The sequence below is a fragment of the Variovorax sp. OV700 genome (assembly GCF_900099805.1).
GTDB lineage: Bacteria > Pseudomonadota > Gammaproteobacteria > Burkholderiales > Burkholderiaceae_C > Variovorax.
In genome coordinates this window covers 111,863-224,965 of sequence record NZ_FNDR01000002.1, presented here as the reverse complement: position 1 = coordinate 224,965, position 113,103 = coordinate 111,863, and the positions used below count along the sequence as shown (strand labels likewise).

Here is a 113,103-nt window from a genome sequence, read left to right as displayed (position 1 = left end):
TTCTGAATGATCTGACCGTCGAAATCGACGGTGACGGCGAGGCACTGCTGTGTATTCACGGGCTGGGCGGCTCGTCGAACAACTGGACGCCCGTCTTGCCGGCGCTCCGCAGTTTTCGCCGCATCAGGCCCGATCTTCCAGGCAGCGCAAGAACACCGCTGCCGAATGACGGCAAGACGTTGTCGATCGAGCGCTACGTGGACGCGATGGCGCGGCTGCTCTCGGCGCTCGACGTCGGGTCGGTGCATGTGATGGCGCACTCGATGGGCACGATCGTCGCCCAGCACCTGGCGGTGCGCAGCCGCGGCCTTGTGAAGTCGCTGGCGCTTTTCGGCCCGCTGGCGGCGCCACCCGATGCGGCGCGCCCCAACATCGCGGCCCGTGCCCACGCGGCGCGCGGCGGTGTGGCGGCCATGCAGGAGATCGCCGATGCCATCGTAAAGGCTGCGACTAGCGCGCAGACGAAGGAACAGCAACCGGCAGTGCTCGCGCTGGTGCGCGAGAGCGTCATGCGCCAGGCGCCCGAGGGCTACGCGCAGAGCTGTGCGGCGCTCGCCGATGCAGAGGCGGCCGCGCTCGAACGCATTGACGTTCCGACGCTGTTGGTCACCGGCGACCAAGACGTCGTAGCCCCAGTGGTCAGCGTTCGCGCCATGCAGGAACGCATCGTCGGCAGCCGCCTCGTCGTGCTCGACGGATGCGGCCACTGGACGACTTTCGAGCAGCCGCAGCGCTGCATACAAGAACTCGAAGCCTTCTACGCGGCGCTCCGCTGAGACGGCGCCAAGTCCCCCTTTCGACAACCCATGGCCGGCGGCACAAGCCGGAGGAGACAACGATGACCCGTATTGCATTTACCAATGTCCGCATCTTCGACGGCTCGGGCGAAGACCCGTACACCGGCGATCTTCTCGTCGAAGGAAAGCGCATCGTAGAAGTCACCCGCTTTCCGAAGCGCGTGAGCACCGACGACGCGCGCGTGATCGACGGCAAGGGCCGCTTTCTTATGCCGGGCATGACCGAGGCCCACACGCATTTCTCTTGGAACGATCAACCCTCCCTTGCGGCCATCCAATTCATGCCGCCCGAAGAGCACATGCTCTGGTGCGTGCGCGTCGCCAAGCGCTACCTCGACATGGGGTGGACCTCGGCGATCGGCGCCGCGGCGGCCAAGCCGCGGCTCGACGTGGTCTTGCGCAACGCCATCGACGCAGGCGAATTCCCCGGCCCGCGCTACCTGGCCGGCAGCCAGGAGATCACCACCATCGGCGCGCTGGGCGACAACACGCTGCCGCACATGAAGTTCGAAGAGCTCAGTTTCGGCAGCGTCTGCAGCGGCCCTGAAGAGATCCGCAAGTCGGCCCGCACTTTCATCAAGTACGGGGTCGACCACCTGAAGATCAATCTGTCGGGTGAGTACATCGCTGGCCTGCCGGCCGAGATGTCGCCGTTTGCGGAAGACGAGGTCGCCATGCTGGCGCAGGAGGCCAAGCGCTACGGCAAGCGCATGGCGGCACACGCGCGCTCGAGCGAATCGGTCAAGCAGTGCGTGCGCCACGGCATCGAGATGGTCTACCACGCCAGCTTTGCCGATGCGGAGGCGCTGGACATGCTGGAAGCGGCCAAGGACCAGCACTTTGTCGCGCCCGGCATCGGCTGGCTGGTTCGCACGACCTACAACGCGGCCGAATACGGCATTACCGAGGCCGTGGCGACGCAGATGGGCTACAAGCGCGAGCTGGAGATTGCGTCGGCCTCATTGCGCGAGATGCACAAGCGCGGCATTCGCATCCTGCCGGGCGGGGACTACGGCTTTGCGTGGATGCCGCACGGCACCAATGCCAACGACCTCCAATACTTTGTCGATTACATCGGCATGACACCGAAGGAGGCGCTGATGGCCGCGACGCGCCTGGGCGGGCAGATCATGTTGCGACCCGATGAACTGGGGCAGTTGAAGGCGGGCTTTCTCGCAGACATCGTGCTCGTCGACGGCAATCCGCTGGAGGACCTGTCGCTTTTGACGGATCCGGCCAAGGTGCAACTGGTCATGAAGGACGGTGTGATTCACAAGGACTGCGCGACGCCTGTTCCCTCGCACGCGGCGCTACATCTGGAAGGCGCTGACTCACCGCTGCAGGAACAAGGCGTCAAGGAAGCCTTAGCAGAGATGCACTGACCGCGGCTGGTCCGGGTGCTCGTTTATGGTCGCGGCGGGCAGCTTTTGCAGCGGTTGCGGTCGCTGGGCTTATGCTCGTGTACTGCCGTAGTCGGCCACAACCAGACGTTCGCGTGAGGCCTTCAAATGAGCACCCTAGCTCCTGCACCCGTTGATTTCCCATTCACCGTCGCGGCAGCCGTTCAGATGCTACGTTGGGGTGCACTGCCCGTCGGCTCGCCATATTCGCACAAGCAGATTGCGGAGTGGTGTGCCCGATTCTGGAGTCAGTACGTGGAGGTTGATGCTCCCCCCGACATCGAGCGGCTACTCCCCGTCCTCACGGATGTGGATGCCCAGTGGGAACTCTTCCTTGTCAACACCTATTCCGTCGAGGAACTTCGCACTGGTTATGAGCAGGTGCGCATGCCTATTGAATGGTTTGAGCAATGGCTTCGCGCTACGAGCGGCGAGAACCCGGCCGGCCGACCAGCCGGAAGGGACCATTTGCTGCCGTTGACAACCTTCAACTCACGGTGACACCGCGGAGGTTAGGGACTCGCGCCAGACTTGCTCAGGATGAACGACGAGATCTGGTCGTGTTCGACGCTGATGTCGTAGGCCACTTCGCATGCCCAGTCCAAGGCCCCGCTCCGCGACTCAACGTCCGCCCGAGAAAGCAACCGGCCGGTTGGTGCAAGGGCCTGGACGAGTGGAGATTCAACCGGATCAACAACTCGGGTTATGAGATTTCCGCTCTCGATTCCACGTGTGAACGGTTGTCCACCATGTTTCTGGCGCTTCGCCATCCCACGCACCTGAGCCCAGTTGCGTAAAAACGTGCGGACCTGTCGTGGAGCAGTCCATCGAGGCGCTGCGGAAAACGCGAACATCACCTGGGTGCTTCGAGCTGGAAGAGAAGGCGCTGGCGGGTTCTTCGCAAAGCTTGGCTTCATCGCCTCAACGACCGCTATGGAGCGCCCGCGAAGTTAATGTGGATGAACTGTCCGGCCAACGCAGAAGACAGAATGCGGCCAGGAGCCGGCGTTGGATGCGGATACCTAAGCAGCTATCGGCTTGGCGCGCCGAGCAATGCGCGTTCCGTCCCTGCAGCGATCTGGTCCGCGAAGGCGCCATTCCCAACGGCACGTGCGAGCGTGACGGCGCCCGCCAGCGAAGCGAGCGCGGCGCAAGCGGCTCCAATATCCCGCGGTGCACTTGGTGAGGCAGGACCATCAACGATCGCCTCTGCAATGTCGCGCAAAGCCTTCTCAAACGTTGTTCGGGAGGCTTCGTCCGACCGCGATACTTCCGCCGGCATCGTCTGCAGCGTGCAACTCTCCGACAAATCACACGTGCGCTTGGCGCTGAGGTAGAAGCGCACAAATTCCGGCCACCAAGCGCGTCCGTGCTTTTCTTGGAAGTACAGCACGCCGCCTCGCAATTCGGCCATGCCCTGTGCAACCGATTCTCGGAATGCGTGAGCCTTCGAGTCGAAATGAACGTAGAAGGCGCCCGATGTCAGGCCTGCTTCCTTCGCCAGGCCGTCCACCCCGATCCCGCCGAATCCAGCCTTGCGAAACCCGCGACCTGCCCCCTCCAGGATGCGTTGCCGCGTCTGCACCTTCTGTTCGGACCTTGACACGAGGGCTCCTTTGACATTGAAGCTAACGATTGTAGTTGTTCAAAACACGATCGTTATGTATTATCGAATAACGGTCGTTACTTGAAATACCCTGCGGATCGCAGCGTGTGAGTCGACGCCGTTCTTTCTACTTGGAGTACCCATGCCACTTACGCTCACCCTGACCGAGGGCGTTCTCCCCAAAGGTCAGGAAAAAGTCGCCTTCACCCGCCTGTCCGACGCCATGCTCAAGTGGCACGGCCTGGCAGGAAACAAGGCGATGACGCCCAACATCGTTGGCTCGATCCACGTCTTGCCGAAGGAGCACACGTATTCCGGATCAAAGGAGGCCTCCGTGGCCTTCGTCGAATGGAAGGTCCCATCCTTCACGTTCGCCAGTCGAGAGGTTCAAGTCGGCTACATCGAGGAGGCCACCAGCATCATTCATGAGCTGTCTGGCGCGCACCACCCGAAGGAGCGCATATGGGTCAACGTAGTGCACGCGGTGGACGGGGCCTGGGGCATTGCTGGGATGGCTTTCACCAACGCGCAGCTTGGCGAAGGGGCTGCTTCGGCCTGACACATCCGGGGGCAGCGACGCGGTCTCCCGGGTGGGGCGGACCGTGTCGTGGTCCCTCCCCCATCCAGGTACACCATCATGCAACTCTCGAACTATCTGTTCTTCACCACAACCTGTGATCAGGCTTTGGCTTTCTATACGCAGTGCGGTCTTGGCCGTGTCGTCGAGGTGCTGCGCTACGGAGTCGATGGCATGCCCGTGAAGAACGAGGCCATGCGCGGCAAGGTCATGCACGCCAAATTCGAGGGGCCAGACCTGCTCTTCTATGCTTCAGACAACGAAGACGCCGAGCCGATGCGGGGCTCCGCGCATTTGCTCGCAATGGACGACCGAGATTCCACGAACAAGCTCTTCCAGGCCCTGGGTGCTGACGGGACAATCACAACGGCCTTGGGCGTCCAGCCCTGGGGCGACTACTACGGCAAATTGACCGATCGTTTCGGTGTTCAGTGGATGCTGAACTGCGCGGAGTGAGATCGTCGGCAGCGCGCTTGTCGAGCACGATCTCCTTGGCCAAGGTCTCCTTCGGAGCAAAGCGAAGGTCGGCAACGGGCCGAGGCTGTGTGAAAACGCTTCGTCGATCGTCTCACTCAAAATAAAATCTGCCAACCCGTTTGAGCGAGGTGGCCATGAAGCGATTCATCGAAGGGGACGACCGACAACAGGTCACGCTGCTGCCCGAGTGCCTCGACCACTATATCGGTGAGGACAACCCGGTGCGAGTCGTCGATGCCTTTGTCGAAGAGTTGGATCTACATGCCTTGGGCTTCGAAGGCGCGGATCCGGCGGCGACCGGCCGACCCTCGTATCACCCTTCGGTCCTGCTGAAGCTCTACATCTACGGATACCTCAACCGCATCCAGTCGAGTCGTCGCCTGGAGCGTGAAGCCCAACGCAATGTCGAACTGATGTGGCTTACCGGCAGGCTTGCACCGGACTTCAAAACCATCGCTGACTTTAGGCGCAGCAATGGTGATGGCATCCGGAACGTGTGCCGGAAGTTCATCGTACTGTGCCGGCAGCTCAAGCTCTTCTCACAAGGCGTGGTAGCGATCGACGGCAGCAAGTTCAAGGCGGTAAACAGTCGAGACCGCAATTTCTCACCCGGGAAGATCGACGCCCGTAAGGAACAGATTGAGCAGAGCATCAAGCGCTACTTGGACGCCCTAGAGACGGCGGATCGCACCCAGCCAGCAGAGATCGAAGCGAAGACCGATCGCCTGCAGGAGAAGATTCGGAAGCTGCGCGATCAGATGCGTCAGTTGGACGAGACCAAAGAGGAGTTGAAGAACGAACCAGGTCAACAGCGCTCGCTGACAGATCCCGATGCACGTTCGATGCTTCAGCAGGGCAAGAGCACCGGGTTGGTGGGCTACAACGTCCAGACGGCGGTTGATCGCAAGCATCACCTGATCATTGCCCACGAGGTCACCAACATCGGCCACGACAGAGCACAGCTGAGCAAGATGGCAGTGGCTGCCCGCGAGGCGATTGGCAAGAGCAAGCTGAAGGTGTTTGCCGATCGCGGCTACTTCAACGGCACCGAGCTCAAGCGTTGCGAGGATGCTGGCATCACGGCCTACGTGCCGAAGCCGATGACATCAAATGCCAAGTCCGAGGGGCGATTCGACAAGTCAGACTTCATCTATATCGCCAAGGACGACGAGTACCAATGCCCAGCAGGCGAGCGTGCGATATACAGATTCAGCACGTATGAAAGAAAGAGCGATCTCAATGCGCATCTGTACTGGAGCAGTGCATGCCCGCGGTGCGCAATGAAGGCGCAGTGCACGCCGGGCGACTATCGACGTATCCGCCGCTGGGAGCACGAAGCAGTGCTCGAACGCGTGCAGCAACGGCTGGATCGAAAACTCGACGCCATGACGCTGCGAAGATCCACGATTGAACATGTCTTCGGGACGCTAAAGCACTGGATGGGTTCGACGCACTTCTTGATGAAGACCATCGAGCACGTCGGCACAGAAATGAGTCTCCACGTGTTGGCTTACAACCTCAAGCGGGTGATGAGAGTGCTGGGTATTGCAGAAACGATGAAGGCAATGCGGCTGGCGGGGGCATGAGTCCCTGTGTATCTGACGCGTGCACAAGGAGCGTCACGAGGCCTCGAAATGCGAGTTCTGAGCACCAGAGCACTGGATAAGTTCGGCGAGTCAGCCGCCTTCGGCGTGGCAATGCGGCGCGTTTCTACACAGCCTCGGCCCAAACCAGCCGGTGAGCACCACATCCGCGAGGGATAAGAGGCGCGACGTTGTTGGGTACTGCGCTTCAACCGCGCAGCGGGCGAAAGTCCTAGGGCGCGCAGGACACCAGGCCCCGACCTGCTGAAGTTGAGGCGTTCCGCAGCCGAAGTATCCGGGCCGGCCGCACGGCTCACCGCGCACGCGGCTCAGTGCGCGCCGGACACCTGCAGTGTCAGCCGCTGCACTTCCAGCGCCAGCGGGACGCGAACCTGGGCCAGAAGCCCGTGCGAGCCGCCGGGCTTGAGCACGACGTCGCCGCCGTGGGCGCGCGCGATCGAGCGGCACACGGCCAGCCCGAGTCCGCTGCCCGTGGCGTGCGAGGCGCGGGCCTGCGCGGTGCGATAGAACGGCTTGAACACCAGCTCGAGTTCGCTGGCGGGCAGTCCCGGCCCGCGATCGCCGATTTCCACCACGGCATCGGGCCCGTCGGTGAAGAGGCGCACACACGCCTGGTGCCCGTACTTGACGGCGTTCTCGATCAGGTTGTCGAGGACACGGCGCATTCCGATCACATCGACCTCCACCGGTGCTTTTTCCATGCGCTGCAGCTGCACGTCCTTGCCGACGAACACCGCCTGCTCGACCACGTCCTCCACCAGGCTTGCGAAGTCCATGCGCTCGCGCGCGCTGACCACCGAGGCATCGCGGATGAAGCTGAGCACGGAGCCGATCATCTGCTCCATCTCTTGTACGTCGTCGAGCATGCCGGCGCGAATGTCGTCGGGTGCGTCCTCGATGCGAAAGCGCAGCCGCGTGAGGGGCGTGCGCAGGTCGTGGCTGATGGCGCCGATCATTACGGTGCGGTCGTCGACGAAGCTGCGCAGCCGCGCCTGCATGCGGTTGAAGGCCTGCGCCGCGCGTCCGATCTCCGCCGGACCATCGAGCGCCAGCACCGGCGCCACCGGATCGCGGCCCAATTGATCGGCCGCGCGCGCGAAGCCGGCAATGGGACGCACCAGCCGGCGCGAGAACAGCCAGCCCACGGGCACCACGATGGCTGCCGCAATGAGGAACCACAGCAGCACGCGGCGCTGCCATGCGTTCGGGAAGGACTCGGGCACAGGCTGCACCACCATCCAGCTGCCTTCGCGCGTATGGACTGCCGCGATGAAGTCGCCCTCCACGAACGGTGCCGGCGCCAGGCCGAACAGACCGCGCGCGGCGGGGCGCGCCGTGTCCGTGGCCGGCCCGGTGGTTGCGTCGCCTGGCGGCGGGGTCGGGGGTCTGCCGGCGCTTCTGGACTCTCGTGGCGCCTCGACGTCCGCGCGCGGCGGCGCGGCGTTCGCCGGCGCAGTGCTGGGCGGCGCCGGGCGCGTGGGCTCGGTGCGTGGTGGCGGCGCTTCGGGGGCGCGCATGGTCGGTGCTTCAGCCGTTGCAGGTGCCCTGCGTGGCAGCGGACGTTCGGTATCCAGCGGAAGGCTTGGCGGTGTGACGGGTGCCGACAGGATGCCGGGGCCAACTGGCTGGCCGGGCATGCCGGGAGGCGGCGCCGCAGGCAACGGCGCCTGGGGCGCGGCGGCGCCCGGGGGGGCGAAGTTCGGCGCTCCGGTGGCCCCGGGTGGCGCAGATGGTCCGGGTGACAACGTCGCGGCACCGGTGCCGTCCGGACCGCCAATGCCTGCCGGCGGCGGAGCCGTCGGACTGCCCAGGGAGCCCGCACCCACGAACCCCGCGCCCGGCGCAGTGGCGGGCGTGCTCGTCGCGGCGCCGGGTGCGTCGCCTGGCGGAGGACCGGCTGCGCCGCCGGCCGCCGGCTGCTGCGCAGAGCCACCCACGCTGCCCCCCGAGCCGCGTCCCACGCCGAAACCGCCGCCGAACCCACCCGGGCTTCCTCGGAATCCGGATCCGCCGGGGGCTCCAGGGCCGCCGGGCCCCCCAGGCGTCGAGGGCCCTCCAGGCCCGCCACCGGCCTGCACCCGCTGAAAGCCCGTGGGGCCGAAGGTCGTGGCGATCTGGCGTGCGGCCGCCTGCGGCGCGGCTTGCGTCGGCGCGGCGGCGACGGCGCCCGTGGTACCTGCGAACGGCAGCGGGGTGAAGAAGTACAGCCGCACCTCGGCCTCGTCCCGTTCTATCAGGCGTGCCAGGTCGCGCCGCGAGCGCTCGGAGGTCAGCCAGCCCTGCCCCTGGGGCTCAGGCGCGCGCGCCTGCAGCGAGCGCTGCAACAGGTGCGCATTGCGGCCTTCCGCGTTCTTTCCCGAAAGTACACGCGCGATGTCGCCCAGCTCCCATTGGCGCTGCGGCTCGGGCGGCAGCAGCATGGTCAGTGCGAGCGTCACGCCCTGCGCCACGACCAGTCCGCCCAGCAGCAGCGCCATGATCTGCAGCGCGAGCGGCGGGCCCGACCAACGGCGTGCGGTTCCTTGGGGGTTCATGGGCTGATGCTGGCACGGGCCGGAGGCGATGTCACGCCGGGCGGGGTGCCATCCGTGCTTTTGGTGCGCGAGTCTGCGGACCGGTTGTTGCAGCCCGATTTCACGATATTGCAGTTCATTTCATTGCAGCCGGGGCGGCGGGCAGTACCGGCACCGGGCCTATGATCCGCTACCCGATTCGCCGCACCGTGAACCTGACCACCCGCATCCTCATCGTCGACGACGACGCCGGCATCCGCAGCCTGGTGGCGTCCTTCCTGGAGAAGCACGGCCTCCAGGTCGACGGCGCCAGCGATCCCGCGCAGATGCGCGAGCGGCTCGCGCAGGCCGACTACGCGCTCGTCGTGCTCGATGTGATGATGCCCGGCGAAGACGGACTGAGCGCACTGCGCGAACTGCAGAAGATCGGCGGGCCGCCGGTGATCATGCTGTCGGCCGTGGGCACTGACATCGACCGCATCGTGGGCCTGGAAATCGGCGCGGAAGACTATCTGGCCAAGCCCTGCAACCCGCGCGAACTGCTGGCGCGCATTCGCACCGTGCTGCGCCGCACCGCCAATGCGGCGGCGTCCAGGCCTGCCCAGGCGCCCGATGCCGCGCGCGAGGCGCCGGCCACGCTGCTGTACTTCGCGGGCTGGTGCATCGACCTGGAAACCCGGCTGTTGCACGACCCCACCGGCCGGCTGGTGGACCTCTCCGACGGCGAGTTCCGTCTGCTGCGCGCGCTGGTCCAGCACCCGCGGCGCGTGCTGACCAGGGACCAATTGGTGCAGTACGCGCTCGGCGCGGACAACGACTCGTACGACCGCGCCATCGACGTGCAGATCAGCCGCCTGCGGCGCAAGCTGGCATCGGGCGAGGTGAAGGCCGAGCTGATCCGCACCGTGCGCAACGAGGGCTACATGTTCATGCCGGCCGTCACGCACACGCCCGCGGCCTGAGATCAGCGGCCGGGCCGCGGCAAAGCGCCGCAACACGGTGAAATCGGTGCGCAATGAGGCAGCCTCAAGCTCGGGGCTTCGCATTCATCATCTCTATCGATTCATGACCCTCTTCGACTTGCTGTGGGACTGGCGCACCTTGATGGCGCTGAGCGTGGTCGATGCGTTCCTGGTTGCGATGTTCTTCGCCTGGGACGCGAAGCACCTCGCGCTGCTCACTCGCCGATGCAACCTGGCGCACGAACTGCCGCAGGCGACGCAGCTTCGCACCGGTCCACGAGACCGTGACGCCTTCAATCGGGAAGTGTGAGCCTCGAAAGAGGAGAAAAAATGGCCAGCGGCCGCATGTGCCGCTGGCCTTACCCCAGGCCGCCTTCGGTGGCCGTTGCGCTGCAGCCGCGTACGCCCGCGCTGTTGGCGCGGGGCGACGCGGGCCTAGCCGGCCAAGCTAGCGCGCGATGCCGATCGTCGCCGTGGCGGTGTAGCCAGCCGTTGCGCTGCCACTCATCGCGAGCGTCATGGCGGCGATCTGTGCCGCGGTGTTGTCGCCGAACACGTTGTCGCTCGCAAGCGTGATGGCCGCGAAGTTGGCCACGCTCTGGGTGTAGCCCGAAGCGTAGGGGTACACCGCACTGCAAGCAGCACTCGGCATTGCCAGTTGCGAGGTCAGAACGGAATTCTTGCCGGTGGTGGCGGTGGCGAGGCTCGCGAAGACCTCGAAATGCATGTGGGGCCAGCGGCCCGAATAACAGCCGGGAAAGATCGTCGTGAAAGTGACCTGGCCGTTGCTGTCGGTCACCTGCACCCCTCGCAGGTAGCTTTCGGTCGGCGCCGAATACAGCGAGTAGCTGCCGCCCTGGTCGCAGTGCCAAAGGTAGATCGCGTAGCCCGACAGTGGGGCGCAGCTCGAGTTGGTGTTGACCAGCGTGAGCGTGAGCGTCGTCAGCACGCCGGGTGCCTGCGTCGTCGAGCTGATGAAGCTGCTGCGGATGTCGCTGCGGACGATGCCGCTGGCAGTCAGCACGTCTGACGTGGCGCCGGACGAGGTGTTGGTGCCGTCGGCCGGGTAGGGCCCCGAGGTCTCGCCGGGCAGGGCGGTGCAGTTGCTGCTGGAGCTGCTGGTGGTCGTGGAGCTGCTCGAACTCGACGTGGAGGAACTCGTTCCGCTCGCCGATGCCGTGGTGCTCGTCGAACTCGTCCCGGTCGTGGCTGTGGTCGCCAAGCCCGCGAGGCTGCTCCCGTCGGAGCCGCCGCCGCCGCAGCCGGCCAGCAGGAGCGCCGAGCCGGCGGCACTGGAACCCAGCCAGGCCAGCGCCTTGCGGCGCTCCAGAAGCTGCGCCGAGATCAGCGGGAGGTCATCGGCCAGGCGATGGCCATGGGCCGGCGTTGCGACAGCACTGTTGTTGCTCTTTGTATGGCGGGGATCGTGGATTGACACTGTGGCTCCATGGGTGGGTTGAGCCTGGAGCTTCGAGCCGTGATGTTGCCGGCGGATTTCGGCGTTTTGCGCTTTTGTTGCGCGGGGCCCTGTGGGTTGCATCGCGATCGATGCGGCACGCACGCCTCGAAGGGCCGCCGGTGGTTCCGGTCGCCGCCATCTCCCCCAAGGGCATTGCGGTTAGCATATTCGTTGCACAAGGGCGGGTGCGAACCAATGCGTATATTGCTTGTAGAGGACGACAAGGTACTGGCGGACGCGCTCTCGCGTGCGCTGGTGCAGTCCGCCCACGCCGTGGACATCGTGTCCACCGGTGAAGAGGCCGACCATGCGCTCGCGCTCGGCATCTACGACCTCGCGATTCTCGACATCGGCCTGCCCAAGCTCAGCGGCCTCGACGTGCTGCGCCGGCTGCGCGCGCGCAAGTCGACGATGCCGGTGCTGATGCTGACGGCCTTCGACACACTCCAGGACCGCGTGCGCGGACTTGACCTGGGCGCCGACGACTACCTGGCCAAGCCTTTCGACCTGCCGGAGCTCGAAGCGCGCGTGCGTGCGCTGCTGCGCCGCAGTACCAACTCCACGCCTTTTCTCGAACACGGCCGGCTGCGCTTCGACACGGTGGGCCGCCGCGTGTTCTACGACAAGCGGCCGCTGGACCTGTCGCCGCGCGAACTCGCCGTGCTCGAGCTGCTCATGATGCGCGAGGGTCGCGTCGTGGGCAAAGAGCAGATGGTCAATCATCTCTATGGCTGGGGCGACGAGGTGGGTGAGAACGCGATCGAGGTCAACGTCTACCGGCTGCGCAAGAAGCTGGAGCCGCTCGGATGCGAGATCCGCACCGTGCGCGGCATGGGCTACCTGATGGACCGCAGCGATGCGGAAACCTGAGCCGAGGCTGCGGCGCAAGCTGCTGGCCTGGCTGCTCGGACCGCTCGTGGTGCTGCTGGTGCTGGACACCGGGGCGGCCTACTGGAACTCGCTGCGTTTTTCCGATCTGGCCTACGACCGTGCGCTGTACGAGATCGGACGCGAGATCGTTCTGCACGTGAAGCTCGATGGCAACCGTCCTCGGCTCGACCTCTCCGAGGCCGCGAGCAACATCCTGCTGCTGGACCAGGAAGACCTGCTCTTCTTTCGCGTCGTGGGCGAAGACGGCGCGACGCTCGGCGGCGATGCGGAATTGCCACCGCCACAGCGCGGCGGAGAGCCCGGCAAGCCGCGCGTCTACCGCGACACCGTGCGCGGCGAACCGGTACGGATGCTGGTGGCCTGGATGCCCGTGGGCGCCGACGCGGCAACGCCGAAGGTCCTGGTCCAGGTCGCCGAGACCCTGCACAAGCGCACGCGCCTTGCCTGGGAGATGGTGGCCAACGTGGTGGTGCCGCAGCTGCTCCTGATCGTGATGGCCACGGCCGTGGTCTGGTTCGGCGTCTCGCGCGGACTCGAGCCGCTGCAGCGGCTGCGGCGCGCGGTGTCCGACCGGTCGCACCTGGACCTGAGCCCCATCGACACCCACGATGTTCCGGGCGAGGTGCGGCCGCTTGTCGATGAAGTCAACGAGCTGATGGCGCGCCTCGGGCGGACCTTCGATTTCCAGAGCCGCTTCGTGGCCGACGCCGCCCATCAGCTGAAGACACCCGTCAGCGGCTTGAAGGCGCAGATCGAGCTGGCGCTGCGGGAGAACGACGCGGAGCGCGTGCGCCATTCGCTCGCGCAGCTGTACATCAGCGCCGACCGGCTCTCGCGCCTGGTGCGGCAGCTGCTCTCGCTGGCCCGCAACGAGCCCGGCGCGCTCGACGCCATGCAGCTGCAGCCGCTCGACCTGAATGCCTACGCGCTCGAGGTCAGCATGGATTGGGTGCCGCAGGCGCTCAAGCGCGACATCGATCTGGGCTTCGAAGGCGTCGAGCATCCGCTGGTGATCAACGCCGACCGGGACCGGCTGCGCGAGCTGATCAACAACCTGATCGACAACGCGATCCGCTACAGCCAGCCGAGCGGCCGCGTGACCGTGCGGGTGACCCGCAGCGACGGCGACCACTGCCGCCTGGCGATCAGCGACGACGGCCCGAGCGTGCCGGTGGAGGAGCGCGCGCGCATCTTCGAGCGCTTTCACCGCCTGCTTGGCACGCAGGAGGATGGCAGCGGCCTGGGTCTCGCCATCGTGAGCGAGATCGCCACGCTGCACGGCGCGCGCATCACGCTGGAGGAAGACATCGACGGCGTGGGCAACACCTTCAGCGTCTTCTTCCCGTTGCGGGCCGCCTGACCGGGCGGCTGTAAGCTGGCTGACAGCTGGCAGACAAGTTACTGACAGCGTAGCGGCAGAAAGGTGACAGCGCAGGCCCGTAGCCTCGGACACGACGGAACCGACTTGGTTCCGCGTCCACTTCGAGGAGACACCATGTCGTTTTTGTCCAGTCCGGATTTCTGGATTGCCCTTTCGCAGATCATCCTGATCAACATCGTCCTGAGCGGCGACAACGCGGTCGTCATTGCGATGGCCTCCCGCTCGCTGCCGCCCGCGCAGCAGAAGAAGGCAATCCTGTTCGGCAGCATGGGCGCCATCGTGCTGCGCGTGGTGCTGACCTTCTTTGCGGTGTACCTGCTGACGCTTCCCTACCTTAAGCTGGTGGGCGCCGCGCTGCTGTTCTGGATCGGCATCGGCCTGCTCAAGGGCGATGAAGGCGAAGAAAACCTGGACGGCCACTCGAGCCTGGCCGCGGCCATCAAGACCATCGTCATCGCCGACCTGGTCATGAGCCTGGACAACGTCGTCGGCGTCGCAGCCGCTGCCAAGGGCAACGTCCCGCTGCTGGTGTTCGGCCTCGTGATCAGCATTCCGCTGATCATCTTCGGCAGCACCCTGATCCTGAAGCTCATGGATCGCTTCCCGATCATCATCACGCTCGGTGCAGCCCTGCTCGGGTGGGTGGCCGGCGAAATGGCCATGTCGGATCCGTCCATCGCCGGATGGGCCGCCGAGCAGCATGCGCTGCACAAGATCGTTCCCGCGATCGGCGCCATCTCCGTCGTTGTCATCGGCAAGTGGCTCACCAGCCGCCGGAAACAAGAGCCGGAGCAAGAGCCGGAAGCCGCCAACCAGTCCGCCTGAAGGTGCCGGCGTGAGACGGCGCATTCTGGTCCCCATCGACCCGACCGAGCCGGCCCGCACGCGCTCTGCCATCGAGCAGGTCGTGCGCATCTGCCAGCAGGAGCCGGCGGCAGTCCGGCTGCTGCGGGTGCAGCCCGTAGTCTCCGGCCACGTCGCGATGTTCTTCGATGCGCAAGAATTGCGCGAGCTGCAGCAAAGCACGGGCGCCGAGGAACTGCAGTTCGCGCAGAACCTGCTCGCGATGGCGGGCGTGTCCTGCAACAGCACCGTGGTGATCGGGCGCAGCGCCGAGACCATCGTTGCGGCAGCGCGGGACTTCGGCTGCGACCGCATCGTCTTCGGCCGCGAAGAGCCCGGCCTGGCCGGACGGATATTCGGCTCGCTGGCGCAGCAGGTGCGCCAGCTGCTGGGTGCGAGCGGCGATCTGCAGGTCATCGGCTCCTGATATCGGAACCGGCCTCGGCCGGTCTCGCATTCAGTCGTTCGGCGGTCCGCGCCCATCGCGGGCCGGCACAACGAATGCATCAGTATTAATGGGGCGCCATCCAATCGATGGCGCCTTTTCTTTTGCCTGCGCGCTTCGGACGGGACGCTGCGCAGCCCGTTGCTATCATCGAAAAATGCAGTCCCGAACCACTGCCGCGGCGGCGAAGGAGACCCCGTGCGGCTCAAGCTGAGAACGAAGACAGCGCTGCTGATCACCTTGCTCGTGCTCGCCCTGGTGGGTGCAACGGGCGGGTGGCAGTACCGGAGCCTGTCCAGCGAGTATGTCGACCTGATGCGCGAGCAGCAGCAGGCACTGACCGAGAGCGCCGCGGCCGATCTCGACTACAAGCTGGGTGTTCATCTGGCCGCCCTGTCGCGTGCAGCCCGCGAACTTGGCGAGCGCGGCTTTGACGATCCCGCGGCGCAGCAGCGTTTCCTTGCCGACAAGGATCTGCGAGCGATGTTCGACAACGCCGCGCTTGCCACGCTGGACGGCGCCATCGTCGCCATCAACCCACCCGCGAGCCGGCCGCCGAACGTGGCCGACCGCGACTACTTCAAGCGCGTGCGCGACCTGCGCCAGCCGGCCATCTCGGCGCCCTTGCTCACCAAGGGCAGCCAGCAGCCCGCCGTGGTCATGGCCGTGCCCGTCGAAGGGCCGGACGGCCGCCTCATCGGCGTGCTGGGCGCGGCGCTGAACCTGCAGCGCGCCAACGTGCTCGGCGATCTGAGCCGCGCCACCGTCGGCCGCGGTGGCTACTACGAGATCGTCACGCGCGGCGAGTCGCCCCGGATCGTCATGCACCCCGATGCGAAGCTGCTGCTCAAGCCTGCCGACGCAGCCGTCGACGCCTTCGCCGGCAATCCCGAGCGCGACCTGGCAACGCGTGCCACCGTGCGCAGCGCCAACTGGGATCTGCGCTTGATCGTGCCGGCGCGCGCCGCATACGCGCCCCTGGAACAGGCGAGGCGAAACCTGCTGCTTCAGCTGCTCTGGCTGGGCCTGGGCTGCGCGTTGCTGGTCTGGCTGGGCACGGCCTGGTTCATGCGTCCCCTGGAGGCGCTCAGCAATGCGATCCGTACCCTGCGCCATTCACCGGACAGCCAGGTCAAGCTCGACGTCGTCGCCAACGACGAGCGCGGCGACCTGGCACGCGAGTTCGATGCGTTGATGGCCGACCTGCGTGAGCAGCGTCTGGAGGTGGCCGCGGTCACCGACGCTTCGCCCGTGGGATTGTTCCGTTGCGACAGCAGCGGCCGCATGACCTATGTGAATGACGAGTATCTGGCGATCCACGGGCTCGAGCGGGAGGACGCGCAAGAGGGCTGGCTCACGCTCGTGCGCGAGGAGATCCGGGAGAAGGTTCGCCAGGATTGGATTGGCCTCGTCAACGCCGCCGAACCGCTGAACGCCACGCGTCGGCTTCACCGCAAGGACGGCACGCAGGTGCTGGTGGCATTGCGAAGCCGGCCCGTGGTCGCAGCAGGCCGCGTGCTCGGACACGTGGGAACGGTGACCGACATCACCGAGCGCACGCGGGCCGAACGCGCCCTTCGCACGCTCACGGCCATTTTCGACATGACGACCGACTTCATCATCCAGAACGATGCGAAGGGGCGGCTCATCTACATGAATCCGGCCGCGCGCCGCCGCACGGGAGTGGACCTCGATGCCCCGATCGAGACGCTGAAAGTGTCCGACTTCAATCCACCGCAAACGCTGGAGAGATTCAGGTCCGAGGTGGTGCCGACCGCGGTCGCCACCGGCGTGTGGGTGGGCGAGTCGATGGTGTGGGACACGCAGCGGCGCGAGTTCCCGGTCAGCCACATGGTGATTGCGCATCGCGACAAGCACGGCAAGGTGGAGTACTTCTCCGGATTGATGCGCGACATCTCGGCGGCCAAGGTCGCGGAGCAGGCACTGCGCGAGAGCGAGCACCGCTTGCGCATGGTGACGGACCACCTGCCGGCACTGATCTCCTATCTCGACCGCGACCTGCGATTCCGGTTCGTCAACAAGGCCTACCAGGACTGGTTCGGCGTCGAGCCTCTGCAGCTGATCGGCCGGAGCCTGCACGAGTTCTACGGCGACGAGGCGTGGGCCCAGATGGAGCCGTACATCCGGGCGGCCCTGGGTGGGCGCCAGGTCACCTACGAGCGGCGGGTGGCGGGACCCGGCGGGCGCCGCGACATCCAGGCCACGCTGGTTCCGGAGCGCAACGAGCAGGGCGAGGTGATGGGCCTCTATACGCTGGACAGCGACATCACCGCGCATCACGAGGCGGAAGAAGCCCTGCAGGAAAGCGAAGCGCGTCTGCGCACGGTGGCCGATGCGCTGCCGATGCGCGTGGCCTACATCGATGCGGACGAGCGCTACCGGTTCAACAACCTGGCCTACGAGCGCGAATTCGGACTCTCTCGCGACCAGATTCAGGGACACACCGTGCATGAACTCCTGGGCGACCCGGCCTACGAGAGCGTCAAGCCGCACATCCGCGCCGCTCTGGCCGGCGAGGTCGTCACCTTCCAGAGCGAAGTCAGCCAGAGCGACAGCTACAACTGCTACGAGGCCCAGTACATCCCGCAGCCGGCGGCAAACACTGAAACCATCGTCGGCTTCCATGCCGTGATCACCGACATCACGCGGCAGAAGCTCGAGGAGAAGCGCCTGGTGAACCTGGCGCAGATCGATCCGCTCACCGGTCTTGCCAACCGCGCGGGCTTCGAAGCGCGCCTCGGCGAGGCCATGGACCGCAGCCGCAGCGCGGGCGCGCTGATGGCGCTGATGTACCTGGACATCGATGGCTTCAAGCAGATCAACGACCAGTTCGGCCATCAGACCGGCGACGAGCTGCTGAAGGCTTTCTCGAGCAGGTTGTCGCAAGGCCTGCGCTCCAGCGATGTGCGCGCGCGCCTGGGCGGCGACGAGTTCACCGTGATCATGGAGGGGCTGCCCCATGCCGACATCGCAGTGTCCGCGGCGACAAAGCTCGTGACGGCGATGCAGGCGCCCTTCGTCATCGAGCAGCAGCGAACGATCGAAATCACCGCGAGCATCGGCCTGGCGTTCTACCAGGGTGGCACTGCGACCGCCGCCGCACTGGTCGGGAAGGCGGACGAGAAGCTCTATCAGGCCAAGCGGGCGGGCCGCAACAACGTGCAGGCGGCGGCGCTGCCGGTCGAGGGCGATCGGCCGTAGTCTTTTCGGCTGCGGCGAAGACCATTTGCCGGACGCTACCGTAGCGCGTCGCTGGGCGGGCCCGATCCTTGCGTCGTAGGATGCTGCGCGCGCGCTCGACTGTCTCATCAGAGGGCGCTTCCGTTCCAGACCCAAAGGTCACATGGAAACCTTCGACCGCCAGCTTCGCTATTTTCTGCAGATCGCACAGCTCAGGTCGCTTTCGCGGGCCGCTGAAGATCTGGACCAGACGCAGTCGGGTCTGAGCCGGCAGCTCGCGGCCCTCGAAGCCCACGTGGGCAAGCCGCTGTTCACGCGAACCGGAAGAGGCGTCGAGCTGACCGAGGCGGGTCGCCAGCTCAAGGAGCAGACCGAAGGCGCATTCCGCAGCATCGACACAGCGCTGGCTACATTGCGAGTGCACGATGGCGTCACGCAGGGCACGGTGCGGCTTGCGGTGATTCACACGCTGAGCTACTACTTCATGGGCGAGGTTGTTGCGCGCTTCGTCAGCCAGCACGAAAGCGTCAACCTCTCGCTGCTGGCTCGGAGCTCTCCCGAGGTGGTGGAGTTCGTGGAAAGCGGCAGGGCGGACGTCGGCTTCGTCTACGACGCGGCGGTTGCGTCGACCGGCGTGGTCTCCCGGCCGCTGTTCGATGACGACATGTGCCTGCTCGTGCCGGAGGCCAGCGGCATCGGCGATCAGATCGACCTGACCGTGCATCTGCCGAAGCTGGTCGCATTTCCTTCCCACTACATGCTGCGGCGGATGGTGCACAGCAGCGGGCTGGTTCCCCAGATCGTGGCCGAGGCCGAGACGGTCGACGCCATGCTCGAGATCGTGTCGTCCGGCGTCGGGTGCTGCATCCTGCCGTGCCGGATTCCCGACAAGCTGCTGGTTGACCACCGCCTACGCAAGGTCGCCATCACCCGGCCCGCGCTGCGCCGGCGGGTCGTCGTCATCGTCAAGGCCGGACGCGTGCTGCCGCCGATCGTCGAGCACCTGGTCGACGCCGCCATCGCCATCGCCGCCTCTGCCTGAGGCCCGCGGCCGCATAGGTGCTATGCAGTCTGCTGCATGGCTCGCGAAGACCCGCATCGCGATACTTTGCACGGCAGCGGGCTTGAGCACGCTGCCCACGCAGCCGCAACACTACCGGGTGACCCCATGAACACACACACCAACAGCGGTGCAAGCGAGAAAACCGGTGCCAGGCGCCGCTATGTGACGGCCGGCCTCGCAAGCATGATGGGGACCACCATCGAGTGGTACGACTTCTTTCTCTACGGGACGGCCGCCGCGTTGATCTTCAACAAGATCTTCTTTCCGGCCTTCGATCCAATCGTCGGCACCATGGCGGCCTTTGCCACCTATTCCGTCGGCTTCTTCGCGCGGCCGCTTGGCGGAATCGTCTTCGGGCACTTCGGCGACAAGGTCGGGCGCAAGTCGATGCTGCTCATCACGCTGATGCTCATGGGCGTGCCCACGATCCTGATCGGCCTGATTCCGTCGTACGAGCAGATTGGCTACTGGGGCGCAGGGCTGCTGGTGTGCATGCGCTTCCTGCAGGGCGTGGCGGTGGGCGGCGAGTGGGGCGGTGCGGTGCTGATGGCGGTCGAACACGCGCCCGAAGGCAAGAAGGGATTCTTCGGAAGCCTGCCGCAAGTCGGCGTGGCACCCGGCCTCATCCTGTCTTCGCTGGCGATGGGAGCGGTCGCCAAGCTGCCGGAAGTGGACATGCTGTCCTGGGGCTGGCGCATTCCGTTCCTGGCCAGCGTCGTGCTGCTGCTCGTGGGTTGGTTCATCCGCATGAAGGTTGCCGAGTCGCCGGACTTCAAGGGCATGGAGCAGGTGGGCAAGAAGGTGCGGGTGCCGGTGGTCGAGGTGCTGAAGAAGTACCCGCGCGAAACGCTGATCGTCGTGGGCGCCCGCCTGGCCGAAGTCACCTGGTTCTACACCACGGTGACATTCGCGCTTGCCTATTCCACCGGGACTCTCGGCATCCCGCGCAGCACCATGCTCGATGCGATCATCTGGGGTGCCACCGCCGCGTTGCTCACGATGCCTTTCTTCGGATGGCTGGGCGACAAGATCGGCCAGAAATGGGTGTTCATGCTGGGCACAGTGGGCATCCTCGCGTGCGCACCGCTGTTCTTCTCGTTCCTTCACACACGCGAGGTCTTCTGGATCAATGCCGCGCTGCTGCTTGCCGTGGGCCTGGTGTATGCCTCGCTCTACGGACCGGAAGGCAGCCTCTTCTCGAGCCAGTTTCCTGCGGAAGTCCGCTATACCGGCATCTCGCTGGCGGTGCAGGTCTCCGGCGCCATCGGCGGTGGCCTCGCGCCGATCGTCGCCACCTGGCTGCTGGGCAAGGGCAATGGAAATCCGCAGTACGTGATCTGGTATTTGAGCGGGCTCGGTGCGCTGGCCTGCTTCAGCGCGTGGAAGATGCACGGTGACGCACGCTTCAAGGTGCTCGTTGCAACGCCGCTCGTGGCAAAGGCGCCCTGAAGATGCCGCGCACGATCGACTATTACTTCTGGATGAACTCGGACTGGGCCTACCTGGGTGCGGATCGGCTCGAGCAGCTGGCGGCGCGGCGGGGCGCTTCGATCCGCTACCTGCCGGTCGATCTTCCCGCCGTATACGCGCGCACCGGCGGCGTGATCCTGCCGAAGCGCGCGCCCGAGCGGCAGGCCTATCGCGTTGCAGAACTGAAGCGCTGGTGCAAGCGCCTCGGCATCCATGTCAACGCTACACCCCGGTACATGTGCCCGGATGCCGGTCTCGCGTCGCGCGTGGTCATTGCGGCCGACTCGATGGGCGTGCGGGTGGCTGCGCTCTACAAGGCCATCCTGGCGGCCGAGTGGTGCGACGAACAGGACATTTCGGACGCATCGACGCTGCGGGCGATCCTCCTTTCGCAGAACCTCGACGCCGACACGCTGCTGCGCTTGGCCGAGACGTCCGCCGTGCAAACGGCCTATGTGCGAAACACCGATGCCGCCGTCGCGGCCGGTGTCTTCGGCTCGCCCTCTTACGTGCTCGAAGGCGAGCTCTTCTGGGGGCAGGACCGGTTGGACTTCCTGGACGAATCGTTGCAGAGCGAGGGCTGATCCCGGGCGGTGTGAGGTGGCGCGCACTCACCACTTCGTTTCTCCCTCGCTCACTAAGAAGTTGCGGCACGTGAATGAAAGTGTGTAATAATGTCGCCAACACACTGATTTATCAATCATGCCGACCAGTACCCGCTTCGCCGTCGCTGTCCATGTTCTGACCGCCTTGGCTGTCGGCGACGGCAAGCCGATGCGTTCCGAGGACATCGCCTATTCCGCCAATACCGGCGCCGTCGTGATCCGCGGACTGCTCTCGCGCCTTGGAGAAGCCGGCCTCACGCGCTCGCAGCTCGGTGCAGGCGGCGGTGCTTTGCTGGCCAAGCGCCCGGAGCACATTCGCCTCGTCGATGTCTATCGGGCGGTCGAGGACACAGAGCTGTTCTCGCTGCACAGGACACCGCCGTGCGAGACTTGCGCCGTGGGTGGCAACATCCTGGAAGCGATTGAACCAGTGTTGACGCGCGCCCGCAATGCGCTCGAAAAAGAGCTCTCCAGGAGCACCATTGCGGACATCGCCGGTGAGGTCGCGCGTCTCGGAAAATTCACGATACCGCTGACCTGGTGATTCCTGCTCAATTTTTGTCTTAAATGTCGGTGTGTCGTCGACATAAATACCTTCTGCCGGTTTTTTTGGGGTGCCGGCGGATCGCGAGTTTGAAAGCCCTATGTCCATGTATCCACAACAGGAGTTATTTATGAGTATCGGCATCATCGGTTCGGGCGCGCTGGGTGCCAGCGTGGCACGCGCTCTTGCAGGCAAGGGTATCGCCGCGACCATCTCGAACAGTCGGGGGCCGGCGTCGCTGGCGGCGCTGGTCGAGGAAGCGGGGCCTTCCCTCAAAGCGGGCACAGTCGAAGAGGCCGCGAGCGCCGACATCGTCGTCGTGGCGGTGCGCTGGACCGACCTCGGCAAGGTACTGGGCAGCATGCCGGCGTGGAACGGCCGGATCGTCATCGACGCCACCAACCCTGTGGAGTTTCTCGATCCCAATTCGCTCGACGCGAAGGATCCGAGCAATCCGCTCGCCGCTTATGGCATCAAGGCGATCGATCTCGGCGGGAAGTATTCGAGTGCCGTGTTCCGCGACCTCGTGCCCGGCGCGCGGGTCGTCAAAGCCTTCAACCACCTTGGCGTCGAGGCGCTGACCCAGCCCGAGCTTTCCGGCGGTACGCGCGTGCAGTTCTTCTCCGGCGACGACGCGCAAGCTAAAGCCGAAGTGCGAAAGCTCATCGAAGCACTCGGCTACTTCGCCGTCGATCTTGGGGCGCTCGACGTCGGTGGGCCGCTGGCGTCGCTGCCGTTCGGTCCGCTGGCAGCAACCAACTTCGTGAAGATCTGATGTTCGGCTCTTCTGTGCCACCCCTGCTGGTACGGCGGGGGGCGATGGTCAAGGCTGGTTAGACCGTCGCCTGTGGGCGCTTCCGCGTCTGGTTCTTCTCCGCTGCTGCGCGCGGGGGAGCGCGGCGATCGGACGGAGCCGTGTCCACGGCATCGGCCAGCAGCACGCCGGCCGAAACGATGAAGTCCGCGGCGCCTTGCAGGTCGCCCGCCAGTGCCTTGCTGGCTGCTGCGGCATCCCTTTTCTTGAGGGCGTTGACGATTCTCTCGTGATGGGTGGCCGACACGTGTTCCTTCACGCGCGTCGAGCCCGAACGAAAATCGTAGTTGAGTATCGGCCCGATGCGCAACCAGAGGGACTCGATCATCTCCAGCAGCATGGGCATGCCCGCTTGACGGTAGATTGCGAAGTGCAGTTCCTTGTTGAGTGCGATCAGATTCGATTCGCTCGGCTTCTTCGCTGCGATCTCACGAGAAAAGCGTTCATGCGCGCTCTCGATTTCCTGCAAGCCGCGCTCGTCGAGGAGCGTGGCCGCACGCTCGACCGCCAAGCCTTCCAGGTTAAGGCGGATATCGGTGATCTCGCGAAACTGGCTGACCGTCATCTGCGGCACGCGCAACACCCGGTTGGGCAGCAGCACGAGGGCCTTTTCCGACAACAGGCGGTGAACAGCTTCGCGAACGGGCATGACGCTCACGCCCAGTCCCTCCGCGATGGTGCGAAGCGACAGCTGTTCCCCCGGCATCACGCGCCCGCTCATCAGCAGATCGCTCAGCTGCTTGTAAACGTCGCCGCTTAGCGTTTGGCGGGTCAGGGGGGTGACGAGTTTGGACAGGTCCATGCTGTGGCTTGTGAGTGAGGCAACCATTGTGATCTTTTAGCACAAGGCGAGCCCCACCGTCGCTGCGATTGCTTTTGGCGTGAGTTTTGCAGCTGAGGCCCCGGCGCTATGGCTGAAACCAGAACGACAACTGCTTGTGATGTTTGATTGCCAATAGTTGAACGACCAGATGGGGGTGTGGCCGACTCTCATGCACGGAATACAACACCAAGTAGTCGTCCATCACGTACTCACGAATCTCTGCAGACTGCTCATCCAGCCGCGCGAGCGCCATTTGCGCTTCTATCGATTCAGGCTGACGGTTCATGAACGGCCGACCCATCCGCGGATGCCGCTCCAGATGTGTGAGTACCACGTCGGTGAGTTCCTCAAGCAATCGGTCATAGCCCTTGGCAAATCCGCTCTCGTCCCAGAAAGCTGCAATGCCTTCCAGATTGGCTGCGAAGTTCGCTGTGTAACGGATCTCGGCCAGTGGCTCTTTTTCGTCGCTCGCGATCATCAGCGAGTGATCCGGCGAGCCTTCAATGCAGCCAGCCCTTCGCGTGCACTGGTCGACCGACCTGCCTCCACATCTGCCAGCCCCTTTTCGATTTCACCGAGCAGCAGAAGATGAATGCTCGCGCGCTCCAGCCGGTGATAGTGGTCAAGCCGCTTGGCGTCGATCAATGCCACGGCAGGCTCGCCGTTCTTCGTGATGATCTTCTCTGCGCCGTTCTGCACCTGCTCAACCAATTCGGACAGGTGCGTGCGTGCGCTCGAAAACGGGACGATGTCGCGGACTGTGATGGACATGAGGTTCTCCAGAGCACGGTATTTTGCTCTTAATTTCGTACATTGTATGCCTTTCAAAGGCGAACCGACGACGAATGAAATTCCGTGAAGCCTCTTCCAGAGGCGCGGGATCCTAGGGCAATCCCGATAGTAGATCTGTGATCACAGACAATATGATCACATGAGTCCTGCCTTTTCCTGCCACTGGAGCCCGTTCATGAGCGCGTCAGAAGCCATCCCGAACCCATCGAATCAGCCGGTTGCCATCGTCGGCGCCGGCCTCATCGGCCGCGCCTGGGCCATTGTCTTCGCAAGGGCAGGGCATCCCGTCCGATTGCACGACGCAGACGTGGGCACCATGGAAGCCAGCCTGGCCTACATCGACGAACGCCTGCAAGAGCTCGACGGCTTCGGTCTTCTCGACGACCAGCCGGCCGTGGTGCTCGCACGCATTCGCTGCGAGCCCGACCTGGCCGCAGCGCTGAAGGATGTCGTCATCGTCCAGGAAAACATCCGCGAAACGGTGGAGGCCAAGACGGCCATCTTTGCGCAGCTTGATGCGCTCGCGCCGGCCGACGCGGTGCTGGCGAGCTCCACGTCGTGGCTGCCGGCGTCCACCTTCACCGAGCAGTTGCCGGGCCGCGCGCGCTGTCTCGTCGGCCACCCGACCAATCCGCCGTACCTGGTGCCGCTTGTCGAGCTTTGCCCCGCGCCCTGGACCGACCCCAAGGTCATGGCACGGGCCCATGCGATCTACGCCGCCGCGGGGCAGACGCCGGTGACGCTGTCTCGCGAGATCAACGGCTTTCTGCTCAACCGCGTGCAGGCAGCCGTGCTCAACGAATGCTTCACGCTGTTCGAGCAGGGGCTCGCGAGCTCCGAGGACATCGACAAGGTGCTCAAGGATGGCCTGGCTTTGCGCTGGTCGTTCATGGGTCCGTTCGAGACCATCGACCTCAATGCGCCCGCCGGCGTGAAGGACTACGCAATGCGCTACGGGCCGCAGAACCGCGCAGCCATGGCCGGCGTCCAGCCCTTCAGCTGGGCGGACGAGACCGTGGGGCGCGTCGACGGCGAGCGCCGCAAGCAGCTCGACGTCGCCGAGATCGGTGCGCGCTCCGCCTGGCGAGACCGTCGGCTGATGGCGCTCGCGGCACACAAGCGGCAGGCCGCCGCTTCCTGAATCAAAAAGAAGGAAAGAAGATATGACGCAACAAACCTCCTCGAGGCGGAAATTCCTCAAACTGGCGGCCGCGGGTTCGGCCGTGTCGGCCTTCGGGCCGGCCGCACTGGCTCAAGGCACGCAATGGCCGACCAAGCCGGTTTCCCTCCTCGTCGGCTATCCGCCCGGCGGGCTCACGGACGCGGGCGCTCGGTTCGTCAGCAGGGGAATGGCCGCAGCACTGGGCCAGCCGGTCCTGGTCGACAACAAGCCCGGCGCATCGGGCAACATCGCCGCGTCCGAGGTGCTGCGAGCGGCCGATCCCTTCAAGCTGTTGGTGGCGAACACAAGCTTCACCATCAATCCGCATACCTACTCGACACCTTCGCCGCTGCCGACCCAGTTCACCCCCATCGGGCTGATCCTCGAATCGCAGATGGTCCTGTGCGTCAACCCTGCGTCTCCGGCCAAGACGCTTGCCCAGTTCATCACCTGGGTGAAGGCGGAAAGCACGAAGGACTTCAGCTACGCATCGTCGGGCAACGGTGGCAACACGCACCTGGCGATGGAGTATTTCCGTGAGCGAACCGGGCTACCGAAAATGAGCCACGTCCCGTACAAGGGCAGCGCCCCAGCCATCCAGGATGTGGTGGGCAACCAGGTCCCATGCATGATGGATGCGGCGTCCTTGCTGATCCCTTTCATCGCGAGCGGCAAGCTGCGTCCGATTCTCGTGACCGGAAGCGCGCGGCTTCCGGCACTGCCGGACGTTCCCACCGCCACCGAGCTCGGCGTCAAGGATTTCGTGGTGACGGTGTTCGTGGGGCTGTGGGGTCCGCCCAACCTGCCCGCCGAAATCGTCAAGAAGGCGAATGCGGCAATGAACGCTGCACTGTCCGACCCTGCGATCAGCGGGCAGATCACCAAGAATGGAGACGCGGTGGGAGGCGGCAGCGCCGAGCGGCTGGCCGAGCTGACCGCCTCCAACTACAAGCTCTGGGGCGAGGTCGCGCGTCGAAACGGCGTGCGCGCGGAGTAGGGCGCCGCGCGCCGGGGCTCACGCCGGCGTCATGGCCCTGTGCACGAGCAGCGTGTCGGTGAACTGCTCGAAAGCGACCACCTTCCCGCCCTGCAGTTGCCAGACATGCGCCACGCGCGCCTGCATCGGCTTGCCGGTTGCGCGGAACGTGCCGTGGTAGGTGCCCACGCCGACGATGCTGTCGCCCGCATCCACCAGTCGTTCCAGCTCGAAGCGATAACCGTCCCAGTCGCGGCCCAGCACCGCAAAGACGTTGTCGATGACGGCCTGCGGACCGACCCAGGTGCCGGCGCACGGAAAGCCGGCCATTTCGGTCCAGCGCACCTGCGGCGACACCTCGGCCATCATGGCCGCGAGATCGCCGCGGGCCGAAGCCGCGTAGTGGTCCCGCACGATGTCCAGGTGGCTGCGCGCACTCACCACTTCATTTCTCCCTTGTTGACCTTGGCACCGATGTCCAGCGCTACGCCAAGGCCCGCGTCCGGGTAGGCCTGCTTCATCGCGCCGATGAGCGCAGCGCTGTCGGCTGCCTTCGGCAGCTCCTGCTCGTAGCGCGTCAGGTAGGCCTGGCTCCAGGCGATCTGCGATGCGTCCTGCTTGGCGCCCACGGCGCTGTGGCCCGGGATGACCCGGGTCGGCTGCAGGGCGGCCATCGCACCGAGCTTGGTGGCCCAGTCGGCGCGCTCCTGCGGCGTTTGCGCATCGGCCGTCCAGAGGTGCAGGCCGGCGTACACGTTCACGCCGCCGGCAATGGTCTTGAGCGACGGAATCCACACGTAGCTGCGATGCGGCTGGTTGTCGTCGAGCCCGCGCACCTCGATCGACTGGCCTTCGAGCGAGATCGTGCTGCCCGTCAGCACCTCAGGCAGCGGGACGCTCTTGGGCGCATTGGCGCCCATGCGTGGGCCCCACACCTGCAGCTTGGTGGCCAGCGTGGCCTGGATCTTCTTCAGCGTGGGCGCGGTGGTCACCACCTTGGCGTCGGGGAAATACTGCTTGAGCACCTCGATGCCGAAGTAGTAATCAGGATCGGCCTGGGTGATGAAGATGGTCTTGAGCGTCTTCTTGCTGTCGAGCACCATGGCTGCGATGCGCAGCGCATCGGCGCGCGTGAAGCCCGTGTCCAGCAGCACGGCGTCGGTCTGCCCGGCGACCAGCACCGAGTTGACATGGAAGCTGTTGGCATCGGCGTTGTAGACCTCGAGGGTCAGCGGCGGCGCCGACTGCGCCGAGGCATCGGTGGCGACGACGCCGAGCGTCATGGCGGCCGGCAGCAGGGCAAGGGAAAAGAACTTGATCGTTTTCATGAGGGACTCCATCGAAGCTGAGGGTTGCAGATGGGCTCATCGTATTGATTCGGTTATCGAAGATAAACTTCGGTTCACTCAATTGATTGTCAACTGGATCGATTCAATCCATGGACCACCTCAGCGCCATCCGCACCTTCATCGAGATCGCCGACCAGGGCAGCCTCACCCGCGCAGCCGAAGTGCTCGACCTTTCGCGCGCCATGGTCAGCCGCCATCTCGAAGGCCTGGAGCAGTGGCTCGGCGCGCGGCTCTTGCATCGCACCACCCGCCGCGTGAGCCTGAGCGATGCGGGACAGGAGGCGCTGCCCCGGTTGCGCCAGATGCTCGAGCTGGCCTCGGACGTGCAGGCCGTCACCGGCGCACGGCGAACGGAGCCCGCGGGCAAGCTGCGGCTCACCACCAGCTTGTCGTTCGCGGTCTCGAATCTCACGCGCGCGATCGTGGAGTTCCAAAGCCTCTATCCGCGCATCGAGGTCGAACTGCTCACCGTTGACCGCACGATCGACCTGGTCGATGAACGCATCGACCTGGCCATCCGCATTTCCAATCGGCTGGACGACGGCGTGGTGGCGCGCCAGATCGGCACCTGCCGCTCGGTGTTGTGCGCATCGCCCGCTTACCTGGAGCGGCGCGGCGTGCCCAAGCGGCCCGAGGACCTTTCGGCGCACGAATGCATCACGCATGCCTTCGGAAGTCGTGCCGAGTATCGGCTGCGCAAGGGAGGCCGCTCGGTCAGCATTGCGGTGAGAGGCAGCCTGTCGAGCAACGAGACGTCGGTGCTGCGCGCGGGCGCGCTGGCGGACGCCGGCATTGCGATGCTGCCCACCTACTTCGTCGCGGACGAACTCGCACGCGGCGCGCTGGTGCGCCTGCTGCCGGACCACGAGCCCGAAGTGCTCGGCATCCATGCCGTCATCCTGTCACGCCAGCATCAGCCGAGGCCGCTCAAGCTGCTGATCGATTTCCTCGCGGAGCGTTTTTCTTCCATGTGAGCGAGCGCGGTGGCCTGAACTGGATGTCTTTCTGCCGAAGACCCAGAGCAATCAACGCGCCCCTCGATCGTGCACGTCTGGAGCCTTTTTGCGGCGGCGTGTGGACGGCGCCTGGCCAAGACTTTCACGGATGATGACTTCGTGGCTCAACGCGGGGGTTTCGCCGAGGTCCCGGTCCTCGATCAGCCCGACCAGTCGCCGTGCAGAAAGAGTTCCCATCTGCGCTGTTGGAATATGCACGGTAGCGAGGGGTGGAATCGTAAGGCTGGCGAGCTCGATGTCGTCATAGCCCGTGATGGACATTTCGTCAGGTACGACGATGCCATGCATGCGGCACTCGTGCAGCGCGCCGATGGCCAACGTATCGGTGTTGCACATGACCGCCGTCGGACGCTGGGCCATGGCCAGGATGTGGCGCATGGCGAGCTTGCCACCCTCCACGGACAACGGCTGCTCGACGATCCAATCCTCGCGCAGTGTCAGGCCATGGTCGGCCATGGCGTCGGCGGTGCCGCTCACCCTCTGGCGTGCGCGCTCGTTGTGCTTGCGGGAGCCACAGACGACAGCAATGTCCTTGTGTCCCTTGGCGAGAACTGCACGTGTGAGGTCGTAGGCCGCCTGACGGTTGGAGAAGCCGACTGTGTGGCCGTAGGGCGGCTGCTCAAGCGACCATGTCAGGACCAAAGGAAGCTTGCGATGACGCACAAGGTCGAACACCTGTTGATCATGCTCGACACCCACCAGGATGAGGCCATCCACGCCCCGCTCGACGATGGAGCGCACCACTTCGTATTCCCGCTCCTCGACGTATTCGTGGCTCGCCACGACCAGCTGGTAGCCAAAACCCCATAGCGTTTGCTGAAGGGCGTGGATGGAGTCTGCGAACGCCGGGTTGTGCAATGTCGGATAAACCGCGCCTACCGAAAATGTTCGGCGCGATGCGAGCGCCCGAGCCGCACCGTTGCGCACGTAGCCCAGTTGCTCCACAGCCTGCGTGACACGCTTGAGCGTCTTTGGTTTGACGAGGCCTGGATCCGACAGGGCGCGGGATGCACTTCCCAATGAGACGTCGGCCAGTCGTGCAACGTCCTCGAGAGTGGGTCTGCCAGTTGGCGATTGAGGCATGGATGGAATCTTGGAAGGCGATGGTGTATCTGCCGAACCGGACCCGCCAAGCCGCCAGATCGACAGGGACGAAGAGCAGATGAAGCGCTTCATGATACGAGAAACTTAGCGCCCCCAAGAACACGCAAGCCAGCCTTGTCGCCCGAGCAAAGGCGCAACTGGAGTTCTTGCGCATTCGGGAAAACACCATGCATGCGCTTCAGCTTGCCGTGCAAAATGAAGCGCTTCCAAATCGCAAATGTCCGCATACACGTTGCAACGAGAACAAGTGGCTCCAAAAAATGAAGCGCTTCAAAAAGCAACATATTTGGAGCCGCTGGCCCAGCGGAGTCTCTGAGAGGTCTGCGGTCGCCGACGGCGGGCATCAGTGCAGGCAGTGCGCAAGAGCTGCGCTTTTTTAACGAGAACCTTGATCAAGGAGCCATATGGAAGCGAAGAACGTGCCTCATGTGCGAGAGCTTTTGGAAGGCTCTCCAAAAAATTGGGGCAAATGGGGCAAGGACGACGAGGTCGGCTCGCTCAACTACCTGACATCAGCAGAAATCTTGCGCGGCATTGCAACAGTGAAGCAAGGCAAGAGTTTCACGCTGCAAGTTCGGATGGGTGACCCTGGCGGCGACCCGGTATGGCCCGGCCGGCAATCCGCAAAGCGGATGAATGTCATGGACCGGGGCCATTACCTGTGCGGCAAGGGTCCGCGGTTTCCCGGCCAGTACGAATATGCCGACGACGTGATGTTCATGTACCTGCAAGGCTCCACGCAGTACGACGCGCTGGGGCACGTCTGGTACGACGATCAGATATGGAATGGCTACGACGCGGATACCACCATTGGCGGCTTGGCCAAGGCGAGCGTGCTGCCCATCGGCGAAAGAGGCGTTGTAGGCCGCGGCATTCTGATCGACATGGCGCGCCATCGCGGAAAAGAAGTTCTCGGCCCCGGTGAAACCTTCTCGCATATCGATTTGCTCGAGGCCGCGCAAAAGCAGGGCGTGGTGATCGAGAAGCGGGACATCCTGATTATCCGCACCGGTTGGGTCGGGTCTTTCTACAAGCGCGAGCACGCCGAGTTCTACAAGGACTTCAAGGAACCCGGCCTTACCTACAGCCCCGAGCTGGTCCAGTGGTTCCAGGACATGGAGATCCCCAATCTCGTCACCGACACGATGGCCAACGAGGTGACCGTCGATCCGATCTCCGGTGTCGAGCTTCCATTGCACAACGCACTGATGAGAAATCTCGGCGTTGCACTGACGGAAATTGCGCAACTCGATCCTCTGGCAGAGGACTGCGCCGAAGACGGCCAGTGGACTTTTCTCTACGCAGCTGCCCCTTTGAAGATCGTCGGCGGCTCAGGTGCGCCGGTGAATCCCATCGTCCTCAAATAGTTTTTCCCGGGGCATCTGTCGATCAGACCGGCCGATCCCATTTTGCCAATCGCCCATTGGGCACTTATTTTTATAACTGGAGACTACGATGATCAAGAGCTATACCATCGCCGCGCGCTCGGTGCTCGCATTGAGCGCCGCCATTGCCTTTTCAGGTGCGGCTGTTGCGAAAGACAAAGTCTTTCTCAGCATGAGCTACATCGGCAACGATTGGCAGGGAGAGGCGGCGTCGATGCAACGCGCCATGGCATCGCACCCCAGCAACAAGGACAAGATCGATTTCGAAGTCCAGGTCGCCGGGCCCAATGCGCAAAAGCAGATCCAGCAGATCAACGCCATGGTGCAAGCAGGCGCCAAGGCGATCGTGATTTACCCGATTTCGCCGACCGCGCTGAATCAGGCGGTCAAGGCGGCATGCGACAAGGGTGTGCATGTCTTTGCGTACGACGCCGAGATCACCGAGCCTTGTGCCCACAACGTGCACATCGATCAGCTCCTCGCCGGCAAGGTCGCCGCCGAGTGGTTGGTCAAGGCCATGGGCGGCAAGGGCAACGTGGTGTACCTCTCCGGTGTTCCCGGCACATCGACCGACACGCAGCGCACCAAGGCCTCGATGGAAGTCTTTGCCAAATACCCGGATGTCAAGGTGGTTGCCCAGGGCGTCGGCATGTGGAGCCAGGCCGTGGCTCGCACCGAGATGACCAAGATCCTGGCGTCGCATTCCTGGGACAAGGTCGACGGCCTGCTTGTCCAGGTGGGCTGCTACACCGTCTTTTCGATGCAGGACGAGGCCGGCATCCCTGACGCCAAGAAGAAGCCGTGTGCGGGCGAGGGCGCCAATGGCCACCGGATCCAGATGCTGCCGGCGTCCAACAAGGAAGTCGAAGGCGCCAACGGAACCTATCGGCCGATGGGTGCGCCGAGCTTCTCCTATTCGTCCCCGCCGGTGTCTGGTGCCTATGCGCTCAAGCTCGCGATCCAGGCGCTGGGGGGCAAGAAGTTCCCGCACGACGTCATCGTGCCGCTGCCGCAAGTGACCAACGACACCGTGAAGCTTTGCAAGGAAGGCACGTGGAAGGAAATGAAGGCGGGCTGCAATGTGTTCCAGCCGTCCGTCGTCACCAATCCGGGCTGGTTCGCGGACGTCTTCAATCCTGAAACGCCTGAAGTCGCGCTCAATGCCGCGCTCACGGGCCAGGCCGAGAAGTAAGCCGGCACCATGGCCTGATCAGGAGTTGTCGGCATGTCCAAGCCAACGCAAGCCATCAGCGTCGAGCAGGTACGCAAGGCCTTCGGGCCGACCGTAGCGCTCGAGAGCGTGACGTACAGCATCGCTGCCGGGAAGGTTCACGCGCTTCTGGGGGAAAACGGGGCGGGAAAGTCCACCTCGGTCAAGATCCTCAGCGGCCTGGTGCGCCCGGACAGCGGAGTGATCCGCCTGTTCGGCGAAGAGGTCCGCATGAACAGCCCACGCGACGCGCACAGGCTGGGCGTGCAGACAGCCTTTCAGGAACTGACCCTGATCCCGGATCTCAGCGTGGCGGAAAATCTGCTGCTGCCGTACCAGCCGACCGGCTTTGCCGGTTTGCTCAACAAGAAGGCGGCGGAGGAGCGCGTTGCAGCCAGCCTGGAGAAGATGGGCCTGCACATGATTTCGCCGCGCGCCGAAGTGCGCTCGCTGGATCTGCCGCTGCGCCAGAAGATCGAAATCGCCAAGGCGGCGCTGCGCGAGCCCAAGGTCTTGCTGCTCGACGAACCGACCTCGGCGCTGTCGGGTGAAGACATCGCGTGGCTGGGACAGATCATTGCCCAGCAAAAGGCCCGCGGCACGACGATCATCTTCATCACGCACCGCATGCCCGAGGTGCGCATGTTCTGCGACAGCCTGACCATCCTGCGCAATGGCTCCAGCGTGGGCACGTTCGGCATCGACGAGATCTCGGACGAAGAGGTGATCGAGCAAATCATCGGCCGCTCGCTGGAGAAGACCTTCCCGCCCAAACCGCCGGTGGACCGGAGCGCGGCGCCGGTGCTGGCGGTGCGCGACATGTCGGCCGGGCGGCTGCGCAACGCGTCCCTGTCGCTGCAGCCCGGCGAGGTGCTGGGCGTGGCCGGCCTCGCGGGCATGGGGCAACTGGAGCTCTTCCTGTCGCTCTTCGGAGACATCCCGGCAAGCTCGGGCACCATCACGGTGGACGGGCGCGAGGTGAAGATCGAATCGCCGCGCGACGCCATCGACGCCAAGCTGGGCATCACGCTCGTGCCCGAAGAGCGCAAGACAGAGGCGCTGTTTCTGCGCCTCGACGGTCGGCAGAACACCGCGCTGCCGGTGCTCGATCGGTACACGCGCTTCGGGCTCATCGACAGCGAGGCCGAGGGCCTTGCCGTTGCCGGCGCCCTGGCCAAGGTGCAGGTCGCCGAACGCGCGTTGCACATGCCGGCCAGCGCGTTCAGCGGCGGCAACCAGCAGAAGATCGTCATGGCGAAGTGGCTGCTAGCCGGCGGGCGGGTGCTGCTGCTGTTCGACCCCACGCGCGGGGTCGACGTGGGGACCAAGCACGAAATTTATCTGCTCATCAACGAGTACGTGCGGGCGGGCGGTTCGGTCATTCTGTATTCGACCGAAATCGAGGAGGTGGTGCATCTGAGCCATCGTGTCGTCGTGTTCTACGGCGGCAGCATCGTTCGTGAGATCGACGGTGAGGCCGAAGCCATCTCGGAATCGGAAATCATGCGTGCGGCATTGGGAAATTCGCCCCAACATGGCTCCGCAGCGGCTAGCCAGAAGGCGGTTCAATCATGAGCAACACTGCAATTGTTTCGTTCGCGCCACCAGCGGAATCGCTGATGGCCCGCTGGGCGCCAGGGCGCGCCAAGGGGCTCTTGATCGCGATCGCGGTCTTGGTGGTGCTCTTTGCGCTCGTCAACTTCCTGTCGGCCACGCCTCTGGCGTATCCCGACCTGCTTTACCTCTCCTCCGGGGGACTGACACTGGCGGTCGCGGCGCTCGGAGCAACCATCGTCATCCTCACGGGCGGCTTCGACCTGAGTGCAGGCGCGGTGATCTCCCTTGTGAATGTGCTGGTGGCCGTCTACCTCAACGATCACCCGGCCTCGCAAGGCACGGCCGTGCTCCTCGGCCTGGGCGTGGGTGCGCTGGTGGGCGCGTTCAATGGGTTCTTCGTGGCCGTCCTGCGCTTGCAGTCGATCGTGGTCACGCTTTCCACGATGTTCATCCTCTCCGGCATCACGCTGGTGGTCATGGACAAGCCTGGCGGGATGGTCCCAGAGTCTTTCACCCGGTTCTTCACGGGCAGCGCGATCGAAGGTGTTTTGCCCGCGCCCGTACTGGTGCTCGGGTTCGTCGTGCTGGCCTGGCTGGCGATCAAGAAAACCCGATTCGGCACCGCACTCTATGCGGTCGGCAGTGATCACGAGGCAGCGACCTATTCAGGCATCAACGTGGTGATGACCAAGCTTGGCGCCTACACGCTGGCCGGCTTGGCCTATGGCGCCGCGGGCGTGCTCGTGACAGCGCAGACCGCGACAGGGGATCCGTTGGTGGGCACGCCCCTGCTGCTGCAGACGTTCACTGCCGTCGTGCTGGGAGGCACTGTACTGGGCGGGGGCCGAGGCGGCTGCGTGGGCTCCGTCGTTGGTGCATACAGCCTGATGCTGATCGTCAACATCCTGTTGGTGTTGAACGTGCCGGCCTACTACGGCACCATCGTGGAAGGCCTGGTGCTGATCGCAGCCGCGCTCGGCACCACCGGCGTGACTCGTGCACAACTGGCCCACTGGTGGCGTCAGACGGTCAAGCGGCGTGTCGCCGACGCGGCGCGCTCGAGTCCGGTCGTGCGGCTGGTGGCGCCGGCACAGCAACTGCCCGCCAGCGCGAACTGGCTCAAGACACATGGTGCCGCGCTTCGCTACGTGTTGCCGGCCTATGTGTGCCTGCTTCTGATCATGCTGGCGATGGTGGTCCTCGGGCGCCCGATCGACATTGGCTATCTGAACACCTTGATTCTGCTGGGCTCGTTTCTGGTGGTGCTGGCCCTGGGCCAGGGCACTGTCATTCTGACCGGGGGGCTGGATCTGTCGGTGCCCTGGACCATCGGGCTTTGCGGCATCCTGCTGGGCGGCTTTGCCCGTGGCAGCAACGAAGCCGCTGTGTGGGCGGTGCCATTGGTGCTCGCCATCGGGGTTCTGATCGGCCTGGTCAACGGGCTGGCCATCGTGCTGTTCAGGCTTCCGCCGATCGTGGCGACCTTGGCGATGAACGGGCTGCTGCAGGGCTTTGCGCTGCTCTACAGCAACGGCACGCCAGACGGATTTGCACCGCCCGCCCTCAAATGGCTGATGAATGCGCGGATCGGATCGTTCACGCCGGTGGTGTTCGCCGTGGTTTTGTTCGCGGCGCTGGGCATCGTTCTGCTGTCGCGCACTGTGTTCGGGCGACATGTCTACGCAGTTGGCAACAGCCAACGGGTGGCGCATCTTTCCGGCGTCAATGTCGGGCGCGTGACCATGAGCGTCTATGCCTTGAGTGGTCTGTGCTCGGCCCTTGTCGGGGTGATGCTCACGGGCTTCGGCGGCCAGGCCAGCCTCGGAATGGGCGATCCCTACCTGCTGCCATCGATCGCCGTGGTCGTCATTGGCGGCACCCTCATCACGGGGGGGCGCGGAAAGTACATCGGGATGATCGGCGGCGTGCTGCTGCTGACCGCCCTGCAGACCCTGCTCGCCGGCACGACGATACCGCCCTCGATCCGCGATGTGATCTACGGTGTTGTCATCTTGTGCGCGGTGGTGATGCTGCGTGAACGGTCGTCCCACTGAGTGGGCGGCACGTATTCATGAGGAGGCTGACCATGGAGCCAACCATGATGCTTACCCCGACGAAGGCGGTGTTGGGAGGCACGACAACGCCATTGCCGCCGCTGCACCACGCGCCAACGATGGCGGAGCAAGTGGCGAGGATGTGGATCCTGCGCGGCGCCGATGGATGCGGCTTCGACGGGATCATTGGCCGCGAAGCGGCGAACTCGCCGGCGGTTTCCGTAAACAGAAGCGCGTCGCACTAAAGCATCGATGCGCATCCAGCCGGCCAGTCGAGTGATGGCCGAGGGTACGGGCATGCGGGATCTGGATCACCCGCTGCCACCCATTTGACCAACGATCCCAATTTACCCGGAGACAGATCATGTTCAAGCTTTCAGACCCCGCTTGGTGGGCGCGCTATGTGGAGGAGCTCAACGCCGACACCCATTGGACCAAGGCCGCCAAGTATTTCAGTGGGCAGATCCAGTTCACTCACGACAAGGGCCATTCGACGTTGGCCGTCGTTGGCGGCCGCGCGGTCGCGGCGTTCGCCGAAGGAATTCCGCTGGGCGCAGAGATCGAGGTGGGCGGGCCCAACGAAGAATGGCAACGCGTGCTCGATGGCAAGATCGATTGGTTCGAGGCGCTTTCACCAGGCTTGGGCCGCCTTGCGCTGTCTGGCAACACGGTCGCCGCCTGGCGCTACGTCGATGTGATGGCCCGGGCATTCGACGCGATGAAGCGGGTTGGCAAGCCCAAGTCGAACGAGGTGCCCTCGTACTCGCCACCCGGGAAAGTCTCGGGCAAAGAGATCAGCGGTCACTACGTTGTCGTTGACGGCATCCGCGTCTACTACGAAGAGGCGGGCGAGGGCGCTCCGATCATCTGCTTCCACGCCGCATCGCAGGACACACTGATGTACCGGCATGTGCTTGAAGGCCTGTCCGACAGCTATCGCGTCATTGCCGTCGACGCGCCGGGTCACTCGAAGTCGGAACTGCCGGCGGAGGGCCCATTTCAAAGCCTGACGCGCCATGCCGAATTCAACGAAAAGCTGATGGACAAACTCGGGCTTGTGAAGCCCGCGATCATCGGTTGCTCCATGGGCGGAAATCTCGTGCTGGAACTGGGCGCGCGCCGCCCCGATGCGTACAGCGCGATCGTGTCGGCCGAGGGTGCGGACTACACGCCGACGGTCTCGGAGTTCTTCCTCGACATGCTGCTGATGAACGGCACCGACATCATCGGCGCCTGGTCGCGCTCTATGACCGGCAATCGCACGCCACCCGACCGGGCGCGCGACGTGGTGTGGCAGATCTCTCGCACGACACCCGAAGTGATGCGCGGCGACTTGACCGGATACGGCAATTTCGACAAGCGCGACGAGGTGGGGAAGATCAAGGCGCCCGTCATGCTGCTGCGCGGCGACGCCGATTGGCTCGTCTTTCAAAGCAAGGTCGAAGAGACGGCCTCTCGCATCCCCGGCAGCGAAATCGCCGTCCTCGCAGGCACCGGGCACTACCCGATGACCGAGAACCCGCTCGAATTCTGTGAGACCGTGCGAGCCTTCTTCGAAAAGGCCGGTGTCAGCAAGGCCTCGCGCTAGCAAAACAATCGATTGGGACGCCGAGCCCTTTTCGGGCAGGTCTGCCCACGACCGCCATCGCGGGCGAGCGGGGGCAATTGAATCAAACGAGAGGCGGAGATTTTCCATGGCACAAGGCACTCACAAAGAGATCAACGGCACGACTTTATGGGTCGAGGACACGGGAGAGAGCGATCTTCCCGTCATCCTCTGCCTGCACTCGTGCTTCCTGGACGGCACCATGTTCGATGGCCTGGTCAAGGCCGCCGAGGGCAAGTTCAGGGTGGTTCGTCCCGATTTCCGCGGACAAGGCAAGAGCGCGATCGAGGACGTCGACATCATCAGCATGGACCAGTGTGCGGACGACATGCAGGCGCTGATCGACGCAATGGGCATCAAGTCGATCAACGTGATGGCGCAATCGATGGGGGGCGACGTTGCATTTCGCTTGATCGCTCGACGACAGGAGTTGTTCCGATCGCTGGTCGTCGCCGGCTCATCGGCCTGCGGCGAACCGCCCGACCAGGGCGCGCTGTTCGCGCAGTGGGTGGTCGATGCCGGCAATCAGGGTTTCACCGGCGAGATCCTGGAAATGACCATGCGGGTGATGTTCGGCGAAACCACCCGCCAGAACCCCGCCAAGAAGGAAATGGTGGCGTTCTGGCGCAACCGCATCGCTGCCCTGCCCAAATCGTTGCGTCCGGCGATGAAGGGCGTCATGCATCGCGAGAGCTCGGTCGAATTGCTGCCCTCGATCAAGATCCCGGTGCTGATCATCAACGGCGAAGAAGACATGCCGCGTCCACCTGCTTGGTCGGACCAGATGAAGGCGGAGCTACCCAACGCGAAGCTGATTCGGTTGAAGAAGATCGGCCACAGTCCCACCCTGGAGGCTCCGGAACTGGTGCTTCCCGAGATCGTCGGCTTCTTCTCCAATCCCCAGGTCTGAAACCATGTTGACAAATGAAGCACGCGCTTTCGTGGCGCAATGGAGCGAGAGCCTGCGAGATCTGGGGCCTGTCTTGACTGGCGAGAACAAGACAGTCTCTCTGGCCGAGATTCGAGCGCGCTACAGCAAGATGTTGGCGCAGAACCCTGCACCCGCGGGCATCACCTTTGAGGACGTCGTGATAGGCGGCATACCGGGCCAGTTGGCAACCCCCGATGTTCTCAGAACCGATGCCGTTGTTGTCTACATCCATGGAGGCGCGTACATCGTGGGCGAGCCGGCCGGCTACCACGGCATCGGCGGCAATCTTGCGAAGACGATGGGCGCCAAGGTGTTCTTGCCGGACTATCGATTGGCGCCTGAGCACCCTTTTCCGGCTCCTATCGACGACACCCTGCGGTTCTACAAGGGCTTGCTTGACGAAGGGTACCCGGCCAGGAAGATCGTCTTTGCCGGCGAGTCTGCTGGTGGCGCCATGACTGTGACGGTCATGGTGGCGGCCCGCAACTCCGGCCTGGCTCTGCCGGCCGGAGGGGTGGCGATTTCGCCGTGGGCCAATCTGGAGCACACCGGCATCTCGATGACGAATCGGGAAACCATCGATCTCTTGAATACCAAAACCGGCCTTGTGTTCCTGGCGAATGTGTTCCTCCAAGGCGCTTTGCCGAATCATCCGATGGCGTCGCCCGTGTTTGCCGACGTGACGGGTCTGCCGCCCATCATGGTCCAGATGGGAGAAGCAGAACTGATGCTCACGGACGGCATGCGCCTCGCAACGCACCTTGCCGAGAACCGCGTGAGGATGACTCTCGAAGTCTGGCCCCATATGTTCCACGCTTGGCACTTTGTTGCGCAGTTGCAGCCGCAAGCACGACAGGCCCTGGAAAGCGCTGCGTTGTTCATGGAACAGTGTCTGCGCGGTGCAGACAGATCGATTGGCTAGAGACAGGGCAGCCAGTCGCGGGTAAATACCGGGGGTCTAACTGTGATCACAAATATATGATTCCACACATCAGCTCATGGAGGTCATGATCGATGTGGAATCAAGATTCGTTTTCGGGCAGGCGAGTCCTCGTGACCGCCGGTGCCGACGGTATCGGTCTTGCGATCGCGCGCTCCTTCGTTTCCGCGGGCGCACGGGTGCTGGTCTGCGACGTGCAAGAGGCCGCGCTGTCTCGCCTTGCGGCCGATCTGCCGCAGGTGAACGGCTGCCGCGCCGACGTGTCCAGCGAGGCGGAAGTCGCGGCACTGTTCGAGGTGCTCGACCAGAAGCTGGGCGGCCTCGACATCCTGGTGAACAACGCCGGCATCGCTGGCCCGACGGGCGGCGTCGAAACTTTGTCCCTGGCCGACTGGGAGCGCACGCTGGCCGTCAACCTGACGGGTCAGTTCCTCTGCGTGCGCGCCGCCGTGCCGCGCCTGCGCCAGAGCAGCGGCGCCTCGATCGTCAACCTCTCGTCGGCGGCCGGCCACCTCGGCATGCCGGGCCGCTCGCCGTACTCGGCCTCCAAGTGGGGCGTGGTGGGCTTCACCAAGACGCTGGCCATCGAGCTCGGCGGCGACGGCATTCGCGTGAACGCGATCCTTCCCGGCGCGGTGGACGGGCCGCGCATTCGCGCGGTCATCGCTGCCAAGGCAGAGGCGTCGGGCCGTTCGCTCGAAGACGTGACGCGCTCTTACACCGCGCAGGCGTCGCTGGGCCGCATGGTCACGACCACTGACATCGCCAACATGGTTTTGTTCGCGGCCAGCGACCTCGCGGCCAGCGTCACGGGCCAGGAGCTCGTCGTCGATGGCCACACGCAAGCCCTGAGCTGACCACCTCGTCCTTTCAACCCTCAACGCCACAAGCACCGACTCGGAACCCACATGGCAACACGCACCAAGGCAATCATCACCTGCGCTCCCACGGGCGCGATCCACACTCCCAGCATGTCGCCGCATTTGCCCGTGACGGCCGACGAGATCGCCACAGCGGCGATCGACGCGGCGAAGGCCGGCGCGGCAATCCTGCATCTGCATGCGCGCGATCCGGTCGACGGCCGCCCGTCGCAGGACCCCGAGCTGTTCCGGCCCTTCCTGTCGAAGATCAAAGCGGCAACCGATGCGGTGATCAACATCACCACGGGCGGCAGCCCGCACATGACGGTCGAGGAGCGCATGCGCCCGGCCACCGTGTTCAAGCCCGAACTCGCTTCGCTGAACATGGGCTCGATGAACTTCGGCCTGTTCCCGATGCTCGATCGCTACAAGGAGCTCAAGCATGAATGGGAGCGCGAGAACCTGGAGAACAGCCGCAACCTCGTGTTCAAGAACACTTTCACCGACATCGAGAACATCCTGCGCATTGGCGATGCGAACGGCACGCGCTTCGAGTTCGAGTGCTACGACATCAGCCACCTGAACAACCTCGCGCATTTTCTGGAGCGGGGCTTGGTCAAGGCGCCGCTGTTCGTGCAGTCGGTGTTCGGCATCCTGGGCGGCATTGGCGGCCATCCGGAAGATCTGATGCACATGCGCCGCACCGCGGACCGCCTGTTCGGCGACCGCTACCGCTGGTCGATTCTCGGCGCTGGCCGCAATCAGATGACGCTCGCCACCATCGGCGCGGCCATGGGCGCCAACGTGCGCGTCGGCCTGGAGGATTCGCTGTGGATCGCGCCGGGCCGCCTGGCAGCGTCGAGCGCCGAGCAGGTGCTGCGCATCCGCGCCGTGCTCGAGGCCCTCAACATCGACGTCGCAACGCCCCAGGAGGCGCGCGAGATCCTGAATCTCAAGGGCGCGGCGAAGGTCGCGTTCTAAGGAGACCCTCATGCGCATCGAAATCCTTGTCGACGTAAAGACAGAACTGGGCGAAGGTCCGGTCTGGGACATCGAGGAGCAGCGGCTCTACTGGATCGACAGCTTCGGATGCAAGGTGTTCCGCTGCACCGCGGACGGCCGTGAGGTGCGCGCCTGGGACGTGCCCGCGCGCATCGGCTCCATGGCGCTGCGAAGTCGCGGAGGCGCCGTGCTCTCGCTCGCGAGCGGCTTTCATTTTCTCGACTTCGCGACCGGCGAAACGCAGCTCATCGTCCATCCCGAGCCCGGCAAGACCGGCAACCGGCTCAACGACGGAAAGGTGGACCGGCGCGGCCGTTTCATTGCGGGCTCGATGGACATGAACGAGGAGGGGCCGAACGGTGCGCTCTACCGGCTCGACCCCGACCTCTCGCTGCACAAGCTCGACGACCACATCATCTGCTCCAACGGTCCCTGCTGGAGCCCCGACGGCCGCACCTTCTATTTCGCCGACACCTGGTCCGGCGAGATCTGGGCCTATGACTACGACATGGACACAGGCAATGTGTCGAACCGGCGCACGTTCGCCAAGCTCGATACCTCCACCGGCGGCGCTGCGGACGGATCGACGGTCGATGCCGAAGGCTTCCTGTGGAACGCGCAGGTCTACGACGGCCGGCTGATTCGCTACGCGCCCGACGGCACCGTCGACCGCGTGATCGAGATGCCGGTGAAGAAGGTGACCAGCGTGAATTTCGGCGGGCCCAACCTCGACATCCTGTATGTCACCTCGATGGCCAAGCCGCCACTGCCGCGCTTTCCCATCGACGGCGTGCAGGGCGGCAGCCTGTTCGCCATCCATGATCTGGGTGTGCGCGGCATCGCGGAACCCCGATTCGGCGGCTGAGCTCCGAGTTCCCCTTTGCGCTTTTCGCGCTGGGGTTGGCGCAGGTCTCCTTTGCTCTAAGGGAAGACCCCTACGCGCGGCCGCTGCCCCGGCTTGAAATATGAAGCGCTTCAAGTTAGGATCAAGGCACGCAGGTTTCAGAGATGGCGTGCGTGCCAGCTTCTAAAAATGAAGCGCTTCAAATCATTGCACTTACGGAGATACCCCATGCAACTTCTCAGGAACCTGACGGCCGCGCTGGCCTGCACCGCCGCCCTTTCAATCACGGCGGCGCACGGCGCCGACCTCAAGCTGGGCGCGCTGTACCCATTCAGCGGTGGACTGGCCTTGCTGGGTGACGAGAGCTTCCGCGGCGTGCAGCTGGCCGTCGACGAACGGAATGCCGCCGGCGGCGTCAACGGCAACAAGATCGTGCTGGTGAAAGCCGACGCGGTCGATGCCAACCAGGCGGTCGGCGAAGCGCGGCGCCTGACCTCGGTGGAGAACGTCACCGCGGTGTTCGGAAGCTATGCCTCCGGTGTCTCGGCCGCCGCCACGCAGGTGACGGAGCTGGCCGGCGTTCCTTACTTCGAATTGGGCGCGGTGGCAGACACCATCACCGGCCGTGGCATGAAGTACGTGTTTCGCAGCAACTCCACCGCCAAGAATTTTGCCGAGCGCAGCATCGAAGCGGTCGTCAAGGTCGTGGCGACGCAGCTGAAAACGGACCCCAAGGCACTGAAGATCGCGATCATCTTCGAAGACGGCTCCTACGGAACGCTGGTGAGCGGCTTCCAGAAGGAAGAAGCCAAGCGGCTGGGCCTGAACGTGGTCGAAAGCCAGTCGTACTCGGCCAAGAGCGTCGATCTTTCGTCGCTCGTTCTTCGCCTCAAGGGTGCGGGTGCCGATGTCATCCTGCAGACCTCCTATCAGAACGACACCACGCTGTTCATCAAGCAGGCCGCCAATGCCGGCTTCAAGCCCAAGGCGCTGATCGGCGCGGGCGGCGGTTACTCGCTCACCGACACCGCCAAGCAGCTGGGCGCCGCGATGGACGGCGCCTACGACGTCGACTTTCCGCAGGACACCATGGCCGAAAACGGCGCGCCCGGTCTGCGCGCATTCTCCGCGGCCTACCAGAAGCAGTTCGGAACGCCGCCGCGCTCGGGCCACAGCCTTGTGAACTACGTCGGTGCCAAGGCTTTCCTCGACGTGCTTGCCGCTGCCAAGTCGACCGACAAGGACAAGATCCGCGAGGCAGTCCTGGCCTACAAGAAGGCATCCGGCACCAGCGCCGCCGGATGGGGATTCGACTTTGCCGAGAACGGCCAGAACAAGCTCGCCACCACCAACCTGATGCAGTGGCAAAAGGGCAAGCTCGAAACCGTCTACCCCGAAGGCGTGGCCACCGCCAAGCCGATCGCTGCCCGCGCGGACTGAGCGGCGCCCATTTCCTTTCATCTTCAGCCGCGCCCCTCGGCGCGCGGCGGGGGACAACGCATGTCAATCTTTCTCCAGCTGCTGGTCAACGGGCTTCTGCTCGGTGGTGCCTACGCCATCATCAGCATCAGCCTCACGCTCATCTTCGGCGTGGTGCGCGTGGTCAATTTCGCGCACGGCGAGCTCCTGATGGTCGGGCTCTACGCCACGTGGATGATCACGTCGCACACGGGGATGCATCCCTACGCCACCGTGGTGCCGGTCGCGCTGCTGCTGTTTGTGATCGGCGCCGCGATGCAGCGCTTCGTGATCCAGCCGCTGCTGTCGGCCGAGCCTCACATCCAGATCTTCGCAACGGTGGGCGTGTCCACCGCGCTGCTGAACCTGGCGCTGATGGTCTTCGGTGCGGACGTGCGCAGCGCGCAGGCGAGCTTCGGCACCGACGCGTTCCAGATCGGTCCGGTCAGCATCGTCACCGGGCAGCTGGCCACGTTCCTCATCGCGATCCTCGTGGCACTTGGCGTGTATGTCTTCCTGCAGCACACCTTCACCGGGCGCGGCTTTCGCGCCTTGGCGCAGAACCGCGCCGCAGCAGCGCTGATGGGCGTGAACGTCAACAAGGCCTACATCCTCGTCTTCGCACTGGGCGCCTCGTTGCTGGGGCTCGCGTCGGGCCTGCTCGCGGTCCAGTACCCGGTGTTTCCGACGGTGGGGCAGTACTTCGTTCTCACGGCGTTCGTCGTCGTGGTTCTCGGCGGCCTCGGCAGCCTGCCGGGCGCGGTCGTCGGCTCGCTCTTCATCGGGCTCATCGACAGCATCGCGGGCTTCTATGTCGGCTCGGATCTCAAGGAGGTCGTGTACTTCGTGATCTTCCTGGTCATTCTCACCGTGCGGCCGACCGGACTCTTCGGTCTGGGCCGCGGCTCGGAATAGGTGCAAGCATGATCTTTCCCCGACTCACCCATCCGCGTGCGTACATCGGTGCGGCGGCGCTCCTCGCGCTGCTGGCCGCGCCGCTGGTGATCAACTCGCCCTTCGTCTATCACCTGGCGGTGCAGGTCTGCATCTTCGGTGCGCTGGCAACGGCCTGGAACATCGTCGGCGGCTACGCCGGGCAGCTGTCTCTCGGGCACGCCGTGTTCTATGCCATCGGCAGCTATGCGGCGACGATGCTTGTCATCCACTTCGGCCTGTCGCCGTGGATCGGCATGTTCGGCGGCGCCATCGTCGCCGTTGCCGCGTCGCTCGTGATCGCCTATCCGACGCTTCGCCTGCGGGGCCCATTCTTCGCGTTGGCGACCATCGCATTCCTGGAAGTGTGCCGATTGCTCGTCGTGCACTTCGAAGGCGTCACGGGCGGATCGGCCGGCCTGAACGTGCCGCTCAACATCGGCATCCAGTGGATGATCTTCCGCGAGAAGTGGGCCTACTTGGCGATCGCCTTCGGCTTCCTGGTCGTGACGCTGTGGATCAGCTGGCTGATTCGCTACTCGCGCTTCGGCTTCTACCTGATTGCCGTGCGCGAGCGTGAAGATGCCGCGCGGGCGGTGGGCATCAACGCGGTCAAGGTCAAGATCGCGGCCGCGGTGATCTCCGCCGCGCTGACCAGCATCCTTGGTTCGTTCCACGCGATGTACCTGACGTTCATCGAGCCTTCGGCCGCCTTCTCGCTGGAGCTCTCGATCCAGATCGCGATGTTCGCCCTGATCGGCGGGCTCGGCACCGTGGCCGGCCCGCTGCTCGGAACGATCCTGGTGCTGCCGGCGGCCGAACTGTCGCGCGGCTGGCTCAGCGGGCTGGGCAACGGCACGCACGGCTTCGTATACGGCGTGGTGCTGGTGCTCGTGGTGCTGTTCTTCCCGCGCGGTCTGGTGGGCCATCTGGGCGGGCGCGCGTTGGCGTTGATCGACCGGTTGCCGGGTTCGCGCCATCGCCGGCCCGCGCCTGGGCCGAAGCAGGTGGCGAGCCGCGTGGCGAGCACCTCCAGGGGGCAACCGCTGCTGGTCGCAGAAGGCCTGCAGAAGCGCTTCGGTGGCCTGCTCGCGACCGACAACGTGTCGCTGACCCTGCATGAAGGCGAGATCCTCGGCGTGATCGGGCCGAACGGCGCCGGCAAGACCACCGTCTTCAACCAGCTGTCCGGCTTCATCGCGCCCGATGCCGGCACGGTCAAGGTGCGGAAGTCCAACGGCGAATGGACCAGTCCCAGCTCGCCCGAAGGCTTTGCACAGACAGGCGTGGGGCGCACCTTCCAGATCGTGCAGCCGTTCTCCGGGCTCTCCGTGCTCGAAAACATCATGCTCGGCGCCTTCATGCGCACGCAGAGCGCCGAGGAGGCCGAGGCTATTGCACGCGAGGTAGCCGAGCTGACCGACCTGACGGCCCTGCTGGACCACGAGGCGCGCGGTCTGACCGTCGGCGGCATGAAGCGGCTCGAAGTGGCGCGCGCGCTTGCCACGGGGCCGAAGGTGCTGCTGCTCGACGAGGTGCTCGCGGGACTGAACCCGACCGACGTGACGCGCGCCATCGCCATGATCCGCAAGATCCGCGACTCGGGCGTGTCGGTTCTCATGATCGAACACCTGATGCAGGCGACCATGGCGCTGTCCGACCGCATCATCGTCATCAATGCCGGCAGGCTGCTCAAGGAGGGCAAGCCGGCCGATGTGGTCAATGATCCTGCGGTGATTGAAGCCTACCTAGGCAAGGGGTACCTCGATGCTCAAGCTGCGTGATATTTGTGCCGGCTACGGCAAGAGCGAAGTTTTGCGCGGCGTCTCGCTCGACGTCAAGAAGGGCGAAGTCGTGACGCTGGTCGGCGCCAACGGCGCGGGCAAGACGACGACGCTCAAGGCGCTGTGCGGTCTCATTCCCGCCACCGGCGGCACGATCGAATTCGAAGGTGCAAAGCTGTCGGGCAGGGCGCCGCACGAGATCGTCGAACTCGGCATCACCATGGTGCCGGAAGGCCGGCAGCTGTTTCCGTTTCTCACCGTCCGCGAGAACCTGCTGATGGGCGCCTACAAGCACACGGCCCGCCAGGGGCGGGAACAGCGCCTGGACGAAGTGCTGAAGATCTTCCCGCGCGTGAAGGAGCGGCTGCCGCAGCTCGCCGGATCGCTGTCGGGTGGCGAGCAGCAGATGGTGGCAATCGCGCGCGGCATGATGGCGGAGCCCAAGCTCCTGATCATGGACGAGCCCTCGCTCGGCCTGTCTCCGCTGCTGGTGGAGCAGATGTTCGACGTTGTGCGACTGGTGGCATCGCGCGGTACCACCGTGCTGTTGGTCGAGCAGAACGTCTTTCACACGCTGAAGCTGGCCGACCGCGGCTACGTGCTGGAGAACGGCACCATCACGCTGACGGGCACCGGCGCCGAGCTGCTCGCCAACCCGCATGTGCGGCGCGCCTACCTGGGGCATTGACATGAATGCATCTGAAAAACGAGAACACCGCGAGCGCGTCGTTCTCATCACGGGCGCCGCGGGCGGCATCGGCGCGGCGATTGCGGAACGCTATGCCGCCGACGGCGCGGCAGTGGGGCTCGTGGATTTTGATGCGACGTCCGGCCAGGTGTTGGCCGCGCGCTTGGGTGCCGCGGGCCATCGCGTCCACTTCGCCCAGGCCGACGTGGCGAGTTTCGGTGAGTGCGAGACCGCATGCACCGCCATCGAAACCGCGCTCGGCCCCATCGACACGCTGGTCAACAACGCCGGCATCTCGCCCAAGCATGCGGGCAAGCCGGTGCCTATCTGGCAGATGGAGCCTGCCGAATGGCACCGGGTGGTCGACGTCAACCTTCACAGCGTCTTCAACTTCGTGCGGCGGCTCACGCCCGGCATGGTCGATCGCAAGTTCGGGCGCATCGTGTCGATGTCGTCGGTCGCGGGCAAGGCCTACCTGGACATCGTGGCTGCGCACTACGGAACCACCAAGGCGGCGTTGATCGGCATGACGCGCCATCTCGCGGGCGAACTGGGCCCGCACGGAATCACGGTCAATGCGCTGGCCCCCGGCCGCATCGACACGCCGATGGTGGCCGGCGCCCCGCGCGAGGCCAACGATGCCGTGATCCGCGTCACCCCGTTGCGGCGTCTTGGCAAGCCGGTCGAAGTGGCCGATGCCTGCCTCTTCCTCAGCTCGTCGAGGTCCGACTTCATCACCGGCCAGGTGGTCGATGTCGCCGGCGGCTGGCTGATGACCTGACCCTCGAATCATTTTGGACCCATCATGACTTCAGAACTCAAGGCGAACTACATTGCCGGCGAATGGCTCGCCGGTGCGGACGTGAACCGCAACATCAATCCTTCGGACACCAGCGACGTCGTCGGCGAATACGCCCGCGCCGACGAGAAGCAGGTGCTCCAGGCGATCGATGCGGCGTTCGAGGCGCGGCTTCCTTGGCAGCGAAAGACGGCGGAAGAACGCTCTGACGCACTCGACCGCATTGGAAGCGAGATCCTCGCGCGCCGTGAAGAGCTGGGCCGCCTGCTCTCGCGCGAAGAGGGCAAGACGCTGGCCGAAGGCATCGGTGAAGCGACGCGCGCGGGCCGCGTGTTCAAGTTCTTCGCAGGCGAGGCCTTGCGCCTGGGCGGCGAAAAGCTCGCGTCGATCCGCGCCGGCGTGGAGGTGGACGTGGTGCGCGAAGCCGAAGGCGTCATCGGCATCATCACGCCGTGGAACTTTCCGATTGCGATTCCCGCATGGAAGATCGCGCCCGCGCTGGCCTACGGCAACACGGTCGTCTTCAAACCCGCGGACCTGGTGCCCGGCAGTGCCTGGGCGCTGTCCGAGATCATCGTGCGCGCGGGCGCGTTGCCCGCGGGCGTCTTCAACCTGGTGATGGGCGCGGGCTCGAAGGTCGGCAACGCGATGGTCAACTCGCCCAAGGTGCGCGGAATGACCTTCACGGGTTCCACGGGTACCGGGCGGCAGATCGGCCTGCGGTGCATGGAGCGCGGTGCCAAGGTGCAGCTGGAGATGGGCGGCAAGAACCCGCTGGTGATCCTCGACGATGCAGACCTGGAACAGGCGGTCTCGGTGGCAGTGAACGGCTCGTTCTTCTCGACCGGCCAGCGCTGCACCGGCTCCAGCCGGCTCATCGTGCAGGACGGCATTCATGACCGCTTCGTTGCTGCCATGGTCGAGCGCATGGCCGGCCTGCGCACGGACCACGCGCTGAAAGACGGCACCGACATCGGGCCCGTCGCCTCGAAGGACCAGCTGGAACAGGACTGCTTCTACATCGCCAACGCGAAGGAAGAAGGCGGCCGCCTGGCCGCGGGCGGCGAGCTTCTGGAGCGCGAGCACCAGGGCTTCTATCTGTCGCCCGCACTGATCGTCGAGACCCACAACGCGATGCGCGTGAACCGCGAAGAGGTGTTCGGCCCGGTAGCCAGCGTCATCCGCGTCGGGAGCTACGACGAGGCGCTGGCCGTCGCCAACGATACGGAGTTCGGCCTTTCCTCCGGCATCTGTACGACCTCGCTCAAGCACGCGAGCGACTTCAAGCGCAACTCGTCCGCCGGCATGGTGATGGTGAACGTGCCGACGGCCGGCGTGGACTACCACGCGCCGTTCGGCGGCCGCAAGGGCTCGAGCTATGGATCGCGGGAACAGGGCGCCTATGCGCGCGAGTTCTACACCGCGGTCAAGACCACCTACACGCAGGCCTGAAAAAAATGACCGACATCACTGGACACACGCGGATCTTCGGCATCCTGGCCGACCCGATCCATCACGTGAAGACGCCGCAGGGCATCAACCGTCTGCTGGACGCGCGCAAGTTCGACGGCGTCATGGTGCCGATCCATGTGGACTCGGAAGGCCTTGGCGCCATGGTCAAGGGGCTGCGCCGCATGAATAACCTGGGCGGTTTCGTCGTGACCGTGCCGCACAAGACGGCCATGCCCGCGCTGTGCGACGAGCTGACGCCAGCCGCGCAGCGGATCGGCGCCGTCAACGTGGTGCGCCGGACCGCGGACGGCCGCCTGGTCGGCGGCATGCTCGACGGCGAAGGCTTTGTCGCGGGCCTGCGCAGCGCGGGCATCGAGCCCGCGGGTCTCACCGCCTATCTTGCAGGCGCAGGCGGCGCCGCGAGTGCGATCGCCTATGCGCTTGCGCAGGCTGGCGTCTTGCGCCTCACGGTGGCAAACCGTACGCCGGCCAAGGCCGAGGAACTCATCGCCCGCCTGAAAGAAGATTTCCCCGGCCTGGCGATGGAGCTTGGAACCGACGATCCGTCGCAGCACGATCTGGTGGTCAACGGCACATCGCTCGGCCTGCGCGACGGCGATGCGCTGCCGCTGAACACCGACCGCCTCTGGGCCCATCAGATCGTGGCCGAGATCATCATGGAGCCCGCCGAAACGCCGCTGCTGCAGGCGGCGCGCGCGAAAGGCTGCCGCGTGCACCACGGCGCGCCAATGCTGGCGAGCCAGATCGCGCTGATGGCCGTGTTCATGGGCGTGCCGGCAGAGGAGGCGAGCGGAACATGACCGACGTGCAACTCCTGGAGGCGCTCCGCGCCATCGTCGGCGAACGCGGCGTGCTGGCCGACCCGGCCGACCTCGAAAACTATAACGTGGACTGGCGCCATGTGTTCAAGGGCCAGGCGCGCTGCGCCGTGCTGCCGCGAACGACCGACGAGGTCGCGGGCGTGATCCGCCTTTGCGCGAGCGAGGGCATCGCAGTCGTGCCACACGGCGGAAACACCGGTCTCTCCGGCGGCGCGACGCCCGACGGCAGCGGCCGGCAGGTGGTGCTCTCGCTCGCACGCATGCGCGCCATCCGCGACATCGACGTTCTCGGCGAAACGATGGAGGTCGAGGCCGGCTGCATTCTCCAGACCGCGCAGGAGGCCGCGGCGGCCGCTGGCCTGATGCTGCCCATCAGCCTGGCGGCGGAAGGCTCCGCGCAGATCGGCGGCGTGCTGTCGACCAACGCCGGCGGCACGAACGTGCTGCGCCATGGCATGTCGAGGGCGCGGGTGCTCGGCCTCGAGGTGGTGACCGCCGATGGCGAGATCGTGAACGGCCTGCGCCGCCTGCGCAAGGACAACGCCGGCTATGACTGGAAGCAGTGGTTCATCGGCACCGAAGGCACGCTCGGCATCATCACGGCGGCAGTGCTGCAGCTCGCACCGCAGTCGCTCCATCGCGTCACGGCCCTGCTGGCTGTGCCCGATGCCGACGCCGCATTGAAGGTGCTTCGCGTGGCGCGGCAGCAGATCGGCGAGACGCTGAACGCGTTCGAGCTGATGTCCGGCGCCGCGCTGGAACTGGTCGAGCGCCACCAGGGCCTCAAGACGCCGCTGGCGCCCTCGGAATGGTTCGTGCTGATGGAAGCGAGCTCGTGCCTTCCCGGCCTGCGCGATGCGGTGGAAGGGCTTCTTGCGATGGTTCTCGAAGAGGGCGATGCGACGGACGGCGTCATCGCCGAATCGGAGCGGCAGGAAGGCGAGCTCTGGCTGCTGCGCGAATCTATCACCGAAGCCGAATCGCGCGAAGGGCGTTCGCTCAAGCACGACGTGTCCGTGCCCATTTCCGGCATTCCCGCGTTCCTGCGCGAGGCCGATGCTGCGGTAGCGCTCGCGTTTCCCGGCTCGCGCATCAATGCCTTCGGACATGCGGGCGACGGCAACATCCACTACAACGTGGTCGTTCCGGCCTCGAGCGACGGCCCCGCGTTGAACGCGCTCGTCCACGACCTGGTCGTGAAGCACCAGGGCAGCATCTCGGCCGAACACGGCATTGGGCAGTACCGCGTGAGCGAACTCGAACGGTGCTGCTCGGCGGCAGAGCTGAAGCTGGCACGCCGCGTCAAGGCGGCGCTCGACCCAGCGGGGCTGATGAATCCCGGCAAGGTGATGGCCCCAGCTCCCGAGGCACAGTGAACATGGAACCCTACGACTACGTCATCGTCGGCGGCGGCACGGCCGGCTGCATCCTGGCGAACCGGCTGACCGCCTCCGGGCAACACCGCGTGCTCATGCTCGAAGCCGGCGGAGAGCCTGCGAGCATGTGGATCAACATTCCGGCCGGCTTCAGCAAGCTGCTGACCAACACCCAGTACAACTGGCGCTTCCAGACCGAGGCCGAAGAGAACACCAACCAACGCGTGATCGCGGTGCCGCGCGGCAAGGGCCTGGGCGGCTCCACGCTCATCAACGGCATGGTCTATGTGCGCGGCCAGGCCGGCGACTACGACGCCTGGCGCGACGCCGGCGCGCGCGGCTGGGGATGGAAAGACGTCGAGCCCTACTTCCGCAAGCTGGAGAACTACGACAAGGGCGGCCCCACGCGCGGCCATGAGGGGCCGATGAAGCTCGCGCAGGTGCGCGAACGCTTCCCCATTTCCGATGCCTTCGTCAAGGCAGCGCAGGAAGACGGACTCGCCTTCAACGAAGACTACAACGCCGGGCGCCAGGAGGGCGTGGGCTACTACCAGGTGACGCAAAGCGGCGGGAAACGCTGGAGCGTCTACGACGGTTATCTGCGGCCCGCACTCAAGCGCAAGAACCTCACCGTCGTGACCCATGCGCATGTGTTGCGCCTGGAGATCAGCGGCAAACGCTGCACCGGCGTGACCTACCGCCGAAACGGCGTTGAGAGCACGGTCAAGGCGCAGGTGGAGGTTGTTCTGGCCGCCGGCGCGATCCAGTCCCCCCAACTGCTCGAACTGTCGGGCATCGGCCGCGCCGAACTGCTCCAGTCGCATGGCATCACGGTGCGCCACGGCCTGCGCGGCGTGGGCGAGAACTACATCGACCATTTCTGCACACGCATGAACTGGCGGGTGAAGGAGGCCGTCACGCTGAATGAGATGTCGCGCAGCTGGCGCCTTGGGCTCGCCGTGTCGGAATACTACGCACGGCGAACCGGCATCCTCACGCTCGGTACGGGTCTGGTGAACGCCTTCGTGAAGACCAGGCCCGAGATGGCGACGGCCGACGCGCAGTATTTTTTTATGCACGCAAGCTATGCGAATGCCGCCGAGCGCGTGCTCGACAAATTGCCCGGCATGACGATCGGCGTGACGCAGCTGCGGCCCGAATCGATCGGCACCATCCACATCAAATCCCGCGACCCGTCCGCCGGGCCGTCCATCCGGCCGAATTTTCTGTCGAGCCCGGTCGATCAGGAGTGCATGGTGCGCAGCATGCAGATCGCACGGCGCATCGTCGGGCGTCCTGCCCTCGGGCGCCACGTGGTCGAGGAGATGAGTCCCGGGACCGAGGTTCGCTCCGATGCCGACTGGCTCGCGTTCGCGCGCCAGAACGGGCAGACGATCTATCATCCCATCGGCACCTGCCGCATGGGAGAGGACGATGCGGCGGTGGTCGATTTGCGCTTGAGAGTGCGCGGCATGAGCGGACTGCGCATCGTCGATGCCTCCGTGATGCCCCGCATGGTCTCGGGCAACATTCAGGCAGCCGTCATGATGGTGGCGGAGAAGGCGGCCGACCTGATCCTGGAGGATGCTTCCCACCGGTAATGCGAACGAGCGCCCCAAGGTTTTTCAATGATCTGTGCACTGCGATGACTGCCGAAAGACGCTCGACCCTTGAAGACGTGGCCCGGCTTGCCGGCGTATCGCTTGGCAGCGCCTCCCGCGCGCTGTCGATGCCGGAACAGGTGAAGCCGGCCACGCTGGAGAAGGTGCGGCACGCGGTCTCGCAGCTGGGCTATGTTCGCAACGGCGCTGCCCAGGCGCTGGCATCACGCCGCACCCGCACTGTGGCGACGATCTATCCGACCTTGAGCAACCCGATCTTTTCGGTCGCGATCCACGAACTGCAACAAACGCTGTGGAAGTTCGGCTACCAGCTCCTGGTGGCGAGCCACGAGTACAAGCCCGAGCGCGAGATCGAGTTGCTCCGAACCATCGTCGAACGCGGCGTGGATGCGCTGGTCCTGGTGGGCACCGACCATTCGAGCGAGGTGTTCGAACTGGCCCGGCAATATGCGCTGCCTTACGTGATGACGTGGTCCATCGATGGTTCGCACTATCCGCATTGCGTGGGATTTTCTTATTACGACGCCGCCTTCGAACTCGCGTCGCTGGTCGTGAAAACAGGCCACAAGCGCATCGCGCTGTGCAACGGTTTTGAGCAGACGAACGAGCGGGCCCGCGCGCGGGCGGCGGGAACCCGCGCCGCGCTGAAGGCTGCGGGGCTCTCGCTCGACGCGGAACTTGTTACCGAGCAGCCGTTCAATTTCGAGGGTGGACGAGAGGCGGTGCGGATCTTTCTAAGCCAGCCCGTCCCACCCACCATGCTGATCTGCGGCACCGACCTGCAGGCCATTGGCGCGATCGACGAATGCCGCCGCCGGGGGATCCGGGTCCCCGAAGATTTGTCGATCACCGGCTTCGACGACATCGAGCACGCCGCCATCGTGGTGCCGCCGTTGACGACGGTGAAGGTGCCGACGGAACAGATCGGCGTGCTTGCCGCGCACCGGGTGGTGGCGCTTCTGGAAGGAAAGGCGGTCCAGGCGGCGCAGCCGCTGGAGACGCGCGTGATCGTCAGGGAAAGCCTGGCGGCGCCGAAGCCGGTGCAACCTGGCCAGGAGTGGCACGCCGCACAAACGCGCAGCAAAACGCCGGTGGGCAGCCCCAGTACGTAAGAGAAGGAGTAGTTGCAAATGAGCCGACTTTTCGAGCCGTGGTCGTTGAACGTCCTCGACCTGCCCAACCGCATCGTCATTGCGCCGATGTGCCAGTACTCGGCCGAGGAAGGGTGCGCCACCGATTGGCACATGATCCACCTGGGCCATCTCGCGCTCTCCGGCGCGGGGCTGCTGATCCTCGAGGCCACGGCGGTATCGGAAAAAGGCCGCATCTCGCCGCAGGACCTCGGCCTGTACTCCGACGCGAACGAAGCGGCCTTGCGCCGCGCACTGGACGCCGTGCGCGCGCATTCGCCCATGGCGCTGGCAATCCAGCTCTCGCACGCCGGCCGCAAGGGATCGAGCCGGGCGCCCTGGGAGGGCGGCGTGCAGATCCGTCCCGGCGACCCCGGCGGCTGGAAAACGGAAGCACCCAGTGCCGTGCCGCATGCGCAAGGCGAAGACGTGCCCACGGCGCTCGACCGCAACGGACTGCGGCGCGTGCGCGATGAATTCGTGGCCGCCACACGTCGCGCTGCACGCCTGGGCTTCGATGGCATCGAGGTGCACGGGGCTCATGGCTATCTGCTGCATCAGTTTCTCTCGCCGATCGCGAACCACCGCGAGGACGAATATGGCGGCAGCCTCGAGAACCGCATGCGCTTTCCGCTGGAGGTGTTCGACGCGGTGCGGGCCGAGTTTCCCGCGAACAAGCCGGTGTGGATGCGCGTCTCAGCCACCGACTGGGTGCCGGGCGGTTGGGACATCGAGGGCACGCTGGCGCTGGCCCACGCGCTGAAGGCCCGCGGCAGCGCGGCCGTGCATGTGTCGACTGGCGGCGTCTCGCCCCAGCAGGCCATCAAGCTGGGCCCCGGCTACCAGGTGCCCTATGCGCAGCGCGTGAAAGCCGAGGTCGGCCTTCCCACCATCGCCGTGGGCCTGATCACCGAGGCCGAGCAGGCGGAAAGCATCATCGCCAACGGCGAGGCCGACGCCGTCTCGCTGGCGCGGGCGATGCTGTACGACCCGCGCTGGCCCTGGCATGCCGCCGCGAAGCTCGGGGCGCATGTGTTTGCGCCCAGGCAGTACTGGCGGTCGCAGCCGCGCGAGTACCAGGATCTCTTCAAAGGCGCGGCGTTCGGGCAGAGATAGTGCGGAACGACATCGCGTTAAAAACGCGGTGATTGGCGCGCTTCGACCTACTATTCCCGCCGATTGCATCGCTTCAATGCTGCTTTTAGGAAGTGCCGCGTGACAGATGCATGCGGGCGGGGGGTGATCAGCGCTTGGCGTTGGAATTCCTCAATCTGAGTTTCTCCGTGGCCTCGTGCGCATCGACAGGCAGCTCGTCGGTTCCAGGTAGTAACGTAACGGCGTGCGCCGCCGGCGCTAAACTGAGGCTCTTCTTGCAGGAGACGATCCATGACCCGATTGCTCGTGCGCAGCTTCGGCGTTTCGCTCGACGGCTTCGCCGCCGGTCCAGACCAGAGCCTGGAGCACCCGCTGGGTGTTCGCGGTCCCGAACTCATGGACTGGTTCTTTCCCACGCGCGTCTGGCAGCAGATTCAAAAGACGGGCGAGGCCAACGGCGAGACCGGCGTCGACAACGAAATCGCCGAACAAGGCTTCGCCGAGATGGGTGCCTGGATCCTCGGGCGCAACATGTTCGGGCCGGTGCGCGGACCCTGGCCCGACGAGAGCTGGAAAGGCTGGTGGGGCGACGAGCCTCCGTACCACGTGCCGGTCTTCGTGCTGACCCACCATGCCCGCGCGCCACTGACAATGCAGGGCGGTACCACCTTCCATTTCGTCACCGGCGGCATCCACGATGCGCTGGCGCAGGCGCGAGCTGCCGCAGGCGCGCGCGACGTGCGCGTGGGTGGCGGCGTGGCTACCGTGCGCGAATATTTGAAGGCCGGGCTGATCGACGAACTGCACCTGGCCATGCGGCCGGTGCTGCTGGGTAAGGGCGAGGCGCTGTTCGCAGGCTTGGACCTGCCGGCGCTGGGCTATAGCTGCGAACGGCAGGTGGCAGGCGAGCGCGCCACGCATGTGTTCCTGCGCCGCAGTGCGCGTTGATGCGACTGGATCGAAGCGCCCAGGCAGCGCCGCGTCCGACACCGCGATCACCCCATGCCGTCACCCCATGCCATCACTCCGAAGCATCGCCGTCACCGTCTTTGAAGACAAGGAGGGCGCCTTCCGCTGGCGCCTGGTCGAACTCGGAGAGGAGGGCTGGCAGGTGCTGGGCCAGCAGGCGCGATCCATGAAGACCTACAAGGCCGCGATGGCGGGGGGCCTCGTCGAACTGCAGCAGATGATCGAGGATCTCGACGTGGGCCCGCGTGAAGACGAGTCCGAACCGGAGCCAGAGCTCGAAGAAGCCAAGAAGAAAAGCGGCGCGGCCTTCGGGTTTGGTTTCGGGCTGCCGAAGATCGGCTAGCTCGGCAAGACACGGGCATGGCCGTCGCCGCTCGCGCCTGGATTGCGCACTTCGCTGCATTTCTTGCCCGATCCTCTGGCGCCGGTCCTCTTTTGTGGAGCAGACCTGCTCGGAGAGTTAGAGTCTTCCGCGGAGGCTTCGAGCAACATGGCACCCACACCCCCCGACGCCGCAGCGCAGTGCAGATCGCTGCAGGAAGCGATGGCGCACGTCATCGGCGCGCGGACCCCGGAGCCGGGCGACTTCGCAACACCGATCCCCGGACTCGGCTTCTTCCGGCGCGAATCTCCCGCGCCGCCTGCCGTCTGCATGATCGAGCCGAGCATCGTGCTGGTTGCCCAAGGCGCCAAGCAGATGTGGATCGGCGGCGAGGCCTACCCCTACGACACCTCGCAATTCCTCATCACCTCGTTGAACCTGCCCGCCAATTCGGAGGTGAGGGTGGCAAGCGCGGCGCAGCCTTGCCTCGGTCTGGTCTTGAAGCTCGACATCCGCGTGCTGGCTGAGCTGATCGCGCAGGGCAATTTTCCGTCGCGTGGCGATCGCTCGGTCGGGGCGGGCGTGGGCATCGGCACGGCAACCCCGGCGCTGCTGGCGCCCATCGCGCGCCTCGTGGAGTTGCTGGAGGAGCCCGCGGCCATCCCCGTTCTCGCACCGATGATCCATCGGGAAATTCACTACCGGCTTCTTGGGAGCGATCAGGCGGCCAAGCTGCGGCAGATCGCATCCGTGGATGGACAGGGCCACCGGATTGCAAGAGCCATCGACTGGCTGACCCTGAACTATGCCCTGTCGCTTCGCGTCGATGAACTCGCGGAGCGCGTGCAGATGAGCACACCCACGTTCCACCACCACTTTCGACAACTCACTGCGATGAGCCCGCTGCAGTACCAGAAGTGGCTGCGATTGAACGAAGCGAAGCGATTGATGTTGAACGAACACCTGGATGCGGCAAGCGCGGCGTTCAGGGTCGGCTACGAAAGCCCCTCCCAGTTCAGCCGCGAATACAGCCGATTGTTCGGGGCGCCACCCAAGCGGGACATCGACGTGTTGCGGGGAGCCGCCAAGGGCGTCGACCTACGCAAGCAGGGGCTGGCGAATCCGGCGTAAAACTTAGGTCCGCAGGCCGTTGCGACCTCATAGGATCAGGCAAGAAAAGAAGCGAATTGCTCTATCAATCGCCGCGCAGCTCTAGAAAAATGGCGACCAGGGCGTCCGCTTCCAAGCGGGGCGTTCCCTCCCCACGACTTGCCCGAACTTCGAACAACAGGAGCTGACATGGAAAGTCCCACGACGACCCCCTTGATCTCGCGACGCGACGCGCTCATTGCCGGCGCCGCCACCGCTGCGGCGGTTTCGTCTTCTGCGCCCGCCGCGGCGGCACAGGCTGCACCTTCGGCATCGGCATCGGCGGTGCCCCGTGCAAAGCTTTCGCTGAAGGTCAACGGCCAGGTCCATTCGCTCGAGCTCGATACGCGAACGACCTTGCTCGATGCGCTGCGCGAACACCTGCACCTGACCGGCACCAAGAAGGGCTGCGACCACGGCCAGTGCGGCGCCTGCACGGTCATTGCCGACGGGAGGCGGATCAACGCCTGCCTGACGCTCGCCGTCATGCATGACGGCGGGCAGATCACCACCATCGAAGGGCTTGGCACGCCGCAGAACATGCATCCGCTGCAGGCCGCCTTCGTCAAGCACGACGGCTACCAGTGCGGCTACTGCACGCCCGGCCAGATCTGCTCGGCCGTCGCCGTGCTCGACGAAATCAAGCGCGGGGTACCGAGCCACGTGAGCGCCGATCTCACTGCGCGGCCCCTGCTGTCGGCCGACGAACTGCGCGAGCGCATGAGCGGCAACATCTGCCGCTGCGGCGCCTACTCCAACATCGTCGATGCCATCACCGAGGTCGCGGGGAGCCGGACATGAAGCCATTTACCTACGAGCGCGCGCAGTCTCCTGCGCAGGCTGCGGCGGCTGTCGCACGAAGCCCCGGCGCCAAGTTCATCGCCGGCGGCACCAACCTGCTGGACCTCATGAAGCTGCAGATCGAAGCGCCGACGCACCTGGTCGACGTGAACGGCCTGGCGCTGGACAAGATCGAACCCACGACCGACGGCGGCTTGCGCATTGGCGCCATGGTGCGCAACACCGACCTGGCGGCCGACGAGCGCGTGCGCCGCGACTACGGCGTGCTCTCGCGCGCGCTGCTGGCCGGCGCTTCGGGCCAGTTGCGCAACAAGGCGACCACGGCGGGCAACCTGCTGCAGCGCACGCGCTGTCCCTACTTCTATGACACCGACCAGCCCTGCAACAAGCGCCAGCCCGGCAGCGGCTGCAGCGCCATCGGCGGCGTCACCCGCCAGCATGCGGTGATCGGCACGAGCAAGGCCTGCATTGCGACGCATCCGAGCGACATGGCGGTGGCGATGCGCGTGCTCGACGCGGCGGTCGAGACGGTGCGCCCCGATGGCCGCACGCGCGTGATCCCGATTGCCGATTTCCATCGCCTGCCGGGCGACACCCCGCACATCGAGACGGCACTGGAGCGGGACGAGCTGATCACCGGCGTCACGCTGCCAAGGCCCATCGGCGGCACGCAGATCTACCGCAAGGTAAGGGACCGCGCCTCGTATGCCTTCGCGCTCGTTTCCGTTGCGGCGATCGTGCAGCGCGATGGCTCGGGCCGCGTGGCACTGGGCGGCGTGGCGCACAAGCCATGGCGCCTCGAGGCCGCGGAGGCCGCAATGCCGCAGGGCGCCAAGGCCGTGACCGCGCAGCTGCTGGCCGGCGCGCAGCCGACGCACGAGAACGCATTCAAGTTGCCACTGGCTGAGCGCGCGCTGGCCGCGGCCCTGGTGCAAGCGAGGAGCTGATCATCATGAAATTCGACACGCCCGCCACGACCAATCCCATCGACCAGCTCAAGATCATCGGCAAGCCGACCGACCGCATCGACGGGCCGCAGAAAACCACCGGCACTGCACGCTACGCCTATGAACGCCACACCGAACTGCCCAACGCCGCCTACGGCTACGTGGTGGGCGCTGGCATCGCGAAGGGCCGCATCGCCTCGATGGACCTGAATGCCGCGCGCGCAGCACCGGGCGTGCTGGCCATCGTCACCGCGCGCAATGCGGGCAAGCTCGGCAAGGGCGACTTCAATACGGCCAAGCTGCTGGGCGGGCCCGCGATCGACCACTACCACCAGGCGGTAGCGCTCGTCGTGGCCCAGTCCTTCGAGCAGGCGCGTGCCGCGGCGCAACTGGTGCGCATCGAGTACACGCGCTCGGCGGGGCGCTTCGACCTGGCGGCAGAAATGGGCGCGGCGCAGTTGCCCGCGGCGAATCCCTTCTCCGGCGAGCCGGAAACGAAGACGGGCGACTTCACGGGCGCGTTCGCCGCGGCCGCCGTGCAGATCGATGCGACCTACACCACGCCCGACGAATCGCACGCGATGATGGAACCGCATGCGTCCATTGCGCAATGGAAGGGCGACAAGCTCACCATCTGGACATCCAACCAGATGATCGCCTGGGGCGTCGGCGACGTGGCCAAGACGCTCGGCATCCCCAAGGCGAACGTCCGCCTGGTCTCGCCCTTCATCGGAGGCGGCTTTGGCGGCAAGCTGTTCGTGCGGGCGGATGCGGTGCTTGCCGCGCTGGGCGCGCGGGCGGCCAAACGGCCCGTGAAGGTGGCGCTGCAGCGGCCCTTGATGATGAACAACACAACGCACCGGCCGGCGACCGTCCAGCGCATCCGCATCGGCGCCGCGAGAGACGGCAAGATCGCCGCCATCGCCCACGAGGGCTGGTCCGGCGACCTGCCGGGCGGACAGGCGGAAACGGCGGTCAACCAGACCCGGCTGCTGTACGCGGGCGCCAACCGCCTGACGACCACGCGCCTCGCCGTGCTGGACCTGCCCGAGGGCAATGCGATGCGCGCGCCCGGCGAGGCGCCGGGCCTGATGGCGCTGGAGATCGCCATGGACGAGATGGCGGAGAAGCTGGGGCTCGACCCGATCGAGTTTCGCGTGCTCAACGACACGCAGGTCGATCCCGAGAAGCCGGAGCGCCCCTATTCCCAGCGCAAGTTGATCGAATGCCTGCGCACGGGGGCCGAGCGCTTCGGCTGGAGCAAGCGCAACGCGGCACCGGGGCAGAGGCGCGACGGGCGCTGGCTCGTGGGCATGGGCGTTGCTGCCGCATTCCGCAACAACCTCCTGGCGAAGTCGGCCGCGCGCGTGCGCCTGGACAACCGGGGCATGGTCACGGTGGAAACCGACATGACCGATATCGGGACCGGGTCGTACACCATCATCGCGCAGACCGCTGCCGAGACCATGGGGCTGCCGCTCGACAGGGTGCTCGTGCGCCTGGGCGATTCGGCGTATCCCGTCTCGGCCGGCTCGGGCGGGCAGTGGGGTGCCAACAACTCGACCTCGGGTGTCTTTGCGGCGTGCATGAAGCTGCGCGAAGCCGTGGCCAGCAAGCTGGGTTTTGCCGCGGCCGATGCAGAGTTCTCGGACGGCATGGTGCGCGCCGGCGAGCGGGTGGTGCCGCTCGCCGAAGCGGCGGGCGCGAACGGCCTGGTGGCCGAGGACGGCATCGAGTACGGCGACCTCGACAAGAAGTACCAGCAATCCACTTTCGGCGCGCATTTCGTGGAGGTCGGCGTCGACGCCGCCACCGGCGAGATACGCGTGCGCCGCATGCTTGCGGTGTGCGCCGCCGGCCGGATCCTGAATCCCAAGTCGGCCCGCAGCCAGGTGATCGGTGCGATGACGATGGGCGTCGGAGGGGCGCTGATGGAAGAGCTGGCGCTCGACAAGCGGCATGGCTTCTTCGTCAACCACGACCTGGCGGGCTACGAGGTGCCGGTGCATGCCGACATTCCGCACCAGGAGGTGATCTTCCTGGACGAGACGGACCCGATTTCTTCGCCGATGAAGGCAAAGGGCGTGGGCGAACTCGGCATGTGCGGCGTCGCGGCCGCGGTGGCCAATGCGATCTACAACGCGACCGGCGTGCGGGTGCGCAACTATCCGATCACGCTCGACAAGCTGCTGGATCGCCTGCCGCCGGTGGCGTGAGCTGCTGAGGTCATGCCGCTGCGGCCGCCGGGGCTCCTCGTCGGCGAGAGCTCGCGATCAGGGCCGCGCCGGCCAGGCAAAGGACCGCAAGCACGGCCAGCGCGGAACTGGCGCCTTGGGTGAAGGTGGCCTCGTCCGCGCTTGAAAGTGCCGCGCTGCCGCCATTTCCAAGAATCATGCGTTGCGCACCGGAAGGAAGCCCCGCCAACGCCACGCTCAGCGTCAGCGCGGTTCCCACCATGATGCCGGTGTTCTGCAGCGTCGACCGGACGCCGTTGGCAATGCCTCGGCGCTGGGGAACCACGCTCTGGAGGATCGATGCGTTGTTCGGCGTCACGAAACTCCCGATGCCCAGGCCCAGCACCCAGAGGCACACTGACAGTTGCACGGCGTCGATCGTGGGCCGCAGCAAAACCGCCAGCAGCGCCAGTGCGCATGCGGCAAGCAGCATGCCGCCCACGCAAATGGATTCAGCCTTGAAGCGCCGAAGCAGGGCGCCCGCCGTTGGCGCGGCCATCAGCATGCCCAATGCCACCGGTGCGATGCGCAGGCCTGCCTCCGAGGGCTGCAAGCCCGCGCAAGCTTGCAGGTACAAGGCCACCAGCAGCAGGGGCGCCGCCTGCGTCATCGACAGGAGCAGGATGCCGGCATAGGCGGTGCGGCGCGCCGGGTCGCCGAAGAGCGACGGATCGACCAGCGGGCTGGCCACGCGCATCTGAACGGCTGCGAAAAGGCCAAGCGCGCAAAACCCAATGAGCATGAATGCCAACACCGGCGTGCTCGTCCATCCACGGGCGCCGGCCATCGAGAGGGCATAGGTCACGCATCCGATGCCGACGAGGGACAGCGCAGCGCCGACCAGGTCGAAGCGCTCGGCCTGGACGGCCTCGGTCTTTGCCAGCACCTTCCACGACCATGCCAGCACGCAAAGCCCGGCAGGCACGTTGAGCATGAAGAGCGCGCGCCAGCCCCACCATGACACGACGAAGCCGCCGGCCAGCGGCCCCACGACCTGGGCCAGGGCCGCGACCATGGCAAGCACGCCGAGGGCCAGCCCCATCCTGCGGCGGCCGAAGGCATCGCCCACCAATGCGCTGGCGTTGGCCATGACGCCCGCCGCGCCGATGGCCTGGGCCATGCGGCTGGCCAGCATCAGCTCGGCATTCGGGGCCAGGGCGCAAGCCGCGCAGGCGACCACGAAAAGCGACAGGCCCGCGAGGAAGAGCCGGCGCCGTCCCCAGAGATCGGCCAGCCGTCCGAAGCAGAGAATGCAGACGGTGCTGACCAGCATGTAGGACAACAAAATCCAGCTGGCCTGCGTGGGCGTGGCGTGCAGGCTTTGCGCCACTGCAGGCAGCGCGACGTTGAGTGCGCTGAGGTTGAGAAAACACAGCAGCGCGCCCGAACTGGCGGCAACGAGCACCGCCCAGCCGGCCTTGTCCTCTGCGTCATCGGCCGTCATCGACTCAGTCTTCGCTCTTGAACCCCGATGCCTGCACGATGGGCCGCCAGTAGGCACTGTCCTCGCGCATGATGCGCTTCAACTCCGCGCCCGGGAGCCCGGTCGGCTCGAGGCCCATGCGTTCGACCTGCGCGCGCACTTGCGCGTTGTGCATGGCGCCGACGAAGGCAGTCTCCAGCTTGGCAACCACCTCCTTCGGCGTCCCTGCGGGCACGAAGGCGGCATAGGAGGCGTTGGCGCGGTCGAAGGCGTCGTAGCCCGCCTCCTTGATCGTCGGAACGTCGGGCAGCCAGCTCAGGCGCTTGGTGCCTGCAACGCCCAGGATCCGCAGCTTGCCCGCGCGGTGCAGCTCGAGCTGGGTTGCCAGCGCGTCGGTGCCGAGCGGCACGTGGGAACCGACGATGTCGGTGGCAAGCGGCGCACCGCCCTTGTAGGTGACCGGCGCGAGCGGCACGCCGATGGCCTTGGACAACTGCAGCACGCTGAAGTGCAAGCCGCCTCCGAGGTTGGTCAGCCCCACCCCGCCGCCGGCCGGATTCTTCTTGACCCAAGCAACGTATTCGGGAATCGTCTTGAACGGCTGGCCTGCGCCCGCTGAAATCACGCTGGGCACATTCGCCAAGTGCGCGACAGGGATGAAGTCCCTGTCGACGTCGTAGCTCAACCGCGCATAGGTCATCGGAAAGAGAACGAAGGGCGGCGTCCCGCTGAGCAGGATGGTGTGCCCATCGGGCTTTGCGGACTTCACGGCCTCGATCGCGATCCGGCTCGATGCGCCGGGCCGGCTCTCCACCAGCACGGGCTCCTTGAGCGTGGTGCGCAAGTCCTCGGCCAGCGAGCGCGCCAGGTTGTCGAGCGCGCCACCTGGCGGAAAGCCGATGATCAGCCGGATGGGCGCGTTGTTGTCGGCATGCGCAGCCGCGCCGATCAATGCGATCGACGCACCGAGAAAAAGTGTCTTGAGGAACGAGGCCATGGTGGGAGCATCTTCAAAGTTGAGACGGAAGGGGAGGAACGGACTCAGAAGGCGAGGACGGGCAGCGGGTTGGCTGGCCGGTGCGCGGCTTCGAAAGACGACGCGGCCTGCAGCAGCTGCTGATCCTCGCGAAAGCGGCCGACCAGCTGCATGCCGATGGGCAGGCCATCGCGGCCTGCACCGCAGGGCAGGCTGATGGCGGGATGGCCCGTGAGGTTGAAGGGCATCGTCCACGGAAACCAGTTCGGCCGCACCTCGGCATACGCTTCGCCATCGATCTCGATGCTGCCGAACAGGTCCTGGTCGATCGGCAGGGCGGTGCGTGAGAGGGTGGGCGTGAAGATGAAGTCGTGGGTCTCCAACTGGGCCTGGACCTTGCGAAAGAGCGCGGTCCTGGCAAACATGGCCTGCTGGAAGGCGACCCCGTCGACGTGCTCCGCGAGCGCGAGCTGCTGCAGCAGCGACGGACTCAACTCGCTGGCATGCGCTTCGGCCAGCGGCGCGAAGCGGCCGCGCCAGCTGGTGTGGTTGATGACCCGCCACACCGGCTCGACGTCATAGCCCTCGCCCGACATCTCCTCGAGTTGAGCGCCCATCGAACGCAACGTGGCAAGAGCGGCCTCGAAGGCCGCGGCAACGTCGGCGGAGATCGGTCGCCCCTCGAGTCTCGCGGAGTAGAGAATCCGTTTGCCACGAAGATCGCCGGCGGGCTGCAGCGCGTCGAAGTAGCGCTGCGCCGGCACGCCCAGCGACCACGGGTCGGACCCATGGGCACCCGTCATGGCCTGCAGCATGAGCGCCGTGTCGGCCACGTTGCGCGTGGTGGGCGTCACATAGGTGTAGTTGCCGAAGGCGTCTTGCACTTGGCTGTGGGGCACCACGCCCAGGCTCTGCTTCAAGCCGACGACGCCGTTGCATGCGGCGGGAATGCGCGTCGAGCCGCCGCCATCGGTGGCGATGGCCAGGGGCGCGATACCCGCCGCCATCGACGAGGCCGCACCGCCGCTCGAGCCGCCACTGGTGCGCGTGGCATCCCATGCGTTGCGGGTGCTTCCGAAAAGAGGCGCATCGGTCAGGCACTTGGCGCCAAATTCGGACGTGGTCGTCTTGCCGATGAGGATGCCGCCCGCCTCGCGCATGCGCGCCACGGCCACCGCGTCTTGCGTGGGAACGTGGTCGCGATGCAGCACCGAGCCGTACGTCGTCCTGACGTTCGCGGTGTCGACGATGTCCTTCACCGTGAAGGGCAAACCGTGGAGCAGGCCCAACGCCTCGCCCTTCATCAGCGCGGCTTCGGCAGCCCTGGCCTCTGCCATCGCCTGCTCATGGCAGAGCGTGATGAAACAGTTCAGGTGCGGCTGGACCGCGTCGGCGCGGCGCAAGACTTCTTCGACGATCTCCACCGGCGAGAGCTTCCGCTGCGCAACGAGCATGCGCATCGTCCCAGCGGACATTTCGCAGATCTCGGATTTTGGAAGACGAGGAAACTTTTTCATGGTGCAAATGATTGATGTGCCGCAACATCGCGTCCAATACTGTTTTTCTGAAAAGGCATATGACCAGCGTATGGCTGCACCAGACTTCAGAACACTCCGCTACTTCGTGGCTGTCGCCGAGGAACGCAGCGTCGGAAAGGCGGCGCGTCGGCTCAACATGGCCCAGCCGCCGCTGTCGGTCCACATCAAGAACCTGGAGGCGGCGGTGGGCACACCGCTGTTTCGCAGGGCGGCGCGCGGCATGGAAATCACCGACGCCGGCCATGCGCTCTTCCAGCGCGCGAAGGAAGCGCTGCTGCTTGCCAATGAAGGATTCGACGCCGCGCGCGCCATCGGCTCGGGCAGCCGGGGCCGACTCACGGTCGGCACCATGGTCGTGCTTTCCTACCTGATGCTGCCTCGCCTGGAGAACGCGCTTCGCGCGAAGCTGCCGGACGTGGAGATTCAGTACGTGGAGCTGAATGCCGCCAACAACGTCTCGGCCATCGCCGATTCGCAAGTGTCCGTGGCCATCTGCATTCCGCCCATCGCCCACGCGGGCATTGCGGTCGAGCGCATCGGCACTCAGCCCTTGATGCTGGCCGTGCGTGCGGATTCGCCCTTGGCCCGGATGGCCAGCATTCCGCTGGAGCGGCTATCGGGCATGCCCCTCATCGGGCTCCCCATGCCCGATGGCGACATCGACAAATCCATCATTGCTTCGATGCTCAGGCGGCACGATGTGAGCATGCCGATCGCGCAGCGCGTGGAGACCATGGTGTCGGCGTTGGCGCTCGTGCTGGCGGGCAGGGGCGTGGCCATCTTGCCCGCCTGCGCGCGTATCGGCCGGCCGCCGGGCGTGGTGTTCAGGCCCTTGCGCAACGTCGACGCGAAGATGGACATCGCCGTGTGTTGGCGCAGCGATTGGCAGAGCCCACTGATCGAGCCTTTCCTGGCATGCGCGCGGGCGTCCTTGCAAAAGGGGGCCGAGTCCCTATGAACGCAAGCCCCGTCACCCAAGACCCTGACCTGTTGCGCCGCTTGCTGCGCGCCAAGGACCGCATGGACGCCGCATCGCACGAGGAGTGGCCCGTCGAGCGGCTGGCGCAGGTGAGCGGCGTGTCCGAAGCCCACTTCGCGCGGTCGTTCAAGCAGGCCTTCGGCATCCCGCCACACCGCTACCTGCTCACGCGGCGCATCGAGCGCGCAATGGCGCTGCTGCGCGACACCGACCTGCCCATCACCGACATCGCCTTCGACACCGGCTGGGCGAGCCTGGGCACCTTCGGGCGCACCTTCCGCGACATCACCGGCGAAAGTCCGAGCGCGGTTCGCGCGCGCGGAAAGCCGACGGCGCACGAGATCGGCCGCGTGCCCGTCTGCATCGCCAACGCCGCGCGCCGGCCCGACCTCACGACCGCAGTTTCGGAGAAGCGGCGCCTCGCGGCCGGCGGTACAAACGAGCCCGAACAACAGGAGAGTCCATGAAAGAGGGAATTGAAGTCGTCGGTTTGTACGTGCGCGATCAAGACGAGGCGTTGACGTTTTATGTGGAGAAGCTCGGTTTTCGCGTTCATACGGACGTGAAGAACGGCGACTATCGCTGGCTCACGGTGCAGCACCCGGAGCAGCCGTCGTTCCAGCTGGGGCTGTTCACGCCCGGACCGCCGGTGCTCGATGCAGCGACGGCGCAAGCCGTGCGCGCCCTCGTGGCCAAAGGCGCGATGCCGCCGCTCGTGCTGACGGTGGCCGACTGCCGGGCTGCCTACGGCCGCATGCTTGCCGCGGGGGTGGAGTTCACGCAGGAGCCGGTGGATCGCTTCGGTACCGTGGACGCCGGCTTTCGCGATCCGTCGGGAAACGGCTGGAAGATGATCCAAGGGCGCGGCTGAGGAGATCACCTTGAACTCGAACAATAACAACAACTGGATCCGGCAGGCGCACCGCTGGCTGTCCATTGCCTTCACGCTCACCGTGCTCGCCAACTTCGCCGTCCGCGCGTGGGGAGAGCCGCCTCCTTGGGTCACCTATTCGCCGTTGCTGCCGCTCTTCTTGCTGCTGTCGAGCGGCCTGTACTTGTTCGTGCTGCCGTATGCCGGCCGACGTTGATGCACCGGGACGTGCACGTCCCATTTTTGCGCGGGGCTCACGGACTGGGTGCACACCACCGAAATGACGCGCCGGCTGCGTTGCACGATTTCGCTTTTGGCATTGTCGAACCACCAGATTTCATGCCACCGGGCCTTCAGGGGGACGGCACATCGAGGAACGAGAACTTTCAGATTCGGATCCAGCGCCTCCCATTCGCTCTGGGGGTTTCTTGCGTTCTCCTGTGCAACGAATTTGCGGGCTTCCTCCCGGATCTCGTACAAGCCGTGCACCGCGTCGTTGGAACGCATGTCCTCGATGCTCGTCGATGAAAAGCAGTGTGTCGCCCAAAAGAGCAGACACAAGGGCAGGAGGTTGTGATGGATGTGCATCGTGTTCAGAGCATCTGGCCGTTCGAGAGCCCGTCGCTCTTTCTTCTCTAACGAAGATGTTGACCGACCTTCTGCTGAAGCAGCGCGACGAGCTCGGGCTGCATGAACTCATAGCGATCGGGAATGTCGAGGCACACGATCCTTTTTCCATCCAGTGATGCCGTGAACCGCTGCTTGAGCTTTGCCCGGTGCTGCTTTTCCATCACGAAGATCAGGTCGGCCCATTCAACCTGTTCGGCGCTCAGTACGCAATCCGCGTCCGGCGCGAGGCCAGCGGAATCCGTCTCGATGCCGGGCCCTGCGAACACGCTTTCGGCGGTGGGGCTGCGGAGCCTGTTCCTGCTGCAGATAAAGAGCACGCGGCGCATCGGTGGTGGTCCGGATGGGAGGGTAGAGCTGGATTCTGTCAGACGCTCGACAGGGCGGACCCCGCCAACAGGGGCTCTCATCAGCTCGCCGGCCAGCTCAGTCCACCCTCGCCTCGGGAAGTTTCGCAATCACCTTGATCTCGAAGTCGAAGCCATAGAGCCACGTCACGCCGACGCCGGTCAGCGTCGGGTGCGGCGCGTTGCCCCAATACTCGGGCACCAGCTTCCAGATTTTTTCAAACTTGGATTCGGGATCGACGATGAAGATGGTCACATCGATCACGTCGTCGAACGTGCAGCCTGCGGCCGCAAGCACTGCGTTCAGATTGCCGAATGCGAGCCGGACCTGTGCCTCCAGGTCGGGCTCGGGCGAGCCGTCCTCGCGGCTGCCGACCTGGCCTGAAACGAACAGGAAGCCGTTGGAGCGGATCGCCGGCGAATAGCGATTTCTTTCATAGAGCGCCTGGCGCCCCGGCGGAAAAACGACGTCACGTAGAGCCATGGAATTGCCTTCTTGAAGGGGTCGAAGCCGACCCTGTGGTTGCGATGAAGGGACTCTAGGCATTCGGGCCTCGCCGATAAACCGGCAAAGCCAATAATCACTGTTTGGGAAAGTCAAACAATCCGGAAAGCATCAGGAGCAGAGATGGACCGTTTCGATGCGATGCAGGCATTTGCCCGCGTGGTGGAAGCAGGCAGCTTCACCAAGGCGGCCGAGACACTTCACATGAGCAAGACCAGCGTGACGCAGCTGGTGCAGCAGCTGGAAGCGCGGCTGCGCGTCAAGCTGCTCAACCGCACCACGCGAAAGGTCAACGTCACGGCCGACGGCGCGGCCTACTACGAGCGCGTGGTGCGCCTGCTGGGCGACATGGACGATGCCGAGACCAGCCTGTCCGATGCGTCGGCGTCGCCGCGGGGGCGGCTGCGGGTGGACGTGCCCAGTCCGCTCGCGCGCCTGATCCTGGTGCCGGCCTTGCCGGCATTCCACGCGCGCTACCCCGACATCCAGTTCGACATGGGCGTGAGCGATCGCATGGTGGACCTGATCGGTGAGAACGTGGACTGCGTGGTGCGCGGCGGCGAACTCGCCGACCAGTCGCTGATGGCGCGCCGCGTGGGCGACCTGCAGCTGGGGGTCTACGCGGCGCCGAGCTACCTGGAGCGCGCCGGCTCGCCTTCGCACCCGCGGGAACTCGAAAACTCGCATCACCGCGTCGTCGGCTTCCACTGGCCGCGCACCGGCAAGGTCCTTCCGTATGCCCTGCACCGCGAGGGCGGTGAGAGCATCCAGGTGCAAGGCCGCTACGTGCTGGCGGTCGACGACGGCAATGCCTACCTCGCGGCCGGCCTGGCGGGCCTGGGCGTTCTCTGGCTGCCGGACTACATGTCCGATGCGCACGTGGCGCGCGGCGAGCTGGTGCCGTTGTTCGAAGGCTGGCGCCTCGATCCGATGCCCATCTACGTGGCGTTTCCGCCGAACCGGCATGTCAGCGCCAAGCTGCGCGTGTTCATCGATTGGGTCGCTGCGCTGATGGCGCAACATGCGCCCGTCCAGCGGCCGGCGACGCACGGGTGACGAGGATCCGGCCTCTGCGGCCTCTGCGGCCTCTGCGGCCTCTGCGGCCTAGTGGACGCCGAGCGGGGGTGCCGAGTTGCTCAACAGGCGCAGCAGGTCGCTTTGCCTGGAGGTGCCGGTCTTGGAATACATGTGCTGCAGATGGGTGCGAACGGTGGCCTCGCTGATGCCGAGCATGTCGGCAGCCTCCATGCCGCCGAGGCCCTGCGAAAGCGCCAGCAGCACGCGCCGTTCTCCGCCCGTGAGCTTGTGCAGGCGCGCGAAGGCTTCGCCCGGCATCGGGGGCGCCTGGATGGGGTCCTGCACGAACACGGCGACCGAGGCTGCGAAGGGCGCCAGGATGCCGCGGCGCTGGCCGCTCTCGATCGGAAGGAGGGTGGCGATGTACCCGCCGCCGACAGCGTCCGGGATCGCCACGGAATGTTCGCTCGCATGGCTGTCGGCAGCGCCGTCGCGCGTTGATTCGCCGATCGCCTTCGACAGCGCGGCGCGGGCGGCGGAATCCGTGGGCGCCAGCCGGTTGTTGGCGAGCCGCACCGAAGTGCCGGCCCTGACCTGCTGCTCGGCGGCGCGATTCATGTAGACGACCTGGCCGTCGCGTGCCGTGAGAAAAACGCCGGCGGCCAGTCCGTCCAGTGTCTTTTCGAGCATCTCCGAGTGCAGCGCGCGGATATCGAGCGCATCGGAGATGGCAAGCGCGCGGCACACATGCGGCGCGAGAAGGTTGAACAGGCCCACGTCGTGCTCTTGATATCGCGGCGCCACGTTCTTGCGCGATGCATGCAGGGACGCCATGCGCCCTCCGGTGCGCAGCGCCGGAAACCACATCATGTCCTGCAGCCCGAAGGGCTCCAGCACCTCCCGAAAGAAGCGGCCTTCGCGCAAATGGAACTGGGCCATCGAGAGGGCACTGACGTCGCCGATGTTCGAGACCACGTCCGCAGCCGCCATGGGGCTGTCCGCGTACTGGGCGCCCAGCTTCTCCAGGAACTCTGGCGGGTACCCGAAGACGAACAGCTGGTCGTTCCGCATTTGCCGCAGATCATGGACGCAAATGCCCCCGCCGGTGCTTTCGCAGAGATCGGAAATCCTTCGGCAGGTCGCCGGCCAGAGCAGCGGATCGAGCGCGCAGTCGTAGACGGCGCCGATCACGTCGGACAGCGCTTGCGCAGAGATTCCACTCGTTTCTGACCGAGCCGGGGCTGCGGAAGCAGAGATGCTCATGTGCGCCTTTCGACCTCGAAATTGAACTGGTGGCACAGACAATAAAGAAAAAAGTTCTCATGCGCCATACGCCGAATGGCGTTTGAAGGCGCCAAACCCCCGCTGCACCCGCTCATTCCTTCCGATGACGCGCCGCCCGGGGTAACCGCCTAGTCTGTGCAGCCGATCCCGTCCGATTCACGGCGGGGGCATTTCACAGGAGATGAACGATGCATTCGAACAAATGCGGCAGGCGTCTTGCCCTGATGTTGCCGCTGGCGCTCGGCACGTCGATGGCGCTCGCGCAGGCAGGGACCGACAGGCTCGCCTCGATATCCGTCGACGAACTCAAGCAGGTCTACCTGGCGTGCGATCGGGCGGCATCGCAGCAGATACTGGATTCCGGCACGGCGGCGCATTGCTCCTTTGTGGGCGAGGCGCTTCAGAAGCGTGCCTTCGGAGGCAACTTCGATCAGTTGCTCGCATGGTGGCGCGCCGAAAAGGACGGCGCATCCGCGAAGCTCAGCCAGAACCAGTAGGGCCTGCGCGAGCGCGAGCCGAACGACGCTCTCCGCACCGCGTCAGCGCCGCCGCTCGATCGCGCTCTCGCGGTAGTGGCGAGCTTTTTCTTCGTACATCGCGCGGTCCGCGCGCTGCAGCGCCGCGTCGAGCTGGTCGCCGGCGTCGCAGGTAGCCAGGCCAATCGCAAGGTTCAGCACGTGTCCGCTCTGGCCCGCATAGAACTGGTTGTTCAGGTCGAGCATGGAGACGATGCGGTCGCGTATCGCCTCGGCGCCGCGCCCGTCCGTCTTGGGCAGCACCACGGCAAACTCGTCGCCGCCGATGCGCGCGGGCCAGCCGGGCTCTTCGACCGCCTTGCTCAGCACCTCGCCCACGCGCCGCAGCAGCGCGTCGCCGGCGGCGTGGCCTTCCTCGTCGTTCACGGGCTTCAGGCCGTTCATGTCGATCACCAGCACCGACACCGGCCAGGGGCCCTTGCGCGACAGCCGGTTGATTTCTTCCGAGAAGAAGACGCGATTGCGAAGTTGCGTCAGCACGTCGTGCTTGCCCAGGTACTCGAGGTAGGCCTCGGCCTTCTTCCTGGCCGTGATGTCGATCAGCGACACCAGCACGAGGTCCCAGGTGGCGAGCCGGTCTTCGAGCACGGCAAATTGCATGTGGATGTTCAGCAGGTCGCCCGTGAGCGCGTAGTTGACGACCTCCCGCTGCTGCAGCATCTTGCCGTTCCAGAGGTCCTGCAGCTGCTCGGCAAAGGAGTCGTGCATCTCGTCGCGGAAGATGCCCGAGAGGTTGTCGAGCAGCTCGCTCTTGTCGGCCGCGCCGAACATTCGCAGCGTCTCCCGGTTGACGTCGATCACGCGGATTTCGCGCATGCAGCGCGTGATGAACTCCGGGTGTACCTTGATGAAGGTCGCGAAATCGCTGATGCCCCGCTTGCGGATGTCGTCGAGCAGTATCTTGACGCCGCTGAAGTCTTCCACCCACAGCGACACCGGCGAGCGCTCGAACAGCTCGCGCGCGTAGCGCTCGCTCTCCAGGCGCAGCCGCTCGGCCCGCACGCGCTCGGTGATGTCGTCGAGCGACACCAGCACGCGCTCCCACGAGGCCTCGTGGCCGGGCAGCACCTGCACGCGCACGTGCACGTCGAGCCTGCGACCGTCCAGCGCGTAGTTGACGGTCTGGTTGTCGAAGCAGAGTTTTCCGCGCCAGAGCTGGTCCAGCTCGTAGATCACCGGCGCGGTCATGTCGTCGCGAAAGACGCTGTCGAGCCGCGACAGCAGGTCGGCCTGGCTCTGCGCACCGAAGAGGGTGAGCGTGCTCTGGTTGACGCTCAGCACCCGCAGCTGCGCCATGCATTCGCGCACGTGCCGCGGCTCGGCATTGAGGTGGGCCACCAGATCCACCACACCGGCGCTGCGCCACGACTCGAACAGCTGGCGCAGCCCGCTGTAGTCTTCGAGCCACAGCGACATCGGCGCGAACTCGAACATCGATTCGTAGTCGGTGGTGGACGGCATGGATTCTTTCCTTTGCGGGAGGGATCGTGGCCGCAATGATGCACCGTCCGGCGGATGGCGGCGATGCGATGCGCAGCCCATGGCCTCCACCGCCAGCCTGCATGAGGCGGTGGCTGGTGGTGTGGCGGCGCGTCGACTCAGCGCGTGAAGTAGAGGCCGCTGTACACCGGCACGCAATGCTTGGGGAATCCCGGCAGCTTGAGCGAACGCTCGGGAACCTGCCACTGCTCGCGCAGGGTGTAGCCCAGCGCCTCGACCTCGGTGATGAAGCGCTGGCGGTTGAAGACGTGCGCCGGCGCAAAGCAACCGTCGCCGATGTTCACCGTCGTCACGTAGTCCTCGCCGTCATAGAGCGGCTCCTTGTTCAGGAGAATGTGCCGCGGACGCTGCTCGCATTGCTGGAGCAGCTGGGCGGGGCGCGCATTGTCCAGAAAATGCAAGGCTCCCGCGGAGATCCAGATGTCGTGGCCGGACAGGACCTCCGTCAGGTTCTCGGCGAAGCTCAGCGCGCCGGCATCGGCTTCGGCATGGCTGGCCATTTCGCGGCCGATGGAAGCGATCGCAGGCACTTCCACGACACGCCAGGACAGATCTTTCGGCATCTCGAAATAGCGGCGGTACGCATAGAAGTGAACACCCACCGAGCCGCCGATGTCGAGCACCTTGGTGGCGCCATCGCGGAACGCGCGTTCGAGCCACCACATCACCGGATAGTCGTAGGCAAAGATCTTCTTCGTGCGGACGTCCACGTACTCGGCTGCCAGGGCGGCGTTGTCGAATTCCGGATTGGGAGGCAGCGTACTCCGCGCTTCGGCAAAATTCTTGAACAGGCCGAAGAAACCCGCGAAACCGGCTTCGGAGAAAAACCGCTGGCGCCGCCAGTGTTGCAACACCGGCCGGGCGACGGGCCCTTCCAGGATCTGTCGGACGATTTGCGGAGCACTGGAGTAAGCCATGTTTGCGTCCCATCCTCTTGATGATCGTTGCCTGCCGCGTTGCTGGCGCGCCTCAGGCGTGCTGACTCGAAACGGCCGGCAACGCTCTTTCCGAATGCCAGCCTGGAATGAAGCCAGCATACGATGAAAGTAGTAATAAAAAATAGTACTTCTGTCCTGGTTCGCGGGGTCATGCCGCTCAGTTCCCGGGTGCGATGAAGTCCGGATGCCGCGCGCAGATTTCCGGCAGCGAACTCAGCGTGCCGGAGAGGTGTTCGCGCAGCGCTTTCTGCGCCGCAGCGCCGTCGCCGTCGGCAATGGCACGCACGATGGCGCGGTGGTCACGCAGGATCGCCTCGGTCTTGCCCGCCGTGGGCAGGTGCAGGCGCCGCAGGCGGTCCACGTGGCCCGAGACGCGGCTCACCAGGTCCCAGAGGCTCGGCACATTCGCGGCTTCGTACATCAGGTGATGAAACTTGCGGTCGGCACCGACGAACTCGCCGTACTGCCGCGCCGCCGCCAGCGTGGCCTGCAGTGCGACCTGCGCTTCGAGTTGGGCCACCAGGCCGGGTGGGGCTTCGCCGGCCAGCTGGTGGACGATCTCCAGCTCGATCGAGCGGCGCAAAAAGTGCGCCTGCCTGGCCGCGTCGATGTCGATGCGGCTCACCAGGGTGGCGTGCTGGGGAAACACGTCGACGAGGCCTTCTTCACTCAGCCGCAGCAAGGCTTCCCGCACCGGCGTCTGGCTCACGCCGAAGCGGTCCGCCAGCTCCTGGCGCACCAGCACCGTGCCGGGCACGAGGTCGAGGGAGAGGATGGCATCGCGCAGCTTTTCGAGCACTTGCGGTGCGGCCAGGCGGGTGCGGTCGAGTCGGATCCGGGGGAGGGCAGTCATTCGCAGGAATTCTCGCTTTGACGGAGTGATATATTAGTGTTTTAATGTAGTTGATCCCACGCAAGAATCCTCTTTCAGCCCTCGATGCCACGCTCCTACGACACCCTGCGCAGCGCCCGCTGGTTCGCGCCCGACGACTTCCGCTCCTTCGGCCACCGCTCGCGGGTGATGCAGATGGGCTACGCGCCCACCGACTGGGTAGGCAAGCCGATCATCGCCATCGTCAACACGTGGAGCGACGCCAACCAGTGCCATTCGCACTTCAAGCAGCGCGTCGACGACGTCAAGCGCGGCATCTTCCAGGCGGGCGGCTTTCCGCTCGAGCTGCCGGCCATCTCGCTGTCCGAGAGCATGGTCAAGCCGACGACCATGCTCTACCGCAACTTCCTCGCAATGGAAACCGAGGAGCTGCTGCGCAGCCACCCGATCGACGGCGCGGTGCTGATGGGCGGCTGCGACAAGACCACGCCGGGCCTCACGATGGGCGCACTGAGCATGGGCCTGCCGTTCATCTATCTGCCCGCGGGCCCGATGCTGCGCGGCAACTGGCGGGGGCAGGTGCTGGGCTCCGGCTCGGACGCCTTCAAGTACTGGGACCAGCGCCGCGCCGGCCAATTGAGCGACCAGGCCTGGCAGGAGATGGAGGCCGGCATCGCGCGCAGCCATGGAACCTGCATGACCATGGGCACGGCGGCCACCATGATGGGCATTGCGGAGGCCGTGGGCTTCACGCTGCCGGGCGCCTCGAGCATTCCCGCGGCCGATGCCAACCACGTGCGCATGAGCGCCGAATGCGGCCGCCGCATCGTCGAGATGGTGTGGGACGACCTGACGCCCGCCAAGATGCTCACGCGCGACAACTTCGAGAACGGCATCGCCTGCGCCATGGCGATGGGATGCAGCACCAATGCCATCGTGCACTTGATCGCCATGTCGCGCCGCGCCGGCCATCCGGTCACGCTGGACGACTTCGATGCCGCGAGCCGCCGCGTGCCGGTGGTCGCCAACATCCGGCCGAGCGGCGACACCTACCTGATGGAAGACTTCTTCTATGCCGGCGGCCTGCCCGCGATGCTGGAGCGCATCCGCGGCCACCTGAAGACCGAGGCGCTCACCGTCAACGGCTGCACCATAGGCCGGAACATCGAGGGTGCCCAGGTGTTCAACGACGACGTCATCCGCCCGCTCGACAACCCCATCTATGCCGAAGGCGCGCTGGCCGTGCTGCGCGGCAACCTCGCTCCCGACGGCGTGGTGATCAAGCCCAGCGCCTGCGCACCGCACCTCTTGCAGCACACCGGCCGCGCGCTGGTGTTCGATGACTATCCCAGCCTGAAGAAAGCGGTGGACGACCCCTCGCTCGACGTGACCGGCGACGACATCCTGGTGCTTCGCAACGCCGGCCCGCGCGGCGCCGGCATGCCCGAGTGGGGCATGCTGCCGATCCCGACCAAGCTCTTGAAGCAAGGCGTGACCGACATGCTGCGCCTGTCGGACGCGCGCATGAGCGGCACCAGCTACGGCGGCTGCCTCTTGCACTGCTCGCCCGAGTCGGCCGTCGGCGGTCCGCTGGCGCTGGTGCGCACCGGCGACCGCATCCGCGTCGACGTGCCGCAGCGGCTCATCCACCTGGAAGTGAGCGACGAGGAACTGGCACGCCGCAAGGTCGCGTGGACGCCGCCCGCGCCGCGCTATGAGCGCGGCTACGGTTGGATGTTCGGCCGCCACATTCTGCAGGCCAACGAGGGCTGCGACTTCGACTTTCTCGAAACCACCTTCGGCCGGCCCGTGCCCGAACCCGACATCTTCTGAAGAACCCAACGGAGACCCATGTGAATCCCCAGACCCGCGAGAAGTTGATGAAGGTCAGCACCGCCACCCTGTGCACCGCGCTGTTCAAGCGCGGGCTGCGCAACCAGTTCATCCAGGACGTGCATCCGCTCAACGCGGCGCTGCCCAACATGGTCGGCGAGGCCTTCACGCTGCGCTACATGCCCGCGCGCGAAGACCTGAACCCGATCACCGTGTTCAACGACCGTAGCCATCCGCAGCGCCAGGCCGTGGAGCAGTGCCCCGAGGGGGCGGTGCTGCTGATGGACAGCCGCAAGGACGCGCGCGCCGCGTCGGCGGGCGGCATCCTGGTGAGCCGGCTCATGAAGCGCGGCGTGGCCGGCGTGGTCACCGACGGCGGCTTTCGCGACAGCCCCGACATCGCGAAGCTCGGCTTCCCCGCATACCACCAACGCCCGAGCGCACCGACCAACCTGACCTTGCACCAGGCCATCGACATCAACGTGCCCATCGGCTGCGGCGACGTGGCCGTGTGGCCCGGCGACGTGGTGGTGGGCGATGCCGAAGGCGTCATCGTGATTCCGGCCGACATTGCAGACGAGGTTGCGGCCGAGGCCACCGAGATGACCGTGTTCGAAGACTTCGTGCAGGAGAAGGTGCTCGAGGGCCGCTCCATCCTCGGCCTCTATCCGCCGACCGAGGAGCAAAGCCGCACCGAGTTCGCCGCCTGGCGCCAGGCCCGCGGCCGCTGAAGGCCCGCCTTTTCAACAGAGACATCGACAAAGAGAGACAAGACCATGCCCTTCATTCACCGCGCCGCGCGGCTGCTGTTCGCCGCATCCGCATCCGTCTTCGCACTGGCACCCGCCGTGGCGCTGGCGCAGGCCGAATGGCCCACTGCCAAGACCATCACCTACGTCGTGCCCTTCACGGCCGGCGGCTCGACCGACATCGTCGGCCGCATCCTCGCCAACAAGCTGGGCGAGAGCCTTCACCAGTCGGTGGTGGTGGACAACAAGCCGGGGCAGGCCGGTGGCATCGGCGCGGCCTACGTGGCCAAGGCCGCGCCCGACGGCTACACGCTGTTCGGCGGCACCATCAGCACGCACGCCATCAACGCGAGCCTCTACAAGAAGCTGCCCTACGACCCGATGAAGGACTTCGAGCCCGTCTCGCTGGTCGGCCGGCTGCCCAACGTGCTGATCGTCAACAGCCAGCTTGGCGTGAACTCGGTGGCCGAGCTGATCGCGCTGCTCAAGAAGGACGAATCGAAGCGCACCTTCGCGTCGTCGGGCGCCGGTACCTCGACGCACCTGGCGGGCGAAATGTTCGCCGACATGATCGGCGTGAAGCTCACGCACGTGCCGTACAAGGGCACGCCGCCCGCCATGACCGACGTTGCGTCAGGCCTGGTGCCCTTCATGTTCGACCAGGTGACCGCCGCGCTGCCGCTCGTCAAGAGCGGCAAGCTGAAGCTCTTGGCCGTGACCACCGGCAAGCGCATTGCGCTGGTGCCCGAACTGCCGACCATGATCGAATCGGGCGTGCCCGGTTTCGAGATGTCGTCATGGCAGGCGGTCTATGCGCCCAAGGGCACGCCCAAGCCCATCATCCAGCGCCTGAATGCCGAGATCGTGAAAGCGCTCAAGCAGCCCGACGTGCAGGCCAAGCTCTCCGGCCAGCTGGCGATGGACATCGCCGCCAGCACGCCCGAGGAACTGCGCGACCACATGGCGCGCGAGATTCCGCGCTGGGCCGAGCTGGTGAAGAAGTCGGGCGCGACTGCGGATTGAGGAGGTGCGGCGGCGCCTGGCTTGGCTGCCTGCGGTCTGGCGCAGGGCCTGGTCTCCCCGGCAGTGTCGCGCCTTTCATTCTTCGCGGCGCCACGCTGGTCGACCTGAAGATCTAGCGGTCGACTTCCCCCTTGTATGCGGCCAGGAACGCATCGGAAGACACCTGATCGGCCAGGGCCCTCAGGTTCGCAGCCGAGGCAGGGCCAAGGACCGCTTCGACCCGGTCATTGGCTGCGGCCCAGTGCGCCACGGCTTTTGACAGCCTGGCTTTGCCAAGCGGCGTGAGAACGCCGTGCTTGGTGCGCCGGTCCTTGGCATCGAGGCGCAGCTCGACCATGCCATCACGCACCAGCGGCCGCAGGGCATGGGTAAGGGCCGAAAGCTGGATCGCGAGCCGGCTCGCCAGATCCTGCAGCGCGGGTCCTTGTTGATCAGGACCCATGAGTTTGTGTATCTCTGCCATGAGCGCGAGTTGCGTGGCCTTGAGGTCCAGCGGCGCCAGTGCTTCGTCGTAGAGCTGGCCAAGCCGGCGGGCCGCGAGGCGCAGTGCCGTGTTCGTGCAGACCCGTCCGCCCAAGATGTCTTGCTCGTGTTCGCCGGGTTTGCTCCGGGTGCGTTTGGCATCGACAGGAGTGGTGGTGATTCCCATGATCAGAAAATGGTTGAGTGCCGAACCATCGGCAAGCGGCTGCGGTTCAAATCTACATTTGAGCCCTCAACTTATTTAGTTGAGCCCTCAATTTTATTCGAAAGCCTTCAATGACAACCCCCAACTCCAAGAAAGTCGCCCTTGTCACAGGGGCTTCCTCCGGCATCGGCGCCGTCTATGCGGATCGCCTCGCGGCGCGTGGATACGACCTGATTCTGGTAGCGCGGCGAGCCGACCGCCTCGAAGCGCTTTGCGCGCAAGTTTCGAAGACACACGGTATCAAAGCCGAAGCGATCGTGGCCGATCTGACCCAGGACGAGGACTTGTCGCGGATCGAGACGATTCTGTCCACCAACGCCGACGTGCGCGTCCTGGTGAACAATGCCGGCATTGCGCGGCTCGGCCCGGTGGCCCAGCGGTCCGCAGGCGATGCGCTGTCCCAGATCGCCCTCAACATCACGGCGTTGACGCGCCTGAGCCAAGCGGTCGTGCCGGCCTTCATCGCGCGAAAAGAGGGGGTGATCATCAACATCGCTTCCGTGCTGGCCATCCATTCGCTGCCCATCAGCGCCGTCTACAGCGGCACCAAGGCCTTCGTGCTGCAGTACAGCCGAGGCCTGCAGGAAGAGCTGGCCGGCACCGGCGTGAAGGTTCAGCTGGTCCTGCCGGCATCGACAGCCACCGAGATCTGGGATCTGTCGGGCGTGCCGCTGGCGGCCCTCAACCAGGACGCCTTGATGACGACCGAGCACATGGTCGATGCGGCGCTTGCGGGATGGGACCAGGGCGAAGCCGTCACGTGGCCCTCGGTCGCCGATGCGTCGCTGTGGGGAAAGTACGAGGCCGCGCGCTCCGAACTGTTCGCCGCCACCCAGGTCGGAACGCCGGCCCCGCGCTACCTCGTGGGCTGAGCCCACCTTTTTCTTTTTCATTCCATTTTTCGAGGACAGCCCATGCTTTTCGACGCCTTCTCCCTGCGCGCCATTCCGCTCAAGAACCGTGCCGTGATGTCGCCGCTCACCCGCAGCCGCGCGGTCGACAACAACACGCCCAACAGCCTGATGGCCACGTACTACGCCCAGCGCGCGAGCGCCGGCCTCATCATCACGGAAGGCACCTCGCCGTCGCCCAACGGCCTCGGCTACGCCCGGATCCCCGGCCTGTTCAACGACGCCCAGGTGCAAGGCTGGAAGCTCGTGACGGATGCAGTCCATGCCAAGGGCGGCAAGATCGTGGTCCAGCTCATGCACACCGGGCGCGTGAGCCACCAGGCCAACCTGCCGGCCGGCGCCGAAGTGCTCAGCGCTTCAGCGGAAACTTGCCCGGGCCAGATGTGGACGGACACCCAAGGCAGCCAGCCGCACACGCCGCCGCGCGCCATGACCGAGGCCGACATCCAGACCGCGGTCGGTGAGTACGCGACGGCCGCGCGCCTTGCCATCGAAGCCGGCTTCGACGGCATCGAGCTGCACGCGGCCAACGGCTACCTGCTCGAGCAATTCCTGAACGCCAACATCAACCGCCGCACCGACGGCTACGGCGGCACGGCTGAAGGGCGCAACCGGCTGGTGCTCGAGGTCGCCCGTGCGGCGGCGAAGGAGATCGGCGCCGAGCGCGTGGGCATCCGCCTGTCGCCGCACGGCGTGTTCAACGGCGCCGGCGCCTTCGAAGGCGTGGACGAACAGTACCTCGCGCTGGTGAAGGAGCTTTCTGCGCTCGGCCTCATGTACGTTCACGTGCTGGACCATTCGGCAATTGGCGCTCCACCGGTCCCGGCAAAGCTGAAGGTCGATCTGAAGGCGGCGTTCGACGGCCCCTTCATCCTCGCCGGCGGTCTCGACAAGGCCAGCGCACAACTGGCGCTGCGCGAAGGCCGCGCGGACCTGGCGGCCATGGGCAGGGCTTTCCTCGCCAACCCCGACCTCGTCGACCGCATGCGCCAGGACGCGCCGTTGAACGCGCCTGCTCCGGACACGTTCTACACGCCCGGCGCCAAGGGCTACACCGACTATCCGTCGCTTGCCGCTTAAGCGCCGAAGCGCACCCCAAGAAGGCTCAGAGGCCGCCCTGGCAGAGGTACTTGGTGTGCATGTAGTCGTCGAGACCGTGCACCGAGCCTTCGCGGCCGTAGCCTGATTCCTTCACGCCGCCGAAGGGAGCGGCCTCGGCGGCCAGGGCGCCTTCGTTGATGCCGACGATGCCCGATTCGAGCGCATCCGCCACGCGCCAGATGCGGCGCACGTCGGTCGAATAGAAATAGGCGGCCAGGCCGAAGGGCGTGTCGTTGGCGGCGGCGATCACCTCGGCCTCGGTGTCGAAGCGCGTGACCGGCACCACGGGCCCGAAGGTCTCCTCGCAGCTGCACTCCATCGTGGGGTCGGCATTCACCAGCACGGTGGGCGCGTAGTAGTTCGGGCCGTCGCAGCGCGCGGAGCGCAGCCGCTCGCCGCCGACCACGACGCGTGCGCCCCGCGCCACGGCGTCGCGCACATGGCGTTCGATCTTCTCGACCGCGCGCGCATTGATCATCGGGCCGATCTGCGAATCGGATTCGGTGGCAGGGCCGACCTTGAGCGCGCCCACCCGTGCCGCGAGCTTGTCGACGAAGGCGTCGTGCACCTTGGCCTGCACGAACACGCGGTTAGGGCACACGCAGGTCTGGCCGCCATTGCGGAACTTGGCGGCCATGAGGCCTTCGACAGCGGCATCGACGTCCGCGTCCTCGAAGACGATGAAGGGCGCGTTGCCGCCCAGCTCGAGCGACAGCTTCTTGAGCGTATCGGCCGAGGCCCGCGCCAGATGCTTGCCCACCGGCGTGGAGCCGGTGAAGCTGATCTTGCGCACGCGCGCATCGGCCAGCCACACGTCGACCACTTCGGGCGTGCGCTCGCGCGAGGCGGTCACGATGTTGAGCACACCTGCCGGTACGCCGGCTTCTTCGGCGAGCTTCACGAGCGCGAGCGAAGTCAGCGGCGTGTCCTCGGCCGGCTTGCAGACCACGGTGCAGCCCGCGGCCAACGCGGGCGCGATCTTGCGGGCAATCATGGCGGCCGGGAAGTTCCACGGCGTGATCGCGGCGACCACGCCGACCGGTTCCTTCACCGCGAGCATGCGGCGGCCCGTCACGGGCGCGGGAATCACGTCGCCATTGGCGCGCGTGGCTTCTTCGCCGAACCATTCGACGTAGCTGGCCGCATAGGCGACTTCGCCGCGGCCCTCGGCCAGCGGCTTGCCCTGTTCGCGCGAAATGAGGCGGCCCAGGTCTTCCTGGTGCGCGAGCATGAGGTCGTTCCAGCGCTTGAGAATCTGCGCGCGCTGCTTGGCCGGCACGGCGCGCCAGGCGGGGAAGGCGGCGTGCGCGGCAGCGACCGCGGCGCGCGCGTCGGCGGCCGTGCCGTCTGGCACGGTTGCGAAGACGCCATCGGTGGCGGGGTCGGTCACGTCGAGGCGGCGGCCATCGCTGGCATCGCGCCATTCGCCACCGATGAGCTGGCGGCCTGGCAGCAGGTCCTGGCGTTCAAGTGTCAGAGTCATGGTCAATTCAGGGTTCGTTGAGTTCGGTAAGGAGGTCCCTTCCAGGAACACCGCGGAACCGGCTTTGCCGGGCCGCTGGTGTTGCCCCCGGAGAGGGGGGTGGCGTAGCGACACGAAGTGCGCGAAGCCTGGGGGTGAGTCAATTCGCGACGCGCTCGGCAATCGCCATGCCCAGTTCGGTGGTCGAGGCCGTGCCACCCAGGTCGCGCGTGCGCGGCCCGTCGCGCAGTACCGCCTCGATTGCGCCGAGGATGGCGTCGTGCGCGGCGCGGCCCGCGCCCTGTCCCTGCGTGAGGAAGTCCAGCATCAGCGCGCCCGACCAGATCATCGCGATCGGGTTGGCGATGTTCTGGCCGTAGATGTCGGGCGCCGAGCCGTGCACCGGCTCGAACAGCGACGGAAACTTGCGGTCGGGGTTCAGGTTGGCCGAGGGCGCCAGGCCGATGGTGCCGGTGGTCGCCGGACCCAGGTCGGAGAGGATGTCGCCGAACAGGTTGCTCGCCACCACCACGTCGAAGCGCGTGGGCTGCAGCACGAAGCGCGCCGACAAGATGTCGATGTGCTGCTTGTCGCTCGTCACCTCGGGGTAGTCGCGGCCGATGGCGTCGGCGCGGCCGTCCCACCAGGGCATGCTGATGGCAATGCCGTTGCTCTTGGTGGCCACCGTGAGGTGCTTGCGCGCGCGGCTGTTCGCAAGTTCGTAGGCGTAGCGCAGCACGCGGTCGGTGCCGTGGCGCGAGAAGACCGATTCCTGGATCACGATCTCGCGCTCGGTGCCTTCGTACATCACGCCGCCGAGGGAGGTGTACTCGCCCTCGGTGTTCTCGCGCACCACCAGGTAGTCGATGTCGCCGGGCCTGCGGTTCGCGAGCGGGCAGGGCACGCCCTCGAACAGCCGCACCGGGCGCAGGTTGATGTACTGGTCGAACTCGCGGCGAAACTTCAGCAGCGATCCCCAGAGCGAGACATGGTCGGGCACCGTCTCGGGCCAGCCGACCGCGCCGAAGTAGAGCGCGTCGACGCCGCGCAGCTGCTCCTTCCAGTCGTCCGGCATCATCCGGCCATGCTCGGCGTAGTAGTCGCAGCTGGCCCAGTCGATGGTGCGGCAGTCGAGCTCGAAGCCGAAGCGCTCGGCCGCGGCCAGCACCACGCGCAGTCCCTCGGGCATCACTTCCTTGCCGATGCCGTCGCCGGCGATCAGCGCAATACGGAATGTGGGAATCATGCGTGTATCTCCCTGGTTGGGTGGGCCGCTGCCGCTGTCGCAGCCGCGTGGTCCATGTCGTCGAGCCAGCCGCGGCGCAGCTCGGGCACCGAACGCGCGAGCAGCTGGTAGTAGGGGTGGTGCGGACCGCGGTCGTAGTCGGCGCGCGCCACCTGCGAGAGCTTGCGGCCGTGCTGCATCACCACGATCTCGTCGCACACCGAGCGCACGGTGTGCAGATCGTGGCTGATGAACAGGTAGGACACGCCGAGCTCGCGCCGCAGTTCGGCCATGAGGTCGAGCACCGCCGCGGCCACCACGGTATCGAGTGCCGAGGTCACCTCGTCGCACAGGATCAGGTCGGGCTCGGCCGCCAGCGCACGCGCCAGGTTCACGCGCTGCTTCTGCCCGCCGGAGAGTCCGCCCGGCAGGCGATTGGCCACCGAGCGCGGCAGCTTCACCAGATCGAGCAGCTCGAAGATGCGCTGCTTGAGGGGCTCGCCGCGCAAGCCCTTGTAGAACTGCAGCGGCCGCGCGAGGATGCGCCAGATGGTCTGCGATGGGTTCAGCGCTGTGTCGGCCATCTGGAACACGATCTGGATGCGACGCAGCTCTTCGGGGCTGCGCTGCTGCAGCGTGGGCTTGAGCTCGTGTCCGTCGAACATGACGTTGCCGTGGCAGGGCTTCAGCAGGCCCGCGACGGCGCGTGCCAGCGTGGTCTTGCCGGAGCCCGATTCGCCGATCACGCCGATGGCCTGGCCGCGGTAGAGCTTCAGGTTGATGTCTTGGAGGATCAGCTTGGCCGGCTGGCCCTTGGCGTCCACCGCGCCGTAGCCGCACGAAAGCTCATTCACCTGCAGGAGCAGCGCCGAATCACCCGAGGCCTGGCCCGAAGCGCGCACCGCGGGGCGCGCTGCCGCGAGCAGACACTTGGTGTAATCGTCCACCGGGGCGGAGAGGATCTGCTCGGTGGCGTTGAGCTCGCTCATCTTGCCGTTGCGCAGCACCAGGATGTGGTCGGCCATCTGCGCCACCACGGCCAGGTCGTGGCTCACGTACACGGCGGTGGCACGGCGCTCGCGCACCACGCGGCGGAAGGCGCGCAGCACCTCGATCTGCGTGGTCACGTCCAGCGCGGTGGTTGGCTCGTCGAGGATCACGAGGTCCGGGTCGCCGATCAGCGCCATGGCTGCCATCAGCCGCTGCAGCTGCCCGCCGGAGACCTGGTGCGGATAGCGCGAGCCGATGTTGTCCGGGTCGGGCAGCGCCAGTTCGCGGAACAGCTGCACCGCCTTCGCCTCGGCCTCGGCCCGCTTGCACAGGCCGTGGATGACGGTCGGCTCGACGACCTGGTCCATGATCGTGCGCGAGGGGTTGAAGGAGGCGGCCGCGCTCTGAGCGATGTAGGAGACCGTGCGGCCGCGCAGACTGCGCTGCCGCGCCGCATCGAGTGCCAGCACGTCGGTGTCGCCGATCTGGACCCGGCCAGCCGCGATGCGGCAGCCGTGGCGTGCATAGCCCATCAGCGCGAGCGCGGTGGTGGTCTTGCCGGAACCCGACTCGCCGATCAGCGCCAGCACCTCGCCGGGCTGCACGGAAAAGCTCAAGTCATCGACCAGCGTGCTGTCGCCCGCCACGATGCGGAGTCCCTGGACAGTGAGTGGTGCGCCCATCAGCGTGCTCCTCGTTCGCGGGCGGTGCGGCCCGGCAGGTTGTCGATCACAAGGTTGACCGCGATGGTCAGGCTCGCGATGGCGAGCGCAGGCACGATCACCGAGGCGCCGCCCATGGCCAGCGCGCCGATGTTCTCGCGCACCAGTGACCCCCAGTCGGCCGCCGGCGGCTGGATGCCCAGGCCGAGAAAGCTCAGGCTCGCCAGCAGCAGCACGACGTAGACGAAACGCAAGCCGAGGTCGGCCAGCATCGGGCCCAGAATGTTGGGCAGGATCTCGCGCAGCATGATGTAAAGCGTGCCCTCGCCGCGCGTGCGCGCCACGGTCACGTAGTCGAGCGCGTTGATGTTGACGGCCAGCGAGCGCGCCATGCGGTAGGCGCCGGGCACGTAGATGATGCCCGCCGTGACCACCAGCATCGGCACCGAGGAGCCGAAGCCCGCCACCATGATGAGCGCGAACATCTTGCTCGGGATTGCCGTGAGCGTGTCGAGGCCGCGGCTGAGCACCGCGTCGATCCAGCGGCCGCTGGCGGCGGCCAGCAGCGCCAGCGTGATGCCGGTTCCGCTGGCCAGCAGCGTGGCAAACAACGCGACGCCGATCGTGTAGCGCGCCCCCTCGATGATGAGCGCCAGCATGTCGCGGCCGAGGTAGTCGGTGCCCAGCCAGTGCGTCGCGCTCATCGGTGCGAAGACGTTCGAGGTGCCCGTGGCCGCCGTGCCGTTCGAGAGCAGCCAGGGGCCGAGCAGCGCCGCGAGCAGCCAGAACAGCAGCACCGCAAGGCCGAGCAGGCCCGATGGGCCGAAGCCGGCGAGCCAGCGCAGCGGACCGCCGCGGCGCTCTTGCGGCATGGGCGCGAGGGAAGCCGTGGCGCTCACGACCGTGGGAGATGTGGACGTTTCCATGGAGCTTCCTTCAGCGGTGCCGCAGCCGCGGGTTGGCGAGGATGCCGCAGATGTCGGCCGTCGTCACCAGGATCAGGTAGGCGCAGCAAAAGATCATGGCGCAGGTTTGCACCAGCGGCATGTCGCGCTGCGAGACACCGTCGACCATCAGCTTGGCGATGCCGGGGTAGTTAAAGATGGTCTCGACGATGATTACGCCGCCGAGCAGGTACGACAGGCTCAGCGCCACGGCGTTGGCAATCGGGCCCACCGCATTGGGCAGCGCGTGCGCCAGCACCATGCGCATCGGCGAGGCGCCCTTGAGCCGCACCATCTCGATGTAGGGGGCTTCGAGCTGATCGATCACCGCGGCGCGCGTCATGCGCATCATCTGCGCGATGATCACGCAGCACAGCACCAGCACCGGCATCGCGAAGGCGCGCAGCAACTGGCCCAGCGACTCGATGTCATTGACGAACGAGAGCGCCGGCAGCCAGCGCAGCTGGACCGCGAACACCAGCACCGCCAGCGTCGCGACCAGGAACTCCGGCACCGACACCACGCCCACGGCCGTTGTCGAGGCGGCGCGGTCGAACCAGGAGCCGCGCCAGACCGCCGAGGCGATGCCGAGCGCCAGCGCGATCGGCACCGAGAACAGCGCCGTGACGGCGGCCAGCAGCAGCGAGTTGGGCAGGCGGCTGGCGATCAGCTCGGCCACCGGCATCTGCGTGGTCGCGGAGAGGCCGGGGTCGCCCTTCACCATGCCGAACAGCCACTTGGCGTAGCGTTCGGGCGCCGGCACGTCCAGGCCCATCTGCGCGCGCAGCGCGGCCACGGCCTCGGGCGTGGCGTCCTGGCCGAGCTGTTCCTGCGCGGCATCGCCGGGCAGCACCGCGGTGATCGCGAACACGATCACCGATACCGTCAGCAGCGACAGAAGCGCCAGCGCGATGCGCTGGACGAGAAGCTTCAGGATGACATGGTTCATTTCGATGCTCCCAGAGTCGAGACGAGCGGCGGCGGGCGCGTTATGCCTCCAGCCATACGTTCTCGGCGAAGTTGTAGCCCATGAGGCCGCCCAGCGGGATCGGCGACAGGCCCTTGAGCTTGGAGCTGTGGCCGTCGAGACTCGAGAGGAACAGCGGGATGCCGATGCCTGCGTCCTGGTGGATCATGGTCTGCATGTCGGCGTACATCTGCTTGCGCTTGGCCAGGTCGATCTCGGCGCGCGAGGCCAGCAGCAGCTGGTCGAACTTATCGCTCTTCCAGCGCGACTCGTTCCACGCCGCACCCGACTGGAAGAACTGCGTCAGCAGCACGTCGGCGCTCGGGCGCGGGTTCACGTTGCCGAAGCCCACGTGGCTGTTGAGCCAGTGGTTCGACCAATAACCGTCGGCCGGCATGCGCTTGATGTCGATCTCCAGCCCCGCGCGCTGCGCCGTTTGCTGCAGCAGCAGCGCCATCTCCACCGAGTACAGCGCCGCGGGCGAGGCCACCATCGGCACCTTGCCGGTGATGCCGGACTTCTGCAGGTGGAACTTCGCCTTGTCCAGGTCGAAGGGGCGCTGCGGCAGGCCGGCGAAGTAGAAGCGGTTGGTCGGATCGATCGGCTGGTCGTTGGCGACCACCGCGTAGTCGAGCGCAATGGTCTTCTTCATCTGCTCGCGGTCGAACAGGTGCTTCATGCCAAGCACGAAGTCGGGGTTGGCACCAGGGCCCACGTCCTTGCGCATGATGAGGTCGGAGTACTGTCCGGACTGGGTGACCAGGATGCCGAAGCCGGGCGTCCCCTTCACGCGCTCCACCGAACGCGGGTTGACCGAGCCGACCAGGTCCAAGCCGCCCGACAGCAGCGCGTTGACGCGCGCGCTCTCGTCGCCGATGCCCACGAACTCGATCTCGTCGAGGTAGGGCTTGCCGGGCTTCCAGTAGGCGTCGTTGCGCACCATCAGCGAGCGCACGCCGGGCTTGAATTCCTTGAGCTTGTAGGGGCCGGTGCCGATGCCGGCATTGAAGTCGGTGGTGCCTTCCTTGACGATTTGGAAGTGGAAGGTTCCCAGGATCACCGGCAGGTCGGCGTTGGGCGCGCTGAGCACGAAGGTCACTTCATTGGCGCCGGTGGCCTTGGCACTCTCGATCTGGTCGGCGAGCACCTTGGCCTTGGAGGCGGTGGCCGGGTCCTTGTGGCGCATGACCGAGAACACCACGTCGGCCGGCGTGAGCGCCTTGCCGTCGTGGAAGGTCACGCCCTTGCGCAGCGTGAAGACCCAGGTCTTGGCGTCCTTGGTGGTGAACGATTCGGCCAGCGCGGGCTGCGGCGTGAGGCTGGCGTCCAGCGAGGTCAGGCCGTTGTAGACCATGTTGCAGCGCGAGTAGTCGGTCTGGTTCGACTGCTTGGCCGGATCGAGCGTGTCCGTGGCGGCGGCGGTGGCGCCCGCCACCCGGATGCGGCCGCCCTTCCTGGGCGTCTGCGCATGGGCGGACACCGCCATGCCGGCGAGGCTGCCGGCCAGGGTGGCCTGCATGCCACCGGCCATCAGCATGGCGAGGATGTCACGCCTGGAGGCGCCGCGTTTCAGCGAATCCATCACGCGAAGGCTTTCGCCGGGACCGACGAGGTTTTCGAACCTCTTGTTGCTGCTGTCGCTCATGGTGGGGTACTCCTGTGGGGCCGATGACTGAGGGTTGAAGAACAAACAAACGCGGAACGAAAACGATGGACTCTCGCGGCGCTCAGGCCAGCTTGTCCTTGAGCGAGTAGTAAAGCCCGACCGCCGGCAGGAACCAGGGCGGGCCGAAGTGGCCGGGAATGGCAGGCCAGTCGCGGCCCTGCCAGGGGTTGGCGCGGGCGTCGCCGTTCATCACGGCGGCCATGCGCTCGCCCATGTGGACCGACATCTGCGTGCCATGGCCGCTGTAGCCCATGGCGTAGTAGAGGCCGTTGCGCTCGCCGGCGTGGGGCAGGCGGTCTTGCGTCATGTCGACCAGTCCGCCCCAGCAATAGTCCAGCCGCGCGTCGCCGAGCTGCGGAAAGGTTTCGGCCAGCCCTGCGCGCAGGATCTCGCCGCTTGCGGCGTCGGCCTGCAGGCTGGAAACAGAAAAGCGCGCACGGCCGCCGAACACCAGCCGATGGTCGGGCGTGAGCCGGAAGTAGTGATGGATGTTCGCCACCGTCGTGTAGGTGCGGCGGGCCGCGAGCAGCGCCTGCGCACGTTCCGCGCCGAGCGGCTCGGTCACGATGATGAAGCTGCCGATGGGCACGATGCGCCGGCGCAGCCACCCGAAGCTGCCGTAGCCGCCGTGGCGCGTGGCGCCGGTGGCCAGCAGCACCTGCTCCGCGGCGACGGTGCCGCCGGCGGTGTGCAGCCGGTGCGCATGGCTCTGGCCCACGCGTTCGATGCGGTTGACCATGGTGCCGGTGTGGATCTGCGCGCCGTGGCGCTGCGCGGCTTCGGCCAGCCCCTGGGCGAAGCGGCCCATGTGCATCTGGCCGCTGCGCTTGTAGAGCAGGCCGCCATGAAAACGCTCGCTCTGCACCTCGCTGCGCACTTGCGCCGCATCGAGGATCTCGACGTCGGTGTCCACGCCGTCGGCGGTCAGGCGCCGTGCGCTGTTTTCGAGCGCGGCCATCTGGTTGGCGCGCGTCGCGAGCTTGAGCTTGCCATGGCGCATGAAGTCGCAGTCGATGGCCTCGTCGCGCACCAGCCGCGCCACGGTGTCCACCGCGTCGTCGTAGGCGCGGTACCAGGCCCGAGCCTTCTCGACGCCCACTTTGGCCGCCACGTCTGCGTAATCCACGGCCAGCCCGTTGTTCACGTGGCCGCCATTGCGCCCCGACGCCTCGGCTGCCACGCGCGAGCCGGCCTCCAGCACCGCGACGGTGGCGCCGCGCTTGGCGAGCGCGAGCGCCGCCGAGAGCCCGGTGAAGCCGCCGCCCACGATCGCGATGTCGACCTGCGCCGGCAGTGCATGCACTGCCGGCGTGAAGGCCGGCGTGGAATCGGTCCAGTAGGAGTCGAGCTTCATGGCGTGGGGCGTTCGAACGTGCAGAAAAAGATCAGAGGCCGACGACGCCGGGCAGGCCGCCGATGTCCTTGATTTCGGTGTAGCGGTAGGCCGGGTTGCCCGGGCCATGGCCGCGATTGACGAACACCTTGTTGACGATGCCGATGTCGTCCGCCGACATCAGGTCGTAGCGCAGGCTCGACGACACGTGCAGAACGTCTTCCGGGTTGCAGCCCAGCGAGTCGAGCATGTACTCGAAGGCCTGCAGGCGCGGCTTGTAGGCTTGTGCCTGCTGCGCGGTGTAGACGCGGTGGAACGGTGCGCCGAGCATGGCCACGTTCTTCTGGATCTGGTCGTCCGAGGCGTTCGACAAAATCACCAGCGGGATTTCCTTGGCCACCTTGGCCAGGCCTGCCGCCACGTCGTCGTGCGGGCTCCAGGTGGGCACTGCGTCGTAGATCTTCTGCGCGTCCAGGTCGAAGTACTGGATCTTCCATTTCTTGCAGAGGCGCCGCACTGCGTTCTTCAGCACCACCTCGTAGGGCTTCCAGTCGCCCAGAACCTCGTCGAAGCGATAGGCGGTGAAGTCGGCATGGAACTCGGCCATGCGCTCGGCCGGAACGCGGTCGGCGAAAAGGTCGGCGGCCATCTCCTTCATGCGGAACCGGGTGAGGGTGCCGTAGCAGTCGAAGGTGACGTATTTGGGACGGAAGGTCATGGTCTCGGTTCCTGTTTCAAGGGTGGTAAATGCGACAAACTCATTACGAAGCGATTGCAGCACGGTGTCGATCGAGGCATGTAGGGAAAAACGGTGCCTGACGAAGTGAAGCTGCGGTTTGCGGGGCCGGCGACGGCATGCCGTGCGGTGTGCCCTGCGTGCGTGCGGCCATGCACCTCAGTGCGTCGCGGCGAGCTCGAAGAGCACGCTTTTGAAGCGCAGATTGGCTTCGAACGCACGGCACCTCCGGCTCTTGCCGAAGGGTGTTGAACGGAGCGAAGACATGCATGGCGGAAGGTCATTGAAAGTGGCCGTCGATCCTAGGCAGGATGGCTCAGCATTTGTGTGCGTATGCGGGCGCGCCGCCGCAGCGAATTGCGAAACCGCACCGCCCGGCAACCGAAGCTTGCAAGTTGCGAAACAGACCGAATTCGCTATGGTGCGGCGCCGCAATGTCGTCCAAGATGGATGCGCCATTCCTTCGCAACAGAGAGTTTTCCCCATGCCCGAACCTATTTCGAACGCACCCGCCCCGGATGGCGTGGTGTTCAGACCGATGACGGCCGCCGACCTTCCGCATGCGCATGCGCTGTCCGCCGAACTGCGGTGGCCGCATCGTCCCGCGGACTGGGAGCAGGTGTTCTCGCACGCGGAAGGCATTGCGGTCGAACGCGACGGCGAGCTCATCGCGACCGGCCTGCGCTGGCTCTGGGGCAAGAGCCACGCCACCATCGGCCTGGTGATCGTCTCGCCCGCTTGCCAGGGCCGCCGCATCGGGCACCGCCTCATGAACGCGTTGCTCGACGGTCTCGACAAGCGCACGGTGCTGCTGCATGCGACAGCGGAAGGGCGTGGCCTCTATGAGCGGCTGGGCTTCGTGCGTACCGGCGAGATGCGGCAGCACCAGGGCGTTGCGCTGCCGGCACCGCTGATTGGGCTGCAGCCCGGTTGGCGCTTGCGGCCCGCCGGCCTCAACGAGTTGCCAGCGCTGCAGGCGCTCGACGCAGCGGCGCGGGGCATGCCGCGCGACGCGCTCATCGCGGAACTGCTGCAAAACGCCGATGCCTGCGTGGTGCTCGACCACGACAACGAGCCGAAGGGCTTCGCGATGCTGCGGCGCTTCGGCCGCGGCCATGTCATCGGGCCGGTGGTCGCGCCCGACGCCGAGGGTGCGAAGGCGCTGATCGCGCATCTTGCGGGCCTGAATGCAGGCAACTTCACGCGCATCGACATCGACTTCGACAGCGGCCTGGCCGAATGGCTCGAGAGCATCGGCCTCTTGCGCGTGGATGCGCCAACGACGATGGTGCGCGGCGAATCGCTTGCGGTGCCGGCAGAAGGGCCGTCGCTGTTCGCCATCGTGACGCAGGCCGTGGGTTGAAGGCGGAGCCATGATGCAGACCACCACCTTTCTCTACAAGTCCGACCCCGTGCGCGGCCGCCAGTGGGCCGAGGTGTTCGGACGCCACCGGCCCGACATCGACTTTCGCATCTGGCCCGACATCGGCGACCCGGCACGGGTGCGCTTTCTCGCGGCCTGGGTGCCGCCGGACGACTTGGCCGCGCGCTTTCCGAATCTCGAAGTGCTGTTTTCCTCGGGCGCCGGTGTCGATCAGTTCGACTTTGCGGCGCTGCCGCCCGAATTGCCCGTGGTGCGCATGGTCGAGCCCGGCATCGTGCGCGGCATGGTCGAGTATGTGACGCACGCGGTGCTCGGCCTGCATCGCGACATGCCGCAGTACCGCCGCCAGCAGCAGGAAGGGCAGTGGAAGCCGCTGCCCGTGCGGCCCGCAGGCGAGCGGCGCGTGGGCGTGCTGGGGCTGGGCTCGCTCGGTCAGGCGGTGCTGGCGCAGCTGGTCTCGCTGGGTTTCGACTGCGCGGGATGGAGCCGCTCGCAGCATGAAGTCGATGGCGTGCAATGCCATGCGGGCGCCGACGAGCTGCCCGCCTTTCTTGCGCGCACCGACATCCTCGTGTGCCTGCTGCCGCTCACCGATTCGACGCGCGGCTTTCTCGATGCGAAGCTGTTCTCGATGCTGCCCAAGGGCGCGGGGCTGGTGCACGTGGGCCGCGGGCCGCACCTGGTGGAGCGCGACTTTCTGGATGCGCTCGCCAGCGGGCAGATCGGCGATGCAGTGCTCGACGTGACCGACCCCGAACCGCTGCCGCCCACGCATGCCTTCTGGCGCCATCCGCGCATCGAACTCACGCCGCACATCGCGAGCATGACGCAGCCGCTGAGCGCCGCCGAAGCCTTGCTCGACAACCTGCGCCGCTTCGAAGCCGGCGAGCCGATGGTCGGGCTTGTGGATCGCACGCGGGGCTACTGAAAAGCCCACCGCATGATCTGCTGTGGCGCGGCGCATAACCGCAGCGTGCTTTGTGCAGAACCCCCAAAGCAGCACCACGCCATGCGGCGCGCCGCCTAAGCTGGAGGCATCGAAAGCTTCCTTCGCTCTCGCTTCAAATCGACACCGCCATGACGCACCCCACCGCATTGCCGCACCACGCCGCGCTCGACGCCATCGACCGCGCCCACCTGATCCATCCCGTCTCGCCCTGGCGCACGCACGAGCAGCGCGGCCCCACCGTGCTGGCCTCGGCACGCGGTGCATGGCTGACGGATGCGAACGGGCATGAACTGCTCGACGCCTTCGCGGGCCTCTGGTGCGTGAACGTGGGCTACGGCCAGGAGAGCGTGGTGCAAGCCGCGGCCGAGCAGATGCGCCGCCTGCCGTACGCCACGGGCTACTTTCATTTCAGCAGCGAGCCGGCCATCCGCCTGGCGGAAAAACTGGTGCAGATCACGCCCGCATCGCTGACCCGCGTCTACATGACGCTGGGCGGCTCGGAGGCGATCGATGCCGCCGTGCGCTTCATCGTGCAGTACTACAACGCGATCGGCAAGCCGTCGAAGAAGCAGTTCATCGCGCTGGAGCGCGGCTACCACGGCTCCTCGTCGACCGGCGCGGGCCTCACGGCCTTGCCAGCTTTCCACCGCGGCTTCGACCTTCCGCTGCCCACGCAGCACTACATTCCGTCGCCCAACCCGTATCGGCAGGCGCAAGGCGCCGATCCGCAAGCATTGATTGCCGCATCGGTGGCCTCGCTGCGCGCCAAGGTGGCCGAACTCGGCGCCGACAACGTCGCCGCCTTCTTCTGCGAGCCGATCCAGGGCTCGGGCGGCGTCATCGTGCCGCCCAAGGGCTGGCTCAAGGCCATGCGCGATGCCGCGCGCGAGCTCGACATCCTCTTCGTCGTCGACGAGGTCATCACCGGTTTCGGCCGCACCGGACCCATGTTCGCTTGCGAGGCCGAAGGCGTTGAGCCCGACCTGATGACCATGGCCAAGGGCCTGACCTCGGGCTACGTGCCGATGGGCGCGACGATGATCTCGGAGAAGGTCTATGCCGGCATCGCCGACGGCGCACCCGCGGGCGTTCCGGTGGGCCACGGCGCCACCTACTCGGCGCACCCGGTGAGTGCCGCGGTGGCGCTCGAGGTGCTGCGCCTGTACGAAGAGGGCGGGGTGCTCGCCAATGGCCAGCGCGTCGCGGCCCACTTCGGGGCCGGGCTCGATGCGCTACGCGCGCATCCGCTGGTGGGCGATTCGCGCCACCGCGGCCTGCTGGGCGCACTGGAACTGGTGAGCGACAAGCAGAGCAAGCGTGGCTTCGATCCGGCGCTGGGCCTGTCAGACCGCATCTTTGCCGCGGGCTACCGCAATGGGCTGGTGTTCCGCGCCTTCGGCGACAACATTCTTGGCTTTGCACCGGCGCTCACTTTCACGGAAGATGAGTTCGCGCAGATGTTCGCGCGCCTGAAGAAAACGCTCGACGAAGTGCTGGACGCCGCCGACGTGCGGGCAGCACTGGCGGCCTGAGCGGGAAAGCACTGTTCCGGAGTTCCGCCGGCAAAGCAGAATCGGACCTTCTCCGTTACTCAGGACCGCCATGTCTGAAGCTTTCAAGATCGACCGACTCGACCTGCGTATCCTGGCGCAGCTGCAGCAGAACGGGCGCATGACCAACGTCGACCTCGCGGATGCGGTCGGCCTCTCCCCCAGCCCCTGTCTCATCCGCGTGAAGCGGCTCGAGCAGGCCGGCTACATTGCCGGCTATGGCGCGCACCTGCGGCTCGAGAAGCTCGGCGACACGCTCACCGTGTTCACCGAGGTCACGCTGCAGGACCATCACCGCGAAGACTTCGTGCGTTTCGAGACCGCGATCCGAGATGTGGACGAGGTGCTCGAATGCCACCTGGTGAGCGGCGGGTACGACTACCTTCTGCGCTTTTTGACACGGGGCGTGAACCACTACCAGGAAGTGATCGAGGGACTACTCGAAAGCAACATCGGCATCGCGAAGTACTTCAGCTACATCGTCATCAAGTCGCCGTTCATCAAGACGCATTGCCCGATCGAACGGCTGTTTCCGCACCCGCGCTGACCGGCGCTGTCGACGGGCCATGCCCGAGTCGCGCGCGACTCGGATTCAAGAAGGCAGAATGCGGCCGATCGCCTGCGTCGAGTTTTTCGCGGGCTCGTCCGTCGTGTCAGTCGAGGGTCTTCCTCTGCACTTCAGGAGAACACCACCATGGCTACCAACACCGTCCGTCTGCACCGGGTGCTGCGCGCCCCGCCGGAGCGGGTCTACCGTGCTTTCGTCGAACCCGGCGCTTTCGAGCGCTGGCTTCCGCCCTTCGGATTCACCGGCAAAGTCCACAGCATGGAGCCGGTGGTCGGAGGTGCCTGGCGCATGTCCTTCACCGCCTTTGGCAGCGGCCACACTCATTCGTTCGGCGGCGAGTACCTGGAACTCGTCCCCGGCCAGCGCATTGCATACGACGCAAGCTTCGACGACCCCAACCTGCCGGGCACCATGAAGACCACCGTGACGCTGACCGCGGTGTCCTGCGGCACCGACATGTCGGTGGTGCAGGAAGGCATTCCCGACGTGATTCCCGCGGAGATGTGTTATCTGGGCTGGCAGGAGTCGCTTGTGGCACTGGCCCAGTTGGTCGAGCCGAACATTCCAGGCTGAGTTAGCCGCAGGGGTCAATCCCAGCCGCTGGCCGGCCGGCGGCAATCTCCTGGCCGACCCGCACAAGCAGTCGTGCGCCCACGCACAAGTGCGGCGGCGGTGCAGCTCCTACGCTCACATGGTGCGGTGCAGCAGGCTGGCGTGGTGCCAGCCGACTCGCGCTGTTTCCACAGGAGCCTCGATGCAAAACCTTCCCCTCCCGGCCGGACGCTGCGTCCGGCTTCGCGCCTTCGTATGGGCCCGCATGCGCGGCGCGGCCATTGCGGCGATTGGCCTTTCGGCCTTCGCACTGGCCGCCGCGCCGGCCCAGGCCGAGGCAGTCAAAGCGCCCGTCGAGTGCGCCGCGTTGCAAGCCAAATACCCGCAATTCAAGGGCAAGACTCTGGTCAACGCGATCAACCCGCATACGCCCGGCTACGAAACGATCGATCCCAAGGACCCGAGCAAGTACATCGGCTTCGACATCGACCTGGGCGAGACCATCGGCGGCTGCCTGGGCTTCACGCTGACTTACAAGCCTGTGACGTTTGCGGCGCTGCTGACCACGCTGCAGGCCGGCCAGGCCGACATCGTCATCTCCGACATCTACGCTACCGAAGAGCGCGCCAAGGCGGCCGACTTCATCACCTATTCGAAGGTGTTCGACGGCGTGCTGGTGGCCAAGGGCAACCCGAAGAAGATCACCGGCATCAACGCCTCGCTCTGCGGCACCGTCGCGGCCGAGAACACGGGCTATGTCGAGGTGCCGCTGATCCAGGCGCTCGCGCCGCAGTGCAAGGCCGTGGGCAAGGCCGAGCCCGAGATCCAGCTCTACGACAACAACCAGAACTGCATCCAGGCCATCCTCGCCGGCCGCGCCGACACCTACATCAACGACGTCAACACGGTCGACAGTGCCGTCAAGGCCTACCCGGACAAGCTGGAGAAGGCGGCCGCGGTGACGATCCCCTATTCGGTCGGCATTGCGGTGCCCAAGGGCAAGACCGACTTCCGCGATGCGGTGATGGCCGCGCTGGTGATCTTGCAGAAGGCCGGCATCCATACCGAACTGCTCAAGAAGAACGGACTGCCGGTCGAGAACCTCGAGGCGCCGCGGCTGCTCGTGGCGAAGTGACATGAGGCCCCCACGCTCACTCCGTTCGCTGCCCCCCAAAGGGGCTGTGTGTACCTTAGGAACGGCCGGGCGGTACTGACATGGAGCTCTTCCTCCATTACCTCTCCATGCCCTACCTGATCCAGGGCATCGCCTTCACGCTTGCAGCCACCGGCATCGGATTGGCGGGCGGGGTGGTGGTGGGGCTGTTGCTGGCGGCAATGCAGCTCAGCCGCTTCAAGCCGCTGGCCACGTTCGCCCGCGGCTATGCGGTGATATTCCGCGGCACCCCCCTGGCCCTGCAGATGATCTTCGTCTACAACGCGCTGCCGCATGTCGGCATCGTGCTGCCCGGCCTGCTGGCCGCCGGCGTGGCGCTGGCATTCAACGAGGCCACGTTCATCGCCGAGATGTTCCGCTCGGGCGTGGTCGGCGTCGAGCGCGGCCAGGTGGTGGCCGGCCAGGCGTTGGGCATGACTCCGCGCGTGCTGATGCGCCGCATCATCGCGCCGCAGGCCTTGCGCTCGATGATTCCCGCAATGGGCAACGAAGCGGTGAGCACGCTCAAGAATTCATCGCTCGCCTCGGTGATCGCGGTGCAGGAGCTCACGCTGCGCAGCTCGCAGCTGGCCTCGTCGACCTTCGATTTCTTCTCGGTCTTCTTTGCCTCCGGCCTGATTTACCTGGTGCTGACCGGCGCAATCAGCCTGGTGCAGCTGGCGCTCGAAGCGCGCTTCGACCTGGACCGCCCGCAGGCGGTGCGCGGACTGGCGCGGTGGCTGCCGTGGCATCGTACCGCGTTGCCTGCCGCAAGCCCTTCGCCTTCGGAAAAAGCAGCAGCGGCCAAGGTGCCACCGACGGATTGCGAAGATGCGGCATCGGCCGTGCTGCCAGTCCCCATGACGCCCGCCATCGAACGTGCGGCACGCGCTGCGCGGCTGGCTGACGCGCCGGTGGCCTTGCGCATCAGCGGCGTGTCCAAGGCCTATGGGCCGCAGGCCGTGCTCAGGGATCTGAGCCTCACGGTGCATGCCGGCGAAGTGGTCGCGCTGCTGGGCCCGAGCGGCTCGGGCAAGAGCACGCTCCTGCGCTGCATCAACCACCTCGAAAGCTGGGACGCCGGGCAGGTGCATGTCGGCGGTCAGCGCCTGGGCTACCGCCCCGACGGCCAGCTCATGACCCCGAGCGACCTGGCCCGCGAGCGCGCGCGCCTGGGTGTGGGCATGCTGTTCCAGCAGTTCAACCTGTTCGCCCACCTGACGGCACGCGAGAACGTGGCCGGCCCGCTGCGCTGGGTGCACGGCTGGACGGCCGAGGACGCCGACCGGCGCGCACGTGAACTGCTGGCGCGGGTGGGCCTGGCCCACCGCGTCGAAGCGCTGCCGCGCCACCTGTCCGGCGGCCAGCAGCAGCGCGTGGCGATCGCCCGCGCACTGGCGCCGGGCCCCAGCGTGCTGCTGCTGGACGAGCCCACTTCGGCGCTCGATCCCGCACTCGTCAACGAGGTGCTGGAGGTGATCCGCCGGCTTGCCGTCGAGGAAGGATTGACGATGGTCATCTCCACCCACCAGCTGCGGTTTGCCGCCGAGGTGGCCGACCGCGTGGTGTTTCTTTCCGGCGGCCGCATCGTCGAGAGCGGCCCGGCGCTCGAGGTGCTGCAGCACCCGCGGCAACGCGAAACCGCCCGATTCCTCAGCGTGATGTCGGCCGACGTGCTGCCGGCTGCTTCGATGCCCACGCCCGCCTGAGCCCCGCTCCCTGAAGGACCCATGAAACACCACATCCTGCCCGTCTCCCCCCAAACCATCCACTGGGGCTATTTCAGCAAGGCGGTCGCGCCATCGCTGGTCGTTAAGTCCGGCGACCGAGTGACGATCGAGACCCTGACCCACCATGCCAACGACGACCACGAGCGCATGATCGCCGGCGACCCCGGCGCCGAGTCGGTGTTCGCGTGGACGCGCGAGCACAAGGCCGTGCCGCGCCGCGGCGCCGGTCCCGTGGAGGGGCCTTTCAAGCTCGGCGAGGGCGAGGGCGTCGGCGTGCACCTGCTGACCGGCCCGGTCGTCATCGAAGGCGCGGAGCCGGGCGACGTGCTGGAGGTGCGCATCCTCGACGTGCGTCCCCGGCCCAGCTGCAACCATTGCTATGCGGGCCGCTGCTTCGGCTCGAACGTGGCCGCGTCCTGGGGCTTCCATTTTCGCGACCTGATCGAGGAGCCCAAGCCGCGCGAAGTGGTGACGATCTTCGAACTCGACACCTCGGGCGAGCCCTTCGCACGTGCCGTCTACAACTACGTGTGGATGCCGCAGACCGACCCCGATGGCGTGGTGCACACCATGATCGACTATCCCGGCGTGCGCGTCGATCACACGCTGGTGCACAAGCGCGAAGACATCCTGCGCAACGTCAAGGTGCCGGCCCGGCTGCACTTCGGCACCATGGGCCTTGCGCCGTCCGAATCAGACTTCGTGAGCTCCATTCCGCCGAGCTACACCGGCGGCAACATCGATGACTGGCGCGTCGGCAAGGGCGCGCGCATGTACTACCCGGTGGCCGTGCCCGGCGCGTTCTTCTCGGTGGGCGATCCGCATGCCGCGCAGGGCGACAGCGAGCTTGGCGGCACCGCCATCGAGACTTCGCTGACTGGGGACTTCGAATTCATCCTGCACAAGCAGTCCGAACTGGGCGGCACCCTGCTCGAGGGCTTGGACCACCCGCTGCTGGAGACCGAAGAGCTGTGGTCGGTCTACGGCTTCACCTACCCCAACTACCTGGCTGCCCTCGGGCCGGACGCGCAGACGGTGATTGCCGGCAAGTCGTCGCTTGACCCGGCCATGCGCGACGCCTTCCGCAAGCTGCGCCGATTCCTGATGACGGTGCACCGCCTGAGCGAGGACGAGGCCATCGCGCTGCTGTCGGTGGCTGCCGACTTCGGCGTGACGCAGGTGGTGGACGCCAACTGGGGCATCCATGGTTCGATCCGCAAGAACGTTTTCACGAACCGCTGACTGCGGGGGGTGGTGTCGTGTCTCACTGGGAATTGAATTTTTCCACCGAGCTTGGAACTGCAGCTGCTGCTAGCGCCGCCACCAGGCCGTCGTCGACAGGGAGCGCCCTGGACCTCGGTCGACCGCCTGCCCACGTTGGAGATGAATCGGAATTCTCGCTACTGCATTCCGTCTTTCTTCATCTCATCCAGCGCCCAGCCCTTGTGCGAAGTGAAAAAGAACAGTCGCCACTTGCCGCCTTCGAGGCGCCAGCGGCTGAAGCTTGGATCACTCACGTCCTCACGCTTGTACTTGCCATCGGTCTTGGGCGGTATCAAGCCGACCTGGCGCAACACCACGCTAGCAGTCCCGTCGGGCATCATGCGGACGGCTTTCACCTCCCACCTGAGGTCGGTGTTCTTCACGTCGTACTCGAAGGCGGTCTTCACCGCCGCCTTGCCCTTCATGCGGCCGTAGTGGTCGAGCGATTGGGTGAACCAGACGTCCTCGGTCATCGAGGCCAGGCAGGCGTTCACGTCGTGCCGGTTCCAGGCTTTCTCGAACTGAACGATGGTGTCGCGCAGGGTGGCTTCAGTGCCGCTGCCCTGGGCTTTCTTCGGTTGAGCGCTGGCGTAGCGCCCGAACGGCGTCGTTACGGCGGCCAACCCGATCAGGAGAGCTTGTCGCTTGTTCATGGTCCGGCACCTCCTGACCGGAGCTTGGTCGCCGACTCGAGCGTTGTCAATACAGGTCGCCCGTTAGCGAACGCGCGTCAGGTTTGGTGGCGCTTTGGTCCACCCCAAGAGTCCACGACTTTAGAGCGCCTTGGAAGTTGTTGGGATCAGAGCTCTTCGCGAGAACCCGGCCTCGCGCCAGGCGACTTCCGCCGTCGGTTCGATGTCTCGTTGTAGCCGCGATACCCGTCGACGCGGATCGGACGTTGCATTCGGCATCGCCTACCGGCACTCGTCCCAGTACCAATCAGGATTCCCCTCCAGCGGCGTGGCGATCCGCTTGAGCGACGCGCGGCCTTGTGCGTCCTTCGCAACAACGAAGACGTGCCCGTCCTGAACCGGGAAACCATTGCGCAGAAACCTGAAGCCACTGCGCACCGAAGGAAAGTTGGCCGCGTCGAGTGCGTTGCGCAAGGCGTCGCGATCGGTGACGGCGCCTTTGGTCTCTTTCAGCGCGCTATCGATCAAGAGCGCCGCATCGAAACCTTGCGCAGCGTATTGCGATGGGATGCGCCCGTGCTTCTTTTCGAAGGCGGCAACGAAAGCCTTGCTCGTCGGGCTCGGCAGGTCGGGGCCCCAGACCGCGCCGGCCAGCACATTGAGCGCGGCATCCTTGAGCAGCGGCAGTGTCGTGCCATCGACCGTGCCGACCGTCAGCAGGGGCACCTTGTTCAAGAGGCCCGAGCGGTTCATCTGCTGGATGAAGTTGACGCCCATGTCGCCCGGCAAGAAGGCAACCACCGCATCGGGCGCGACGCGCTTGATTTGCGCCAGCGCTGCCGCGTAGTCGGTCTGGTCGGACTGGACGTAGATTTCGCTGACCACCTCGCCCGAGTAGTAGCGCTTGAAGCCTCGCAGCTGGTCCTTGCCCGACGGGCTGTCGGGCGCCAGAAACAGCGTCTTCCAGTAGCGCTGATCAACTGCGTACCGTCCCACGATCCCGGCCTGGTACTCGTCCTGATAGGAGGTGAAGAAGAATTTGCTGTTGCACCGCTTGCCGGCAATCGGCGCCGGGCCGGCATTCGAGCCGACGAACAGCATGCCCGATCTGGCCATCGGCTTGGCCATGGCCATCATCACGTCGGAGAAGGTCACGCCGGTGATGAAGCTGACCTTGTCTTTCTCGATCAGGTTCTGCGCCAGCTGCGCCCCGAGGTCGGGGTTGTGCTGATCGTCTTCCTTGATGACCGTCACCGGCACGCCGCCAAGCATTCCTTGCCGTTGCTCGATCGCCAGCATGAAGCCGTCGTACTGTTCCTGCCCCAGCGTTGCCGCCGGTCCGGACAGCGTGCCGACAAAGCCGATTTTTACCTGTGCGGAAGCAGCCAGCACCGCGGTGCCCAAAGCGAAGGTCACGAGGACAGAGCGAATGCGAGGGATCAAGATGTTCCTTGTGAATGAGTCGAAGCGCTGAATGACCGCCTCAGGGCCGAGTGCGGTTCTTGGCTTCCGCCATCTCATTGGCAGGGCGGGCTTGTGCGACGGCGTGGAGGTCGCAATTTAGCCGCTAAATTCCAAACTTGAGGAGACACCCCGAAGAATTCCAACTTAGGTGAAACAACGGTTCCGAGCGCAGTGATTGATCAGGGCGTAAATGGCCGACTCCAAAGTGACGCAGGCTCATTCCTTCTGATAGTCAACACCCGGCGGCCGTTGCCGGCCGGCAAACAGCGACTTGCGGATGACCGCGTGCACGCCCCAGTTGCCGTCGACGACTTGCGTCACGCCGAAGTCGACGGCGACTGACATCAGGGAAATCGCCTCGTCCTCGGTCAGTCCCATGGCGGTCATCAGGAAGCGCCGGGTCTTGCGGAAGGCGTCGCGCATGGCCGGGTCGAGCGAAGACTTTTCGTAGATCGCGCTGCGCGCCTTGTCGCCGAATTCCTTTAGATAGTCCGCGTGGCTGAAGCCGTGGATCACCCACTCGTCGGCTGTTTCGACCAAGGGGTAGTCGATGTCGGCATAGGGTTCATCGCGCAGTTGGTCCGCCTTGTGCAGGACAATCTGGAACACACCCGTCAGCGAGCATTCGATGGCCGTGCCGCACAGTTCGCTGTCGCCCTGCGAGGCGTGCGGATCGCCCACGGACAGCAGCCCGCCGTCGACTCCGACGCGCAGGTAGAGGGTGGCGCCCTTGGCAATGCGCCAGTTGTCCAGGTTGCCGCCAAAGCATGAGGGCGGCACCGAGTCGACGAGGCCGGTTTCGGCCGGCGCGACTGCGATCACGCCGAAGTGCGGACGCACCGGAATGGTCACGCCCTGGAGCACGCCATGGTTCTCGACGATCGATGTGCGGTCGACCGGAATGCCGGGATAGTCGATGGTCGGGTGCAACACGCCATTCGGATCGAGCTGCGGGGTCCAGCGAAAGTTGTAGACGGCATGAGCGCAGGCATCGCCCTGGCTGCAGTCGACCTCGTAGATCGTCACCACCTCGCGATGCCTGGGCTCCTCGATCAGGTCGTCGTAGTGGAAGCCCCACCACGCGGCGGCATTGCTGCCGAAGGCCCGGCCCTCGTACTTGGCATCGGCCGCCAGGCGCGGCGCGAGATCGAGGATGCGCACCTCCAGCACGTCGCCGGGCTGCGCTTCCTTCACGTAGATGGGCCCGGTGCAGATGTGCACCCCAAAGCCTTCGCCGCTGCCACGGCCGTAGATCGACGCATCGGTGGGGCCCGCGCCGCGGCGGTCCACAGCCTTGTGCTCGCGCGTCCACTGGAAGACGCTCTCGGCGCCGGAGTCGCCCTTGATCATGCGCTCGTGGTCGTCGTAGGCGTGCTGCGTCAGCGTCTCGATCGTCACGATGTCGCCAGAGGCAATGGTGAGCACGGGCGGGATCGAGCGGCCGAAGTAGCCCCAGTGGATGGTCTGCGCGGTGGCCGGCAGGTGGTGATGATGGCCGGCGACGGCGCTGCTGCCATGCTGAACTGCCGATGCCGCCTGCATGGCGGCCGCGGCGCCGTCATCGGCCACGGTCCGAGCGTCGATGCGGGCGGTGGAAGCCACCGGGTCCTCGGCCGGCGTCTCGAAGTAGCCCGACGGCCAGCCGCGCCGAATGCGCTTGCGCAGCGACTGCTGGCTGACCTCATTGGCCTGCTGACGGTATTGCCGCGGCGACATGCTGTAGCGGTCGCGAAAGCAATGGCTGAAGTGCGCCGGATCGTTGAAGCCCCAGCGAAAGCAGATGTCCGAGATGGACAGGTGCCCGTACTGGCGGTTGGCGAGGTCGGCGCGGCAGCGCTCCAAGCGGCACTGGCGCACGTAGGCGGTGAAGGTCTGGCCGAGGCCCTCGAAGACCTTCTGCACCAGCCGCTCCGACAGGCGCTCGTGCGCCGCCACGGCCGCCAGGGACAACGATGCATCGCTCAGGTTGGCATCGACGTACTGGCACAGCCGGTGCACCGTGGCAGCCCGCGTGCTGCTGATGGCGGGCGAGGCCGGGTCCTGGTGAGCGGCCAGGCTTGTGGCAATGAACTCCGACAGGGCGGATTCGACCGGCGCGACGTCGTCATCGCTCAGAGTGTCGAAGGCGTCGGCCAGTGCGGTCAGCGTGCCCGCGAACATGCGGCCCAGGCCCGCACGGCCCGACAGGTGGCCGAGTGCGATCCCCGGTCCGCCGGGCAGCCGCGCCTTCAGGCTGGCGCGCGGCATGGACACCATGAACTGCCGGAAGTTGGAGCGGAAATCCAGGCCCGCGCGGGCCTGGGCCGGTCCGAAGACAATGTCGCCGGGCGCCAGTTCGATGGTCCGCTGGCCATCGTGCAGCGCCGCATCACCGCTCAGGTGCAGCGCGAGCCAGACGGCATCGGCCGTGTCGCCCAGCCGCTGCAGGGTCTGCGGCGACGAGGTGATGCGCGCCATGCCGACCCCGCGCGCGGTGCGTCCCGCGGTCAGCGTGCCATAAAGGGGTGCGGCCGCGGGCGCCATCTCGGGCCTGAGACGATGCAGGTGCAGGGCATCGCGCCAGGCGTGGGGACGCTGGTGCACCGGATAGGAGTCGGTGGAGAACTGTTCGAACTGCACGGCGGCGCTTTCTGGTTGCTTGCGCAGGGCGCGCAAGACACGTGCCACTCGCCATGCCCCAGAGTTGGCATGCAACTGGCTTTGTCGCCGCGATGTCTCCCATCTTTCACATGATCACCGGTGCACCAGATCCGGTCGCCCCATTCAGCCACGCCGTCGAAGCCGACGGGTGGGTGTTCGTTACCGGGCAGATGCCGTTTACCGGCGTTTCGCTGGACGCGCCTTATCCCGAAGGAATCGAGGCGCAGACGCGCCAGGTGTTGAAGAACCTCCAGACGGTGCTGGCCGGTTGCGGCCTGGGCCTGGAGCACGCGCTGTCGGTGCGTGTGTACCTCACGCACTTCGATGAAGACTACGCGGCGATGAACGCGGTCTACGCCCAACATTTCGCGAGCGGGCGGCACCCGGCGCGGACCTGCATTGGCGTGACCGGCCTGGCGAAGGGCGCCCGCATCGAGATCGATCTGGTGGCTCGGCGCGGCAACTCGCAGGCCGCGGCCGACCCGCCCGGCTGAGCCAAGCTTTCAGCCTTTGCCCGGCAACCGGCTGATGATGAGTTCGGCCATCGGCGATGGTGTGCGGCCCCGCAGTGTGACGACACCCATTTCCGACGATTGGGATGGCAGGCCTGTGACTTCCAGCGGGTGAAGCTTGCCAGCCGCAACCTCCTCTGCCACCGCGGCATGCGGAGCGGCCAGCACCGAGTCGCAGGCGAGCGCCACCTCTTTCAGCACCTCCACGTCGTCGCACTCGAGCGCCAAGGAGAGCTCGGCATCCGGCGCAAGGCCCAGCAGCCGCGAGACCACGGTCCGTACGCCGGTGGGCAGCCGCACCGAAAGAACGCCGTGCGACCAGAGCTGCTGCAGCGTGACGGACTTGCGCGTTGACAGGGCGTGGCCCGCACGCACGTAGAAGCCCCCGGGTTCGCGGCGCAGGGCACGGACATACAGATTGGGGTCCGGCGGCAAGTCCCTGGTGTCGGCGACGAAGAACTCGATGTCTTCCTCGAGCAGGCGCTTCAGCAGCAGCTGCCAATTGCTGATCTCGACGCGCAGGTTGATACCCGGGAACTCGCGCCGCATGCCAGCCATCAGCTGCGACAGAAAGGTTGCCGCTGGAAACGGGCCAACGCCGAACGCCGTGTCACCCAGGCTGCGGCTGCGGTAGAGCTCGACGTCGCGTTCAAGGCAGCGGCTGTTGAAGACGAGCTGCCGGGCGCGAGCGATGACGAACTCACCGGCGGGCGTGGCGACCACTTCATTCGTTCCGCGGTCGAACAACTGCAACCCCAGCTCGGCTTCGGCCGCCTGGATGCTGCGGGTCAGGGCCGGTTGGCTCAAATGCACCTGTTCTGCGGCGCGAATGAAGCTTCGGCGGTCGGCGAGGGCGACGACATGAGTCCAGCGCTTGAGATCCATGGGGCGAGTCCTTCGGACGCAATTGCATGCAATGCATTGATTCTGGCTTCAATATGCATTGGACTCAATCGCTGTTCGCCAGAAAAATCGGGCCACACGCAGCAGCGGTGCCCAGACATGGAGCCCGACCGCTGCAATCACAACCAAGGAGACAACCTGGTGAACCTCGTCCAGAACATCGTGCTGGTCACGATCATTCTCGTTTTTGCGGCGCTGGAGATTCGCTCCCGCAAGCACGAACATTTCCACGCCACCGCGGACGACACCAAGCTGGAACTGTTCATGTTCCTTACACTGCTGGCGGTGTCGCAACCTTTCATCTTTCTGGTCACCGACAAGCTGAGTGCGCTGGCGATGCCGGAGCAGCGCAACGCATGGGCCCATCTGCCATGGTGGGCCATGGGCGCGATCCTGCTGGTGGCCGACGACATGACGCAGTATTGGTGGCACCGGGCGTCGCACTCGCCGCTGCTGTGGCCCTTGCATCGTGCGCATCACACGGCGCACTACATGAGCATCCGCATCACCTATCGCAACAACTTCTTCTACTACCTGATGATGCCGGGGCTGTGGGCTTCGGGCGTGCTGATCTACCTCGGGTTCGGCAATGCCTATCTTGTCTACATCGTGATCAAGCTCACGGTGATCCTGGGTGCGCACAGCGCTGTGCCGTGGGACGCGCCGCTGTACCGCGTGAAGTGGCTGCATCCTCTGGCCTGGGTGTTGGAGCGCACGGTGTCGACGCCCGCCACCCATTGGGCGCACCATGCGCTCACCAATGAAGACGGCATCGGGCACTACAAGGGAAACTTCGGCAATCTCCTGTTCGTCTGGGACCTGCTCTTCGGCTCGGCCAAGATCACCCGCCGCTATCCGCCCAAGGTCGGCCTGCAAGACGATCTGCTCTTCGGCAAGGAGCGCTGGTTCGTGGAGATGTTCTATCCCTTGATCCATTCGCGGCGCGCGCACTCGGCCATGGTGCCGGGCGGTCGCGCCTACGAGGAGGCACAGGTCGACCGCCACGCCGCGCAGCAACCAGCCGCCTCACAGGCACGCGGCACGGGGCCGCGACCATGAACGCCGTTCTGGCATCCGCCATTCCGCACGCCGGCGATGCCGCCGAAATACAGCGCATGCAGCTTTTGTTCGACAAACAGCGAATGGCCTGCGAGGCCATGCCATACCCCGAGCTCGCTGCGCGCAGGGCCAAGCTGCGAGGGCTGATCGATATGCTGCGCCGCCACCAGAACGAGATCGTTGCCGCGGTCAACGCGGACTTCGGCGTACGCGCCGGTGCCGAAACCAAGCTGGTGGAGGTGATGGGCCCGATTCTGGAAGCCCGGCATGCCTTGTCGCACATGCGAAAGTGGATGAAGCCGCGCCGCCGCAGCACCGAACTGCTGTTTCTCACCAACAGTGCCTGGGTCGAATACCAGCCCAAGGGTGTTGTGGGCATCATCGGCACCTGGAACTTCCCGCTGTACCTGACCCTCGGCCCCCTGATCGCGGCCTTGGCAGCCGGCAACCGGGCGATGATCAAGACCTCGGAGTTCTCGCCCCGCAGCACCGCGCTGTTGCGAACCATGCTCGGTGAATGCTTCGACGAAGACGAGGTGGCCGTCGTGGGCGGCGCGGTCGACGCCGCACAGGCCTTCAACGCGCTGCCGTTCAACCACCTGATCTTCACGGGCTCGCCGAGAGTCGGCCGCGAGGTCATGCGTGCGGCGGCTGACAATCTGACGCCGGTGACGCTCGAGCTCGGCGGAAAGTCGCCGGCCATCGTCGGCCCCAATGCCGACTTGCGAGAAGCGGCGTTGCGCATTGCCCATGGCAAAGCCTTCAACGCCGGACAGATCTGCGTCGCGCCCGACTACGCGCTGGTGCCGCGCGGCAAGGCCGCCGAGTTTGCCGCCGCGGTGCGCGATGCGTTCGGCAAGCTGTACCCGAGCATTCGTGGCAACCCCGAATACACCAGCATCGTCACCGAGCGCCACGCGGCGCGGCTGCGCCAGCTGCTCGACGATGCAAAGGCCAAGGGCGCAACCCTGCTGCCCTGTGGCGACGTGGTGGGCGCCGGGCGCCAGATGGCGCTGACCGTCGTCACCGGCGTCGACGAGCGCATGCAGTTGATGCGGGAAGAAATCTTCGGCCCCATCCTACCGGTGATCGAATACGACCGCCTGGACGATGCGTTGGCGCTCGTACGGCGGGGCGAGCGGCCGTTGTCGCTCTACGCCTTTGGCCTCAGCCGCAGTGAACAGCAGCGCGTTCTGCGGGAGACCCACGCCGGCGGAGTGACGCTCAATGACTGGGGCTGGCATGTCTTCCAGCACGATCTGCCTTTTGGCGGAACCGGCAATTCAGGCATGGGCACCTATCACGGGGAAGAGGGCTTTCGTGAGCTGTCGCACGCGAAGTCGGTGTTCAAGCGGCGGCGATGGTTTCCGGTCGGCCTGTTCTATCCGCCATATGGCAACTGGGTCCAACGGCTTTCGATGCGGTTTTATCTTGGCAAGGGCGACTGAACGGCGAGTCTTTCGGAACGCGTGCAAACGAGATGCGAAGCTACATCGCCATCACGACAAACACCTTCCGCACGGTCTCTTGCACATGCCATTCCCCGGTGGTGTTCGCCGGAAAGAACAGCGTGTCGCCCGCGCGAATTTTCAATGGCTCCTCGCCCGTCGGCGTGAAGGTGCCGACGCCCGCGAGGATGTGCATGACCTCGGCATTGGGAAGCTGGCGCTCGAAGCGGCCTGGCTCGCATTCCCAGACGCCGCTGTCGTTGCCGCCCGCACCCGCGAGCTCGACGTCGATGCCGCGCAGGCGGCAGGGCGGCTGGGTGAGCGGGCGCGCGGGCGTGCCCTGGTCTTGCAGGCCGCCGATGGTGGCGGACTGATGCAGAACGGTGATGCCGGTCATGGTCAGCGCCCCGCCTCGACGGCGTCGGCCAGCTCGGCCAGCGTGTGGAAGTGGTAGTCGGGTTCGGTGCGCTTCGACTCGATGGTGCCGCCCGATCCTTTCTGCGCATGGCGACGCTCGATCCAGCAGGTGGCGATGCCCAGCTGTTTGGAGATGCCGATGTCGTGGTACTGGCTTTGCGCCACATGCAGGTTGTCGGCCTGCTTGTAGCCCCATGCGCCTTCGAAGCGGCCGCGCGCATAGGCGAAGTAGCGCGCATCGGGTTTCTCGCACAGCGCGTCGTCGCAGCTCAGCAGCATGTCGAAGGGAGAGCCGAGCGTCTTGTTGAAGTGCGCCAGCGCCCAATGCTGCGCGTTGGTCATCGTCACCAGCTTGAAGCGCTTCTTCAGCCGCTTCAATGCTTCGACCGAATCCGGAAACGCCGGCCACTGCGCGACGGAATCGCGCAGGCCTTGTGCTAGCGCATCGCTGTCGGGCAGGCCCAGCACGGGTGCGATGGCGTGCCAGCAGCGCTCCAGGTCGTCGGGGTACCAGCCCGCTTTTCCGTCGGCGCGGGCGACCCGGTAGGCGGCCAGAAACTCATCGTCGCTCACGGCGGAATCGGGCACCGCAGAGCGCAGGTAGGCGAGCATGCCGCCTTCGAAGTCGATCAGCGTGCCGACCACGTCGAATGTGAGGACCTTGAAATCTTGCAGGGACATACGAGAAAAGCTCCAGTGGGAAGGGGAGGAAGGCGCCGCCGCGGCGACAGGCGAAAGGTGTCGTGCGTCACAAGCATAGGAGCCACCGTGTTTCCGTTCACATCGAATTGGGCTCCCGATCCAGCACAGGATTTCGCAGTCGCGCCGATGTCAGCATCTTCTTCGGCGCGACGCCTTTGCGGCGCGGCACTGCCTGGAGCACGGATGGGCCGTGCACTGTCCCTTTTCGTGACAGGCGCTCACCGCAGCACACACCTCTGTTGCAGTCTGGCGCAGAAAACCGACCCGTTTCTTGCGCGAGATCGGGCCAATTGCGTTCAAGCCCGGGTGGCACGGCGCGTGCAATGCAGCACACCAGCGGCTGCGCGGCATCTGGTTTGCGCGGTCGCCTTCCACCCCTACCCAACGGAGACGAAAAGACCATGCAATACGCCAGCCCCAACACCCCCGGCGCGAAGATCGAGTTCAAGCCGGCTTATGACAACTTCATCAACGGCAAGTTCGTGCCGCCGGTGAAGGGCCAGTACTTCGACGTGATCACGCCGATCACCGGCAAGCCCTTCACGCGTGCGGCCCGCTCGGGCCCTGAAGACATCGAGCTGGCCCTCGACGCGGCCCACGCGGCCAAGGGCCAATGGGGCCGCACCTCGGCGGCCGAGCGCGCCGGTGTGCTGCTGAAGATCGCCGACCGCCTGGAGCAGAACCTCGAGCTGCTGGCCTACGCGGAAACCGTGGACAACGGCAAGCCGATCCGCGAGACGCTCAATGCCGACATTCCGCTGACCATCGACCACTTCCGCTACTTCGCAGGCTGCCTGCGTGCGCAAGAGGGCGCCCTGAGCGAGATCGACGAGAACACCATCGCCTATCACTTCCATGAACCGCTGGGCGTGGTGGGGCTGATCATTCCGTGGAACTTCCCGATCCTGATGGCCGCATGGAAGCTCGCGCCCGCCATTGCCGCAGGCAACTGCGTGGTGCTCAAGCCGGCCGAATCGACACCGGTGAGCATCATGGTGATGGCCGAGCTGCTGGCCGACCTGCTGCCGCCCGGCGTGCTCAACATCGTCAACGGCTACGGCCGCGAAGCCGGCATGGCGCTGGCGGGCAACAAGCGCATCGCAAAGATTGCATTCACGGGCTCCACGGCCACGGGCCGGGTCATCGCGCAAGCCGCGGCCGGCAACCTGATTCCCGCCACACTGGAGCTGGGCGGCAAGAGCCCCAACATCTTCTTCGAGGACATCGCCGATGCCGACGACGACTTCTTCGACAAGGCCATCGAAGGCCTGGTGCTGTTCGCCTTCAACCAGGGCGAGGTCTGCACCTGCCCGTCGCGCGCGTTGATCCAGGAGTCGATCTACGACAAGTTCATGGCGCGCGCACTGGAGCGCATCAAGGCCATCAAGCAGGGCCACCCGCTGGACACCGACACCATGATGGGCGCCCAGGCGTCCGCCATGCAGATGGACAAGATCATGAGCTACCTTGCGCTCGGCAAGGAAGAGGGCGCGCAGTGCCTGACCGGCGGCGGCCGCGCGCAGCTCGGCGGCGAGCTGGCGGGTGGCTACTACATCCAGCCCACGCTGTTCAAGGGCCACAACAAGATGCGCATCTTCCAGGAAGAGATCTTCGGCCCGGTGCTTGCCATTGCCACCTTCAAGACCGAAGCCGAGGCGCTGGAGATTGCCAACGACACGCCCTACGGCCTGGGCGCCGGCGTGTGGACCCGCGACGGCAGCACGGCCTATCGCATGGGCCGCGCAATCCAGGCCGGCCGCGTGTGGACCAACTGCTACCACGCCTATCCGGCGCATGCCACGTTCGGGGGCTACAAGGAGTCGGGCATTGGCCGCGAAACGCACAAGATGATGCTCGACCACTACCAGCAGACCAAGAACCTGCTGGTGAGCTATTCGCCCAAGAAGCTCGGGTTCTTCTGAGCGCGCCGCGGCCGCGCGCGCAAATTTGCCGCGCGGCCTGCTGCAGAAAAGGCGCCGCTACTTGCCTGTTGCCGTGTGCGGCTTGCGCAACGAACTTGGCGCGTTCACGCCGGCATCCTCGTCGACGCCGACCGCGAGCCGGTCCACCAGTTCACCGCCGAGCCAGGCGGTGACCAGCGCGATGGCGGCGCCCGCAAAGGCCCAGACCATCTGGCTTGGCACCGGGGCATAGTCCCGGTCCCGCAGGAAAAAGCTCACGGCGAAGAGAAGCAGCACCACCACGTTGCCGGCGCCGTGCATGGCGCCGATGCGCTTGGCGCGCGTTCCCGCCGGAATGCCCAGCCAGTCGATGGTGCCGAAAGGCGCGGCGAGAAGACCGCCCACCAACCCGGCCGCGATCATCCAATAGGAGACGGCCGCCATGACCTGGGTCCTGCCTGCCAGATAGATGAGGTCGAAGACCACCGCCGTGGCCAGCAGCCCCAGCGGAAAGACCACCAGCATCTGGTGCACCGAGTGGCCGAGGAAACGAACTCTTGCATGTATGGGATTACCTCCGTTGCCTGACTGAGCCCTCATCTGAGCCACTACCCCCGACATCCCGCGCGGGCCGGGGCCGCCAGTCGGGGTCGGTACTTTCCTACTAACGATGGCGCCGGCCGCCGACTGGATAGACCCACAGCGTAGACGGATGCACCGCTCTATCTACAATCGGGCCCATGCACCGG

106 protein-coding genes (1 of these 106 running past the window's edge) are annotated in these 113,103 nt (G+C 65.7%); 72 read left to right on the top strand and 34 right to left on the bottom strand.

Going from position 1 to position 113,103, the window contains the following annotated elements; all coding sequences use genetic code 11:
• The 3 genes from BLR24_RS04645 to BLR24_RS04635 form a co-directional block, all read left to right on the top strand.
• Positions 1-776, top strand: the 3' portion of a protein-coding gene (locus tag BLR24_RS04645) for an alpha/beta fold hydrolase (protein ID WP_093013414.1). 13 nt of this gene lie to the left of the window's left edge; only the last 776 of its 789 coding nucleotides appear in the window; its start codon lies off the left edge, out of view; its stop codon occupies positions 774-776.
• Between the two features lie 62 nt (positions 777-838).
• Positions 839-2,179 carry a metal-dependent hydrolase family protein gene (locus BLR24_RS04640; RefSeq protein ID WP_093013411.1) on the top strand — a complete coding sequence of 447 codons (1,341 nt, stop codon included), beginning with the start codon at positions 839-841 and terminating at the stop codon, positions 2,177-2,179.
• Positions 2,180-2,305: 126 nt separating this feature from the next.
• Complete coding sequence (locus tag BLR24_RS04635; RefSeq protein ID WP_175543178.1) at positions 2,306-2,698, top strand: hypothetical protein; 393 nt, start codon at positions 2,306-2,308, stop codon at positions 2,696-2,698.
• Between the two features lie 529 nt (positions 2,699-3,227).
• On the opposite strand, the gene BLR24_RS04625 is transcribed toward BLR24_RS04635, so the two are convergent.
• On the bottom strand, positions 3,228-3,803 hold the full coding sequence (locus tag BLR24_RS04625; RefSeq protein ID WP_093013408.1) for a TetR/AcrR family transcriptional regulator: 576 nt from the start codon (positions 3,801-3,803) through the stop codon (positions 3,228-3,230).
• 142 nt (positions 3,804-3,945) lie between these two features.
• Here BLR24_RS04625 and BLR24_RS04620 point away from each other — a divergent pair, with 142 nt between their 5' ends.
• From BLR24_RS04620 to BLR24_RS04610, 3 genes are all read left to right on the top strand, one after another.
• Positions 3,946-4,362 carry a 4-oxalocrotonate tautomerase gene (locus BLR24_RS04620; RefSeq protein WP_093013405.1) on the top strand — a complete coding sequence of 139 codons (417 nt, stop codon included), beginning with the start codon at positions 3,946-3,948 and terminating at the stop codon, positions 4,360-4,362.
• A 78-nt stretch (positions 4,363-4,440) separates the two neighbouring features.
• The gene (locus BLR24_RS04615) at positions 4,441-4,836 is read left to right on the top strand and encodes a VOC family protein (RefSeq protein WP_093013402.1); all 396 of its coding nucleotides are present in this window, start codon (positions 4,441-4,443) and stop codon (positions 4,834-4,836) included.
• Positions 4,837-4,991: 155 nt separating this feature from the next.
• Positions 4,992-6,443 (top strand): IS1182 family transposase, encoded by a 1,452-nt coding sequence (locus tag BLR24_RS04610; protein ID WP_093014679.1) that lies wholly within the window; start codon positions 4,992-4,994, stop codon positions 6,441-6,443.
• Positions 6,444-6,769: 326 nt separating this feature from the next.
• Here the strand turns inward: BLR24_RS04610 and BLR24_RS04605 are convergent, their stop codons facing one another.
• Positions 6,770-8,995: an ATP-binding protein gene (locus tag BLR24_RS04605; protein ID WP_093013399.1), complete on the bottom strand. Its 2,226-nt coding sequence runs from the start codon at positions 8,993-8,995 to the stop codon at positions 6,770-6,772.
• Between the two features lie 188 nt (positions 8,996-9,183).
• Here BLR24_RS04605 and BLR24_RS04600 point away from each other — a divergent pair, with 188 nt between their 5' ends.
• Positions 9,184-9,936, top strand: a complete 753-nt coding sequence (locus tag BLR24_RS04600) for a response regulator (RefSeq protein ID WP_217636285.1) — start codon at positions 9,184-9,186, stop codon at positions 9,934-9,936.
• Positions 9,937-10,039: 103 nt separating this feature from the next.
• Complete coding sequence (locus BLR24_RS04595) at positions 10,040-10,246, top strand: hypothetical protein (protein WP_093013393.1); 207 nt, start codon at positions 10,040-10,042, stop codon at positions 10,244-10,246.
• A gap of 138 nt (positions 10,247-10,384) precedes the next feature.
• Here BLR24_RS04595 and BLR24_RS04590 read toward each other — a convergent pair whose 3' ends face one another.
• Positions 10,385-11,374, bottom strand: coding sequence for a dioxygenase family protein (locus BLR24_RS04590; RefSeq protein WP_254787165.1), 990 nt, complete (start codon positions 11,372-11,374; stop codon positions 10,385-10,387).
• Positions 11,375-11,590: 216 nt separating this feature from the next.
• Here BLR24_RS04590 and BLR24_RS04585 point away from each other — a divergent pair, with 216 nt between their 5' ends.
• From BLR24_RS04585 to BLR24_RS04540, 10 genes are all read left to right on the top strand, one after another.
• Positions 11,591-12,265, top strand: a complete 675-nt coding sequence (locus tag BLR24_RS04585; RefSeq protein WP_093013387.1) for a response regulator — start codon at positions 11,591-11,593, stop codon at positions 12,263-12,265.
• Entirely contained in the window at positions 12,252-13,646 is a 1,395-nt protein-coding gene (locus BLR24_RS04580; RefSeq protein ID WP_093013385.1) for a sensor histidine kinase, read from the top strand. Before BLR24_RS04585 ends, BLR24_RS04580 begins: the two co-directional genes overlap by 14 nt.
• Before the next feature lie 135 nt (positions 13,647-13,781).
• Positions 13,782-14,492, top strand: a complete 711-nt coding sequence (locus tag BLR24_RS04575) for a TerC family protein (protein WP_093013382.1) — start codon at positions 13,782-13,784, stop codon at positions 14,490-14,492.
• 10 nt (positions 14,493-14,502) lie between these two features.
• Positions 14,503-14,937, top strand: coding sequence for a universal stress protein (locus BLR24_RS04570; protein ID WP_093013379.1), 435 nt, complete (start codon positions 14,503-14,505; stop codon positions 14,935-14,937).
• Positions 14,938-15,153: 216 nt separating this feature from the next.
• Positions 15,154-18,177, top strand: coding sequence for a PAS domain S-box protein (locus BLR24_RS04565; protein ID WP_093013376.1), 3,024 nt, complete (start codon positions 15,154-15,156; stop codon positions 18,175-18,177).
• 142 nt (positions 18,178-18,319) lie between these two features.
• Positions 18,320-19,198, top strand: coding sequence for a LysR family transcriptional regulator (locus BLR24_RS04560; protein ID WP_093013373.1), 879 nt, complete (start codon positions 18,320-18,322; stop codon positions 19,196-19,198).
• A 126-nt stretch (positions 19,199-19,324) separates the two neighbouring features.
• On the top strand, positions 19,325-20,668 hold the full coding sequence (locus tag BLR24_RS04555; protein ID WP_093013370.1) for an MFS transporter: 1,344 nt from the start codon (positions 19,325-19,327) through the stop codon (positions 20,666-20,668).
• Between the two features lie 2 nt (positions 20,669-20,670).
• On the top strand, positions 20,671-21,273 hold the full coding sequence (locus BLR24_RS04550; protein ID WP_093013367.1) for a 2-hydroxychromene-2-carboxylate isomerase: 603 nt from the start codon (positions 20,671-20,673) through the stop codon (positions 21,271-21,273).
• Between the two features lie 118 nt (positions 21,274-21,391).
• Positions 21,392-21,838, top strand: coding sequence for an Rrf2 family transcriptional regulator (locus BLR24_RS04545; protein WP_093013364.1), 447 nt, complete (start codon positions 21,392-21,394; stop codon positions 21,836-21,838).
• 130 nt (positions 21,839-21,968) lie between these two features.
• Complete coding sequence (locus BLR24_RS04540) at positions 21,969-22,613, top strand: NADPH-dependent F420 reductase (RefSeq protein WP_093013361.1); 645 nt, start codon at positions 21,969-21,971, stop codon at positions 22,611-22,613.
• A 58-nt stretch (positions 22,614-22,671) separates the two neighbouring features.
• Here the strand turns inward: BLR24_RS04540 and BLR24_RS04535 are convergent, their stop codons facing one another.
• The 3 genes from BLR24_RS04535 to BLR24_RS04525 form a co-directional block, all read right to left on the bottom strand.
• The gene (locus BLR24_RS04535) at positions 22,672-23,454 is read right to left on the bottom strand and encodes a GntR family transcriptional regulator (protein ID WP_093013358.1); all 783 of its coding nucleotides are present in this window, start codon (positions 23,452-23,454) and stop codon (positions 22,672-22,674) included.
• Positions 23,455-23,560: 106 nt separating this feature from the next.
• Complete coding sequence (locus BLR24_RS04530) at positions 23,561-23,953, bottom strand: type II toxin-antitoxin system RelE/ParE family toxin (RefSeq protein WP_254787164.1); 393 nt, start codon at positions 23,951-23,953, stop codon at positions 23,561-23,563.
• Positions 23,953-24,246 carry a type II toxin-antitoxin system Phd/YefM family antitoxin gene (locus BLR24_RS04525; RefSeq protein ID WP_093013355.1) on the bottom strand — a complete coding sequence of 98 codons (294 nt, stop codon included), beginning with the start codon at positions 24,244-24,246 and terminating at the stop codon, positions 23,953-23,955. The genes BLR24_RS04530 and BLR24_RS04525 overlap by 1 nt, the downstream gene beginning before the upstream one ends.
• 196 nt (positions 24,247-24,442) lie before the next feature.
• Between BLR24_RS04525 and BLR24_RS04520 the strand changes: the two genes are divergently transcribed.
• Entirely contained in the window at positions 24,443-25,408 is a 966-nt protein-coding gene (locus tag BLR24_RS04520) for a 3-hydroxyacyl-CoA dehydrogenase (RefSeq protein ID WP_093013352.1), read from the top strand.
• Between the two features lie 22 nt (positions 25,409-25,430).
• On the top strand, positions 25,431-26,426 hold the full coding sequence (locus BLR24_RS04515) for a Bug family tripartite tricarboxylate transporter substrate binding protein (protein WP_093013350.1): 996 nt from the start codon (positions 25,431-25,433) through the stop codon (positions 26,424-26,426).
• Between the two features lie 18 nt (positions 26,427-26,444).
• Here the strand turns inward: BLR24_RS04515 and BLR24_RS04510 are convergent, their stop codons facing one another.
• Entirely contained in the window at positions 26,445-26,846 is a 402-nt protein-coding gene (locus BLR24_RS04510; protein WP_254787163.1) for a nuclear transport factor 2 family protein, read from the bottom strand.
• Positions 26,843-27,733, bottom strand: coding sequence for an MBL fold metallo-hydrolase (locus tag BLR24_RS04505; protein WP_093013347.1), 891 nt, complete (start codon positions 27,731-27,733; stop codon positions 26,843-26,845). The genes BLR24_RS04510 and BLR24_RS04505 overlap by 4 nt, the downstream gene beginning before the upstream one ends.
• Positions 27,734-27,843: 110 nt before the next feature.
• Here BLR24_RS04505 and BLR24_RS04500 point away from each other — a divergent pair, with 110 nt between their 5' ends.
• A complete protein-coding gene (locus tag BLR24_RS04500; protein ID WP_093013344.1) occupies positions 27,844-28,728 on the top strand; it encodes a LysR family transcriptional regulator in 885 nt (294 codons plus the stop codon).
• Positions 28,729-28,779: 51 nt separating this feature from the next.
• On the opposite strand, the gene BLR24_RS04495 is transcribed toward BLR24_RS04500, so the two are convergent.
• Positions 28,780-29,946: a LacI family DNA-binding transcriptional regulator gene (locus BLR24_RS04495; protein WP_093013341.1), complete on the bottom strand. Its 1,167-nt coding sequence runs from the start codon at positions 29,944-29,946 to the stop codon at positions 28,780-28,782.
• Positions 29,947-30,278: 332 nt separating this feature from the next.
• Between BLR24_RS04495 and BLR24_RS04490 the strand changes: the two genes are divergently transcribed.
• The 28 genes from BLR24_RS04490 to paoC all read left to right on the top strand — a co-directional run bounded on the left by BLR24_RS04490 (position 30,279) and on the right by paoC (position 61,846).
• On the top strand, positions 30,279-31,241 hold the full coding sequence (locus tag BLR24_RS04490) for a cyclase family protein (protein ID WP_093013338.1): 963 nt from the start codon (positions 30,279-30,281) through the stop codon (positions 31,239-31,241).
• Positions 31,242-31,329: 88 nt separating this feature from the next.
• The gene (locus BLR24_RS04485) at positions 31,330-32,451 is read left to right on the top strand and encodes a sugar ABC transporter substrate-binding protein (RefSeq protein ID WP_093013335.1); all 1,122 of its coding nucleotides are present in this window, start codon (positions 31,330-31,332) and stop codon (positions 32,449-32,451) included.
• Positions 32,452-32,484: 33 nt separating this feature from the next.
• A complete protein-coding gene (locus BLR24_RS04480; RefSeq protein WP_093013332.1) occupies positions 32,485-34,044 on the top strand; it encodes a sugar ABC transporter ATP-binding protein in 1,560 nt (519 codons plus the stop codon).
• Entirely contained in the window at positions 34,041-36,080 is a 2,040-nt protein-coding gene (locus tag BLR24_RS04475; protein WP_093013329.1) for an ABC transporter permease, read from the top strand. The genes BLR24_RS04480 and BLR24_RS04475 overlap by 4 nt, the downstream gene beginning before the upstream one ends.
• Positions 36,081-36,112: 32 nt before the next feature.
• Positions 36,113-36,325 (top strand): hypothetical protein, encoded by a 213-nt coding sequence (locus BLR24_RS04470; RefSeq protein WP_139188706.1) that lies wholly within the window; start codon positions 36,113-36,115, stop codon positions 36,323-36,325.
• A gap of 119 nt (positions 36,326-36,444) precedes the next feature.
• Entirely contained in the window at positions 36,445-37,668 is a 1,224-nt protein-coding gene (locus BLR24_RS04465; RefSeq protein WP_093013324.1) for an alpha/beta fold hydrolase, read from the top strand.
• Positions 37,669-37,774: 106 nt separating this feature from the next.
• Complete coding sequence (locus BLR24_RS04460) at positions 37,775-38,596, top strand: alpha/beta fold hydrolase (RefSeq protein WP_093013321.1); 822 nt, start codon at positions 37,775-37,777, stop codon at positions 38,594-38,596.
• A 4-nt stretch (positions 38,597-38,600) separates the two neighbouring features.
• Entirely contained in the window at positions 38,601-39,539 is a 939-nt protein-coding gene (locus BLR24_RS04455; RefSeq protein WP_093013318.1) for an alpha/beta hydrolase, read from the top strand.
• Between the two features lie 92 nt (positions 39,540-39,631).
• Positions 39,632-40,414, top strand: coding sequence for an SDR family oxidoreductase (locus tag BLR24_RS04450; protein WP_093013315.1), 783 nt, complete (start codon positions 39,632-39,634; stop codon positions 40,412-40,414).
• A 51-nt stretch (positions 40,415-40,465) separates the two neighbouring features.
• Positions 40,466-41,398, top strand: coding sequence for a 3,5-dioxohexanoate:acetyl-CoA acetone transferase (locus BLR24_RS04445; RefSeq protein WP_093013312.1), 933 nt, complete (start codon positions 40,466-40,468; stop codon positions 41,396-41,398).
• Positions 41,399-41,408: 10 nt separating this feature from the next.
• Positions 41,409-42,284 carry an SMP-30/gluconolactonase/LRE family protein gene (locus BLR24_RS04440; protein ID WP_093013309.1) on the top strand — a complete coding sequence of 292 codons (876 nt, stop codon included), beginning with the start codon at positions 41,409-41,411 and terminating at the stop codon, positions 42,282-42,284.
• Between the two features lie 207 nt (positions 42,285-42,491).
• A complete protein-coding gene (locus BLR24_RS04435; RefSeq protein ID WP_093013306.1) occupies positions 42,492-43,703 on the top strand; it encodes an ABC transporter substrate-binding protein in 1,212 nt (403 codons plus the stop codon).
• A 60-nt stretch (positions 43,704-43,763) separates the two neighbouring features.
• Positions 43,764-44,636: a branched-chain amino acid ABC transporter permease gene (locus tag BLR24_RS04430; RefSeq protein WP_093013303.1), complete on the top strand. Its 873-nt coding sequence runs from the start codon at positions 43,764-43,766 to the stop codon at positions 44,634-44,636.
• An 11-nt stretch (positions 44,637-44,647) separates the two neighbouring features.
• Positions 44,648-46,438, top strand: coding sequence for a branched-chain amino acid ABC transporter ATP-binding protein/permease (locus BLR24_RS04425; RefSeq protein WP_093014670.1), 1,791 nt, complete (start codon positions 44,648-44,650; stop codon positions 46,436-46,438).
• A complete protein-coding gene (locus tag BLR24_RS04420) occupies positions 46,422-47,126 on the top strand; it encodes an ABC transporter ATP-binding protein (RefSeq protein ID WP_093013300.1) in 705 nt (234 codons plus the stop codon). The genes BLR24_RS04425 and BLR24_RS04420 overlap by 17 nt, the downstream gene beginning before the upstream one ends.
• Before the next feature lies 1 nt (position 47,127).
• Positions 47,128-47,907: an SDR family oxidoreductase gene (locus tag BLR24_RS04415; protein WP_093013297.1), complete on the top strand. Its 780-nt coding sequence runs from the start codon at positions 47,128-47,130 to the stop codon at positions 47,905-47,907.
• A gap of 24 nt (positions 47,908-47,931) precedes the next feature.
• Complete coding sequence (locus BLR24_RS04410) at positions 47,932-49,377, top strand: aldehyde dehydrogenase family protein (protein WP_093013294.1); 1,446 nt, start codon at positions 47,932-47,934, stop codon at positions 49,375-49,377.
• 5 nt (positions 49,378-49,382) lie between these two features.
• The gene (locus BLR24_RS04405) at positions 49,383-50,198 is read left to right on the top strand and encodes a shikimate dehydrogenase family protein (protein WP_093013291.1); all 816 of its coding nucleotides are present in this window, start codon (positions 49,383-49,385) and stop codon (positions 50,196-50,198) included.
• Positions 50,195-51,595, top strand: a complete 1,401-nt coding sequence (locus BLR24_RS04400; RefSeq protein WP_093013288.1) for an FAD-binding oxidoreductase — start codon at positions 50,195-50,197, stop codon at positions 51,593-51,595. Before BLR24_RS04405 ends, BLR24_RS04400 begins: the two co-directional genes overlap by 4 nt.
• 2 nt (positions 51,596-51,597) lie before the next feature.
• Positions 51,598-53,196 carry a GMC family oxidoreductase gene (locus BLR24_RS04395; RefSeq protein ID WP_093014666.1) on the top strand — a complete coding sequence of 533 codons (1,599 nt, stop codon included), beginning with the start codon at positions 51,598-51,600 and terminating at the stop codon, positions 53,194-53,196.
• 44 nt (positions 53,197-53,240) lie between these two features.
• On the top strand, positions 53,241-54,329 hold the full coding sequence (locus tag BLR24_RS04390) for a LacI family DNA-binding transcriptional regulator (protein ID WP_093013285.1): 1,089 nt from the start codon (positions 53,241-53,243) through the stop codon (positions 54,327-54,329).
• Positions 54,330-54,347: 18 nt separating this feature from the next.
• Complete coding sequence (locus tag BLR24_RS04385) at positions 54,348-55,463, top strand: NADH:flavin oxidoreductase/NADH oxidase (protein ID WP_093013282.1); 1,116 nt, start codon at positions 54,348-54,350, stop codon at positions 55,461-55,463.
• A 270-nt stretch (positions 55,464-55,733) separates the two neighbouring features.
• Complete coding sequence (locus tag BLR24_RS04380) at positions 55,734-56,390, top strand: dihydrofolate reductase family protein (RefSeq protein WP_093013279.1); 657 nt, start codon at positions 55,734-55,736, stop codon at positions 56,388-56,390.
• 67 nt (positions 56,391-56,457) lie between these two features.
• Positions 56,458-56,754: a hypothetical protein gene (locus tag BLR24_RS04375; protein WP_093013276.1), complete on the top strand. Its 297-nt coding sequence runs from the start codon at positions 56,458-56,460 to the stop codon at positions 56,752-56,754.
• Positions 56,755-56,955: 201 nt separating this feature from the next.
• The gene (locus tag BLR24_RS04370) at positions 56,956-57,864 is read left to right on the top strand and encodes an AraC family transcriptional regulator (protein WP_254787162.1); all 909 of its coding nucleotides are present in this window, start codon (positions 56,956-56,958) and stop codon (positions 57,862-57,864) included.
• A gap of 168 nt (positions 57,865-58,032) precedes the next feature.
• Positions 58,033-58,683: an aldehyde dehydrogenase iron-sulfur subunit PaoA gene (gene paoA / locus BLR24_RS04365; RefSeq protein WP_093013270.1), complete on the top strand. Its 651-nt coding sequence runs from the start codon at positions 58,033-58,035 to the stop codon at positions 58,681-58,683.
• The gene (locus tag BLR24_RS04360) at positions 58,680-59,630 is read left to right on the top strand and encodes an FAD binding domain-containing protein (RefSeq protein WP_093013267.1); all 951 of its coding nucleotides are present in this window, start codon (positions 58,680-58,682) and stop codon (positions 59,628-59,630) included. Before paoA ends, BLR24_RS04360 begins: the two co-directional genes overlap by 4 nt.
• A gap of 5 nt (positions 59,631-59,635) precedes the next feature.
• A complete protein-coding gene (paoC, locus tag BLR24_RS04355) occupies positions 59,636-61,846 on the top strand; it encodes an aldehyde oxidoreductase molybdenum-binding subunit PaoC (protein WP_093013264.1) in 2,211 nt (736 codons plus the stop codon).
• Between the two features lie 10 nt (positions 61,847-61,856).
• Here paoC and BLR24_RS04350 read toward each other — a convergent pair whose 3' ends face one another.
• The 3 genes from BLR24_RS04350 to BLR24_RS04340 are packed head-to-tail and all read right to left on the bottom strand — an operon-like array spanning position 61,857 to position 65,738.
• The gene (locus BLR24_RS04350; protein WP_093013260.1) at positions 61,857-63,308 is read right to left on the bottom strand and encodes a DHA2 family efflux MFS transporter permease subunit; all 1,452 of its coding nucleotides are present in this window, start codon (positions 63,306-63,308) and stop codon (positions 61,857-61,859) included.
• A 4-nt stretch (positions 63,309-63,312) separates the two neighbouring features.
• A complete protein-coding gene (locus tag BLR24_RS04345) occupies positions 63,313-64,284 on the bottom strand; it encodes a Bug family tripartite tricarboxylate transporter substrate binding protein (protein WP_093013257.1) in 972 nt (323 codons plus the stop codon).
• Between the two features lie 44 nt (positions 64,285-64,328).
• A complete protein-coding gene (locus tag BLR24_RS04340) occupies positions 64,329-65,738 on the bottom strand; it encodes an amidase (protein ID WP_217636284.1) in 1,410 nt (469 codons plus the stop codon).
• A 112-nt stretch (positions 65,739-65,850) separates the two neighbouring features.
• Here BLR24_RS04340 and BLR24_RS04335 point away from each other — a divergent pair, with 112 nt between their 5' ends.
• From BLR24_RS04335 to BLR24_RS04320, 4 genes are read left to right on the top strand one after another with little or no spacing between them, the layout of a single operon-like run.
• Positions 65,851-66,759 (top strand): LysR family transcriptional regulator, encoded by a 909-nt coding sequence (locus tag BLR24_RS04335; RefSeq protein WP_093013252.1) that lies wholly within the window; start codon positions 65,851-65,853, stop codon positions 66,757-66,759.
• On the top strand, positions 66,756-67,247 hold the full coding sequence (locus tag BLR24_RS04330) for a helix-turn-helix transcriptional regulator (protein WP_093013249.1): 492 nt from the start codon (positions 66,756-66,758) through the stop codon (positions 67,245-67,247). Before BLR24_RS04335 ends, BLR24_RS04330 begins: the two co-directional genes overlap by 4 nt.
• Positions 67,244-67,651, top strand: coding sequence for a VOC family protein (locus BLR24_RS04325; RefSeq protein ID WP_093013245.1), 408 nt, complete (start codon positions 67,244-67,246; stop codon positions 67,649-67,651). Before BLR24_RS04330 ends, BLR24_RS04325 begins: the two co-directional genes overlap by 4 nt.
• Before the next feature lie 10 nt (positions 67,652-67,661).
• A complete protein-coding gene (locus BLR24_RS04320; RefSeq protein ID WP_093013242.1) occupies positions 67,662-67,868 on the top strand; it encodes a hypothetical protein in 207 nt (68 codons plus the stop codon).
• A gap of 418 nt (positions 67,869-68,286) precedes the next feature.
• Here the strand turns inward: BLR24_RS04320 and BLR24_RS04310 are convergent, their stop codons facing one another.
• Positions 68,287-68,607 carry a low molecular weight protein tyrosine phosphatase family protein gene (locus tag BLR24_RS04310; RefSeq protein ID WP_093013239.1) on the bottom strand — a complete coding sequence of 107 codons (321 nt, stop codon included), beginning with the start codon at positions 68,605-68,607 and terminating at the stop codon, positions 68,287-68,289.
• A gap of 97 nt (positions 68,608-68,704) precedes the next feature.
• Positions 68,705-69,109: a RidA family protein gene (locus tag BLR24_RS04305; protein WP_093013236.1), complete on the bottom strand. Its 405-nt coding sequence runs from the start codon at positions 69,107-69,109 to the stop codon at positions 68,705-68,707.
• A 144-nt stretch (positions 69,110-69,253) separates the two neighbouring features.
• On the opposite strand from BLR24_RS04305, the gene BLR24_RS04300 reads away from it, so the two are divergent.
• Positions 69,254-70,186, top strand: a complete 933-nt coding sequence (locus BLR24_RS04300; RefSeq protein ID WP_093013233.1) for a LysR family transcriptional regulator — start codon at positions 69,254-69,256, stop codon at positions 70,184-70,186.
• A 48-nt stretch (positions 70,187-70,234) separates the two neighbouring features.
• Here the strand turns inward: BLR24_RS04300 and BLR24_RS04295 are convergent, their stop codons facing one another.
• Positions 70,235-71,218, bottom strand: coding sequence for a LuxR C-terminal-related transcriptional regulator (locus BLR24_RS04295; protein ID WP_254787161.1), 984 nt, complete (start codon positions 71,216-71,218; stop codon positions 70,235-70,237).
• 401 nt (positions 71,219-71,619) lie between these two features.
• Here BLR24_RS04295 and BLR24_RS04290 point away from each other — a divergent pair, with 401 nt between their 5' ends.
• Positions 71,620-71,928 carry a hypothetical protein gene (locus BLR24_RS04290; RefSeq protein WP_093013226.1) on the top strand — a complete coding sequence of 103 codons (309 nt, stop codon included), beginning with the start codon at positions 71,620-71,622 and terminating at the stop codon, positions 71,926-71,928.
• Between the two features lie 42 nt (positions 71,929-71,970).
• On the opposite strand, the gene BLR24_RS04285 is transcribed toward BLR24_RS04290, so the two are convergent.
• The 3 genes from BLR24_RS04285 to BLR24_RS04275 form a co-directional block, all read right to left on the bottom strand.
• Complete coding sequence (locus tag BLR24_RS04285) at positions 71,971-73,428, bottom strand: sensor domain-containing diguanylate cyclase (RefSeq protein ID WP_093013223.1); 1,458 nt, start codon at positions 73,426-73,428, stop codon at positions 71,971-71,973.
• 137 nt (positions 73,429-73,565) lie between these two features.
• A complete protein-coding gene (locus BLR24_RS04280; protein WP_093013220.1) occupies positions 73,566-74,504 on the bottom strand; it encodes a methyltransferase, TIGR04325 family in 939 nt (312 codons plus the stop codon).
• Positions 74,505-74,562: 58 nt separating this feature from the next.
• Complete coding sequence (locus tag BLR24_RS04275; RefSeq protein ID WP_093013217.1) at positions 74,563-75,258, bottom strand: GntR family transcriptional regulator; 696 nt, start codon at positions 75,256-75,258, stop codon at positions 74,563-74,565.
• Between the two features lie 84 nt (positions 75,259-75,342).
• Here BLR24_RS04275 and araD point away from each other — a divergent pair, with 84 nt between their 5' ends.
• From araD to BLR24_RS04260, 3 genes are read left to right on the top strand one after another with little or no spacing between them, the layout of a single operon-like run.
• The gene (gene araD, locus BLR24_RS04270; RefSeq protein WP_093013214.1) at positions 75,343-77,070 is read left to right on the top strand and encodes an L-arabinonate dehydratase; all 1,728 of its coding nucleotides are present in this window, start codon (positions 75,343-75,345) and stop codon (positions 77,068-77,070) included.
• A gap of 20 nt (positions 77,071-77,090) precedes the next feature.
• Complete coding sequence (locus tag BLR24_RS04265; RefSeq protein ID WP_093013211.1) at positions 77,091-77,801, top strand: ribonuclease activity regulator RraA; 711 nt, start codon at positions 77,091-77,093, stop codon at positions 77,799-77,801.
• A 45-nt stretch (positions 77,802-77,846) separates the two neighbouring features.
• Positions 77,847-78,842, top strand: a complete 996-nt coding sequence (locus tag BLR24_RS04260) for a Bug family tripartite tricarboxylate transporter substrate binding protein (protein ID WP_093013209.1) — start codon at positions 77,847-77,849, stop codon at positions 78,840-78,842.
• Positions 78,843-78,954: 112 nt separating this feature from the next.
• On the opposite strand, the gene BLR24_RS04255 is transcribed toward BLR24_RS04260, so the two are convergent.
• Positions 78,955-79,491, bottom strand: a complete 537-nt coding sequence (locus BLR24_RS04255; RefSeq protein WP_093013206.1) for a MarR family winged helix-turn-helix transcriptional regulator — start codon at positions 79,489-79,491, stop codon at positions 78,955-78,957.
• 110 nt (positions 79,492-79,601) lie between these two features.
• Between BLR24_RS04255 and BLR24_RS04250 the strand changes: the two genes are divergently transcribed.
• Both BLR24_RS04250 and BLR24_RS04245 read left to right on the top strand, forming a co-directional pair.
• Positions 79,602-80,402, top strand: a complete 801-nt coding sequence (locus BLR24_RS04250) for an SDR family NAD(P)-dependent oxidoreductase (RefSeq protein ID WP_093013203.1) — start codon at positions 79,602-79,604, stop codon at positions 80,400-80,402.
• Between the two features lie 42 nt (positions 80,403-80,444).
• Positions 80,445-81,521: an alkene reductase gene (locus BLR24_RS04245; RefSeq protein WP_093013200.1), complete on the top strand. Its 1,077-nt coding sequence runs from the start codon at positions 80,445-80,447 to the stop codon at positions 81,519-81,521.
• 25 nt (positions 81,522-81,546) lie between these two features.
• Here BLR24_RS04245 and BLR24_RS04240 read toward each other — a convergent pair whose 3' ends face one another.
• From BLR24_RS04240 to BLR24_RS04205, 8 genes are all read right to left on the bottom strand, one after another.
• Positions 81,547-83,025, bottom strand: coding sequence for an NAD-dependent succinate-semialdehyde dehydrogenase (locus tag BLR24_RS04240; RefSeq protein ID WP_093013197.1), 1,479 nt, complete (start codon positions 83,023-83,025; stop codon positions 81,547-81,549).
• Between the two features lie 139 nt (positions 83,026-83,164).
• Positions 83,165-84,250, bottom strand: a complete 1,086-nt coding sequence (locus tag BLR24_RS04235; protein WP_093013194.1) for a tartrate dehydrogenase — start codon at positions 84,248-84,250, stop codon at positions 83,165-83,167.
• Complete coding sequence (locus BLR24_RS04230; RefSeq protein WP_093013191.1) at positions 84,247-85,902, bottom strand: ABC transporter ATP-binding protein; 1,656 nt, start codon at positions 85,900-85,902, stop codon at positions 84,247-84,249. Before BLR24_RS04230 ends, BLR24_RS04235 begins: the two co-directional genes overlap by 4 nt.
• Positions 85,902-86,807 carry an ABC transporter permease gene (locus BLR24_RS04225; RefSeq protein WP_093013188.1) on the bottom strand — a complete coding sequence of 302 codons (906 nt, stop codon included), beginning with the start codon at positions 86,805-86,807 and terminating at the stop codon, positions 85,902-85,904. Before BLR24_RS04225 ends, BLR24_RS04230 begins: the two co-directional genes overlap by 1 nt.
• A 10-nt stretch (positions 86,808-86,817) precedes the next feature.
• Positions 86,818-87,774 (bottom strand): ABC transporter permease, encoded by a 957-nt coding sequence (locus BLR24_RS04220; protein WP_093013185.1) that lies wholly within the window; start codon positions 87,772-87,774, stop codon positions 86,818-86,820.
• 40 nt (positions 87,775-87,814) lie between these two features.
• Positions 87,815-89,437, bottom strand: coding sequence for an ABC transporter substrate-binding protein (locus BLR24_RS04215; protein ID WP_093013182.1), 1,623 nt, complete (start codon positions 89,435-89,437; stop codon positions 87,815-87,817).
• A gap of 82 nt (positions 89,438-89,519) precedes the next feature.
• On the bottom strand, positions 89,520-90,812 hold the full coding sequence (locus BLR24_RS04210; protein ID WP_093013179.1) for an NAD(P)/FAD-dependent oxidoreductase: 1,293 nt from the start codon (positions 90,810-90,812) through the stop codon (positions 89,520-89,522).
• Positions 90,813-90,843: 31 nt separating this feature from the next.
• Positions 90,844-91,509 carry a haloacid dehalogenase type II gene (locus BLR24_RS04205; protein WP_055795106.1) on the bottom strand — a complete coding sequence of 222 codons (666 nt, stop codon included), beginning with the start codon at positions 91,507-91,509 and terminating at the stop codon, positions 90,844-90,846.
• Between the two features lie 502 nt (positions 91,510-92,011).
• Here BLR24_RS04205 and BLR24_RS04200 point away from each other — a divergent pair.
• The 8 genes from BLR24_RS04200 to BLR24_RS04165 all read left to right on the top strand — a co-directional run bounded on the left by BLR24_RS04200 (position 92,012) and on the right by BLR24_RS04165 (position 100,655).
• Entirely contained in the window at positions 92,012-92,890 is an 879-nt protein-coding gene (locus tag BLR24_RS04200; RefSeq protein ID WP_093013176.1) for a GNAT family N-acetyltransferase, read from the top strand.
• Between the two features lie 13 nt (positions 92,891-92,903).
• Positions 92,904-93,839 (top strand): 2-hydroxyacid dehydrogenase, encoded by a 936-nt coding sequence (locus BLR24_RS04195; protein WP_093014663.1) that lies wholly within the window; start codon positions 92,904-92,906, stop codon positions 93,837-93,839.
• 149 nt (positions 93,840-93,988) lie between these two features.
• On the top strand, positions 93,989-95,392 hold the full coding sequence (locus tag BLR24_RS04190; RefSeq protein WP_093013173.1) for an aspartate aminotransferase family protein: 1,404 nt from the start codon (positions 93,989-93,991) through the stop codon (positions 95,390-95,392).
• A 70-nt stretch (positions 95,393-95,462) separates the two neighbouring features.
• On the top strand, positions 95,463-95,957 hold the full coding sequence (locus tag BLR24_RS04185; RefSeq protein WP_093013170.1) for an Lrp/AsnC family transcriptional regulator: 495 nt from the start codon (positions 95,463-95,465) through the stop codon (positions 95,955-95,957).
• A 147-nt stretch (positions 95,958-96,104) separates the two neighbouring features.
• Complete coding sequence (locus BLR24_RS04180) at positions 96,105-96,551, top strand: SRPBCC family protein (RefSeq protein WP_093013167.1); 447 nt, start codon at positions 96,105-96,107, stop codon at positions 96,549-96,551.
• 181 nt (positions 96,552-96,732) lie between these two features.
• Positions 96,733-97,665 (top strand): ABC transporter substrate-binding protein, encoded by a 933-nt coding sequence (locus tag BLR24_RS04175; RefSeq protein WP_254787160.1) that lies wholly within the window; start codon positions 96,733-96,735, stop codon positions 97,663-97,665.
• 80 nt (positions 97,666-97,745) lie between these two features.
• Positions 97,746-99,392, top strand: a complete 1,647-nt coding sequence (locus BLR24_RS04170; RefSeq protein ID WP_093013161.1) for an amino acid ABC transporter permease/ATP-binding protein — start codon at positions 97,746-97,748, stop codon at positions 99,390-99,392.
• 21 nt (positions 99,393-99,413) lie between these two features.
• Positions 99,414-100,655, top strand: coding sequence for an acetamidase/formamidase family protein (locus BLR24_RS04165; protein ID WP_093013158.1), 1,242 nt, complete (start codon positions 99,414-99,416; stop codon positions 100,653-100,655).
• A 158-nt stretch (positions 100,656-100,813) separates the two neighbouring features.
• On the opposite strand, the gene BLR24_RS04160 is transcribed toward BLR24_RS04165, so the two are convergent.
• The 3 genes from BLR24_RS04160 to BLR24_RS04150 all read right to left on the bottom strand — a co-directional run bounded on the left by BLR24_RS04160 (position 100,814) and on the right by BLR24_RS04150 (position 105,439).
• Complete coding sequence (locus BLR24_RS04160) at positions 100,814-101,329, bottom strand: nuclear transport factor 2 family protein (protein ID WP_093013155.1); 516 nt, start codon at positions 101,327-101,329, stop codon at positions 100,814-100,816.
• A 261-nt stretch (positions 101,330-101,590) separates the two neighbouring features.
• Positions 101,591-102,724 carry an ABC transporter substrate-binding protein gene (locus BLR24_RS04155; RefSeq protein ID WP_254787159.1) on the bottom strand — a complete coding sequence of 378 codons (1,134 nt, stop codon included), beginning with the start codon at positions 102,722-102,724 and terminating at the stop codon, positions 101,591-101,593.
• A gap of 264 nt (positions 102,725-102,988) precedes the next feature.
• On the bottom strand, positions 102,989-105,439 hold the full coding sequence (locus BLR24_RS04150) for an acetamidase/formamidase family protein (RefSeq protein ID WP_254787158.1): 2,451 nt from the start codon (positions 105,437-105,439) through the stop codon (positions 102,989-102,991).
• 44 nt (positions 105,440-105,483) lie between these two features.
• Here BLR24_RS04150 and BLR24_RS04145 point away from each other — a divergent pair, with 44 nt between their 5' ends.
• Positions 105,484-105,906: a RidA family protein gene (locus BLR24_RS04145; protein ID WP_217636283.1), complete on the top strand. Its 423-nt coding sequence runs from the start codon at positions 105,484-105,486 to the stop codon at positions 105,904-105,906.
• A 9-nt stretch (positions 105,907-105,915) separates the two neighbouring features.
• Here the strand turns inward: BLR24_RS04145 and BLR24_RS04140 are convergent, their stop codons facing one another.
• On the bottom strand, positions 105,916-106,809 hold the full coding sequence (locus BLR24_RS04140) for a LysR family transcriptional regulator (protein ID WP_093013146.1): 894 nt from the start codon (positions 106,807-106,809) through the stop codon (positions 105,916-105,918).
• Positions 106,810-106,965: 156 nt separating this feature from the next.
• On the opposite strand from BLR24_RS04140, the gene BLR24_RS04135 reads away from it, so the two are divergent.
• Positions 106,966-107,886, top strand: a complete 921-nt coding sequence (locus BLR24_RS04135) for a sterol desaturase family protein (RefSeq protein ID WP_093014658.1) — start codon at positions 106,966-106,968, stop codon at positions 107,884-107,886.
• Positions 107,883-109,334, top strand: coding sequence for a coniferyl aldehyde dehydrogenase (locus BLR24_RS04130; protein WP_175543177.1), 1,452 nt, complete (start codon positions 107,883-107,885; stop codon positions 109,332-109,334). The genes BLR24_RS04135 and BLR24_RS04130 overlap by 4 nt, the downstream gene beginning before the upstream one ends.
• A gap of 40 nt (positions 109,335-109,374) precedes the next feature.
• Here BLR24_RS04130 and BLR24_RS04125 read toward each other — a convergent pair whose 3' ends face one another.
• Entirely contained in the window at positions 109,375-109,731 is a 357-nt protein-coding gene (locus BLR24_RS04125; RefSeq protein WP_093013143.1) for a cupin domain-containing protein, read from the bottom strand.
• Between the two features lie 2 nt (positions 109,732-109,733).
• On the bottom strand, positions 109,734-110,432 hold the full coding sequence (locus BLR24_RS04120; protein ID WP_093013140.1) for an HAD-IA family hydrolase: 699 nt from the start codon (positions 110,430-110,432) through the stop codon (positions 109,734-109,736).
• 422 nt (positions 110,433-110,854) lie between these two features.
• On the opposite strand from BLR24_RS04120, the gene BLR24_RS04115 reads away from it, so the two are divergent.
• Positions 110,855-112,375 (top strand): acetaldehyde dehydrogenase ExaC, encoded by a 1,521-nt coding sequence (locus BLR24_RS04115; protein ID WP_093013137.1) that lies wholly within the window; start codon positions 110,855-110,857, stop codon positions 112,373-112,375.
• Positions 112,376-112,432: 57 nt separating this feature from the next.
• Here BLR24_RS04115 and BLR24_RS04110 read toward each other — a convergent pair whose 3' ends face one another.
• Complete coding sequence (locus BLR24_RS04110) at positions 112,433-112,888, bottom strand: DUF2231 domain-containing protein (RefSeq protein ID WP_368086185.1); 456 nt, start codon at positions 112,886-112,888, stop codon at positions 112,433-112,435.
• Positions 112,889-113,103 lie beyond the last annotated feature (215 nt).

What these genes read in the sequence shown, in the direction of transcription:
- BLR24_RS04285 (WP_093013223.1), bottom strand. Translation starts at nt 73,428, where the DNA reads ATGCCGTCCACCACCGACTACGAATCGATGTTCGAGTTCGCGCCGATG.
- BLR24_RS04165 (WP_093013158.1), top strand. Translation starts at nt 99,414, where the DNA reads ATGAAACACCACATCCTGCCCGTCTCCCCCCAAACCATCCACTGGGGC.
- BLR24_RS04125 (WP_093013143.1), bottom strand. Translation starts at nt 109,731, where the DNA reads ATGACCGGCATCACCGTTCTGCATCAGTCCGCCACCATCGGCGGCCTG.
- BLR24_RS04310 (WP_093013239.1), bottom strand. Translation starts at nt 68,607, where the DNA reads ATGCGCCGCGTGCTCTTTATCTGCAGCAGGAACAGGCTCCGCAGCCCC.
- BLR24_RS04585 (WP_093013387.1), top strand. Translation starts at nt 11,591, where the DNA reads ATGCGTATATTGCTTGTAGAGGACGACAAGGTACTGGCGGACGCGCTC.
- BLR24_RS04540 (WP_093013361.1), top strand. Translation starts at nt 21,969, where the DNA reads ATGAGTATCGGCATCATCGGTTCGGGCGCGCTGGGTGCCAGCGTGGCA.
- BLR24_RS04595 (WP_093013393.1), top strand. Translation starts at nt 10,040, where the DNA reads ATGACCCTCTTCGACTTGCTGTGGGACTGGCGCACCTTGATGGCGCTG.
- BLR24_RS04385 (WP_093013282.1), top strand. Translation starts at nt 54,348, where the DNA reads ATGAGCCGACTTTTCGAGCCGTGGTCGTTGAACGTCCTCGACCTGCCC.
- BLR24_RS04475 (WP_093013329.1), top strand. Translation starts at nt 34,041, where the DNA reads ATGAGCAACACTGCAATTGTTTCGTTCGCGCCACCAGCGGAATCGCTG.
- BLR24_RS04245 (WP_093013200.1), top strand. Translation starts at nt 80,445, where the DNA reads ATGCTTTTCGACGCCTTCTCCCTGCGCGCCATTCCGCTCAAGAACCGT.
- BLR24_RS04460 (WP_093013321.1), top strand. Translation starts at nt 37,775, where the DNA reads ATGGCACAAGGCACTCACAAAGAGATCAACGGCACGACTTTATGGGTC.
- BLR24_RS04220 (WP_093013185.1), bottom strand. Translation starts at nt 87,774, where the DNA reads ATGAACCATGTCATCCTGAAGCTTCTCGTCCAGCGCATCGCGCTGGCG.
- BLR24_RS04530 (WP_254787164.1), bottom strand. Translation starts at nt 23,953, where the DNA reads ATGATCGCGAGCGACGAAAAAGAGCCACTGGCCGAGATCCGTTACACA.
- BLR24_RS04300 (WP_093013233.1), top strand. Translation starts at nt 69,254, where the DNA reads ATGGACCGTTTCGATGCGATGCAGGCATTTGCCCGCGTGGTGGAAGCA.
- BLR24_RS04190 (WP_093013173.1), top strand. Translation starts at nt 93,989, where the DNA reads ATGACGCACCCCACCGCATTGCCGCACCACGCCGCGCTCGACGCCATC.
- BLR24_RS04180 (WP_093013167.1), top strand. Translation starts at nt 96,105, where the DNA reads ATGGCTACCAACACCGTCCGTCTGCACCGGGTGCTGCGCGCCCCGCCG.
- BLR24_RS04470 (WP_139188706.1), top strand. Translation starts at nt 36,113, where the DNA reads ATGGAGCCAACCATGATGCTTACCCCGACGAAGGCGGTGTTGGGAGGC.
- BLR24_RS04130 (WP_175543177.1), top strand. Translation starts at nt 107,883, where the DNA reads ATGAACGCCGTTCTGGCATCCGCCATTCCGCACGCCGGCGATGCCGCC.
- BLR24_RS04465 (WP_093013324.1), top strand. Translation starts at nt 36,445, where the DNA reads ATGTTCAAGCTTTCAGACCCCGCTTGGTGGGCGCGCTATGTGGAGGAG.
- BLR24_RS04500 (WP_093013344.1), top strand. Translation starts at nt 27,844, where the DNA reads ATGGACCACCTCAGCGCCATCCGCACCTTCATCGAGATCGCCGACCAG.
- BLR24_RS04240 (WP_093013197.1), bottom strand. Translation starts at nt 83,025, where the DNA reads ATGACTCTGACACTTGAACGCCAGGACCTGCTGCCAGGCCGCCAGCTC.
- BLR24_RS04380 (WP_093013279.1), top strand. Translation starts at nt 55,734, where the DNA reads ATGACCCGATTGCTCGTGCGCAGCTTCGGCGTTTCGCTCGACGGCTTC.
- BLR24_RS04430 (WP_093013303.1), top strand. Translation starts at nt 43,764, where the DNA reads ATGTCAATCTTTCTCCAGCTGCTGGTCAACGGGCTTCTGCTCGGTGGT.
- BLR24_RS04290 (WP_093013226.1), top strand. Translation starts at nt 71,620, where the DNA reads ATGCATTCGAACAAATGCGGCAGGCGTCTTGCCCTGATGTTGCCGCTG.
- BLR24_RS04160 (WP_093013155.1), bottom strand. Translation starts at nt 101,329, where the DNA reads ATGAACAAGCGACAAGCTCTCCTGATCGGGTTGGCCGCCGTAACGACG.
- BLR24_RS04525 (WP_093013355.1), bottom strand. Translation starts at nt 24,246, where the DNA reads ATGTCCATCACAGTCCGCGACATCGTCCCGTTTTCGAGCGCACGCACG.
- BLR24_RS04225 (WP_093013188.1), bottom strand. Translation starts at nt 86,807, where the DNA reads ATGGAAACGTCCACATCTCCCACGGTCGTGAGCGCCACGGCTTCCCTC.
- BLR24_RS04545 (WP_093013364.1), top strand. Translation starts at nt 21,392, where the DNA reads ATGCCGACCAGTACCCGCTTCGCCGTCGCTGTCCATGTTCTGACCGCC.
- BLR24_RS04175 (WP_254787160.1), top strand. Translation starts at nt 96,733, where the DNA reads ATGCAAAACCTTCCCCTCCCGGCCGGACGCTGCGTCCGGCTTCGCGCC.
- araD (WP_093013214.1), top strand. Translation starts at nt 75,343, where the DNA reads ATGCCACGCTCCTACGACACCCTGCGCAGCGCCCGCTGGTTCGCGCCC.
- BLR24_RS04395 (WP_093014666.1), top strand. Translation starts at nt 51,598, where the DNA reads ATGGAACCCTACGACTACGTCATCGTCGGCGGCGGCACGGCCGGCTGC.
- BLR24_RS04370 (WP_254787162.1), top strand. Translation starts at nt 56,956, where the DNA reads ATGGCGCACGTCATCGGCGCGCGGACCCCGGAGCCGGGCGACTTCGCA.
- BLR24_RS04195 (WP_093014663.1), top strand. Translation starts at nt 92,904, where the DNA reads ATGCAGACCACCACCTTTCTCTACAAGTCCGACCCCGTGCGCGGCCGC.
- paoA (WP_093013270.1), top strand. Translation starts at nt 58,033, where the DNA reads ATGGAAAGTCCCACGACGACCCCCTTGATCTCGCGACGCGACGCGCTC.
- BLR24_RS04610 (WP_093014679.1), top strand. Translation starts at nt 4,992, where the DNA reads ATGAAGCGATTCATCGAAGGGGACGACCGACAACAGGTCACGCTGCTG.
- BLR24_RS04275 (WP_093013217.1), bottom strand. Translation starts at nt 75,258, where the DNA reads ATGACTGCCCTCCCCCGGATCCGACTCGACCGCACCCGCCTGGCCGCA.
- BLR24_RS04515 (WP_093013350.1), top strand. Translation starts at nt 25,431, where the DNA reads ATGACGCAACAAACCTCCTCGAGGCGGAAATTCCTCAAACTGGCGGCC.
- BLR24_RS04640 (WP_093013411.1), top strand. Translation starts at nt 839, where the DNA reads ATGACCCGTATTGCATTTACCAATGTCCGCATCTTCGACGGCTCGGGC.
- BLR24_RS04250 (WP_093013203.1), top strand. Translation starts at nt 79,602, where the DNA reads ATGACAACCCCCAACTCCAAGAAAGTCGCCCTTGTCACAGGGGCTTCC.
- BLR24_RS04145 (WP_217636283.1), top strand. Translation starts at nt 105,484, where the DNA reads ATGTCTCCCATCTTTCACATGATCACCGGTGCACCAGATCCGGTCGCC.
- BLR24_RS04140 (WP_093013146.1), bottom strand. Translation starts at nt 106,809, where the DNA reads ATGGATCTCAAGCGCTGGACTCATGTCGTCGCCCTCGCCGACCGCCGA.
- BLR24_RS04350 (WP_093013260.1), bottom strand. Translation starts at nt 63,308, where the DNA reads ATGACGGCCGATGACGCAGAGGACAAGGCCGGCTGGGCGGTGCTCGTT.
- BLR24_RS04445 (WP_093013312.1), top strand. Translation starts at nt 40,466, where the DNA reads ATGGCAACACGCACCAAGGCAATCATCACCTGCGCTCCCACGGGCGCG.
- BLR24_RS04330 (WP_093013249.1), top strand. Translation starts at nt 66,756, where the DNA reads ATGAACGCAAGCCCCGTCACCCAAGACCCTGACCTGTTGCGCCGCTTG.
- paoC (WP_093013264.1), top strand. Translation starts at nt 59,636, where the DNA reads ATGAAATTCGACACGCCCGCCACGACCAATCCCATCGACCAGCTCAAG.
- BLR24_RS04620 (WP_093013405.1), top strand. Translation starts at nt 3,946, where the DNA reads ATGCCACTTACGCTCACCCTGACCGAGGGCGTTCTCCCCAAAGGTCAG.
- BLR24_RS04255 (WP_093013206.1), bottom strand. Translation starts at nt 79,491, where the DNA reads ATGGGAATCACCACCACTCCTGTCGATGCCAAACGCACCCGGAGCAAA.
- BLR24_RS04450 (WP_093013315.1), top strand. Translation starts at nt 39,632, where the DNA reads ATGTGGAATCAAGATTCGTTTTCGGGCAGGCGAGTCCTCGTGACCGCC.
- BLR24_RS04235 (WP_093013194.1), bottom strand. Translation starts at nt 84,250, where the DNA reads ATGATTCCCACATTCCGTATTGCGCTGATCGCCGGCGACGGCATCGGC.
- BLR24_RS04615 (WP_093013402.1), top strand. Translation starts at nt 4,441, where the DNA reads ATGCAACTCTCGAACTATCTGTTCTTCACCACAACCTGTGATCAGGCT.
- BLR24_RS04485 (WP_093013335.1), top strand. Translation starts at nt 31,330, where the DNA reads ATGATCAAGAGCTATACCATCGCCGCGCGCTCGGTGCTCGCATTGAGC.
- BLR24_RS04200 (WP_093013176.1), top strand. Translation starts at nt 92,012, where the DNA reads ATGCCCGAACCTATTTCGAACGCACCCGCCCCGGATGGCGTGGTGTTC.
- BLR24_RS04335 (WP_093013252.1), top strand. Translation starts at nt 65,851, where the DNA reads ATGGCTGCACCAGACTTCAGAACACTCCGCTACTTCGTGGCTGTCGCC.
- BLR24_RS04400 (WP_093013288.1), top strand. Translation starts at nt 50,195, where the DNA reads ATGACCGACGTGCAACTCCTGGAGGCGCTCCGCGCCATCGTCGGCGAA.
- BLR24_RS04295 (WP_254787161.1), bottom strand. Translation starts at nt 71,218, where the DNA reads ATGCGGAACGACCAGCTGTTCGTCTTCGGGTACCCGCCAGAGTTCCTG.
- BLR24_RS04480 (WP_093013332.1), top strand. Translation starts at nt 32,485, where the DNA reads ATGTCCAAGCCAACGCAAGCCATCAGCGTCGAGCAGGTACGCAAGGCC.
- BLR24_RS04260 (WP_093013209.1), top strand. Translation starts at nt 77,847, where the DNA reads ATGCCCTTCATTCACCGCGCCGCGCGGCTGCTGTTCGCCGCATCCGCA.
- BLR24_RS04205 (WP_055795106.1), bottom strand. Translation starts at nt 91,509, where the DNA reads ATGACCTTCCGTCCCAAATACGTCACCTTCGACTGCTACGGCACCCTC.
- BLR24_RS04170 (WP_093013161.1), top strand. Translation starts at nt 97,746, where the DNA reads ATGGAGCTCTTCCTCCATTACCTCTCCATGCCCTACCTGATCCAGGGC.
- BLR24_RS04505 (WP_093013347.1), bottom strand. Translation starts at nt 27,733, where the DNA reads ATGAAAACGATCAAGTTCTTTTCCCTTGCCCTGCTGCCGGCCGCCATG.
- BLR24_RS04575 (WP_093013382.1), top strand. Translation starts at nt 13,782, where the DNA reads ATGTCGTTTTTGTCCAGTCCGGATTTCTGGATTGCCCTTTCGCAGATC.
- BLR24_RS04535 (WP_093013358.1), bottom strand. Translation starts at nt 23,454, where the DNA reads ATGGACCTGTCCAAACTCGTCACCCCCCTGACCCGCCAAACGCTAAGC.
- BLR24_RS04210 (WP_093013179.1), bottom strand. Translation starts at nt 90,812, where the DNA reads ATGAAGCTCGACTCCTACTGGACCGATTCCACGCCGGCCTTCACGCCG.
- BLR24_RS04120 (WP_093013140.1), bottom strand. Translation starts at nt 110,432, where the DNA reads ATGTCCCTGCAAGATTTCAAGGTCCTCACATTCGACGTGGTCGGCACG.
- BLR24_RS04440 (WP_093013309.1), top strand. Translation starts at nt 41,409, where the DNA reads ATGCGCATCGAAATCCTTGTCGACGTAAAGACAGAACTGGGCGAAGGT.
- BLR24_RS04580 (WP_093013385.1), top strand. Translation starts at nt 12,252, where the DNA reads ATGCGGAAACCTGAGCCGAGGCTGCGGCGCAAGCTGCTGGCCTGGCTG.
- BLR24_RS04550 (WP_093013367.1), top strand. Translation starts at nt 20,671, where the DNA reads ATGCCGCGCACGATCGACTATTACTTCTGGATGAACTCGGACTGGGCC.
- BLR24_RS04415 (WP_093013297.1), top strand. Translation starts at nt 47,128, where the DNA reads ATGAATGCATCTGAAAAACGAGAACACCGCGAGCGCGTCGTTCTCATC.
- BLR24_RS04435 (WP_093013306.1), top strand. Translation starts at nt 42,492, where the DNA reads ATGCAACTTCTCAGGAACCTGACGGCCGCGCTGGCCTGCACCGCCGCC.
- BLR24_RS04420 (WP_093013300.1), top strand. Translation starts at nt 46,422, where the DNA reads ATGCTCAAGCTGCGTGATATTTGTGCCGGCTACGGCAAGAGCGAAGTT.
- BLR24_RS04340 (WP_217636284.1), bottom strand. Translation starts at nt 65,738, where the DNA reads ATGTCCGCTGGGACGATGCGCATGCTCGTTGCGCAGCGGAAGCTCTCG.
- BLR24_RS04635 (WP_175543178.1), top strand. Translation starts at nt 2,306, where the DNA reads ATGAGCACCCTAGCTCCTGCACCCGTTGATTTCCCATTCACCGTCGCG.
- BLR24_RS04390 (WP_093013285.1), top strand. Translation starts at nt 53,241, where the DNA reads ATGACTGCCGAAAGACGCTCGACCCTTGAAGACGTGGCCCGGCTTGCC.
- BLR24_RS04520 (WP_093013352.1), top strand. Translation starts at nt 24,443, where the DNA reads ATGAGCGCGTCAGAAGCCATCCCGAACCCATCGAATCAGCCGGTTGCC.
- BLR24_RS04215 (WP_093013182.1), bottom strand. Translation starts at nt 89,437, where the DNA reads ATGAGCGACAGCAGCAACAAGAGGTTCGAAAACCTCGTCGGTCCCGGC.
- BLR24_RS04490 (WP_093013338.1), top strand. Translation starts at nt 30,279, where the DNA reads ATGGAAGCGAAGAACGTGCCTCATGTGCGAGAGCTTTTGGAAGGCTCT.
- BLR24_RS04375 (WP_093013276.1), top strand. Translation starts at nt 56,458, where the DNA reads ATGCCATCACTCCGAAGCATCGCCGTCACCGTCTTTGAAGACAAGGAG.
- BLR24_RS04345 (WP_093013257.1), bottom strand. Translation starts at nt 64,284, where the DNA reads ATGGCCTCGTTCCTCAAGACACTTTTTCTCGGTGCGTCGATCGCATTG.
- BLR24_RS04280 (WP_093013220.1), bottom strand. Translation starts at nt 74,504, where the DNA reads ATGCTGGCTTCATTCCAGGCTGGCATTCGGAAAGAGCGTTGCCGGCCG.
- BLR24_RS04455 (WP_093013318.1), top strand. Translation starts at nt 38,601, where the DNA reads ATGTTGACAAATGAAGCACGCGCTTTCGTGGCGCAATGGAGCGAGAGC.
- BLR24_RS04230 (WP_093013191.1), bottom strand. Translation starts at nt 85,902, where the DNA reads ATGGGCGCACCACTCACTGTCCAGGGACTCCGCATCGTGGCGGGCGAC.
- BLR24_RS04555 (WP_093013370.1), top strand. Translation starts at nt 19,325, where the DNA reads ATGAACACACACACCAACAGCGGTGCAAGCGAGAAAACCGGTGCCAGG.
- BLR24_RS04325 (WP_093013245.1), top strand. Translation starts at nt 67,244, where the DNA reads ATGAAAGAGGGAATTGAAGTCGTCGGTTTGTACGTGCGCGATCAAGAC.
- BLR24_RS04305 (WP_093013236.1), bottom strand. Translation starts at nt 69,109, where the DNA reads ATGGCTCTACGTGACGTCGTTTTTCCGCCGGGGCGCCAGGCGCTCTAT.
- BLR24_RS04410 (WP_093013294.1), top strand. Translation starts at nt 47,932, where the DNA reads ATGACTTCAGAACTCAAGGCGAACTACATTGCCGGCGAATGGCTCGCC.
- BLR24_RS04405 (WP_093013291.1), top strand. Translation starts at nt 49,383, where the DNA reads ATGACCGACATCACTGGACACACGCGGATCTTCGGCATCCTGGCCGAC.
- BLR24_RS04185 (WP_093013170.1), top strand. Translation starts at nt 95,463, where the DNA reads ATGTCTGAAGCTTTCAAGATCGACCGACTCGACCTGCGTATCCTGGCG.
- BLR24_RS04360 (WP_093013267.1), top strand. Translation starts at nt 58,680, where the DNA reads ATGAAGCCATTTACCTACGAGCGCGCGCAGTCTCCTGCGCAGGCTGCG.
- BLR24_RS04495 (WP_093013341.1), bottom strand. Translation starts at nt 29,946, where the DNA reads ATGAAGCGCTTCATCTGCTCTTCGTCCCTGTCGATCTGGCGGCTTGGC.
- BLR24_RS04605 (WP_093013399.1), bottom strand. Translation starts at nt 8,995, where the DNA reads ATGAACCCCCAAGGAACCGCACGCCGTTGGTCGGGCCCGCCGCTCGCG.
- BLR24_RS04115 (WP_093013137.1), top strand. Translation starts at nt 110,855, where the DNA reads ATGCAATACGCCAGCCCCAACACCCCCGGCGCGAAGATCGAGTTCAAG.
- BLR24_RS04560 (WP_093013373.1), top strand. Translation starts at nt 18,320, where the DNA reads ATGGAAACCTTCGACCGCCAGCTTCGCTATTTTCTGCAGATCGCACAG.